Source organism: Serratia sp. BNK-12, from assembly GCF_047456085.1.
Classification (GTDB): domain Bacteria; phylum Pseudomonadota; class Gammaproteobacteria; order Enterobacterales; family Enterobacteriaceae; genus Serratia; species Serratia liquefaciens.
This window is the reverse complement of record NZ_CP179896.1, coordinates 5,099,391-5,214,733: the sequence shown is the minus strand read 5'-3', so window position 1 is coordinate 5,214,733 and position 115,343 is coordinate 5,099,391. Positions and strand designations below refer to the sequence as shown.

99 protein-coding genes, 1 tRNA gene, 3 rRNA genes and 1 pseudogene (2 of these 104 cut by a window edge) are annotated in these 115,343 nt (G+C 55.5%); 56 read left to right on the top strand and 48 right to left on the bottom strand.

Annotated features, from left to right (window positions below):
* Positions 1 to 2,056 carry the 5' portion of a DNA polymerase I gene (polA, locus tag ACMGG1_RS24305; RefSeq protein WP_262245167.1) on the bottom strand. Its footprint begins 746 nt before the window's first position, so the window shows 2,056 of its 2,802 coding nt (coding positions 1-2,056); the start codon lies at positions 2,054 to 2,056; the stop codon falls past the left edge of the window.
* A gap of 496 nt (positions 2,057 to 2,552) precedes the next feature.
* On the opposite strand from polA, the gene ACMGG1_RS24300 reads away from it, so the two are divergent.
* Positions 2,553 to 3,443 (top strand): acyltransferase, encoded by an 891-nt coding sequence (locus tag ACMGG1_RS24300; protein WP_046374855.1) that lies wholly within the window; start codon positions 2,553 to 2,555, stop codon positions 3,441 to 3,443.
* 47 nt (positions 3,444 to 3,490) lie between these two features.
* Here the strand turns inward: ACMGG1_RS24300 and dsbA are convergent, their stop codons facing one another.
* The 3 genes from dsbA to ACMGG1_RS24285 form a co-directional block, all read right to left on the bottom strand.
* The gene (gene dsbA, locus ACMGG1_RS24295; RefSeq protein WP_020837681.1) at positions 3,491 to 4,114 is read right to left on the bottom strand and encodes a thiol:disulfide interchange protein DsbA; all 624 of its coding nucleotides are present in this window, start codon (positions 4,112 to 4,114) and stop codon (positions 3,491 to 3,493) included.
* Between the two features lie 29 nt (positions 4,115 to 4,143).
* Positions 4,144 to 5,130, bottom strand: coding sequence for a serine/threonine protein kinase (locus ACMGG1_RS24290; protein WP_262245171.1), 987 nt, complete (start codon positions 5,128 to 5,130; stop codon positions 4,144 to 4,146).
* A gap of 105 nt (positions 5,131 to 5,235) precedes the next feature.
* Positions 5,236 to 5,505, bottom strand: a complete 270-nt coding sequence (locus tag ACMGG1_RS24285) for a YihD family protein (RefSeq protein ID WP_046375106.1) — start codon at positions 5,503 to 5,505, stop codon at positions 5,236 to 5,238.
* Between the two features lie 151 nt (positions 5,506 to 5,656).
* Here ACMGG1_RS24285 and mobA point away from each other — a divergent pair, with 151 nt between their 5' ends.
* Both mobA and mobB read left to right on the top strand, forming a co-directional pair.
* Positions 5,657 to 6,250 (top strand): molybdenum cofactor guanylyltransferase MobA, encoded by a 594-nt coding sequence (gene mobA, locus ACMGG1_RS24280; RefSeq protein WP_261110670.1) that lies wholly within the window; start codon positions 5,657 to 5,659, stop codon positions 6,248 to 6,250.
* A complete protein-coding gene (gene mobB, locus ACMGG1_RS24275; RefSeq protein ID WP_262245175.1) occupies positions 6,243 to 6,764 on the top strand; it encodes a molybdopterin-guanine dinucleotide biosynthesis protein MobB in 522 nt (173 codons plus the stop codon). The genes mobA and mobB overlap by 8 nt, the downstream gene beginning before the upstream one ends.
* 67 nt (positions 6,765 to 6,831) lie before the next feature.
* On the opposite strand, the gene rrf is transcribed toward mobB, so the two are convergent.
* The 4 genes from rrf to ACMGG1_RS24255 all read right to left on the bottom strand — a co-directional run bounded on the left by rrf (position 6,832) and on the right by ACMGG1_RS24255 (position 11,954).
* Positions 6,832 to 6,947 (bottom strand): 5S ribosomal RNA (gene rrf, locus ACMGG1_RS24270).
* 102 nt (positions 6,948 to 7,049) lie between these two features.
* Positions 7,050 to 9,957, bottom strand: a 23S ribosomal RNA gene (locus ACMGG1_RS24265).
* 233 nt (positions 9,958 to 10,190) lie between these two features.
* Positions 10,191 to 10,266, bottom strand: a tRNA-Glu gene (locus tag ACMGG1_RS24260).
* Between the two features lie 145 nt (positions 10,267 to 10,411).
* A 16S ribosomal RNA gene (locus ACMGG1_RS24255) occupies positions 10,412 to 11,954 on the bottom strand.
* Together the 16S, 23S and 5S rRNA genes with 1 tRNA gene alongside form the textbook arrangement of a ribosomal RNA operon.
* Positions 11,955 to 12,489: 535 nt before the next feature.
* Here ACMGG1_RS24255 and ACMGG1_RS24250 point away from each other — a divergent pair.
* Together ACMGG1_RS24250 and mdtD are read left to right on the top strand one after the other, a co-directional pair.
* The gene (locus ACMGG1_RS24250; RefSeq protein WP_046374852.1) at positions 12,490 to 13,179 is read left to right on the top strand and encodes a FadR/GntR family transcriptional regulator; all 690 of its coding nucleotides are present in this window, start codon (positions 12,490 to 12,492) and stop codon (positions 13,177 to 13,179) included.
* A 66-nt stretch (positions 13,180 to 13,245) separates the two neighbouring features.
* On the top strand, positions 13,246 to 14,661 hold the full coding sequence (mdtD, locus tag ACMGG1_RS24245) for a multidrug transporter subunit MdtD (protein WP_041415120.1): 1,416 nt from the start codon (positions 13,246 to 13,248) through the stop codon (positions 14,659 to 14,661).
* Here the strand turns inward: mdtD and rbsR are convergent.
* From rbsR to kup, 7 genes are all read right to left on the bottom strand, one after another.
* Positions 14,658 to 15,659: a ribose operon transcriptional repressor RbsR gene (gene rbsR / locus ACMGG1_RS24240; protein WP_020837691.1), complete on the bottom strand. Its 1,002-nt coding sequence runs from the start codon at positions 15,657 to 15,659 to the stop codon at positions 14,658 to 14,660. The two genes, mdtD and rbsR, sit on opposite strands and share 4 nt — an antisense overlap.
* Positions 15,660 to 15,664: 5 nt before the next feature.
* Complete coding sequence (rbsK, locus tag ACMGG1_RS24235; protein ID WP_048759295.1) at positions 15,665 to 16,591, bottom strand: ribokinase; 927 nt, start codon at positions 16,589 to 16,591, stop codon at positions 15,665 to 15,667.
* A gap of 61 nt (positions 16,592 to 16,652) precedes the next feature.
* The gene (rbsB, locus tag ACMGG1_RS24230; RefSeq protein ID WP_128864861.1) at positions 16,653 to 17,540 is read right to left on the bottom strand and encodes a ribose ABC transporter substrate-binding protein RbsB; all 888 of its coding nucleotides are present in this window, start codon (positions 17,538 to 17,540) and stop codon (positions 16,653 to 16,655) included.
* 24 nt (positions 17,541 to 17,564) lie between these two features.
* The gene (gene rbsC / locus ACMGG1_RS24225; protein WP_020837695.1) at positions 17,565 to 18,530 is read right to left on the bottom strand and encodes a ribose ABC transporter permease; all 966 of its coding nucleotides are present in this window, start codon (positions 18,528 to 18,530) and stop codon (positions 17,565 to 17,567) included.
* A gap of 6 nt (positions 18,531 to 18,536) precedes the next feature.
* Positions 18,537 to 20,042 (bottom strand): ribose ABC transporter ATP-binding protein RbsA, encoded by a 1,506-nt coding sequence (gene rbsA, locus ACMGG1_RS24220; protein WP_046374849.1) that lies wholly within the window; start codon positions 20,040 to 20,042, stop codon positions 18,537 to 18,539.
* Positions 20,043 to 20,049: 7 nt separating this feature from the next.
* Complete coding sequence (gene rbsD / locus ACMGG1_RS24215; RefSeq protein WP_020837697.1) at positions 20,050 to 20,469, bottom strand: D-ribose pyranase; 420 nt, start codon at positions 20,467 to 20,469, stop codon at positions 20,050 to 20,052.
* Between the two features lie 300 nt (positions 20,470 to 20,769).
* Positions 20,770 to 22,638, bottom strand: coding sequence for a low affinity potassium transporter Kup (gene kup, locus ACMGG1_RS24210; RefSeq protein WP_020837698.1), 1,869 nt, complete (start codon positions 22,636 to 22,638; stop codon positions 20,770 to 20,772).
* 283 nt (positions 22,639 to 22,921) lie between these two features.
* Here kup and ravA point away from each other — a divergent pair, with 283 nt between their 5' ends.
* A complete protein-coding gene (gene ravA / locus ACMGG1_RS24205; protein ID WP_020837699.1) occupies positions 22,922 to 24,430 on the top strand; it encodes an ATPase RavA in 1,509 nt (502 codons plus the stop codon).
* 2 nt (positions 24,431 to 24,432) lie between these two features.
* Positions 24,433 to 25,896, top strand: a complete 1,464-nt coding sequence (gene viaA / locus ACMGG1_RS24200) for an ATPase RavA stimulator ViaA (protein WP_046374847.1) — start codon at positions 24,433 to 24,435, stop codon at positions 25,894 to 25,896.
* Between the two features lie 3 nt (positions 25,897 to 25,899).
* Here the strand turns inward: viaA and asnA are convergent, their stop codons facing one another.
* Positions 25,900 to 26,892 (bottom strand): aspartate--ammonia ligase, encoded by a 993-nt coding sequence (gene asnA / locus ACMGG1_RS24195; RefSeq protein ID WP_020837701.1) that lies wholly within the window; start codon positions 26,890 to 26,892, stop codon positions 25,900 to 25,902.
* 155 nt (positions 26,893 to 27,047) lie between these two features.
* Here asnA and asnC point away from each other — a divergent pair, with 155 nt between their 5' ends.
* The 23 genes from asnC (at position 27,048) to ACMGG1_RS24080 (ending at position 49,822) form a co-directional block, all read left to right on the top strand.
* Positions 27,048 to 27,509 carry a transcriptional regulator AsnC gene (gene asnC / locus ACMGG1_RS24190; protein ID WP_004950461.1) on the top strand — a complete coding sequence of 154 codons (462 nt, stop codon included), beginning with the start codon at positions 27,048 to 27,050 and terminating at the stop codon, positions 27,507 to 27,509.
* A 97-nt stretch (positions 27,510 to 27,606) separates the two neighbouring features.
* Positions 27,607 to 28,047, top strand: coding sequence for an FMN-binding protein MioC (mioC, locus tag ACMGG1_RS24185; protein ID WP_012147574.1), 441 nt, complete (start codon positions 27,607 to 27,609; stop codon positions 28,045 to 28,047).
* Between the two features lie 381 nt (positions 28,048 to 28,428).
* Positions 28,429 to 30,318: a tRNA uridine-5-carboxymethylaminomethyl(34) synthesis enzyme MnmG gene (gene mnmG, locus ACMGG1_RS24180; RefSeq protein WP_020837702.1), complete on the top strand. Its 1,890-nt coding sequence runs from the start codon at positions 28,429 to 28,431 to the stop codon at positions 30,316 to 30,318.
* A 137-nt stretch (positions 30,319 to 30,455) separates the two neighbouring features.
* Positions 30,456 to 31,076: a 16S rRNA (guanine(527)-N(7))-methyltransferase RsmG gene (gene rsmG / locus ACMGG1_RS24175; protein ID WP_046374844.1), complete on the top strand. Its 621-nt coding sequence runs from the start codon at positions 30,456 to 30,458 to the stop codon at positions 31,074 to 31,076.
* Positions 31,077 to 31,714: 638 nt separating this feature from the next.
* Positions 31,715 to 32,098, top strand: coding sequence for a F0F1 ATP synthase subunit I (gene atpI / locus ACMGG1_RS24170; RefSeq protein WP_020837704.1), 384 nt, complete (start codon positions 31,715 to 31,717; stop codon positions 32,096 to 32,098).
* A 21-nt stretch (positions 32,099 to 32,119) separates the two neighbouring features.
* Positions 32,120 to 32,896: a F0F1 ATP synthase subunit A gene (gene atpB, locus ACMGG1_RS24165; RefSeq protein WP_020837705.1), complete on the top strand. Its 777-nt coding sequence runs from the start codon at positions 32,120 to 32,122 to the stop codon at positions 32,894 to 32,896.
* Between the two features lie 49 nt (positions 32,897 to 32,945).
* Positions 32,946 to 33,185: a F0F1 ATP synthase subunit C gene (gene atpE / locus ACMGG1_RS24160; protein ID WP_004093904.1), complete on the top strand. Its 240-nt coding sequence runs from the start codon at positions 32,946 to 32,948 to the stop codon at positions 33,183 to 33,185.
* Positions 33,186 to 33,242: 57 nt separating this feature from the next.
* Entirely contained in the window at positions 33,243 to 33,713 is a 471-nt protein-coding gene (atpF, locus tag ACMGG1_RS24155) for a F0F1 ATP synthase subunit B (protein WP_004950476.1), read from the top strand.
* Positions 33,714 to 33,727: 14 nt separating this feature from the next.
* On the top strand, positions 33,728 to 34,261 hold the full coding sequence (gene atpH, locus ACMGG1_RS24150; RefSeq protein WP_020837709.1) for a F0F1 ATP synthase subunit delta: 534 nt from the start codon (positions 33,728 to 33,730) through the stop codon (positions 34,259 to 34,261).
* A 12-nt stretch (positions 34,262 to 34,273) separates the two neighbouring features.
* The gene (atpA, locus tag ACMGG1_RS24145; protein ID WP_020837710.1) at positions 34,274 to 35,815 is read left to right on the top strand and encodes a F0F1 ATP synthase subunit alpha; all 1,542 of its coding nucleotides are present in this window, start codon (positions 34,274 to 34,276) and stop codon (positions 35,813 to 35,815) included.
* A gap of 58 nt (positions 35,816 to 35,873) precedes the next feature.
* A complete protein-coding gene (gene atpG, locus ACMGG1_RS24140) occupies positions 35,874 to 36,737 on the top strand; it encodes a F0F1 ATP synthase subunit gamma (protein WP_020837711.1) in 864 nt (287 codons plus the stop codon).
* Positions 36,738 to 36,769: 32 nt separating this feature from the next.
* A complete protein-coding gene (atpD, locus tag ACMGG1_RS24135) occupies positions 36,770 to 38,152 on the top strand; it encodes a F0F1 ATP synthase subunit beta (protein WP_020837712.1) in 1,383 nt (460 codons plus the stop codon).
* A 20-nt stretch (positions 38,153 to 38,172) separates the two neighbouring features.
* A complete protein-coding gene (locus ACMGG1_RS24130) occupies positions 38,173 to 38,592 on the top strand; it encodes a F0F1 ATP synthase subunit epsilon (RefSeq protein ID WP_020837715.1) in 420 nt (139 codons plus the stop codon).
* Between the two features lie 296 nt (positions 38,593 to 38,888).
* Positions 38,889 to 40,259: a bifunctional UDP-N-acetylglucosamine diphosphorylase/glucosamine-1-phosphate N-acetyltransferase GlmU gene (glmU, locus tag ACMGG1_RS24125; RefSeq protein ID WP_414161074.1), complete on the top strand. Its 1,371-nt coding sequence runs from the start codon at positions 38,889 to 38,891 to the stop codon at positions 40,257 to 40,259.
* 291 nt (positions 40,260 to 40,550) lie between these two features.
* Positions 40,551 to 42,380 carry a glutamine--fructose-6-phosphate transaminase (isomerizing) gene (gene glmS / locus ACMGG1_RS24120; protein WP_414161073.1) on the top strand — a complete coding sequence of 610 codons (1,830 nt, stop codon included), beginning with the start codon at positions 40,551 to 40,553 and terminating at the stop codon, positions 42,378 to 42,380.
* 336 nt (positions 42,381 to 42,716) lie between these two features.
* A complete protein-coding gene (gene pstS / locus ACMGG1_RS24115; protein ID WP_020837719.1) occupies positions 42,717 to 43,757 on the top strand; it encodes a phosphate ABC transporter substrate-binding protein PstS in 1,041 nt (346 codons plus the stop codon).
* A 92-nt stretch (positions 43,758 to 43,849) separates the two neighbouring features.
* Positions 43,850 to 44,806 carry a phosphate ABC transporter permease PstC gene (gene pstC / locus ACMGG1_RS24110; RefSeq protein ID WP_044554283.1) on the top strand — a complete coding sequence of 319 codons (957 nt, stop codon included), beginning with the start codon at positions 43,850 to 43,852 and terminating at the stop codon, positions 44,804 to 44,806.
* 1 nt (position 44,807) lies between these two features.
* On the top strand, positions 44,808 to 45,698 hold the full coding sequence (gene pstA / locus ACMGG1_RS24105) for a phosphate ABC transporter permease PstA (protein WP_041415128.1): 891 nt from the start codon (positions 44,808 to 44,810) through the stop codon (positions 45,696 to 45,698).
* 54 nt (positions 45,699 to 45,752) lie between these two features.
* Positions 45,753 to 46,523: a phosphate ABC transporter ATP-binding protein PstB gene (pstB, locus tag ACMGG1_RS24100; protein ID WP_369982368.1), complete on the top strand. Its 771-nt coding sequence runs from the start codon at positions 45,753 to 45,755 to the stop codon at positions 46,521 to 46,523.
* A gap of 11 nt (positions 46,524 to 46,534) precedes the next feature.
* A complete protein-coding gene (gene phoU / locus ACMGG1_RS24095) occupies positions 46,535 to 47,269 on the top strand; it encodes a phosphate signaling complex protein PhoU (RefSeq protein WP_020837725.1) in 735 nt (244 codons plus the stop codon).
* 166 nt (positions 47,270 to 47,435) lie between these two features.
* Positions 47,436 to 48,275, top strand: a complete 840-nt coding sequence (locus ACMGG1_RS24090) for an ABC transporter substrate-binding protein (protein ID WP_044554285.1) — start codon at positions 47,436 to 47,438, stop codon at positions 48,273 to 48,275.
* Between the two features lie 79 nt (positions 48,276 to 48,354).
* Positions 48,355 to 49,080, top strand: a complete 726-nt coding sequence (locus tag ACMGG1_RS24085; RefSeq protein WP_413510568.1) for an amino acid ABC transporter permease — start codon at positions 48,355 to 48,357, stop codon at positions 49,078 to 49,080.
* A 1-nt stretch (position 49,081) separates the two neighbouring features.
* Complete coding sequence (locus ACMGG1_RS24080; RefSeq protein ID WP_048759323.1) at positions 49,082 to 49,822, top strand: amino acid ABC transporter permease; 741 nt, start codon at positions 49,082 to 49,084, stop codon at positions 49,820 to 49,822.
* Here the strand turns inward: ACMGG1_RS24080 and yieH are convergent.
* Positions 49,815 to 50,480, bottom strand: a complete 666-nt coding sequence (yieH, locus tag ACMGG1_RS24075) for a 6-phosphogluconate phosphatase (RefSeq protein WP_174574942.1) — start codon at positions 50,478 to 50,480, stop codon at positions 49,815 to 49,817. The two genes, ACMGG1_RS24080 and yieH, sit on opposite strands and share 8 nt — an antisense overlap.
* Before the next feature lie 349 nt (positions 50,481 to 50,829).
* Between yieH and ACMGG1_RS24070 the strand changes: the two genes are divergently transcribed.
* Complete coding sequence (locus ACMGG1_RS24070) at positions 50,830 to 52,167, top strand: NCS2 family permease (protein ID WP_020837732.1); 1,338 nt, start codon at positions 50,830 to 50,832, stop codon at positions 52,165 to 52,167.
* A 37-nt stretch (positions 52,168 to 52,204) separates the two neighbouring features.
* On the opposite strand, the gene ACMGG1_RS24065 is transcribed toward ACMGG1_RS24070, so the two are convergent.
* From ACMGG1_RS24065 to rpmH, 10 genes are all read right to left on the bottom strand, one after another.
* Positions 52,205 to 53,254 (bottom strand): hypothetical protein, encoded by a 1,050-nt coding sequence (locus tag ACMGG1_RS24065; RefSeq protein ID WP_041415130.1) that lies wholly within the window; start codon positions 53,252 to 53,254, stop codon positions 52,205 to 52,207.
* A 96-nt stretch (positions 53,255 to 53,350) separates the two neighbouring features.
* A complete protein-coding gene (locus tag ACMGG1_RS24060; protein ID WP_020837735.1) occupies positions 53,351 to 53,917 on the bottom strand; it encodes an NADPH-dependent FMN reductase in 567 nt (188 codons plus the stop codon).
* A 179-nt stretch (positions 53,918 to 54,096) separates the two neighbouring features.
* Positions 54,097 to 54,822 (bottom strand): 4'-phosphopantetheinyl transferase family protein, encoded by a 726-nt coding sequence (locus tag ACMGG1_RS24055; RefSeq protein WP_122080492.1) that lies wholly within the window; start codon positions 54,820 to 54,822, stop codon positions 54,097 to 54,099.
* Between the two features lie 96 nt (positions 54,823 to 54,918).
* Positions 54,919 to 56,232, bottom strand: coding sequence for a lysine N(6)-hydroxylase/L-ornithine N(5)-oxygenase family protein (locus tag ACMGG1_RS24050; protein WP_414161072.1), 1,314 nt, complete (start codon positions 56,230 to 56,232; stop codon positions 54,919 to 54,921).
* 142 nt (positions 56,233 to 56,374) lie between these two features.
* A complete protein-coding gene (locus ACMGG1_RS24045; RefSeq protein ID WP_048759335.1) occupies positions 56,375 to 57,175 on the bottom strand; it encodes an MBL fold metallo-hydrolase in 801 nt (266 codons plus the stop codon).
* A gap of 154 nt (positions 57,176 to 57,329) precedes the next feature.
* Complete coding sequence (gene mnmE, locus ACMGG1_RS24040; RefSeq protein ID WP_115060915.1) at positions 57,330 to 58,694, bottom strand: tRNA uridine-5-carboxymethylaminomethyl(34) synthesis GTPase MnmE; 1,365 nt, start codon at positions 58,692 to 58,694, stop codon at positions 57,330 to 57,332.
* A 101-nt stretch (positions 58,695 to 58,795) separates the two neighbouring features.
* A complete protein-coding gene (gene yidC, locus ACMGG1_RS24035) occupies positions 58,796 to 60,433 on the bottom strand; it encodes a membrane protein insertase YidC (protein ID WP_020837770.1) in 1,638 nt (545 codons plus the stop codon).
* A gap of 2 nt (positions 60,434 to 60,435) precedes the next feature.
* Positions 60,436 to 60,693, bottom strand: a complete 258-nt coding sequence (gene yidD / locus ACMGG1_RS24030; protein ID WP_012004505.1) for a membrane protein insertion efficiency factor YidD — start codon at positions 60,691 to 60,693, stop codon at positions 60,436 to 60,438.
* A complete protein-coding gene (gene rnpA / locus ACMGG1_RS24025; protein ID WP_004950547.1) occupies positions 60,657 to 61,016 on the bottom strand; it encodes a ribonuclease P protein component in 360 nt (119 codons plus the stop codon). Before rnpA ends, yidD begins: the two co-directional genes overlap by 37 nt.
* Before the next feature lie 18 nt (positions 61,017 to 61,034).
* On the bottom strand, positions 61,035 to 61,175 hold the full coding sequence (gene rpmH / locus ACMGG1_RS24020; RefSeq protein WP_003849659.1) for a 50S ribosomal protein L34: 141 nt from the start codon (positions 61,173 to 61,175) through the stop codon (positions 61,035 to 61,037).
* A 681-nt stretch (positions 61,176 to 61,856) separates the two neighbouring features.
* Here rpmH and dnaA point away from each other — a divergent pair.
* From dnaA to yidA, 5 genes are all read left to right on the top strand, one after another.
* Positions 61,857 to 63,254 (top strand): chromosomal replication initiator protein DnaA, encoded by a 1,398-nt coding sequence (gene dnaA, locus ACMGG1_RS24015; protein WP_041414068.1) that lies wholly within the window; start codon positions 61,857 to 61,859, stop codon positions 63,252 to 63,254.
* A gap of 4 nt (positions 63,255 to 63,258) precedes the next feature.
* Positions 63,259 to 64,359 (top strand): DNA polymerase III subunit beta, encoded by a 1,101-nt coding sequence (gene dnaN, locus ACMGG1_RS24010; RefSeq protein ID WP_020824632.1) that lies wholly within the window; start codon positions 63,259 to 63,261, stop codon positions 64,357 to 64,359.
* Positions 64,360 to 64,514: 155 nt separating this feature from the next.
* On the top strand, positions 64,515 to 65,600 hold the full coding sequence (gene recF / locus ACMGG1_RS24005) for a DNA replication/repair protein RecF (RefSeq protein ID WP_012004508.1): 1,086 nt from the start codon (positions 64,515 to 64,517) through the stop codon (positions 65,598 to 65,600).
* Positions 65,601 to 65,618: 18 nt separating this feature from the next.
* Complete coding sequence (gene gyrB / locus ACMGG1_RS24000; protein ID WP_020824633.1) at positions 65,619 to 68,033, top strand: DNA topoisomerase (ATP-hydrolyzing) subunit B; 2,415 nt, start codon at positions 65,619 to 65,621, stop codon at positions 68,031 to 68,033.
* 123 nt (positions 68,034 to 68,156) lie between these two features.
* Positions 68,157 to 68,972: a sugar-phosphatase gene (yidA, locus tag ACMGG1_RS23995; RefSeq protein ID WP_115057903.1), complete on the top strand. Its 816-nt coding sequence runs from the start codon at positions 68,157 to 68,159 to the stop codon at positions 68,970 to 68,972.
* 43 nt (positions 68,973 to 69,015) lie between these two features.
* Here the strand turns inward: yidA and ACMGG1_RS23990 are convergent, their stop codons facing one another.
* Positions 69,016 to 69,957 (bottom strand): ornithine cyclodeaminase family protein, encoded by a 942-nt coding sequence (locus ACMGG1_RS23990; protein WP_260629453.1) that lies wholly within the window; start codon positions 69,955 to 69,957, stop codon positions 69,016 to 69,018.
* Positions 69,944 to 70,912, bottom strand: coding sequence for a threonine/serine dehydratase (locus ACMGG1_RS23985; protein ID WP_046374831.1), 969 nt, complete (start codon positions 70,910 to 70,912; stop codon positions 69,944 to 69,946). Before ACMGG1_RS23985 ends, ACMGG1_RS23990 begins: the two co-directional genes overlap by 14 nt.
* Before the next feature lie 171 nt (positions 70,913 to 71,083).
* Between ACMGG1_RS23985 and ACMGG1_RS23980 the strand changes: the two genes are divergently transcribed.
* Entirely contained in the window at positions 71,084 to 72,364 is a 1,281-nt protein-coding gene (locus ACMGG1_RS23980) for a DUF3748 domain-containing protein (RefSeq protein ID WP_261157621.1), read from the top strand.
* Positions 72,365 to 72,400: 36 nt separating this feature from the next.
* Here ACMGG1_RS23980 and ACMGG1_RS23975 read toward each other — a convergent pair whose 3' ends face one another.
* Complete coding sequence (locus tag ACMGG1_RS23975) at positions 72,401 to 72,745, bottom strand: YceK/YidQ family lipoprotein (protein ID WP_041414075.1); 345 nt, start codon at positions 72,743 to 72,745, stop codon at positions 72,401 to 72,403.
* A 303-nt stretch (positions 72,746 to 73,048) separates the two neighbouring features.
* Between ACMGG1_RS23975 and ibpA the strand changes: the two genes are divergently transcribed.
* The 3 genes from ibpA (at position 73,049) to ACMGG1_RS23960 (ending at position 75,902) form a co-directional block, all read left to right on the top strand.
* Positions 73,049 to 73,462, top strand: a complete 414-nt coding sequence (gene ibpA, locus ACMGG1_RS23970) for a small heat shock chaperone IbpA (RefSeq protein WP_020824646.1) — start codon at positions 73,049 to 73,051, stop codon at positions 73,460 to 73,462.
* Between the two features lie 128 nt (positions 73,463 to 73,590).
* A complete protein-coding gene (gene ibpB / locus ACMGG1_RS23965) occupies positions 73,591 to 74,019 on the top strand; it encodes a small heat shock chaperone IbpB (protein WP_020824647.1) in 429 nt (142 codons plus the stop codon).
* Positions 74,020 to 74,243: 224 nt separating this feature from the next.
* Positions 74,244 to 75,902 (top strand): putative transporter, encoded by a 1,659-nt coding sequence (locus ACMGG1_RS23960; RefSeq protein ID WP_414161071.1) that lies wholly within the window; start codon positions 74,244 to 74,246, stop codon positions 75,900 to 75,902.
* A gap of 36 nt (positions 75,903 to 75,938) precedes the next feature.
* Here ACMGG1_RS23960 and ACMGG1_RS23955 read toward each other — a convergent pair whose 3' ends face one another.
* Complete coding sequence (locus ACMGG1_RS23955; RefSeq protein WP_041415136.1) at positions 75,939 to 77,192, bottom strand: valine--pyruvate transaminase; 1,254 nt, start codon at positions 77,190 to 77,192, stop codon at positions 75,939 to 75,941.
* Positions 77,193 to 77,326: 134 nt separating this feature from the next.
* Positions 77,327 to 79,396, bottom strand: coding sequence for an alpha-amylase (locus ACMGG1_RS23950; RefSeq protein WP_414161070.1), 2,070 nt, complete (start codon positions 79,394 to 79,396; stop codon positions 77,327 to 77,329).
* 186 nt (positions 79,397 to 79,582) lie between these two features.
* Between ACMGG1_RS23950 and ACMGG1_RS23945 the strand changes: the two genes are divergently transcribed.
* Positions 79,583 to 79,831 (top strand): CopG family ribbon-helix-helix protein, encoded by a 249-nt coding sequence (locus ACMGG1_RS23945; protein WP_414161069.1) that lies wholly within the window; start codon positions 79,583 to 79,585, stop codon positions 79,829 to 79,831.
* Positions 79,821 to 80,108, top strand: coding sequence for a type II toxin-antitoxin system RelE/ParE family toxin (locus tag ACMGG1_RS23940; protein ID WP_020824652.1), 288 nt, complete (start codon positions 79,821 to 79,823; stop codon positions 80,106 to 80,108). The genes ACMGG1_RS23945 and ACMGG1_RS23940 overlap by 11 nt, the downstream gene beginning before the upstream one ends.
* A gap of 47 nt (positions 80,109 to 80,155) precedes the next feature.
* Here the strand turns inward: ACMGG1_RS23940 and ghrB are convergent, their stop codons facing one another.
* The 8 genes from ghrB to ACMGG1_RS23900 all read right to left on the bottom strand — a co-directional run bounded on the left by ghrB (position 80,156) and on the right by ACMGG1_RS23900 (position 87,666).
* Positions 80,156 to 81,130 carry a glyoxylate/hydroxypyruvate reductase GhrB gene (gene ghrB, locus ACMGG1_RS23935; protein WP_414161068.1) on the bottom strand — a complete coding sequence of 325 codons (975 nt, stop codon included), beginning with the start codon at positions 81,128 to 81,130 and terminating at the stop codon, positions 80,156 to 80,158.
* Between the two features lie 166 nt (positions 81,131 to 81,296).
* Positions 81,297 to 82,565, bottom strand: coding sequence for an MFS transporter (locus ACMGG1_RS23930; protein ID WP_020824654.1), 1,269 nt, complete (start codon positions 82,563 to 82,565; stop codon positions 81,297 to 81,299).
* 109 nt (positions 82,566 to 82,674) lie between these two features.
* Positions 82,675 to 83,634, bottom strand: coding sequence for a sugar kinase (locus ACMGG1_RS23925; RefSeq protein ID WP_046374822.1), 960 nt, complete (start codon positions 83,632 to 83,634; stop codon positions 82,675 to 82,677).
* 5 nt (positions 83,635 to 83,639) lie between these two features.
* The gene (locus ACMGG1_RS23920) at positions 83,640 to 84,392 is read right to left on the bottom strand and encodes a sugar phosphate isomerase/epimerase family protein (RefSeq protein WP_115057910.1); all 753 of its coding nucleotides are present in this window, start codon (positions 84,390 to 84,392) and stop codon (positions 83,640 to 83,642) included.
* 183 nt (positions 84,393 to 84,575) lie between these two features.
* Positions 84,576 to 85,610 carry a LacI family DNA-binding transcriptional regulator gene (locus tag ACMGG1_RS23915; protein WP_390902188.1) on the bottom strand — a complete coding sequence of 345 codons (1,035 nt, stop codon included), beginning with the start codon at positions 85,608 to 85,610 and terminating at the stop codon, positions 84,576 to 84,578.
* Between the two features lie 128 nt (positions 85,611 to 85,738).
* Positions 85,739 to 86,401 carry an OmpA family lipoprotein gene (locus tag ACMGG1_RS23910; RefSeq protein ID WP_020824658.1) on the bottom strand — a complete coding sequence of 221 codons (663 nt, stop codon included), beginning with the start codon at positions 86,399 to 86,401 and terminating at the stop codon, positions 85,739 to 85,741.
* A 267-nt stretch (positions 86,402 to 86,668) separates the two neighbouring features.
* Positions 86,669 to 87,103, bottom strand: coding sequence for an N-acetyltransferase (locus ACMGG1_RS23905; RefSeq protein WP_170868541.1), 435 nt, complete (start codon positions 87,101 to 87,103; stop codon positions 86,669 to 86,671).
* Positions 87,100 to 87,666 (bottom strand): DNA-3-methyladenine glycosylase I, encoded by a 567-nt coding sequence (locus tag ACMGG1_RS23900; RefSeq protein WP_046374820.1) that lies wholly within the window; start codon positions 87,664 to 87,666, stop codon positions 87,100 to 87,102. Before ACMGG1_RS23900 ends, ACMGG1_RS23905 begins: the two co-directional genes overlap by 4 nt.
* Before the next feature lie 197 nt (positions 87,667 to 87,863).
* On the opposite strand from ACMGG1_RS23900, the gene ACMGG1_RS23895 reads away from it, so the two are divergent.
* Positions 87,864 to 89,852, top strand: coding sequence for an autotransporter outer membrane beta-barrel domain-containing protein (locus ACMGG1_RS23895; protein WP_414161067.1), 1,989 nt, complete (start codon positions 87,864 to 87,866; stop codon positions 89,850 to 89,852).
* Positions 89,853 to 89,870: 18 nt separating this feature from the next.
* On the opposite strand, the gene ACMGG1_RS23890 is transcribed toward ACMGG1_RS23895, so the two are convergent.
* Entirely contained in the window at positions 89,871 to 91,211 is a 1,341-nt protein-coding gene (locus tag ACMGG1_RS23890; RefSeq protein WP_116928090.1) for an MFS transporter, read from the bottom strand.
* Positions 91,212 to 91,472: 261 nt separating this feature from the next.
* Between ACMGG1_RS23890 and glyQ the strand changes: the two genes are divergently transcribed.
* Complete coding sequence (gene glyQ / locus ACMGG1_RS23885; RefSeq protein WP_020824663.1) at positions 91,473 to 92,387, top strand: glycine--tRNA ligase subunit alpha; 915 nt, start codon at positions 91,473 to 91,475, stop codon at positions 92,385 to 92,387.
* Positions 92,388 to 92,396: 9 nt separating this feature from the next.
* Positions 92,397 to 94,466, top strand: coding sequence for a glycine--tRNA ligase subunit beta (gene glyS, locus ACMGG1_RS23880; RefSeq protein WP_020824664.1), 2,070 nt, complete (start codon positions 92,397 to 92,399; stop codon positions 94,464 to 94,466).
* A gap of 38 nt (positions 94,467 to 94,504) precedes the next feature.
* On the opposite strand, the gene ACMGG1_RS23875 is transcribed toward glyS, so the two are convergent.
* On the bottom strand, positions 94,505 to 95,470 hold the full coding sequence (locus ACMGG1_RS23875; protein ID WP_238387489.1) for a Fic family protein: 966 nt from the start codon (positions 95,468 to 95,470) through the stop codon (positions 94,505 to 94,507).
* A 277-nt stretch (positions 95,471 to 95,747) separates the two neighbouring features.
* Between ACMGG1_RS23875 and ACMGG1_RS23870 the strand changes: the two genes are divergently transcribed.
* The 4 genes from ACMGG1_RS23870 to ACMGG1_RS23855 all read left to right on the top strand — a co-directional run bounded on the left by ACMGG1_RS23870 (position 95,748) and on the right by ACMGG1_RS23855 (position 100,858).
* Positions 95,748 to 96,467: a DUF3053 domain-containing protein gene (locus ACMGG1_RS23870; RefSeq protein ID WP_122080507.1), complete on the top strand. Its 720-nt coding sequence runs from the start codon at positions 95,748 to 95,750 to the stop codon at positions 96,465 to 96,467.
* 533 nt (positions 96,468 to 97,000) lie between these two features.
* On the top strand, positions 97,001 to 98,920 hold the full coding sequence (locus ACMGG1_RS23865) for a PTS mannitol transporter subunit IICBA (protein ID WP_046374816.1): 1,920 nt from the start codon (positions 97,001 to 97,003) through the stop codon (positions 98,918 to 98,920).
* Positions 98,921 to 98,978: 58 nt separating this feature from the next.
* A complete protein-coding gene (locus ACMGG1_RS23860) occupies positions 98,979 to 100,133 on the top strand; it encodes a mannitol-1-phosphate 5-dehydrogenase (protein ID WP_122080508.1) in 1,155 nt (384 codons plus the stop codon).
* 173 nt (positions 100,134 to 100,306) lie between these two features.
* Positions 100,307 to 100,858 (top strand): MltR family transcriptional regulator, encoded by a 552-nt coding sequence (locus tag ACMGG1_RS23855; RefSeq protein ID WP_020824669.1) that lies wholly within the window; start codon positions 100,307 to 100,309, stop codon positions 100,856 to 100,858.
* Here ACMGG1_RS23855 and ACMGG1_RS23850 read toward each other — a convergent pair.
* Positions 100,855 to 101,463: a LysE family translocator gene (locus tag ACMGG1_RS23850; protein WP_122080509.1), complete on the bottom strand. Its 609-nt coding sequence runs from the start codon at positions 101,461 to 101,463 to the stop codon at positions 100,855 to 100,857. The genes ACMGG1_RS23855 and ACMGG1_RS23850 overlap by 4 nt on opposite strands.
* A gap of 140 nt (positions 101,464 to 101,603) precedes the next feature.
* On the opposite strand from ACMGG1_RS23850, the gene ACMGG1_RS23845 reads away from it, so the two are divergent.
* Positions 101,604 to 103,070 carry a PLP-dependent aminotransferase family protein gene (locus tag ACMGG1_RS23845; RefSeq protein ID WP_020824671.1) on the top strand — a complete coding sequence of 489 codons (1,467 nt, stop codon included), beginning with the start codon at positions 101,604 to 101,606 and terminating at the stop codon, positions 103,068 to 103,070.
* A 71-nt stretch (positions 103,071 to 103,141) separates the two neighbouring features.
* Positions 103,142 to 103,504: a YibL family ribosome-associated protein gene (locus ACMGG1_RS23840; protein ID WP_020824672.1), complete on the top strand. Its 363-nt coding sequence runs from the start codon at positions 103,142 to 103,144 to the stop codon at positions 103,502 to 103,504.
* Between the two features lie 32 nt (positions 103,505 to 103,536).
* Here ACMGG1_RS23840 and ACMGG1_RS23835 read toward each other — a convergent pair whose 3' ends face one another.
* The 5 genes and pseudogenes from ACMGG1_RS23835 to fdhD all read right to left on the bottom strand — a co-directional run bounded on the left by ACMGG1_RS23835 (position 103,537) and on the right by fdhD (position 108,821).
* Positions 103,537 to 104,316 (bottom strand): methyltransferase domain-containing protein, encoded by a 780-nt coding sequence (locus ACMGG1_RS23835; RefSeq protein ID WP_122080511.1) that lies wholly within the window; start codon positions 104,314 to 104,316, stop codon positions 103,537 to 103,539.
* 113 nt (positions 104,317 to 104,429) lie between these two features.
* Positions 104,430 to 105,101 carry a 6-hydroxyaminopurine reductase gene (gene yiiM / locus ACMGG1_RS23830; protein WP_128864796.1) on the bottom strand — a complete coding sequence of 224 codons (672 nt, stop codon included), beginning with the start codon at positions 105,099 to 105,101 and terminating at the stop codon, positions 104,430 to 104,432.
* Between the two features lie 91 nt (positions 105,102 to 105,192).
* Positions 105,193 to 107,120, bottom strand: a pseudogene (locus ACMGG1_RS23825) (methyl-accepting chemotaxis protein).
* 124 nt (positions 107,121 to 107,244) lie between these two features.
* Positions 107,245 to 107,865 (bottom strand): superoxide dismutase [Mn], encoded by a 621-nt coding sequence (gene sodA / locus ACMGG1_RS23820; RefSeq protein WP_041414081.1) that lies wholly within the window; start codon positions 107,863 to 107,865, stop codon positions 107,245 to 107,247.
* A gap of 110 nt (positions 107,866 to 107,975) precedes the next feature.
* Positions 107,976 to 108,821, bottom strand: a complete 846-nt coding sequence (gene fdhD, locus ACMGG1_RS23815) for a formate dehydrogenase accessory sulfurtransferase FdhD (RefSeq protein WP_046374813.1) — start codon at positions 108,819 to 108,821, stop codon at positions 107,976 to 107,978.
* 145 nt (positions 108,822 to 108,966) lie between these two features.
* Between fdhD and fdnG the strand changes: the two genes are divergently transcribed.
* The 5 genes from fdnG to ACMGG1_RS23790 all read left to right on the top strand — a co-directional run.
* A complete protein-coding gene (gene fdnG / locus ACMGG1_RS23810) occupies positions 108,967 to 112,014 on the top strand; it encodes a formate dehydrogenase-N subunit alpha (RefSeq protein WP_104410929.1) in 3,048 nt (1,015 codons plus the stop codon).
* A gap of 12 nt (positions 112,015 to 112,026) precedes the next feature.
* Complete coding sequence (fdxH, locus tag ACMGG1_RS23805; protein WP_020824680.1) at positions 112,027 to 112,926, top strand: formate dehydrogenase subunit beta; 900 nt, start codon at positions 112,027 to 112,029, stop codon at positions 112,924 to 112,926.
* Positions 112,923 to 113,558 carry a formate dehydrogenase cytochrome b556 subunit gene (gene fdoI / locus ACMGG1_RS23800; RefSeq protein ID WP_013810963.1) on the top strand — a complete coding sequence of 212 codons (636 nt, stop codon included), beginning with the start codon at positions 112,923 to 112,925 and terminating at the stop codon, positions 113,556 to 113,558. The genes fdxH and fdoI overlap by 4 nt, the downstream gene beginning before the upstream one ends.
* A complete protein-coding gene (fdhE, locus tag ACMGG1_RS23795; protein WP_020824681.1) occupies positions 113,558 to 114,487 on the top strand; it encodes a formate dehydrogenase accessory protein FdhE in 930 nt (309 codons plus the stop codon). Before fdoI ends, fdhE begins: the two co-directional genes overlap by 1 nt.
* A 228-nt stretch (positions 114,488 to 114,715) precedes the next feature.
* Positions 114,716 to 115,343 carry the 5' portion of a DcrB-related protein gene (locus ACMGG1_RS23790; protein ID WP_020824682.1) on the top strand. 20 nt of this gene lie beyond the right edge of the window, so 628 of the gene's 648 nt are visible here — the first part of the coding sequence; the start codon lies at positions 114,716 to 114,718; its stop codon lies beyond the right edge, outside the window.

The following is a 115,343-nucleotide window of genomic DNA, read 5'->3' as shown; positions in this document are numbered from 1 at the left end:
GCACCGGGATATTCTGCAGGTTAGGATCGCTCGAGGAGAGACGTCCAGTAGCCGTCACCGCCTGATGATAAGAGGTATGCACCCGGCCACTGACCGGATTGATCATCAGCGGCAGCTTGTCGGTGTAGGTCGTCTTCAGCTTCGCCAAGCCACGGTATTCCAGGATCACCTTAGGCAACGGGTAATCCAACGCCAGTTCGGCCAACACTTCTTCGTTAGTAGATGGGGCACCACCCGGTGTTTTCTTCAGTACCGGCAGCTTCTGCTTTTCGTAGAGGATCGCCTGCAGCTGTTTGGTTGACGCCAGATTGAAAGGCTCTTCCGCCAGTTCATGGGCCTGAATTTCCAGCTCGGCCAAGCGTTTGGTCAATTCGATGGAGTGCGTGGCCAGAATGCTTTGATCAATCAGCACCCCGGTGCGTTCGATGTGCGACAACACCGGCAACAGCGGCATTTCAATCTCATTGAATACTTTCAGCAGCTCGGCGCTTTCCTTCAATTGCGGCCACATCGCCAAATGCAATTGCAAGGTAACATCAGCATCTTCGGCAGCGTAAGGAGCCGCCTGCTCCAGTGCAATCTGGTTGAAGGTGAGCTGTTTTTTCCCCTTGCCGGCGATCTCTTCGAAGGTCACGGTTTTATGGCCGAGATAACGATCGGACAAGCTATCCATATCGTGACGACCGCCCACGCTGTCCAGAACATAAGATTCCAGCATGGTGTCGAAGGCAATGCCGCGCAGGGTAATGTCGTAACGCGCCAGCAGGCCCATATCGAACTTCAGATTTTGCCCGACCTTGAGCGCTTTCTCGTCTTCCAGCAGCGGCTTCAAGGTGGCCAGCACATAATCGCGATCCAGCTGTGCCGGGGCATCGAGATAGTCATGCGCTACCGGCAAATAGGCGGCTTCGCCCGGTGCAATGGCAAACGACAGGCCAATCAAATTGGCGGTCAGGGTGTCCAAACCGTCGGTTTCGGTATCAAACGCAAATACCTCGGCTTTTTTCAGCTTTTCCAGCCACTGCGCGAAAGTATCTTCATCCAGGATGGTGACATAACCTTCTTGCGATAACGTCGCTTCGGCAGGTGCTTTGTCTGTTACGGCAGCGACTGCCGTCGCCTTTGGCGCACTGGCAGCTTTCACGCCGGCACCCTTTTTACCTTCCAGCCAAATACCGGCTTCGACATCCGCCAGCCAGCGTTTAAATTCGTATTGTTTAAACAACTGCTGCAGCACATCGACATCCAGCGCTGATACTTCGAGATCGGCGCAGGTAAGATCCAGTTCGACGTCGGTTTTGATGGTCGCCAGCTTGTAGGAGAGGTAAGCCACCTCTTTGTTCTGTTCCAGCTTGGCCGCCATGGTCTTGGCGCCGCGGAAGCTGAGCGTGGCGATGCTATCGAGGTTGGCATAGAGCGCATCCAGCCCCCCAAGCCCCTGTAACAGCGCCTGCGCGGTTTTCTCGCCCACACCAGGTACGCCAGGGATGTTATCCGACGAATCACCCATCAGCGCCAGGAAGTCGATAATCAGCTCCGGCGGAATGCCGTACTTGTCGCACACTTCCTGCGGACCAAGGATGGTGTTGTTCATGGTGTTGATCAGGGTGACGTTCGGTGTGACCAACTGCGCCATGTCTTTATCGCCGGTGCTGATCAGCACCGCATGGCCGGCTTTTTCTGCCTCCAGTGCCAAAGTGCCAATCACATCGTCGGCTTCTACGCCGGGCGTGACCAGCAGCGGCAACCCCATCGCCTTGACCATTTTGTGCAACGGTTCGATTTGCGCGCGCAGGTCGTCCGGCATCGGCGGCCGGTGCGATTTGTATTCTGCGAACAGCTCATCGCGGAAGGTTTTTCCTTTGGCATCAAACACCACCGCAACATGGCTTGGCTGGTACTGCAGCAATAGACTGCGCAGCATGTTCAGCACGCCATACATTGCCCCGGTAGGTTCACCCGCAGAGTTGGTCAGCGGAGGGAAGGCGTGGTAAGCGCGGTAGAGGTACGAGGAACCGTCAACCAGGATTAATGGGTTTTCTGCAATCTGGGCCATAGCGTTTCTTTATCGTGATCGGACATGACGGTAAGCATGCCATAGCTGGCCGCCTGAGACGAACCTTAGCGTGCATTAAGGGCGAAAATCATGTGATTCTGCAAAGCGATCCGCAAGATCCTGCCTGTGGATAACTTTGTGCATAGAAAAGACAACAAATTATAACGATGAGTTTATCGTTATAATGGGAAATAAAAATCCTATTGAAATCACTGCGTTAAACAGTGCTATTTTAACTGAAGGTTATTATCGACTTTTACACAATTTGTGGATATAACTTGCGCCGAATTTTAATCGCACTATTAATCAAAATTGGCGCCTCAATTACCATAGCACAAGATGAGCAAGTTGCACGAAAACGCAGCAAATGCCCATTTTTTCCGCTTTAAAACAGCTACTGCTGGCAGGCATTTTCCCCCTATAATGTCGCTAAAATATTTTTTGTTCATGCATACTGGCATGTAACGCTGTTCTCACCAACCGTCAGCCTATAACCATGCCAAGATTGCTATCCCCTGTTATTTTTATTGTTTCCAGCCTGCTCGCCATTTTGGTCACCGTACTGTGTTCGATCCCCATTACGATCGCCGGCGTCATTAAGTTACTGGTGCCCTTTCCTGCCGTATGGCGGCGTATCTCCGCCTTCGCCGACTTTATGATGTGGTGCTGGTGCCTGGGGTTATCGCTGCTATTACGTATTAACGGCCAACTGCGCTGGGATATAGAAGGGTTGGAAGGCCTGAATCGAAAAAACTGGTATCTGCTGATCAGTAATCACGAAAGCTGGTCGGATATTGTGGTGCTGTGCGTATTGTTCCGTAACCATATTCCAATGAATAAGTACTTTCTTAAACAGCAATTGGCCTGGGTCCCTTTTGTCGGTCTGGCCTGCTGGGCGCTGGATATGCCCTTCATGAAACGCTATTCGCGCGCCTATTTGCTCAAACACCCGGAAAAGCGCGGTAATGATATCGAGACCACACGCCGTTCCTGCGAGAAGTTTCGTAAACGCCCGACCACCATCGTTAATTTTGTAGAGGGCTCGCGCTTTACCGAAGCCAAGAAAATTAAAACTCGTTCGCCCTACCGTAATTTATTAGCCCCTAAAGCTGCCGGTATTGCTTTTACACTCAGTGCATTAGGTAAGCAGTTCGATAAGGTGTTAAACGTCACCCTGCTCTATCCAGATAATACTGAGCGGCCTTTTATGGATATGCTGTGCGGCCGGTTAAAACGCATTGTGGTAAGGGTTGAATTGCTGCCAATCGAGGAAAGCATGCATGGCGATTACTTTAACGATAAGCAGTTCAAGCGACGTTTCCAGCTTTGGCTGAACACGCTGTGGCAGGATAAAGACAGATTGCTGGATAGATTGAAACGGCAATGAAGTTAAAAAAAAGCCGGCTAAGCCGGCTTTTTTACTTTAAATTTCGGTTACTTCTGCTCGCTGAGGAATTTAACCACGTCGGCGAATTGCTTCACGTAAGCATCCATCGAACTGGTGTCCAGGCCGTCATTTTTAACCATGTATTTGCCGTTAACAAATACCGCCGGTACGCCACGCAGTTGCAGATCTTCTGCAGCTTTCTCCTGTTGAACCACCAGGGATTTAACTACGAAGCTGTTCAGAGCCCCGTCATAATCAGCCGCGCTCACGCCTGCTTTCACAAACACGTTGCGGATATCATCAGGCGTTTGTACGGTCTGGGTTTTCTGCACCGCTTCGAACATCAGCGGGCTGACTTTATCTTCCACACCCAGCGCCATTGCAACAGCCCATGCCTGAGTCAGTTGCTTACCCAATGGCCCCAGGAACTCAACGTGGTACTTGGTCATTTTAGTGCCCGCAGGCAGCGCTTTTTTCACATTTTCGGAAACGTGATAAACCTGCTCGAACTGATAGCAGTGTGGGCAATAGAAGGAGAAGAACTCCAGTACCTGAGGTTCACCCGTCACTGGCTTGTCCAGGGTGACATACTGGGTACCATCGCTAAACTGCGCAGCCGAGGCACTGAATGCCATTACCATGCCAACGAGCGCCAACCAAATTTTCTTCATAAGACTAAACTCTCCATTGTGTTAAAGCTTCAATACATTGGCATCAGCTGCAGAGGGGGCTCCTGCAACAGCTTAACCTGTTCGGTGAATGCCGCCGTCTGAGACAACCAAAAATCAGACTCCGCCATCCACGGAAAACTTTTAGGGAACGCAGGATCTTGCCAGCGGCGAGCAACCCATGCCAGGTAGTAAACCATACGCATAGCACGCAGCGGCTCGATCAACGCCAACTCACTTTGATCAAACTCAGCAAACTCTGAGTACGCTTCCAACAAAATATCTAACTGCATCAAACGATCGCGACGCTCACCGTGCAACAACATCCACAGATCCTGTATCGCCGGCCCGTTACGCGCGTCATCAAGATCAACAAACAGTGGGCCATCACGCCACAGAATATTGCCCGGATGGCAGTCACCGTGCAAACGCCGCGGCTGCCAATCCTGATGCCAATGCTGTTTGATCGCCTCAATCAGCTTGTCAGTCGCTGCAAGAAAGCTGTCACGCTGCGCTTTGGGCAACAGCGCGCAGCCCGCCAAAACCTGACGCGGTAAAGTGAGGTACTCCTCGATGCCCATCGTCGGACGTTCAACAAACAGGCTTTCGCTGCCCACCTGATGAATGCGCCCCAGGAAACGGCCAACCCACTCCAGTTGATCGAGATTGTCGATCTCATACTGCCGCCCGCCAACGCTGGGAAAAACCGTAAAAAAGAAACCGTTGTGCGTATGCAGCGTATTGCCCTGAAGAACTAATGGGGCAACTGCAGGGATCTCCGCCAGAACAAGATCATGGGAGAACTGGTGTTCTTCACCAATTTGTTTCGCACTCCAACGTTCGGGCCGATAAAACTTCACCACATAACGCTTACGATCCTCGTCCATAAACTGATAGACGCGGTTTTCGTAACTGTTAAGCGCCGTTAGCCCGGAGTCTACACGCAGGCCAACCCCTTCCAGCGCGTCCATAATCAGGTCGGGCGACAGGGTCTGAAAATTAAAAGCTGAGTTGTTCATAACAACATTCGGTTTCGTTTGGGCGACATCACAATGCCGGGATTGAGAAATAGTAGCATTAATGACGGGTTGCACGAGCAACGGCTTCACCCCGGCGCACGAATGCTAATCCTTGATCACGCCACGGGCGCGTAGCAGTGCCGTTTTGAAATCTTCCTCATAATCCTTTTTCAGACCGGGGATCTGTTCGTTGCCGGCGCTGCCGCGCATTTTCAAATGGTAGATCAGGATATCATCGCTCAGTTCAGTCAGATTGCCCTGAAAGCCAGCTTCCTGCGCCAACTTCTGTAAAAACTGGATCAGATTAAGATCCGGATCTTCCTGCCAGGCCGGGTGCAGAAGCTCAATCAGCTCGTTTACGCGGTGCGTTTTCATCGCAATATTGTCCAATAGAATCAATAAACACACAAAGTAACAGGCTTGCCAACACAGTGAAAGAAGCAGCTTGTCAATAAAGGTAAATCCTGATGCCATACCTGCTTTAGCGCTACAATCATGGCGTTAGTCACAATGCGGAATTTGAAATATGCATGAAGAGATTACCGGCATTATTCTGGCCGGAGGGCGTGCCACTCGCATGGGCGGGGAAGATAAAGGTCTGGTTCCCATTGCCGGCATCCCCCTGTATCAGTATGTGCTTGCCCGGCTACGGCCACAGGTCGGGCCGATAGCCATCAACGCCAATCGCAATCAAGCACGGTATAGGGAAAGTGGCCTGCCGATAATTGGCGATCTGATCCCTGACTTTTCAGGCCCGCTCGCCGGTATGCTGGCCGGCCTGAAATACGCAACGACCGAGTGGGTGGCCTTTGTCCCCTGTGATGTTCCTGACTTTCCTGCAACGCTTATCGAGAAACTCTGGCAACAAAAAGGAAGTGCGATAGCCGCCTATGCCAGTGATGGGGAACGGGCTCACCCAACGCTAGCGCTATTGCACACCAGTCTGGCGACTCCGTTGGAAGATTATCTGGCCCGCGGGGAACGCAAGCTGATGCTGTTCCTGGACTCTGCGCGTGCACAGCAGGTGGAGTTCAAAGGGCAACAATCGGCCTTCCACAATCTTAATACCCTTGAGGACTGCCAACGTTGGGGAAAAGAAAAAGGAATTATCCATGAATAGCCCTTCCCAACCCCCTCTACTGGCCATTGCTGCCTATAGCGGCACGGGCAAAACCACCCTGCTTAAACAATTGATTCCTTTATTAAAGCAGCGGAAAATCCGCGTAGGGCTGATCAAACATACTCACCATGATATGGATGTCGATACCCCCGGCAAAGACAGTTATGAACTGCGCAAAGCCGGTGCCGACCAAACGTTGGTCGCCAGCAATAACCGCTGGGCATTAATGACAGAAACGCCGGAACAACCCCCACTGGATCTGCAATACTTGGCGAGTCGTTTTGATACTGGCAAGGTGGATATCATTTTAGTCGAAGGGTTCAAGCATGAGCCCATCAGTAAAATCATTCTCTATCGTGAAGAGGTGGGTAAACCACTGGAGGATATGCTGGACGAGTTTGTGATCGCCATTGCCAGCGATCGATCAATCACTGGCAATGCCCCACTGTTGGATCTTAATGACCCAGAGTGCATCGCTGACTTTATCGGGGACTGGTTAAAAAGCGCAGCCTAGCTGCGCCTTTTTCTTTCGCACACAGCAAAAAGGCCATCCTTGCGGATGGCCTCTTGGCTTAATTGATGCCTGGCAGTGTCCTACTCTCGCATGGGGAGACCCCACACTACCATCGGCGCTACGGCGTTTCACTTCTGAGTTCGGCATGGGGTCAGGTGGGACCACCGCGCTATTGCCGCCAGGCAAATTCTGTTTCATTCCAACCGCTACTCCCGTAGCCATTGAAACCAATCTCGGAACTCGCTGAAAATCTCTACAATCTCTCTAAAACACCTTTGGTGTTGTAAGGTTAAGCCTCACGGATCATTAGTACTGGTTAGCTCAATGCATCGCTGCACTTACACACCCAGCCTATCAACGTCTTAGTCTTAAACGTTCCTTCAGGGACCTTAAAGGCCCAGGGAAGACTCATCTCGAGGCAAGTTTCGCGCTTAGATGCTTTCAGCGCTTATCTTTTCCGCACTTAGCTACCGGGCAGTGCCATTGGCATGACAACCCGAACACCAGTGGTGCGTTCACTCCGGTCCTCTCGTACTAGGAGCAACCCCTCTCAATCTTCCAACGCCCACGGCAGATAGGGACCGAACTGTCTCACGACGTTCTAAACCCAGCTCGCGTACCACTTTAAATGGCGAACAGCCATACCCTTGGGACCTACTTCAGCCCCAGGATGTGATGAGCCGACATCGAGGTGCCAAACACCGCCGTCGATATGAACTCTTGGGCGGTATCAGCCTGTTATCCCCGGAGTACCTTTTATCCGTTGAGCGATGGCCCTTCCATTCAGAACCACCGGATCACTAAGACCTACTTTCGTACCTGCTCGAGCCGTCACTCTCGCAGTCAAGCTAGCTTATGCCTTTGCACTAACCTCACGATGTCCGACCGTGATTAGCTAACCTTCGTGCTCCTCCGTTACTCTTTGGGAGGAGACCGCCCCAGTCAAACTACCCACCAGACACTGTCCTCACCCCAGATTATGGGGCCGAGTTAGAACATCAAACATTAAAGGGTGGTATTTCAAGGTTGGCTCCACGCAGACTGGCGTCCACGCTTCAAAGCCTCCCACCTATCCTACACATCAAGGCTCAATGTTCAGTGTCAAGCTATAGTAAAGGTTCACGGGGTCTTTCCGTCTTGCCGCGGGTACACTGCATCTTCACAGCGAGTTCAATTTCACTGAGTCTCGGGTGGAGACAGCCTGGCCATCATTACGCCATTCGTGCAGGTCGGAACTTACCCGACAAGGAATTTCGCTACCTTAGGACCGTTATAGTTACGGCCGCCGTTTACTGGGGCTTCGATCAAGAGCTTCGCCTTGCGGCTGACCCCATCAATTAACCTTCCAGCACCGGGCAGGCGTCACACCGTATACGTCCACTTTCGTGTTTGCACAGTGCTGTGTTTTTATTAAACAGTTGCAGCCAGCTGGTATCTGCGACTGGCTTCAGCTCCGAGAGCAAGTCTCTTCACCTACGCGCCAGCGTGCCTTCTCCCGAAGTTACGGCACCATTTTGCCTAGTTCCTTCACCCGAGTTCTCTCAAGCGCCTTGGTATTCTCTACCTGACCACCTGTGTCGGTTTGGGGTACGATTCTGTGTTACCTGATGCTTAGAGGCTTTTCCTGGAAGCTTGGCATCAACTACTTCTGCACCGTAGTGCATCGTCATCACGCCTCAGGGTTGACAAGTAACCGGATTTACCAGGTCACTCCCCCTACACGCTTAAACCGGGACAACCGTCGCCCGGCTAGCCTAGCCTTCTCCGTCCCCCCTTCGCAGTAACACCGAGTACAGGAATATTAACCTGTTTCCCATCGACTACGCCTTTCGGCCTCGCCTTAGGGGTCGACTCACCCTGCCCCGATTAACGTTGGACAGGAACCCTTGGTCTTCCGGCGAGCGGGCTTTTCACCCGCTTTATCGTTACTTATGTCAGCATTCGCACTTCTGATACCTCCAGCAACCCTCACAGGTCACCTTCAACGGCTTACAGAACGCTCCCCTACCCAACAACGCCTAAGCGTCGCTGCCGCAGCTTCGGTGCATGGTTTAGCCCCGTTACATCTTCCGCGCAGGCCGACTCGACCAGTGAGCTATTACGCTTTCTTTAAATGATGGCTGCTTCTAAGCCAACATCCTGGCTGTCTATGCCTTCCCACATCGTTTCCCACTTAACCATGACTTTGGGACCTTAGCTGGCGGTCTGGGTTGTTTCCCTCTTCACGACGGACGTTAGCACCCGCCGTGTGTCTCCCGTGATAACATTCTTCGGTATTCGGAGTTTGCATCGGTTTGGTAAGCCGGGATGGCCCCCTAGCCGAAACAGTGCTCTACCCCCGAAGATGAGTTCACGAGGCGCTACCTAAATAGCTTTCGGGGAGAACCAGCTATCTCCCGGTTTGATTGGCCTTTCACCCCCAGCCACAAGTCATCCGCTAATTTTTCAACATTAGTCGGTTCGGTCCTCCAGTTAGTGTTACCCAACCTTCAACCTGCCCATGGCTAGATCACCGGGTTTCGGGTCTATACCTTGCAACTATTCGCCCAGTTAAGACTCGGTTTCCCTACGGCTCCCCTATACGGTTAACCTTGCTACAAAATATAAGTCGCTGACCCATTATACAAAAGGTACGCAGTCACACCACGAAGGTGCTCCCACTGCTTGTACGTACACGGTTTCAGGTTCTATTTCACTCCCCTCGCCGGGGTTCTTTTCGCCTTTCCCTCACGGTACTGGTTCACTATCGGTCAGTCAGGAGTATTTAGCCTTGGAGGATGGTCCCCCCATATTCAGACAGGATGTCACGTGTCCCGCCCTACTCATCGAACTCACAATTAATGCATTTTAGTGTACGGGACTATCACCCTTTACTGTGCGACTTTCCAGACGCTTCCACTAACACAAGAACTGATTCAGGTTCTGGGCTCATCCCCGTTCGCTCGCCGCTACTGGGGGAATCTCGGTTGATTTCTTTTCCTCGGGGTACTTAGATGTTTCAGTTCCCCCGGTTCGCCTCATACGACTATGTATTCATCGTATGATAGTGCAACGAATTGCACTGGGTTTCCCCATTCGGGTATCGCCGGTTATTACGGTTCATATCACCTTACCGACGCTTATCGCAGATTAGCACGCCCTTCATCGCCTCTGACTGCCTAGGCATCCACCGTGTACGCTTAGTCACTTAACCTCACAACCCGAAGGTGTTTCCACTTTCGTGCTGCTACATTTGAGAGACTCTATGACAGGTTAATCCTTACCCCAATACTTCTACGGAGGGATAAGTTTCAGCTGTCATGTTTCAATTTTCAGCTTGTTCCAGATTGTTAAAGAGCAATATCTTAAACACGACTCGCAAGAGTCATCTTTAAGATGTTTTCGGTTCCAAGAACCGGTGATAATGTCTTTCACTCATTATCGGATTGGCGTCCCCAAGGGGATTCGAACCCCTGTTACAGCCGTGAAAGGGCAGTGTCCTAGGCCTCTAGACGATGGGGACACGAAAATCCGATTAAACTGACTGTCTTAATCGGTTCGTATCAGCATGAGTCAGTGACTCATTACATCAACAGGTAGCGCTTTTGCTCATTACGTTTCTATCAGACAATCTGTGTGAGCACTTCACGCGAATCAATATCATTAGGTAAGGAGGTGATCCAACCGCAGGTTCCCCTACGGTTACCTTGTTACGACTTCACCCCAGTCATGAATCACAAAGTGGTAAGCGCCCTCCCGAAGGTTAAGCTACCTACTTCTTTTGCAACCCACTCCCATGGTGTGACGGGCGGTGTGTACAAGGCCCGGGAACGTATTCACCGTAGCATTCTGATCTACGATTACTAGCGATTCCGACTTCACGGAGTCGAGTTGCAGACTCCGATCCGGACTACGACGTACTTTATGAGGTCCGCTTGCTCTCGCGAGTTCGCTTCTCTTTGTATACGCCATTGTAGCACGTGTGTAGCCCTACTCGTAAGGGCCATGATGACTTGACGTCATCCCCACCTTCCTCCGGTTTATCACCGGCAGTCTCCTTTGAGTTCCCACCATTACGTGCTGGCAACAAAGGATAAGGGTTGCGCTCGTTGCGGGACTTAACCCAACATTTCACAACACGAGCTGACGACAGCCATGCAGCACCTGTCTCAGAGTTCCCGAAGGCACTAAGCTATCTCTAGCGAATTCTCTGGATGTCAAGAGTAGGTAAGGTTCTTCGCGTTGCATCGAATTAAACCACATGCTCCACCGCTTGTGCGGGCCCCCGTCAATTCATTTGAGTTTTAACCTTGCGGCCGTACTCCCCAGGCGGTCGACTTAACGCGTTAGCTCCGGAAGCCACGCCTCAAGGGCACAACCTCCAAGTCGACATCGTTTACAGCGTGGACTACCAGGGTATCTAATCCTGTTTGCTCCCCACGCTTTCGCACCTGAGCGTCAGTCTTTGTCCAGGGGGCCGCCTTCGCCACCGGTATTCCTCCAGATCTCTACGCATTTCACCGCTACACCTGGAATTCTACCCCCCTCTACAAGACTCTAGCTTGCCAGTTTCAAATGCAGTTCCCACGTTAAGCGCGGGGATTTCACATCTGACTTAACAAACCGCCTGCGTGCGCTTTACGCCCAGTAATTCCGATTAACGCTTGCACCCTCCGTATTACCGCGGCTGCTGGCACGGAGTTAGCCGGTGCTTCTTCTGCGAGTAACGTCAATGAACAGTGCTATTAACACTGAACCCTTCCTCCTCGCTGAAAGTGCTTTACAACCCGAAGGCCTTCTTCACACACGCGGCATGGCTGCATCAGGCTTGCGCCCATTGTGCAATATTCCCCACTGCTGCCTCCCGTAGGAGTCTGGACCGTGTCTCAGTTCCAGTGTGGCTGGTCATCCTCTCAGACCAGCTAGGGATCGTCGCCTAGGTGAGCCATTACCCCACCTACTAGCTAATCCCATCTGGGCACATCTGATGGCATGAGGCCCGAAGGTCCCCCACTTTGGTCCGTAGACGTTATGCGGTATTAGCTACCGTTTCCAGTAGTTATCCCCCTCCATCAGGCAGTTTCCCAGACATTACTCACCCGTCCGCCGCTCGTCACCCAGAGAGCAAGCTCTCTTGTGCTACCGCTCGACTTGCATGTGTTAGGCCTGCCGCCAGCGTTCAATCTGAGCCATGATCAAACTCTTCAATTAAAAGCTTGATTTGCTTCAACTCGTGAAGCGATGCTCGAAAATTAACTTTCGTAATATTCATCAGTTAAACACGTCAACTAAATGAATTATTGCTTGGTCACTCTTCAAGACTTGATATTTTTTTGAACCCGAAGGTTCTGGATATCGTCTTGTGGAGTGCCCACACAGATTGTCTGATAAATTGTTAAAGAGCAGTGAGTTAGGTTGCTAACTCGAGGTGGCGTATATTACGCTTTTCACCTGAAGAGTCAAGCTTTTTTCTTATTAAGAAACGGTGTTTTCACCGGCTTGAATCTTTCTGGCTGGGCGACTGGTTCTCGTTAGAGGAGTCGTTGTTCCCGGTCAGTGGAGGCGCATTATAGGGAGTTCTCAGAAGGCCGCAACCCCTAAATGCAAAAAACTTTTCAAGCGCGGTATTTTTCGACAAAACGCTGCACAAGCCAGCGTTTTCGTCACTTTTTCCGGAAATCAGCGACAAAAGCTGGCGATCCGTAGAGTAAAATAAGAGTAACAATGTCAGTAAGGACTCGCAGCCATGCAATTTAATGCTCAACAACAGGCCGCCCAACGCAATCTTTCTTATCTACTTGCAGAAAAACTCGGCCAACAAATTCTGGCAGGCGATTATCAGGCCGGCAGTATCCTGCCCGGGGAGATGGAACTCGGGGAACAATTTGGCGTGAGCCGCACCGCGGTACGTGAAGCGGTGAAGATGCTGGCCGCCAAAGGCATGCTGCTCCCCCGTCCGCGCATCGGCACTCGGGTCATGCCGCAAAGCCAGTGGAACTTTCTCGATCAGGATTTACTGACCTGGTGGATGACCAAAGAGAACTTCGATCAGGTGATGCAGCATTTCCTTATCCTGCGAACCTCGCTGGAACCTCAGGCATGCTCATTGGCGGCTGCCAACGCCAGCACGCAGCAAACGGCACGGTTGGCTGAACTGATGGCGGAAATGCGGGCACTGCATGTTCAGTTTGACCGCGAGCACTGGATCCAGGTTGATACCCAGTTCCACCAGCTTATCTATGAGGCCAGCGGTAATCCGTTTCTCACATCATTCGCCAACCTGTTCAGTTCGGTGTATCAAAGTTACTTCCGCGCCATCACCGGTAACGAAGTGATTAAGCTCCAGAACCATCAGGCCATTGTCGATGCGATACTCGCCGGCGACGGCGCAGGGGCATTAGCCGCCTGCCAGGTCTTGCTCAGAGAGAAAGACTAACTCATGCCCTACTTATATATAGAAGAATAATGAAGGGACGAATACGACAGTTAACCGGGAATCATAATGACTAAATCCGCGCGCAGTATGGCAGGGCTCCCCTGGATCGCCGCAATGGCATTCTTTATGCAGGCGCTGGACGCCACCATCCTCAACACGGCGTTGCCTGCGATAGCGCAAAGCCTGGAGCGCTCACCACTGGCGATGCAGTCTGCCGTAATCAGCTATACGTTGACGGTTGCCATGCTGATCCCGGTCAGTGGCTGGCTGGCAGACCGTTTCGGTACCCGGCGGGTGTTTATCTTTGCGGTTTCGCTATTTACTCTCGGTTCGCTGCTGTGTGCGCTTTCCCCAACGCTAAGCGTGTTGGTGACCTCACGCGTCATTCAGGGCGTTGGTGGTGCGATGATGATGCCGGTAGCGCGTTTGGCCCTGTTGCGCGCCTACCCGCGCAGCGAGCTGTTGCCGGTTCTGAACTTCGTGACTATGCCCGGGCTGGTTGGCCCGATCATGGGGCCGATGCTGGGGGGATGGCTGGTCACCTACGCCACCTGGCACTGGATTTTCCTTATCAACATCCCGATTGGCCTGCTCGGCATCTTCTATGCACGCAAATATATGCCGGACTTCACCACGCCCAAGCGTCGGTTCGATTTCCTCGGCTTTATGCTGTTTGGCCTGAGTCTGGTGCTGGTTTCTACCGGGCTTGAGCTGTTTGGCGAACAGGTACTGGCCAGCTATATCTCACTGGGTATTCTGCTCAGCGGCGTGGTGATGCTGTTCGGCTATATCGCTCATGCCCGCAGGCACCCTCAGCCACTGATTGGTTTGGATTTATTCCAGACTCGCACCTTCTCCGTGGGGATCGCCGGCAATGTCGCTTCACGCCTGGGTACCGGCTGCGTGCCGTTCCTGATGCCGCTGATGCTGCAGGTCGGTTTCGGTTACTCGGCGATTATTGCGGGCTGCATGATGGCACCGACGGCCATCGGCTCACTGATGGCGAAATCCACCGTGACTCAAGTGCTGCGCTGGTTCGGCTATCGCAAAACGCTGGTTGGCATCACGTTGATTATCGGCGTGCTGATCGCCCAGTTTGCATTACAAAGCCCGGGAATGCCGCTGTGGTTGATGATCCTGCCGCTGTTCGTGCTGGGGATGGCGATGTCTACACAGTTCACCGCCATGAATACCATCAGCCTGGCGGATTTAAACGATGCCAATGCCAGCTCCGGCAACAGCGTGCTGGCGGTTACTCAGCAGCTTTCCATCAGCTTCGGCGTGGCGATCAGCGCAGCAGTGCTGCGTTTCTATGAATCTATGTCGCTCGGCACCATGGTCGATCACTTCCACTACACCTTTATCACCATGGGGATTGTCACCCTGGCCTCAGCATTTGTCTTTATGCTGTTAAAAAGGAAGGACGGCCGAAATCTGATCAGTGGCCGTGACAGCAAGAAAGAAGCCGAAGCTACCCGCTAGCGGCGGCCAACCGAAGCGCGTTCCACCAGCTCAGGGGTCAGTACCAGAACCTGAGCTTCACGTTCCGGATTCTGCAGGCGGTTGATCAACGCATCGATCGCCAATTCGCCCAGCGAATCTTTAGGTTGATGGATAGTGCTTAGCGGCGGCGCAAGGTATTTGGCCAGTTCGATATCATCGTAACCCATCACCGCCATGTCCTGCGGTACCGATAACCCAGCCTGATACAACGCCTGGTAAGCCCCCACCGCGACCGCGTCGTTGCCGGCGAACACCGCGTGGGGTGGTTCAGCCAAGGCCAACAGCTGTTTCATGGCGATGACACCGCCTTCAAATTCAAAATCGCAGTGCACTTCATACCCCGGCAGGATCGCCAGCCCAGCACGCTGCATGGCACTGCGATAGCCTTCCAGTCGGTGACGTGCCGTGGTTTTATCCTGCGGGCCGGCGATGCAGGCAATTTTGCGATACCCGCGAGCGATCAGATGATCGGTCGCCATCTCGCCACCCAACAAAGAGTTGTCCTGGATGATGTCGTTAGCCCCTTCGAACGGCGCCCAGTCCATCATCACTATTGGTAGAGACGGGTAGCGACTCAGCGCATCCTGCGATGGCCGATGGTTTTCGGTACACATCAACAGCAAACCGTCGACGCGCTTTTGCAGCAGCGTCTCCATATTACGGTTCATACGCGCGGCATCTTCTTCGGTATTACACAGGATCAAACTGTAGCCACGTTCATAACAACTGCGCTCGACGCCACGCACCACCTCAGCATAAAAGGGGTTGTTGCTGGAGGTGACCAGCATGCCGATGGTTCGCGTCTGATTCAGTTTGAGACTGCGCGCCAGGGCGGAAGGCGCATAGTTCAGTTGTTCTATGGCCGCCATGATTTTGGCTCGCACGCTGTCGCTGACAAAGCGATTGTTATTAATGACGTGCGAAACCGTCGAGGTTGAAACACCCGCCAGGCGGGCGACATCTTTCATGGTGGCCAAGGGGGTTACTCCTGCTGCTGCAAGAAGGCGTCAATCTCTTCGCGCCAGGGCACGGAAGGTTGGGCGCCGGGACGGGTCACCGCAATTGCCGCTGCTGCATGAGCAAAGCGCACCGCATCCGCCATGGTTTTGCCTTCCAGCAACGCCGTGACCAGCGCCCCGTTGAAGGTATCGCCAGCGGCGATAGTATCGACCGCTTTAACCTTGAAACCGGGTACCAATTTGCCGTTGCCGTTCTCACTCAGCCACACGCCACGGCTACCAAGGGTGATGATCACCGTTGCGATACCTTTATCGTGCAACGCCTGAGCGGCGCGCGCGGCATCATTATCGTCATTGACCGCAATACCGGTCAGGCGCTGAGCTTCGGTTTCGTTTGGCGTAATCATATCGATAGTCGCCAGTAGATCGTCCGGCAGCTCACGAGCAGGTGCCGGGTTAAGGATAACCTGCGTCTGATGCTGTTTCGCCAGGCTGGCGGCTGCGATAACGGTTTCCAACGGAGACTCGAGCTGCATCAGCAACGCGTCGGCGTCGATAACCTTTTGCTGATAACGTGCAAGATAATCGGGGGTCACTGCGGCATTGGCACCCGCATCGATGCCGATCACGTTCTCGCCTTCCGCATTAACGAAAATCAGCGCGACGCCCGTGGTGCTGTCGGCAATAGCTTCTATCGGTTGGGTATCAATGCGATCGCTTGCCAGTTGCTGACGTACGCGTTCACCGATGTCATCGGCACCCACGCAGGCGATAAAAGCGATATCTGCACCGCTGCGCCCAGCCGCCACCGCCTGGTTTGCGCCCTTGCCGCCAAACGCCACTTTATACTGTTTCCCGATCACCGTTTCGCCCGGGCGAGGAAACTGCTCAATATTAAGGATATGGTCGGCATTGATACTGCCCAGAACCACCAGCTTACCTGTTGCCATCGCATTGATTCCTGAATTACGCGCCATCATAAACGCCCCGTTTTGATGGCGCTGGTATGACTTATTGGGTGACCAGTTTCAAATCCACCGGAATGGTAGCCGACACTTTCTCGCCTTTCAGCACTTTATCGGCAGTTTCTACGCCGATCACGCCGATCTGATCCGGACGCTGCGCGACGGTAGCCGCCAGTTTGCCGCCTTCAACCGCTTTCACGCCGTCGGCAGTGCCGTCGAAGCCTACCACGACCACGTCGGTTTTACCGGCGGTTTGCAGCGCACGCAGGGCGCCCAGCGCCATTTCATCGTTCTGGGCAAACACCGCCTGCACATCTGGGTGAGCGGTCAGCAGGTTCTGCATCACGTTCAGGCCTTTGGTACGGTCGAAATCTGCCGGTTGGCTGGCCAACAGTTTGAATTTGTTCTGATCCAGTGATTGTTTAAAGCCTTCGCCACGCTCACGGGCAGCGGAGGTACCGGCGATCCCTTCCAGTTGGATCACTTTAGCGTCTGCGCCCACTTTTTTGGCAATGAAATCACCGGCCATTTTGCCGCCAACGCGGTTATCCGAAGCGATATGGCTGACCACGTCACCCTTGCTCGCCACGCGGTCCAGGGTGATGACCGGGATCTTGGCCTGATTGGCCATCTTGATGGCGTTGCCGACCGCATCGGAATCGGTTGGGTTAATCAGCAGCAGCTTAGGCGCCTGCACCATCAGATCCTGCACGTTAGCCAGCTCTTTCGCCGGGTTATTCTGCGAATCCAGTACCACCAGGTTGTAACCCAGCTTGTTGGCTTCCTGCTGCGCCCCCTCTTTCATTGAGACAAAGAACGGGTTGTTCAGCGTGGAAACCACCAGCGCAATGGTGTCTTTCGCCAGCGCGTTAGCGCTCAGGGTGGCGCTCAGTGCGAAGGCTGAAGCCAAAATTGCCAGTTTTTTCATTTTCATCATCGTGATTCCTGTAGGGGGAGATTATTTGTTGCTTTTGTTCTCTACCAGAACCGCCAGCAGTATCACCACTGCCTTCACGATCATTTGGTAGTAAGAAGAAACACCCAGTAAATTCAATCCGTTGTTCAGGAAGCCAAGGATCAGCGCCCCGATCAGGGTACCAACAATGCGGCCCTTGCCGCCGGCCAGGCTGGTACCGCCCAGCACCACTGCGGCAATGGCGTCCAACTCATAGCCGGTGCCGGCGGTCGGCTGCGCGGAAGACAGGCGCGCCACTTCGATCACGCCCGCCAACGCCGCCAACAAACCACAAAGCGAATAAACGATAATCTTCACTTTATCGACGCTGATACCGGACAGGCGGGTCGCCGCCTCGTTGCCGCCCAGAGCATAAATATAGCGACCCAGGCGGGTATGGTGCAGCATGTACCACGCAGCGATAAAGACGATCGCCATGATCCAGATCGGGGTTGGTACGCCCAGCGGCCGGCCGATACCGAACCAGCCGAAAGTATCGGCCACGTCGGTAAAGCCGGTATTCACCGGGCTGCCGTTGGTGTACACCATGGTGACGCCGCGCAACAGCAGCATCATCACCAGGGTCGCAATAAATGCCTGCACCTTGCCTTTGGCAACAATCACCCCGGTACAGGCGCCGACCGCAGCCCCCAATGCCAGTGCCGCCGCTACGGCCACCACCGCGTTAACTTCAAAGCCCACGATCGATGCCGCTACCGCACCAGTTAACGCCAGTAGCGATCCCACCGACAAATCGATGCCGGAAGTGAGGATCACCAGCGTCATCCCCACCGCCATAATGGCGTTAACAGAGGTTTGCTGCAGAATATTGAACAGGTTATTTAGGGTGAAGAAATTCGGGCTCATTGAAGAGACCACGGCGATCAGCACCAGCAGAGCAATCAGTGATTTTTGCTCTAACAGCCACTCTTTACTGAACCAGCGCTTTGCCACACTCTGGGAACTCATATCTGATTACTCCTGCTTTACGCCGTATTGCTTGCCAACGGCCGCAGCCATCAACGCTTCCTGGGTGGCCTGTTCAATCGGGAACTCGCCGCTAAGGTGTCCTTCGTGCATCACCAGAATGCGGTCGCTCATGCCCATGACCTCCGGCATTTCCGACGACACCAGAATGATGCTCAGACCTTCCTGCTTGAACTGGTTAATTAACTGATAGATTTCTTTTTTGGCACCGACGTCGACACCGCGTGTCGGTTCATCGAGGATCAACACCTTTGGCCGCGTCATCAGGCCGCGGGCGATTGCCACTTTTTGCTGATTGCCGCCGGAGAGCAGGCCAATGGGCTGTTCCATCGACGGCGTCTTGATATTGAACAAGCGGATGAAATCCCCCACCGCCTGCTGTTCTTCGGCCTGTTTCAGGCTGCCGCCGGCACGGCTGAAATAGCGCAGCGCGGTCAACGACATGTTTTCCTTCACCGACATCCCCAACACCAGACCATCGCGCTTGCGGTCTTCGGAGATATACACAATGCCGTTCGCCAAACCGTCCTGTGGAGAATGAGTGACCACCTGGCGGCCATCGAGGCTGACCGTGCCGGCCTTGCGTGGTGCTGCCCCGTAGAGAATTTTCATCAGTTCGGTTCGCCCGGCGCCCATCAACCCGGCGACGCCAAGAATTTCGCCACGGTACAGCGTAAAGCTGACGTCATGCACACCCGGACCGGAAACCTGACTGACCTCCAGCCGTTTTTCACCGCGCGGCTGGTTGAGGCGCGGGTATTGTTCTTCCAGCTTACGGCCGACCATCATTTCTATCAGCGAATCTTCCTGTAGCTCACTGACCGGACGCTCGGCGATAAACTGCCCGTCACGAAACACCGTGACGTCATCGCAAATTTCAAAAATCTCTTTCAGCCGGTGGGAGATGTAAACAATCCCTCGTCCTTCGGCCTTCAGTTCATTGATCACTTTAAATAAAGAGGCCGTCTCGGTATCGGTCAACGCATCCGTCGGCTCATCCATAATGATGACTTTCGATTCGAAGCTCAGCACCTTGGCGATTTCCACCATTTGCTGATCGCCGATCGACAGTTCCCCCACCAGCCGGTGGCTGCTGTAACTCAGGTTCAGTCGTGCGAGCAGTTTGTCTGCTTCGGCATACATGCGCTTCCAGTCGATGCGGCCGATACGGTTAACGAACTCACGCCCGAGGAAGATGTTCTCCGCAATGGTCAATTGCGGGATCAGGTTCAGTTCCTGATGGATGATGCCGATGCCCGCTTCCTGCGAATCCTTTGGGCCGTTGAACGCCACCTCTTTTCCGAGAAAGTACTGACTGCCGGCGTCTTTGTTATAAATGCCGGTCAGCACCTTCATCATGGTGGATTTCCCGGCGCCGTTTTCACCCACCAGCGCCATCACCTTGCCCGGGTACACGCTGAGCGCAGCGCCGGAAAGCGCCTTCACGCCGGGAAAGGCTTTATCGATCCCTTTCAGTTGCAGTAAAGGTTGCATAGGTGCCTCAGAAAGTTACGCCGGCGCAAAGGATCACGTTCGCGTAGGGCGAACATTCCCCGCTGCGGATCACCGCACGGCAGTGTTCCGTTTGTGCTTTAAAAGCCTGGTGGCTGATATAGCTCAGGCTGATGCTCTTTCCCTGGCGTTGGCCAAGTTCGGTCAGCTGAGCCAATAACGCGCTATGAAGCTGTGGATTTTGCTTAACGATCTCTTCCGCCAGAATGGCGCTTTCGACCTGCATCTCCTGCGTCACGACCTCGAGTACCTGTAGAAAAGTCGGCACCCCCTGAGTCAGCGCCAAATCGATGCGCTGCGTGGCCGCCGGAATAGGCAGCCCTGCATCGCCGATAGCTATCTGATCGGTATGACCGAGACGGGAAACCACGGCAGAGACATCAGCATTCAGCAACACGCCTTTTTTCATCTTGTTCTTCTCATTCCGCCAGCGAAACGTTTCGCTTGTGTCTGGAGTTTAAAAAAACGTCAGTAGAAGGCAACCGGGATAATGCAGAAGTGTGATCGTCATCGAAACGTTTCGCTCGTGTTACCGAGAACAGATACCCTAAATAATTGACGTTGCATCGCGGCGGCAAGCCTGCGAATTCCCGGGAGCATAATCCACTATGTGATCGGGATGAGCTGGTGCAGCCAACAAAGAGGCAGCTTCAAGTATGACGGGGTTAAACAGAAAGGGCCCAGCGGTGGCTGAGCCCTTGAGGGGGAGTTAAATCTCGACCTGGGTTCCCAGCTCGATCACCCTATTGGGCGGGATCTCAAACTGGTCCGGCGCGCGTAGCGCATTGCGGCTCAATGCAATAAACAGCTTGCCGCGCAGGAACAGGTACCACGGCCGTTTGGTCAGGATCAACGACTCGTGCGACATAAAGAACGAGGTTTCCGTCATCCGGCACGGCAGCCCTTCCAGCCCGCAGCGGTGGAACACTTCTTCAACGTTCGGCGTTTCACGCCAGCCATAGCTGGCTACCACCCGCCAGAAGGTCGGTGACAGCTGTTCGATGGTCACTCGCCGCACGTTGTGAACGTAAGGTGCATCCTCGGTACGCAACGTCAACAGCACCACGCGTTCGTGCAGCACCTTGTTGTGCTTTAGGTTATGCAGCAGCGCAAAAGGGATCACATTGATGGCGCGTGACATAAAGACCGCGGTGCCAGGCACCCGCACCGGTGGCGATTTTTCCAGCGAGGCGATCATCGCCTCCAGGGAATTGCCGTGCTCGTGCATGCGGCGCAGCAGGCGGAAACGTTCGCTCTTCCAGGTGGTCATGATGATGAACATCACCAGCGCCAACATCAGCGGCAGCCAACCACCCGAGAACAGTTTCAGGGCGTTGGCGGAGAACATCGGGATGTCGATAATCAGCAGGACAACCAGAATGCCGACGGCGAAGAAGCGATTCCAGTGCCAGTTTTTAATCGCCACCGACGTCACCAGAATACTGGTCAGCACCATGGTGCCGGTCACGGCGATGCCGTAGGCCGCCGCCAGATTACTGGAGTGTTCGAAACCGACAATCACCAGCACCACCGCGATATACAGCGTCCAGTTGATCACCGGAATGTAGATTTGGCCGGATTCCATCTCAGACGTATGGATGATGCGCATTGGCGACAGGTAACCCAGGCGCACCGCCTGACGGGTCAGGGAGAACACGCCGGAGATCACCGCCTGCGAGGCGATAACCGTGGCCAGCGTCGCCAGAATTAATAGCGGGATCAGCGCCCAGTCCGGCGCCAACAGGAAGAATGGGTTCTTGATCGCCTCCGGATTTTTCAGCAACAGAGCGCCCTGGCCAAAATAGTTCAGCACCAGTGAAGGCAGCACCACGGTGAACCAGGCCAGGCGAATAGGGAATTTGCCGAAGTGGCCCATATCGGCGTACAACGCCTCAACGCCGGTAATCGACAGCACCACCGCACCCAGCGCAAAGAACGAAACCTTCTTATATTCAATAAAGAAGTTCAGCGCCCATTTCGGGTTCAACGCCTGCAACACTTCCGGGTTAGCCATAATGCTGCGCGCCCCCAGTACCGCCAGGACGATAAACCACAGCAGCATCACCGGTGCAAAGAGCTTACCGACGCTGCCGGTACCGTGTTTCTGGATGGCGAACAGCAGCGTCAGCACCAGAATCGACAGAGGAACGATATAGCCATCGAGCGACGGAGCGGCGATTTCCAACCCTTCTATCGCGGACATCACCGATATCGCCGGGGTGATCACCACCTCGCCATAGAAGAAGCTGCCGCCAATCAGGCCCAGGATCACCAACACTGCGGTAGTGCGCGCTGAAGTATTACGCCCGGCCAACGACATCAGCGTCAGGATCCCGCCTTCGCCGGCGTTATCTGCCCGCATGACATAAGTGAGGTATTTAAGGGAAACAATGATGATCAGCATCCAGAAAATCAGCGACAGGAAGCCGAAAACTACGTCTGGACGAACATCGAAGCCGTAATGGCCGGAGAAACACTCTCTGAGAGTATAGAGAGGACTGGTGCCGATATCACCGTAAACCACCCCAATTGCCGCCAGGGTTACCGCCGATAAGGACTGTTTATGCTCTGTGCTCATAATTCGTTTCTTTATTAGAACATCCGTTAGCGATGCATCCGCATCAGCCAGAGATACGGGCTCTAAGATCCGTTACGCCCACTAAAAGGCGCACAGTATGCACGATTTATACTGCTTGCCTACTCTTATATCAGACCCAAAAAATAAACAAAATGTGAACCGGCCGCTCTTTTGATAATAGAAAGATTTTACTAATCAACAAGCTATACCATTAAAAATAATGGTGGTTTATCATCGGATTATCCACCAAGATTGGCTAACTCTCGGACAACACGACAATAATATGGCGCCATCATCACTTCTTGCAGAACGGATTTCCCGCCTCAGCAGCGCGCTGGAGAGCGGTCTTTATGAACGTCAGGAAGCCATTCGCCTGTGTCTGCTGGCGGCGCTCAGCGGTGAAAGCGTGTTCCTGCTCGGTCCACCGGGCATTGCCAAAAGCCTGATTGCACGCCGGTTAAAATTCGCCTTTCGCCATGCGCGCTCCTTTGAATACCTGATGACGCGCTTCTCGACGCCGGAAGAGGTGTTCGGCCCGTTATCCATCCAGGCGTTAAAAGACGAAGGCCGCTATCAGCGCCTGACCGCCGGCTACCTGCCCGAAGCGGAAATCGTATTTCTGGATGAGATCTGGAAAGCCGGCCCGGCAATCCTCAATACCCTGCTGACCGCGATCAACGAACGTCGCTTCCGTAACGGCAACGCGGAGGAACCGATCCCCCTGCGGTTGCTGGTCACCGCCTCCAATGAATTACCGGAAGCCGACAGCAGCCTGGAAGCGCTGTACGACCGCATGCTGATACGCCTGTGGCTGGACAAAGTGCAGGACAAGCAGAACTTTCGCTCGTTGCTGGTCAGCCGCCAGAACGAGAATGAAAACCCGGTGCCGGAAGCCCTGAGCATCACCGACGAGGAGTATCACCAGTGGCAATCGCAGATCGACAAAATCAAGCTGCCTGAAAGCTGCTTCGAACTGATATTCCAACTGCGTCAGCGGCTGGATGCGCTGGACCATGCTCCTTACGTTTCCGATCGCCGATGGAAAAAGGCATTGCGCCTGTTGCAGGCCTGCGCCTTTTTCAGTGGTCGCGACGCCGTGGCCCCGATCGACCTGCTGCTGCTGAAAGACTGCCTGTGGCACGATCTCACCTCGCTAAAACTGCTGCAGCAGCAAGTAGAGCAGTTGCTGAACGAGTCGGCCTACCAACAGCAAACGCTGCTGATCCAGCTGCAACAGATCCACACCCGCTGGCTGCAGCACCAACAACAGCAGAGCGACAGTCAGGCGATCACACTGGTAAAAAAAGGCGGCATGTTCAGCCGAAAGCCGCAGTTTGCCCTGGCCACGCCGCTCGGCACCGGTCCCCTGACACTGTTGCTGCAAAAACCGCTGCAGCTGCATGATATTCAGGTCAACCATCTGAGTATTGAAAACAGCGTGCTGGAAAACTGGCTGCAAAAAGGCGGCGACGTACGCGCCAAACTGAACGGCATCGGCTTTGCCCAGCAGATCGATCTGGAAGTGGACGAAAAACTGCATCTGACGGTACTGGACGTCAGTCGTCAGCCTTCGCTGCTGGCCCTGCCCGGTATAAAGACCGGGGGAACGCCTCAGGCAATGCTCGACGAAATGGACCAGTTGGCTCAGCGTCTGGCGGAACAGCGCCGGTTGTTCAGTCAGCATCAGCCCTGCCTGTTTACCCCGGCCGCCAGGCTGGCAAAAATTGAGGCCAGCCTGTTGCAGGTGGCGGAACAAATCAAACAGCAGCACCAGCAGATGCGCGGTCAGTAAGCATGCTCAGCCTGGAAACGCTCGATCTGCTGCTGGCGATCACCGAAGGTGAACTGATCGAGGAAATGATCATCGGTATGCTGGCGGCCCCGCAGCTGTCGATTTTCTTCAAGAAGTTTCCGGCGATCCGCCGGGCGCTGGATCGCGACCTGCCGCGCTGGAAGCTGCAACTGAAACAGCGTCTGCATGAAGCCATGGTGCCACCTGCGCTGGCGCAAGAATTTTACCGCTATCAACAGTGCCAGTTAGAGAACAATACCCAGTTCTTTCATAACCTCAATGACACTCTGGACCTGCTGCGCCAGCTGGTTTCTCCTTTCTATGAGCAGGCTCGCTCGCTGGTGGATGCCGCCGATCTGCCCAATCATCCGCTGGACGACAGTTTCCAGACCCTGTTTTTACAACGCTGGCGTATCAGCCTGACGCTGCAGGCCACCATGATGCACCACCAGTTGCTGGAACAGGAACGCGAACAGCTGATGGCAGAGCTGCAGGAGCGTCTGGCACTGAGTGGGGCGCTGGAACCGCTGCTGTCGGAAAACGACACCGCCGCCGGGCGACTGTGGGACATGAGCAAAGGCCATCTTCAGCGCGGCGATTATCAACGGCTGGTGGAATACGGCAACTTCCTGCAGCAACAGCCGGAGCTGAAAAAGCTGGCGCAGCAGCTTGGGCGCAGCTATCAGGCCAAAGCGGTACAGCAACAGGATGCTTTGCCAGAGCCGTTTCGCGTCATGGTGCAGGTACCCGCCACGCTGCCGGAAGAGGTCAGCGGTATTCATCAGAGCGACGATATTCTGCGCCTGCTGCCGCCTGAGTTGGTCACGCTGGGTATCGAAGAATTGGAATTTGAGTTTTACCGGCGCCTGCTGGAAAAGCAGTTATTGAGCTACCGCCTGCAGGGCGATGTCTGGCAGGAACAGATAACGATCCGGCAGGTCACCCACCAGCAGCAGGATCAGCAGCCACGCGGCCCGTTTATCGTCTGTGTCGATACCTCAGGCTCCATGGGTGGGTTCAATGAGCAGTGCGCCAAGGCGTTTTGTCTGGCGCTGCTGCGCATTGCGCTGGCGGATAATCGCCGCTGCTACATCATGCTGTTTGCCAACCAGATAGTGCATTACGAGCTTACGGCCGCCAGCGGAATTGAACAGGCAGTGCGTTTTCTCGGTCAGCAGTTTCGCGGCGGCACCGATCTGGCAGCCTGCCTGAACGCCACGGTGAGTAAAATGGCGGAGAGCGGCTGGTTCGACGCGGATGCGGTGATCATTTCTGACTTTATTGCCCAGCGGTTGCCGGAGGAGGTCATAAAGAAGGTCAAACAGCAGCAGCAGAACCACCAGCAGCGCTTTCACGCGGTGGCAATGTCCAGCTATGGCAAACCCGGCATCATGCGCATCTTCGATCATATCTGGCGCTTTGATACCGGGTTAAAAAGCCGCTTGATGCGCCGCTGGCGGCGCTGATTGTTACAGAAGCCCTTCGACCGCGTCACGCACTTGAGGTGACCACACGCCGCACTGCACCTGACCAATGTGCGACAGTTGCAGCAACAGCATCACCAGGCGTGACTGGCCGATACCGCCACCGATAGTCTGCGGCATATCGCCACGCAGCAATGACTGATGCCACTCCAGCGCCAGACGATCTTCATCGCCGGTTTGCGCCAACTGGCGCTTCAGCGCACTGGCGTCAACGCGAATCCCCATAGAAGAAAGCTCGAAGGCATCCTGCAATACCGGGTTCCAGACCAGAATATCGCCGTTCAAACCTGCCAGGCCTTCTGCCGCCGGTGTCGTCCAGTCATCATAATCCGGCGCACGGACATCGTGTGATTTGCCGTGCGACAGCTTACCGCCGATCCCGATCAGAAATACCGCGCCCAGCTCTTTGGTAATCGCCCGCTCACGGCCTTTGGCATCCAGTTCCGGGTAGCGTTGCAACAGGGTTTCACTGTGAACAAAATGAATCTGCTCCGGCAGGAACGGCGTTAAGCCATATTCGCGGCTCACTTCGACTTCAGTGGCCTTAATCGCCGCATAAATACTGCTCACGGTGCTTTTCAGATAATCCAGGCTGCGCTCACCATCCCCCATCACCCGCTCCCAGTCCCATTGATCGACGTAGACCGAATGGATCGCGCTCAGACGATCTTCATCAGGACGCAATGCTTTCATATGGGTATACAGGCCTTCACCGGCGCCAAAATCGTAGCTGCCCAGCGTTTTACGTTTCCATTTCGCCAGTGAGTGCACCACTTCGAAAGTGGCTTCCGGCAGAGTTTTGACCTTTACCTGCACCGCTTTCTCACTGCCTGACAGGTTATCCTGGGTACCGTCACCCAGGCGGCTGAGGATCGGCGCCTGCACTTCGATCAGGCCAAGCTGCTGTTCCAGCTGGCGTGAGAAGAAGGATTTAACCAGGCTGATTTGTTGTTGTTTTTGAATAAACTGTTTTTTCATTGCCGTATCTCTTATAAACCTGTCTCTTTTGCCAACGATTAAGCAACAGAACGGCACCGTAATTCAATATCCGCTAATCAATATTGCCTTTTCACTTTTAATCGTTCATTTTGATGCGGTAATAATTCAACAATCAGCAATTAGTGGGGGATTAAATGGCTGAAAATTATCAGATCGATAATCTCGATCGCGGCATTCTTAACGCTTTGATGGAAAATGCCCGCACGCCTTACGCCGAACTGGCCAAGAACTTTGCCGTCAGTCCCGGTACCATTCATGTGCGAGTAGAAAAGATGAAGCAGGCCGGTATCATCACCGGCGCACGGGTTGACGTGAACCCTAAACGCCTGGGTTACGATGTCTGCTGTTTTATCGGCATTATATTAAAGAGTGCTAAAGACTATCCTTCGGCACTGAAAAAGCTCGAAAGCCTGGAGGAAGTGGTTGAGGCTTACTACACCACCGGCCACTACAGCGTGTTTATCAAAGTGATGTGCCGCTCAATAGATGCGTTACAACAGGTACTTATCAACAAGATCCAGACCATTGACGAGATCCAGTCCACCGAAACGCTGATCTCGCTGCAGAACCCCATCATGCGTACCATCACGCCCTAGCCAATTAATTACTATACCCATATTATCCACAGGTAGATCCCAGCCGATTCACAGCGTACAATGCTGCCACTTTGAGAAGGCTGGGATCATTCATTTCATGGCAGACATTACTCTGATCAGTGGCAGTACGCTTGGCAGCGCCGAGTACGTAGCCGAGCACTTGGCTGAAAAACTGGAAGCTGCGGGCTTTACGACCGAAACCCTGCACGGCCCTGAATTGGATGAACTGACCCTGTCCGGGCGCTGGCTGGTGGTGTCTTCTACCCACGGTGCCGGCGATTTACCGGATAACCTGCAACCGCTGCTGGAACAAATAGAAGAACAGCTTCCTGACTTATCCCAGGTACAGTTCGGCGCAGTCGGTTTGGGCAGCTCGGAATACGACACTTTCTGTGGTGCGATCCAACGGATCGACGATCTTCTGATCGCTCGCGGGGCGAAAAGGATCGGCGATCGGCTCGAGATCGACGTGACTGAACACGAAATTCCTGAGGATCCGGCAGAGGAATGGGTGAAAAATTGGATTAATTTACTCTAATTTGTTCAAAGATCACCCGAACGATTGTGGATAACTATGCTTAAAAGCAGGGTAAAAGCGGTAGTTATCCCAATAACAACCTTAGGTCGCTTTTTGTCCTGTGCATAACATGCCATTTAGATCCCAGCTTATAAGCTATAGGATCACCGATCATTCACAGCTAACGATCCTCCTTAATCCGCTGATCTCAATCACGAATAGTCACTTATCCACAGAAGATCGCGATCCTAATAAGAGATCTAATAAAGAGATCTTTAAATAAAAAAGATCTTCTTTTAATTACCGACGATCCTGACCACTTGGTCGATCGACTAAACTTGAGTAGAATCGCCCTCCCCAGGGCAAACAACGATCGTTCGCAATACGGCGAGGTGCAGTTCCATGTTTTATCCAGAGCAATTTGACGTCATCATCATCGGTGGTGGCCATGCCGGTACCGAAGCCGCAATGGCTGCGGCACGCATGGGGCGTCAGACTTTATTATTGACACACAATATCGATACGCTGGGGCAGATGTCTTGCAACCCGGCGATTGGCGGTATTGGTAAAGGGCATCTGGTTAAGGAAATTGATGCACTTGGCGGCCTGATGGCCACGGCGATTGACCATGCCGGCATCCAGTTTAGGATACTAAACGCCAGCAAAGGCCCGGCGGTGCGAGCCACTCGTGCCCAGGCTGACCGCGTACTGTATCGCCAGGCTGTACGCACCGCCCTGGAGAACCAGCCGAACCTGACTCTCTTCCAGCAGCCGGTCGAAGATCTGATTGTGGAAAACGATCGCGTTGTCGGTGCGGTAACCCAAATGGGGCTGAAGTTCCGTGCCAAAGCGGTGGTACTGACCGTTGGCACCTTCCTGGATGGCAAGATCCATATCGGTCTGGAAAACTACAGCGGAGGCCGCGCTGGGGATCCTCCGTCGATCTCGTTGTCACAGCGTCTGCGTGAATTGCCTTTGCGCGTTAATCGCTTGAAAACAGGTACGCCGCCGCGTATCGATGCACGCACTATCGATTTCAGCGTTCTGACGCCGCAACACGGTGATACACCGATCCCGGTGTTCTCGTTTATGGGCAATGCCGGGCAACACCCGGAGCAAATGGCGTGCTACATCACCCATACCAACGAAAAAACCCATGACGTGATCCGCAATAACCTCGATCGCAGCCCGATGTATGCCGGGATCATCGAAGGGATCGGCCCACGCTATTGCCCATCGATCGAAGACAAAGTCATGCGCTTTGCCGATCGTAACGCTCACCAGATCTTCCTTGAACCGGAAGGCCTGACCAGCAACGAAATTTATCCTAACGGCATTTCCACCAGCCTGCCGTTTGACGTACAGATGCAGATCGTGCGTTCGATGGAAGGGATGCAGAATGCCCGTATCGTTCGTCCGGGTTATGCCATCGAGTATGATTTCTTCGATCCGCGCGATTTAAAACCGACGCTGGAAAGCAAATTTATCCAAGGCTTGTTCTTCGCCGGTCAGATTAACGGCACCACCGGCTACGAAGAAGCCGCTGCACAGGGCCTGCTGGCCGGTCTGAATGCCGGACGTTATGCCAACGAAGATGAAGGCTGGTCACCACGTCGCGATCAGGCTTACCTCGGCGTGCTGGTGGACGATCTCAGTACCCTGGGTACCAAAGAACCGTATCGCATGTTCACTTCACGCGCCGAATATCGCCTGATGCTGCGCGAAGACAATGCCGATCTGCGCCTGACCGAAAAAGGCCGCGAACTGGGTCTGGTGGACGATGCCCGCTGGGCGCGCTTTAGCGAAAAGCTGGAACACATCGAACAAGAACGTCAGCGCCTGCGCGACATCTGGATGCACCCGCATGCGGAGAATGTCGATCAGGTCAACGTACTGCTGAAAGCGCCGCTGTCGCGTGAAGCGAATGGCGAAGAGTTGCTGCGTCGCCCTGAAATGGATTACCAACAGCTGACCTCCGTAGCCGCATTTGCGCCGCCGTTGGCCGATACCCAGGCCGCAGAGCAGGTTGAGATCCAGGTAAAATACGAAGGCTACATCGCTCGTCAGCAGGAAGAGATCGAAAAACAACAGCGTAACGAAAACACCGTGCTGCCGTTGGATCTCGATTATCAGCAAGTTTCCGGCTTGTCGAATGAAGTGATTGCCAAATTGAATGACCACAAGCCGAACTCGATCGGCCAGGCTTCACGCATCTCCGGCATCACACCGGCGGCGATCTCAATTTTGCTGATCTGGCTGAAAAAGCAGGGTTTGCTGCGCCGCAGCGCATAAATCTTGTTTTTGTGCGACCGTTTGTCTACTTGATAGGCAAACGGTCGCTGACATCGTCCCGTGCCTGAATTATCATGCTTGGCTTCTTGGCAAGCCCCAATTTGGCTAGTCGTTCCACGCCAGTCAGAGGACCCGTTGTGCAGAAAAAATTAGACTCGCTGCTCACTGCAGCAGGCATTGCGCTTCCCGATCAGCAAAAACAGCAATTGCTGGGCTATGTCGGCATGCTGGACAAGTGGAACAAGGCTTATAACCTCACCTCGGTGCGCGATCCTCAGCAAATGCTGGTACGCCATATTCTCGACAGCATCGTGGTAAACCCGCATTTGCAGGGCTCCCGTTTTATCGACGTAGGCACCGGCCCCGGCCTGCCGGGCATTCCGTTGGCGATCGTTCGTCCTGATTCCCATTTCACCTTGCTGGACAGCCTGGGCAAGCGCGTACGCTTCCTGCGTCAGGTGCAGCACGAACTGGGCCTGACCAACATTGAGCCGGTACAGAGCCGCGTTGAGGAGTTCCCGGCCGAACCACCGTTTGACGGTGTGATCAGCCGTGCTTTTGCTTCGCTGCAGGACATGCTGTCCTGGTGCCACCATTTGCCGGCGAAAGGGCAGGGGCGTTTCTACGCGCTGAAAGGGGTTCGTCCTGATGAAGAGCTGACGCAGCTGCCGGAAGGTATCGAACTCGAGTCGGTGGTGCGCTTGCAGGTGCCGGAACTCGAAGGCGAACGTCATTTGGTGATACTTAAAGCAAACTGAGTTTGTTTTTGATCAAATAAGCGTGAATTAAAAGATAGTGCCCAGAGTAAATGTAAGCAGGCTAATCAAATGGCGGTTTTTTTAGTTAATTTACTTTTTATTAACACAAAAATAGCCGCCAATTAGCGACAATAGAGTAATTGCAATTCGAAATAGTCACGTTAGCAACGATAAGTTAACGATTCTGCTTTGGCGCTAATGTTAATTGGCTGTTGTAATATTACGCGACAAGCTGTCAATAAAAGGTTTTTACCGAGTAGATGGATTGTTTTTGAACGGTTAACTTGTAATATTTTGATTTATAATGTTTTTTGATCACTCAATTTGCTAAAGACGGTTTACACGTCGGTGAGTTATAAATCAGAAAGAGGCATTATTGTGAGCGGTTCGACGTTTCGTACTGTAACGCTGGAATAATCAGACAATTTAATGCGCCCTATATTCCGACCGTTTTCTTGTGAAAATAGCCTGAAATGGGGGAATTTAAATAATTGTTCACCTTTTCGCTACTTATCGATTGAATTCGTTGGTATGCCCCGTATAATTTGCTCGTTTTTTGCTGCTTGACTCAGATCAGTAAAAACAGTTTTATACGTCACTCAGCATACCCCCTCTGGGGTACGGAGAGAACAAACGTCATGTCTGTGTCCCTTTACAGCGGAAAAGTTGCTCGTAAATTGCTGTTTCTGCAGTTAATGACTTTTGTTTTGATCAGCGCTGCCTTCGGTCTGAAAAGCCTGGAATGGAGCGGTTCGGCACTGGCGGGCGGTCTCGCAGCCTGGTTGCCGAGTACCATGTTTATGCTGTTTGCCTTGCGTCATCAGACGCAGACGCAGGCACCCGGTCGGGTCGCCTGGTCATTCGCCATCGGCGAGGGGTTAAAGGTCTTGATCACCATAGTTTTGTTGATCGTGGCGCTTGGGGTGTTCAAAGCGGAGTTTATACCGCTTGGCCTGACCTATTTAGCGGTGTTAGCGGTGCAAATTATCGCACCCGCCGTGATTAACAGTTACCGAAATTAACTAAATAAGGGTAGAGGCATCATGTCTGCAGAGGGATACAACAGTCCACAGGAGTATATCGGTCACCACCTGACGCAACTTCAGGTCGGGACTGGTTTTTGGTCGATTAACCTCGACTCGATGTTTTTCTCCGTTGTCCTCGGGGTTCTGTTCCTGGTGATTTTCCGCCGGGTTGCCAAAAACGCCACCAGCGGCGTACCGGGTAAGCTGCAAACCGCAGTGGAACTGGTCGTCGGGTTTGTCGACAGCAGCGTACGCGATATGTACCACGGCAAGAGCAAGGTAATTGCTCCGCTGGCGCTGACGGTGTTTGTCTGGGTATTCCTGATGAACATGATGGACCTGATCCCGGTCGACTTCCTGCCATTCATCGGTGCCCAGCTCGGTCTGCCGGCACTGCGTGTGGTGCCTACGGCTGACGTGAACGTCACCCTGTCGATGGCGTTGGGCGTATTTATCCTGATTCTGTTCTATAGCATTAAAATGAAAGGCGTTGGTGGGTTCGTTAAAGAGTTAACCATGCAGCCGTTCAACCACCCTGTATTCATTCCTATCAACCTGATCCTTGAAGGTGTCAGCCTGCTGTCCAAGCCTGTTTCACTGGGCCTGCGACTGTTCGGCAACATGTATGCGGGTGAGTTGATCTTCATCCTGATTGCCGGCCTGTTGCCGTGGTGGTCACAGTGGGTCCTGAGCTTGCCTTGGGCTATTTTCCACATCCTGATCATTACGCTTCAAGCCTTTATTTTCATGGTTCTGACGATTGTCTATCTCTCGATGGCATCTGAAGAGCACTGATTTTCTTAAAACACTTGCACTTTTAAACTGAAACAAACTGGAGACTGTCATGGAAAACCTGAGTATGGATCTGCTGTACATGGCTGCCGCTGTGATGATGGGTTTAGCGGCAATCGGTGCTGCGATCGGTATCGGCATCCTGGGTGGTAAATTCTTGGAAGGCGCTGCTCGTCAGCCTGACCTGATTCCTCTGCTGCGTACACAGTTCTTTATCGTTATGGGTCTGGTTGACGCCATCCCGATGATCGCTGTTGGTCTGGGTCTGTACGTGATGTTCGCTGTCGCGTAAGTAGAGAATTTCTCTACACTGAAACCACACTATTAACTTTTAAAGAGGCATTGTGCTGTGAATCTTAACGCAACAATCCTCGGCCAGGCCATCGCGTTCGTTCTGTTTGTCTGGTTCTGCATGAAGTATGTATGGCCGCCGATTATGGCAGCCATCGAGAAGCGTCAGGGAGAAATTGCTGACGGTCTCGCTTCTGCAGAACGTGCCAAAAAAGATTTGGACTTAGCGCAAGCCAATGCGACCGACCAGCTGAAAACTGCTAAAGCAGAAGCTCAGGTGATCATCGAGCAAGCAAACAAACGCAAAGCTCAGATCATGGATGAAGCGAAAGCCGAAGCCGAGCAGGAACGTAACAAAATCGTGGCGCAGGCTCAGGCTGAGATCGAAGCCGAACGTAAGCGCGCTCGTGAAGAGTTGCGTAAGCAAGTCGCGATGCTGGCAATTGCCGGCGCCGAGAAGATCATCGAACGTTCCGTGGATGAAGCTGCTAACAGCGACATCGTTGATAAACTGGTCGCTGAACTGTAAGGAGGGAGGGGCTGATGTCTGAATTTGTAACTGTAGCTCGCCCCTACGCCAAAGCAGCTTTTGACTTTGCCGTTGAGCATCAAAGCGTAGAGCGCTGGCAAGATATGCTGGCGTTTGCTGCTGATGTCACTCGCAATGAACAGATTTCTGAACTGCTGTCTGGCGCTATGGCGCCAGAGACGCTGTCCAAGACGTTCATCGCGGTATGTGGCGATCAACTCGACGAACATGGCCAGAACTTTATCCGTGTAATGGCCGAAAATGGACGTTTACTGGTTCTTCCTGCCGTGCTGCAGCAGTTCAACGAACTGCGCGCCTTGCTGGAATCCACCGTCGAAGTCGACGTGCTCTCTGCGAGCGCACTGAGCGACAAACAGCAGGCTAATATTGCCGCTGCGATGGAAAAACGTCTGTCACGCAAAGTTAAGCTGAATTGCAAAATTGACAAGTCTGTACTGGCCGGCGTAATTATCCGTGCTGGCGATATGGTGATTGATGGCAGCGTTCGCGGTCGTCTTGAACGCCTGACAGACGTCTTGCAGTCTTAAGGGGACTGGAGCATGCAACTGAATTCCACCGAAATCAGCGAACTGATCAAGCAGCGCATTGCTCAGTTCAATGTGGTGAGCGAAGCTCACAATGAAGGTACTATTGTTTCCGTCAGCGACGGGATCATCCGCGTACACGGTCTGGCCGAAGTTATGCAGGGCGAAATGATCGCACTGCCAGGCAACCGTTACGCAATCGCATTGAACCTGGAGCGTGACTCCGTAGGTGCCGTGGTTATGGGTCCGTACTCGGATCTGGCCGAAGGCATGAAGGTAAAATGTACCGGCCGTATTCTGGAAGTTCCGGTTGGCCGTGGCCTGCTGGGCCGTGTAGTTAACACCCTGGGTGCACCTATCGACGGTAAAGGCCCGGTTGATAACGACGGTTTCTCCCCGGTTGAAGCTATCGCCCCTGGTGTTATCGAGCGTCAGTCCGTAGATCAGCCGGTTCAAACTGGCTACAAATCTGTCGACGCCATGATCCCAATCGGCCGTGGCCAGCGTGAGCTGGTGATCGGCGACCGTCAGACCGGTAAAACCGCTCTGGCTATCGATGCGATCATCAACCAACGCGACTCCGGCATCAAATGTGTTTACGTGGCTATCGGCCAGAAAGCGTCTACCATCGCTAACGTGGTGCGCAAGCTGGAAGAGCACGGCGCACTGGCAAACACCATCGTTGTGGTTGCTACCGCGTCTGAATCCGCTGCACTGCAATACCTGGCGCCATATGCCGGTTGTGCGATGGGCGAATACTTCCGTGACCGCGGTGAAGATGCACTGATCGTTTATGATGACCTGTCCAAACAGGCCGTTGCTTACCGTCAGATTTCCCTGCTGCTTCGTCGTCCACCAGGTCGTGAAGCTTACCCAGGCGACGTATTCTACCTCCACTCCCGTTTGCTGGAGCGTGCTGCGCGTGTTAACGCCGACTACGTTGAAGCCTTCACCAAAGGTGAAGTCAAAGGCCAAACCGGTTCACTGACCGCTCTGCCGATCATTGAAACCCAGGCAGGTGACGTTTCCGCGTTCGTTCCGACCAACGTAATCTCGATTACCGATGGTCAGATCTTCCTGGAATCCAACCTGTTTAACTCCGGTATTCGTCCGGCGGTTAACCCGGGTATCTCCGTATCCCGTGTGGGCGGTGCAGCGCAAACCAAGATCATGAAAAAACTGTCCGGTGGTATTCGTACCGCGCTGGCACAGTACCGTGAACTGGCTGCGTTCTCTCAGTTCGCTTCCGATCTGGATGATGCGACCCGCAAACAGCTGAGCCACGGTCAGAAAGTGACCGAGCTGCTGAAACAGAAACAGTATGCGCCGATGTCCGTCGCACAACAGTCTCTGGTGCTGTTTGCCGCAGAACGTGGCTACCTGAACGACGTTGAAGTCGCGAAAGTCGTGAGCTTCGAAGCCGCGCTGGTTGCTTACGCAGACCGCGAGCATGCTGAGTTGCTGAACCACATCAACCAAACTGGCAATTTCAACGATGAGATCGAGGGCAAACTGAAAGCCGTCCTCGAGACCTTCAAGAAAACCCAGTCCTGGTAACGCTCAGCGGCCTGCAGTTGAAAGACAGCAGGCCGTCTGGCAATGAGGAGAAGCAGAGATGGCCGGCGCAAAAGAGATACGTAGTAAGATCGCGAGCGTGCAAAACACGCAAAAGATCACTAAAGCGATGGAAATGGTCGCCGCCTCCAAAATGCGTAAATCGCAGGAACGCATGGCGGCCAGCCGTCCTTATGCAGAGACCATGCGCAAAGTGATTGGTCACCTTGCGTTGGGTAATCTGGAATATAAGCACCCGTACCTGGATGAGCGTGACGTTAAGCGCGTCGGGTATCTGGTGGTGTCTACTGACCGTGGTCTCTGTGGCGGCTTGAACATCAACCTGTTCAAGCGTCTGTTGGCAGAGATGAAAGGCTGGTCCGAAAAAGGCGTTGAAGTTGATTTGGCGCTGATTGGCTCTAAAGCGGCCTCTTTCTTTGGTTCCGTGGGCGGCAACGTGGTTGCCCAGGTTACCGGCATGGGGGATAAACCTTCCCTGTCGGAACTGATCGGTCCGGTGAAAGTGATGCTGCAAGCCTACGACGAAGGTCGTTTGGACAAGCTGTACATTGTCAGCAACAAATTTATCAATACGATGTCCCAGGAACCACAGATTATTCAGCTGCTGCCGTTGCCGCCTTCCGATGACGGTGAGCTGAAGAAAAAATCTTGGGATTACCTGTATGAACCCGATCCAAAAGTGCTGCTTGATACCTTGCTGCGCCGCTATGTGGAATCGCAAGTTTATCAGGGCGTCGTGGAAAACCTGGCCAGCGAGCAGGCCGCACGAATGGTAGCGATGAAAGCCGCAACCGATAACGGCGGTAGCCTGATCAAAGAGCTGCAGTTGGTATACAACAAGGCTCGTCAGGCCAGCATCACTCAGGAACTCACCGAGATCGTTTCGGGAGCCTCCGCGGTTTAAGCTAGGTTTACGAATTACGTAGAGGATTCAAGATGGCTACTGGAAAGATTATCCAGGTAATCGGCGCCGTAGTGGACGTCGAGTTCCCTCAGGATGCCGTACCAAAAGTGTACAATGCTCTTGAGGTAGAAAACGGTACCGAGAAGCTGGTGCTGGAAGTTCAGCAGCAGTTGGGCGGTGGCGTAGTTCGCTGTATCGCGATGGGGACCTCAGATGGTCTGCGCCGCGGTCTGAAAGTGAACGATCTGGAACACCCAATTGAAGTACCGGTAGGTAAAGCTACCCTGGGCCGTATCATGAACGTATTGGGTGAACCAATCGACATGAAAGGCGACATCGGCGAAGAAGAACGTTGGGCGATTCACCGTCCGGCGCCAAGCTACGAAGATTTGTCCAACTCCCAGGATCTGCTGGAAACCGGTATCAAGGTTATGGACCTGATTTGTCCGTTCGCTAAGGGCGGTAAAGTTGGTCTGTTCGGTGGTGCTGGTGTGGGTAAAACCGTAAACATGATGGAGCTGATCCGTAACATCGCGATCGAGCACTCCGGTTATTCCGTGTTTGCAGGCGTGGGTGAGCGTACTCGTGAGGGTAACGACTTCTACCACGAAATGAACGACTCCAACGTACTGGACAAAGTATCCCTGGTTTACGGCCAGATGAACGAGCCACCGGGTAACCGTCTGCGCGTTGCTCTGACCGGTCTGACCATGGCGGAGAAATTCCGTGACGAAGGCCGCGACGTTCTGCTGTTCGTTGATAACATTTACCGTTATACCCTGGCCGGTACCGAAGTGTCCGCACTTCTGGGCCGTATGCCATCTGCGGTAGGTTATCAGCCAACGCTGGCGGAAGAGATGGGCGTTCTGCAAGAACGTATCACCTCTACCAAGACCGGTTCTATCACTTCCGTACAGGCCGTTTACGTTCCTGCGGATGACTTGACTGACCCGTCACCAGCCACCACCTTTGCTCACTTGGATGCAACCGTGGTACTGAGCCGTAATATCGCTTCTCTGGGTATCTACCCGGCCGTTGACCCGCTGGATTCCACCAGCCGTCAGCTGGATCCGCTGGTAGTTGGCCAGGAGCACTACGATGTAGCGCGTGGCGTGCAGTCTATTCTGCAACGCTACCAGGAACTGAAAGATATCATCGCAATCCTGGGTATGGACGAGCTGTCAGAAGATGACAAACTGGTCGTATCCCGTGCGCGTAAAATCCAACGCTTCCTGTCTCAGCCGTTCTTCGTGGCAGAAGTCTTCACCGGTTCTCCGGGCAAGTTCGTATCGCTGAAAGACACCATTCGTGGTTTCAAAGGCATTATGGACGGCGACTATGACCACCTGCCTGAACAAGCGTTCTACATGGTTGGCGCCATTGAAGAAGCAGTGGAAAAAGCCAAGAAACTGTAACGCCTTGAGAGGAGGGTGATATGGCTATGACTTACCATCTGGATGTAGTCAGCGCGGAAAAACATATGTTTTCCGGCCTGGTGCAAAAGATCCAGGTGACAGGTAGCGAAGGCGAACTGGGGATTTTCCCTGGCCATGCGCCGCTGCTGACTGCCATCAAGCCTGGCATGGTGCGTATTGTTAAACAGCACGGTGAAGAAGAGTTCATCTACCTGTCCGGCGGTATCCTTGAGGTACAGCCGAGCGTGGTCACCGTGTTGGCAGACACTGCCATCCGTGGAACGGACCTCGACGAAGCGAGAGCGCTGGAAGCTAAGCGTAAAGCTGAAGAGCACATCCGTAGCTCTCATGGCGATGTCGACTATGCTCAGGCATCTGCGGAACTGGCGAAAGCGATCGCAAAACTGCGCGTTATCGAGCTCACCAGAAGAGCGATGTAACATTTTGGCGCGTGCATAACGCAACCAAAATTAAGAAAGCGGCCTATTTGGTCGCTTTTTTTTTGCTTTAAAATAAGCGTTTCAACCCGGTGGGCATTGTGATGTATAACCCTCGAGAGAGGCTAAAAATGTCTCCGATCGCCGACAGTTCCACCCAGGCTGAGGTTGCCTGAGTGTTAGCTGTGGCGCGCCTAGTGCCCCATGGCCTGCGCCGGGTTCGTGCAGAGAAATATGTAGTAATATCGTCACTAAAGAGTTCTACTTTCGTCTATCAAAATGGAGTTATCAGGTTGCTTATGTCGAACAGCGCAATGAGTGTGGTGATCCTCGCCGCGGGCAAGGGAACACGCATGTATTCCGATCTTCCCAAGGTGTTACATCCATTGGCCGGTAAGCCGATGGTGCAGCACGTCATTGATGCCGCGATGAAACTGGGCGCGCAAAACGTCCATTTGGTCTACGGCCACGGCGGTGAGTTGCTGAAAAAGATCCTGACCGACAGTGCGCTGAACTGGGTGCTGCAGGCCGAGCAGTTGGGGACCGGCCACGCCATGCAGCAGGCTGCACCGCATTTTGCCGATGATGAAGACGTGCTGATGCTGTACGGTGACGTTCCGCTGATCTCTGTCGATACCCTGCAGCGCCTGCTGGCGGCGAAGCCACAGGGCGGTATTGGTCTGCTGACCGTAAAACTGGCTGATCCAAGCGGTTACGGTCGTATCGTGCGCGAGCAGGATACTGTGGTGGGAATTGTTGAGCACAAGGATGCCAGCGAAGCCCAGCGTCAGATCAATGAAATCAATACCGGTATCCTGGTGGCCAACGGGCGCGATCTGAAGCGCTGGCTGGGGATGCTGAACAACGACAACGCGCAGGGTGAGTTCTATATCACCGATATCATCGCGTTGGCACATGCCGACGGCAAGAAAATTGAGGCGGTCCATCCATCTCGCCTGAGTGAAGTGGAAGGCGTGAATAACCGCCTGCAGCTGTCGCGACTTGAGCGCATTTATCAGGCAGAACAATCTGAAAAGTTGCTGCTGGCCGGCGTAATGCTGTTGGATCCGGCGCGTTTTGATCTGCGCGGGGAACTTGTGCACGGTCGCGACATCTCTATTGATGCCAACGTGATTATTGAAGGTTCGGTCAAGCTGGGCGACCGCGTGAAAATCGGTGCCGGCTGCGTGCTGAAAAACTGCGTAATTGGCGACGACTGCGAGATCAGCCCGTATAGCGTATTGGAAGATGCGGTGCTGGCAGCGGAATGCACCGTGGGGCCATTCGCCCGTCTTCGTCCGGGTGCAGAGCTGGCGGTGGGCGCCCATGTCGGCAACTTCGTCGAAATGAAAAAAGCACGCTTGGGCAAAGGTTCCAAGGCGGGCCATCTGAGCTACCTGGGCGATGCCGAGATTGGTGACGATGTGAATATCGGCGCCGGTACTATCACCTGTAACTATGATGGCGCCAACAAGCATAAAACCATTATTGGCGACGGCGTGTTTGTTGGTTCCGATACCCAACTGGTGGCACCGGTCTCCGTCGGCAAAGGCTCTACCATCGCCGCTGGCACTACGGTTACCCGTGATATCGGCGAGGACGAACTGGTGCTGAGCCGCGTTAAGCAGGTGCACATCCAGGGTTGGCAGCGTCCGGTGAAAAAGAGATAGCCCTTCATCTTTCGAGCTGCAGCGTTGTTGGCTTCATGCCAGAACCCCAGTCACTTACTTGAGTAAGCTCCTGGGGATCCTGACATTTGCCGCCTAGCTGCAACTCGAAATCTATTGGGCGGCAGCATGTAGTAGAAAGAATATGTTTTGTATTGCGCTCCAATGTAGAGCCCAATACAAAACATAATAATCCCCATTCTCTACAGGCTCGGGGACGCACGGTAAAAACCGGCAAAATCAGGTCAAGACATCGAAAGCGCCCCGAAAGGCGTTTAATTAGGAATACAACTGATGTGTGGAATTGTAGGCGCAGTAGCGCAACGTGATATTGCAGAGATCCTGTTGGAAGGTTTACGCCGCCTTGAGTACCGTGGCTATGACTCAGCCGGTTTGGCAGTGGTGGATGCGGAAGGCAACGTGAACCGTTTACGCCGCGTGGGCAAGGTCAATAAACTGGCCGAAGCCGCGGAACAACATCCCTTGCACGGCGGCACCGGTATTGCTCACACCCGCTGGGCAACGCACGGTGAACCTACCGAAGCGAATGCGCACCCGCATGTTTCTGATTACATTACCGTGGTGCATAACGGCATCATCGAAAACCACGAACCGCTGCGTGAATTGCTGATCGAACGGGGCTATCACTTCAGCTCCGAGACCGATACCGAGGTGATTGCTCACCTGGTGCATTGGGAACAGCGCCAGGGCGGCAGCTTGCTGGAAGTGGTGCAGCGCGTGATCCCACAGCTGCGTGGCGCCTACGGCACCGTGGTAATGGATAGCCGCGACCCGAGCGTGCTGGTGGCAGCGCGTTCCGGCAGCCCGCTGGTGATCGGCCGCGGCGTGGGTGAAAACTTCCTGGCATCCGACCAATTGGCGCTGCTGCCGGTGACCCGTCGCTTTATCTTCCTGGAAGAAGGCGACGTGGTGGAAATGACCCGCCGCACCGTCAACATTTTCGACAAACAGGGTAACGCCGTTGAACGCCCTGAGTTTGAATCTCAAGTGCAATACGACGCCGGTGATAAAGGCGCTTACCGCCATTACATGCAAAAAGAGATTTACGAACAGCCGCTGGCGCTGAAAAACACCCTGGAAGGGCGTTTCAGCCATGGCCAAATCAACCTGAGCGAGCTGGGACCGCGCGCCGATGAGCTGCTGGCGAAGGTGCAGCATGTGCAGATCATTGCCTGCGGTACGTCATACCACTCTGGCATGGTTGCTCGCTATTGGTTCGAATCTCTGGCCGGTGTGCCTTGCGACGTCGAGATCGCGTCTGAATTCCGTTACCGCAAATCTGCCGTGCGTCCGGGCAGCCTGATCATCACGCTGTCACAGTCCGGCGAAACCGCCGATACCCTGGCGGCGCTTCGCCTGTCGAAGGAATTGGGCTACCTCGGTTCGTTGGCGGTGTGTAACGTGGCCGGTTCTTCGCTGGTGCGTGAATCCGATTTGGCGCTGATGACCAAGGCCGGGACCGAAATTGGCGTGGCCTCTACCAAGGCCTTCACCACCCAGTTGGCGGTGTTGTTGATGCTGGTGGCGCGTTTGGGCCGTCTGAAAGGCATGGCGGAAAGCGTTGAGCATGAAATCGTACACGGCCTGCAGGCGTTGCCGGCGCGTATCGAACAGATGCTGTCGCTGGACAAAAGCATTGAAGCGCTGGCGGAGGGCTTCTCCGACAAGCACCACGCGCTGTTCCTCGGCCGTGGCGATCAGTACCCGATCGCCATGGAAGGTGCGTTGAAGCTGAAGGAGATCTCCTACATTCACGCGGAAGCCTATGCGGCCGGTGAATTGAAACACGGCCCACTGGCGTTGATCGATGCCGATATGCCGGTGATCGTGGTGGCGCCGAACAACGAACTGTTGGAAAAACTGAAATCCAACATCGAAGAAGTTCGCGCGCGCGGTGGCCAGCTGTATGTGTTCGCCGATCAGGATGCCGGTTTCGTCAGCAGCGAAGGCATGACCATCATTCCATTGCCGCACGTAGAAGAAATCGTGGCCCCTATCTTCTACACCGTGCCGTTGCAGCTGCTGTCTTACCATGTGGCGTTGATCAAAGGTACCGATGTTGACCAGCCGCGTAACCTGGCTAAGTCTGTCACCGTAGAGTAATCCGCTGCTGTTAATCTCTAAAAGCCGGCCACTGTGCCGGCTTTTTTCATAACGGGATCAAATATGACAAGAGTGCTACAGCGGAGATAAAAGTTGTCATATTCAAACGGATAGCGGCGATGGAAAGGGTTTTTTTATTGATTAATTACTGAGTGGTTTTATGTTTAATGGTTTGATTTTTATAGTGTAATCACATCCGTGCTCTCACTGTAATATAACTGTCATATTTCGTACATTTTACTGTCACCAAACTGTCCTATTTTCCCTCCTGCAGCAATACTTACTCTGATGAAAACGACTCAAAGTCGATTTTTGAATATCCCATTAGGAGGGATTATGAAACTGATGCGTACCACCGTCGCCAGTATTGTGGCAGCGACTTTCTCCCTGACCGCCGTGTCCGCGTTCGCTGCTGCTAGCCTGACCGGTGCAGGTGCGACATTCCCCGCTCCGGTTTATGCCAAGTGGGCAGATTCTTATCAGAAAGAAACCGGCAACAAAGTTAACTATCAGGGCATCGGCTCTTCTGGTGGCGTGAAGCAAATCGTCGCCAATACCGTTGACTTTGGTGCCTCCGATGCACCTTTGAGTGATGACAAGCTGGCGGCCGATGGCTTGTTCCAGTTCCCTACCGTGATCGGTGGCGTGGTGCTGGCCGTTAACATCCCGGGCATCAAATCCGGTGAGCTGACCCTGGATGGGAAAACCCTGGGTGATATCTACCTGGGCAACGTGAAAAAATGGAACGACCCGGCGATCACCAAGCTGAACCCAGGCGTCAAGCTGCCGGATCAGAACATTGCGGTTGTTCGTCGCGCGGACGGTTCAGGCACCTCTTTCGTGTTCACCAGCTATCTGTCTAAAGCCAACGCGCAGTGGAAAGAGAAAATCGGTGCAGGTTCTACCGTTAACTGGCCAACCGGTCTGGGCGGCAAGGGCAATGACGGCATCGCCGCATTCGTACAGCGTCTGCCTGGCTCCATCGGTTACGTTGAATACGCGTATGCCAAACAAAACAACCTGGCTTACACCAAGCTGATTTCTGCCGACGGCAAAGCGGTTAGCCCAACAGAAGAGAGCTTCAGCGCCGCCGCTAAAGGCGTTGACTGGAGCAAAACCTTCGCCCAGGACCTGACTAACCAGAAAGGTGACAACGCCTGGCCAATTACCTCCACCACCTTCATCCTGGTGCACAAAGAGCAGAAAAACCCGGCTCAGGGCACTGAAGTTCTGAAGTTCTTTGACTGGGCGTATAAAACCGGCGCCAAGCAGGCTAACGACCTGGATTACGCCACGCTGCCGAACGAAGTTATCGAGCAGGTGCGTGCAGCATGGAAAACCAACGTAAAAGACAGTTCCGGTAAAGCGCTGTACTAACAACGCAGGGGCGCGTGATTCGGCGCGCCCCACTCAGTTTTTCAGGGCTCAATTCAGGTTGGGCCTGCCAGGGTTAACACAGAGAGTGATCTATGGCTGAGTACAAGCCGACCATTAAAGCACCGAGTAAAAATGGTGACGTCATCTTCAGCGCGCTGGTTAAACTGGCGGCGCTGATTACCCTATTGTTGCTGGGCGGCATTATTGTTTCGCTGATCTTCGCCTCCTGGCCGAGCATACAGAAATTCGGTTTCTCCTTTCTGTGGACCAAAGAATGGGACGCGCCTGCTGAGCAGTTTGGCGCCCTGGTACCGATCTACGGCACCGTCGTCACCTCGCTGATCGCATTGATTATCGCCGTACCCGTCAGCTTCGGCATTGCGCTGTTCCTGACCGAGCTGGCACCAAACTGGCTGAGGCGCCCGCTGGGTATCGCCATTGAGCTGCTGGCGGCGATCCCGAGTATCGTTTATGGCATGTGGGGCCTGTTCGTGTTCGCCCCGCTGTTTGCCGAATATTTCCAGACCCCGGTTGGCGAGGTGCTGTCCGGCATTCCGATTGTCGGTGAGCTTTTCTCTGGCCCGGCGTTCGGTATCGGTATTCTGGCTGCCGGGGTGATCCTGGCGATTATGATTATTCCTTATATCGCCGCCGTAATGCGCGATGTATTCGAACAAACCCCGGTGATGATGAAAGAGTCGGCCTATGGCATCGGCTGCACCACCTGGGAAGTGATTTGGCGCATCGTATTGCCGTTTACCAAGAATGGCGTGATTGGCGGTGTAATGCTCGGCTTGGGCCGTGCGCTGGGGGAAACCATGGCGGTGACCTTCATCATCGGTAACACCTACCAGCTCGACAGCGCTTCACTGTATATGCCGGGCAACAGCATCACCTCTGCACTGGCCAACGAATTCGCCGAAGCGGAGTCGGGCGTGCACACCGCCGCGTTGATGGAGTTGGGTCTGATTCTGTTTGTTATCACCTTTATCGTGCTGGCGCTGTCGAAGCTGATGGTGATGCGCCTGGCAAAGAGTGAGGGACGCTAACGTGACGACTATGGATATGCAAAATAGCGTAGCGCTGCTGGAAAGCCGCCGCAAAATGCAGGCCTGGCGCCGCCAGAAGAACCGACTGGCGCTGTTCCTGTCGATGGCGACCATGGTGTTTGGCCTGTTCTGGCTGGTGTGGATCCTGTTCTCCACCGTGACCAAGGGCATCGACGGCATGTCGCTGGCGCTGTTCACCGAAATGACTCCTCCGCCGAATACCGCGGGCGGAGGCCTGGCAAACGCCATCGCCGGTAGCGGCCTGTTGATCCTGTGGGCTACCGTGTTCGGTACGCCGCTGGGCATCATGGCGGGGATTTACCTGGCGGAATATGGCCGTAAATCCTGGCTGGCGGAAGTCATCCGTTTTATTAACGACATTCTGTTATCGGCACCGTCGATTGTTGTGGGCCTGTTCGTGTACACCATCGTGGTGGCGAAGATGGAACACTTCTCCGGTTGGGCCGGGATCATCGCGTTGGCGCTGTTGCAGGTACCGATCGTGATCCGTACCACCGAGAATATGCTGAAGCTGGTGCCGGATACGCTGCGCGAAGCCGCTTATGCGCTGGGCACGCCGAAATGGCGCATGATTTCCGCCATCACGCTGAAAGCCTCGGTCTCCGGCATCATCACCGGCGTGCTGCTGGCGATTGCGCGTATCGCAGGGGAAACCGCACCGTTGCTGTTTACCTCGCTGTCGAATCAGTTCTGGAGCACCGACCTGATGCAGCCGATCGCCAACCTGCCGGTGACCATTTTCAAATTCGCCATGAGCCCGTTCGCCGAATGGCAAGAGCTGGCCTGGGCCGGGGTGCTGTTGATAACCCTGTGCGTACTGCTACTGAATATCCTGGCGCGTGTGGTTTTCGCCAAGAAAAAGCATTCATAAAATTTTGAGCGCTGCCGTGGCGGCGCTGATGAAAAGAGAGAAGTCTTGATGAGTATGGTTACTGACGCTTCCAGCAGCAAAATTCAGGTACGCGATCTGAACTTCTACTATGGCAAATTCCATGCGCTGAAAAACATCACGCTGGATATCGCCAAGAACAAGGTCACCGCGTTTATCGGCCCGTCCGGCTGCGGCAAATCTACCCTGCTGCGCACCTTCAACAAAATGTATCAGCTGTACCCCGAGCAGCGTGCCGAAGGTGGCATTCTGCTGGATGGGCAGAACATTCTGACCGACAACTCGGATATCGCACTGCTGCGTGCCAAGGTCGGCATGGTGTTCCAGAAGCCGACGCCGTTCCCGATGTCGATTTACGACAATATCGCCTTCGGCGTGCGCCTTTTTGAAAAGCTGTCACGTGCCGACATGGATGAGCGTGTGCAGTGGGCCTTGACCAAGGCGGCGCTGTGGAACGAAACCAAGGACAAGCTGCACCAGAGCGGTTACAGCCTGTCGGGTGGCCAGCAGCAACGTCTGTGCATCGCCCGCGGCATTGCCATTCGTCCGGACGTGTTATTGCTGGACGAACCTTGCTCGGCGCTGGATCCGATTTCCACCGGTAAGATTGAAGAGCTGATCAGCGAACTGAAGTCTGACTACACCGTGGTGATCGTAACCCACAACATGCAGCAGGCCGCGCGTTGCTCCGACTCCACGGCATTTATGTATCTGGGCGAACTGATCGAGTTCAGTGATACTGATAACCTGTTCACCGCGCCACAGAAAAAACAGACCGAAGACTACATCACCGGCCGTTATGGTTGATAGGATGCATCATGGATAACCTGAATTTAAATAAGCACATTTCCGGCCAGTTCAACGCAGAACTGGAGCATATCCGCACCCAGGTATTGACCATGGGCGGGCTGGTGGAACAGCAACTGACCGACGCTATCACCGCGATGCACAATCAGGACGGTGAATTGGCCAAACGCGTGATCGAAGGCGACGCCAAGGTCAATATGATGGAAGTGGCGATTGACGAAGCCTGCGTGCGGATCATCGCCAAACGCCAGCCGACCGCCAGCGACCTGCGTCTGGTGATGGCGATCATCAAAACCATTTCCGAGCTGGAACGCATCGGCGACGTGGCGGACAAGATTTGCCGCACCGCGCTGGAGAAATTCTCGCACCAGCACCAGCCACTGCTGGTCAGCCTGGAGTCGCTTGGTCGCCATACCGTGCAGATGCTGCACGACGTGCTGGACGCCTTCGCGCGCATGGATTTGGATGAAGCTATCCGCATTTACCGCGAAGACCGGAAGGTCGATCAGGAATATGAGGGCATCGTACGCCAGTTGATGACCTACATGATGGAAGATACGCGTACTATCCCAAGCGTGCTGACCGCGTTATTCTGTGCCCGTTCGATCGAGCGTATCGGTGACCGCTGCCAGAACATTTGCGAATTTATCTTCTATTTCGTCAAAGGTCAGGACTTCCGTCATATCGGTGGCGACGCGCTGGAAAAGCTGCTGTCATCCGACGGAAAAGACGATAAAAAAGAGTAATTTCCCCCGAGAGTTACCCCTGAAGGCGCAGAAAACTGCGCCTTTATGCTGTTTAAAACCCTTAAAGACAAAAAGGTTATAAATATAGCTTTTTATATTATTTCCTGACCTAAGAGGGTCTTGCTAGCTTAGCAGCCAGCAGGACATCAACCCTTAGGAGCTCCCCATGAAACATCGCGCTTTGGCCTTAACCTTATTAGCCAGCCTGACCAGCCTCGCCACCGGTGCCGCGCATGCGGACAAACTCGACGACATCAAGAAAGCCGGCGTAGTGCGTATCGCGGTGTTCGACAGCAATCCGCCGTTCGGTTATATCGACCCGCAAAGCAAAAAGCTGGTGGGTTACGATGTGGATGTCGCCGATGCGATCGGCAAAGCGCTGGGCGTGAAGGTTGAGCTGCGAGCCACCAACCCGGCCAACCGTATTCCTTTGCTGGTCTCGAAAAAGGTCGACCTGATTGCCGCTAACTTCACCATTACCGACGAGCGTGCCAAGGAAGTGAACTTCAGCGTGCCGTATTTCGCCACCGGCCAGAAATTTATCGCCCATAAAGGCGTACTGAAAACCCCGGAAGACATCAAAAAGCTGCGCATTGGCGCGGACAAAGGCACGGTGCAGGAAATTACCCTGCGTGAACATTATCCGACGGCGAAAGTGATCTCTTACGACGATACCCCGCTGGCGTTCGTGGCGCTGCGTAACGGTAACGTGCAGGCGATCACCCAGGATGACGCCAAGCTGGTGGGCCTGCTCGGCAACCTGCCGGCCGCCCAGAAAGCTGACTTCGAGATCTCGCCGTTCAGCATTACCAAAGAGTACCAGGGAGTCGGCATTCCCAAAGGCGAAGATCGCCTGACCGCCAGCGTTAACGACACGCTGATTAAACTGGAAAAGGACGGCGAAGCGGTGAAAATCTACAATCGCTGGTTCGGGCCGGAAACCAAAACGGCTCAACCGCGCGGCGATTTCACCATCGCACCCCTGGATCAGCAGCCTAAGGCCTGATTCTGCGGGGTCGTGAAGTCAGAACGGAGGGGCGCAGCTTGCTGCGCCCTTGGCGCATGGTGCAAAACAAGGATTAGGCATGAATCTGCAACAACTCTCAGACTGGCTGCTGGCGCCGCAGTATCTGAGCTGGTTATGGGATGGCTTCCTGCTGACGCTGTGGCTTTCCGCCTGTGCTAGCCTGGTAGCCACGCTGTTGGGGTTTTTACTGACGGCGATGCGTGACAGCCGCCTGAGGGTGCTGCGCTGGCTGGCGGTCGGTTACAGCTCATTGTTTCGCAATACGCCGCTGCTGGTGCAGCTGTTCTTCTGGTATTTCGCTGCCGGGCAGATTTTGCCGTCTGCCGCCATGCAGTGGCTGAATACGCCACACCACATCGGCCTGCTTGAGTGGCCCTCATTTGAATTTCTGGCCGGTTTCTTCGGCCTGACGCTTTACTCCACTGCTTTTATCGCTGAAGAGATCCGCTCCGGCATCCGTGGTGTCGCCAGCGGACAAAAGTACGCCGCCAACGCGCTGGGGCTGACCGGATGGCAGGCCATGCGCTATGTGGTGCTGCCGCAGGCGCTTAAAATTGCCATGCCGCCGCTACTGGGCCAATACATGAACGTAATAAAAAACTCCTCGCTGACCATGGCGATCGGCGTCGCTGAACTTTCCTATGCTTCGCGTCAGGTAGAAACCGAGACGCTACGCACCTTCCAGGCCTTTGGCGTGGCGACGGTGTTGTATATCGCCATCATTGCGCTATTAGAAGGTTGGGGCATGTGGCGGCAGCAGCGTAAACCGCTGGGAGGACATTAAGATGGATTTCAGCATCATTTACGACAACCTGGGATATCTGCTGTGGGGCACCTGGCCGGATGGGCCGCTGGGGGGCGCGGCGCTGACACTGGCTATCAGCCTGATGGCGGGGGTGGCTTCGGCTATTCTCGGCACGCTGTTGGGGGTGGCATTGGCGATGTCACGCGGTGTGGTGGCCGGGCTGTTGGCGGCGATTTTGGGCTTTTTCCGCGCAATTCCGGTGATCATGCTGATTTTCTGGACCTATTTCCTGCTGCCCATCGTTTTTGGCGTAGATATTCCTGAAATTACCACGGTGGTTTGCGCTCTGGCGTTGATCGCCTCCGCCTATCTGGCGCATGCGGTGAAAGCCGGCATTGCCGCCATCGGGCCGGGGCAGTGGCAGGCCGGGTTATCGTTGGGGCTGACCCGCTGGCAAACGCTGTGGTTGATAGTGCTGCCGCAGGCGCTGCGCATGATGGTGCCGTCGTTTATCAACCAGTGGATTTCGCTGATCAAGGACACCTCCCTGGCCTATATCGTTGGTGTCAGTGAGCTGACCTTTCTGGCGACACAGGTCAACAACCGCAGCATGGTGTATCCGATGGAGGTATTCCTGTTTATCGCGTTGGTGTACTTCGTGTTCTGCCTGGCGTTGGATCTGCTGGCCAATGCGATCAATCGCCGCTACAGCCCGCAGACCCGGGCTGTAAAACGGTCATGGCGCTGGTGGCGCAACAAACCGCCGTTGCCGGCTAGTTAGTCAGCTGCCAGCCGCGTTCACGCCAGAGCGCCGGCAATTGCGCCAGATTATCGAATGCGGTGACCAAGGGGTGATCGATAGGTTTATTGTGCGGATCGGCGCAGAAGTAAAACACCGGGATCCCGGCGGCGATCCCTGCCTGTGCTCCGGCGGCGGAATCGTCCACCAGGATGCAGCGCTCCACCGGCACCTGCATTTTTTCGGCGGCGTGGAACACAATGGCCGGATCCGGCTTCCAGCGTTGGATGTCATAGCCGCTGAACAACCGGTCATCAAAATAGTGCAGCATATCGGTCAGGCCGAGCGAGTGTTGCATTTTGCTGACCGGGCCGTTGGAAACCGTGCACATTGGCACCTTCACCTGCGCCAACAGTTCACGCGCCCCGGCGATTTGTTGCAGCTCGCTATCGAACAAGCGGGCCACTTCCTGGCGGTACAGCGGTTCAAGCTCTTCCTTTGCCAGCGTGGTGCCCTGTTGTGCATTAACCTGTTCGATAATTTCGTACAGCTTCACTCCTTTGAATCTTCTGAACACGTCGTCCAGCGACAGGTGGATGCCGAAGTGGGCAAACATGTGCACATAGGCTTTGCTGCACAGCACTTCGCTGTCCACCAGCGTGCCGTCGCAATCAAACAAAATACAGTCAATCTGGTTCATCAGCGTCAGTGTCCTTCGAGTCAACAGCGATAATGCCACTTTAACCGCATCAGGCAGGATTGCGACTCCTGAATCCTGGTTTTCCGATGAATATCAGCAAATACAACCTGTTGGGGTTTATAGCCGTAAAGACGGCGAAAAAAACCTGTGATCAGCATCAAAACCCTGACTTTTTGTTATATACCCGGCATACTTGAAACCGCATCTGTGTTGGCTGCGAACGCTCACCCCAGTCACTTACTTGAGTAAGCTCTTGGGGATTCGCGTTCTTGCCGCCGTGATGCGACTCCAATTATTTTGGGTATAGGATAGCTGGCGACTGTCCATTCCCCTCTTCGGAATTCTGATAATGAGCAAACCAGTATCTGGCCTTGACGTCGAGCAAGGCTTGCTTGGGCGTGTGTTTAAACTCAAGCAACATGGCACTACGGCGCGTACGGAAACGATTGCCGGTATTACCACCTTTTTGACCATGGTGTATATCGTGTTCGTTAACCCCCAAATCCTGGGCGCGGCGGGCATGGATACGCAGGCGGTGTTCGTGACAACCTGTCTGATTGCCGCTTTCGGCAGCATTTTCATGGGCCTGCTGGCGAACCTGCCGGTAGCGCTGGCACCGGCGATGGGCCTCAATGCGTTCTTCGCATTTGTGGTGGTCGGCGCAATGGGCATCTCATGGCAGATCGGCATGGGTGCCATTTTCTGGGGGGCAGTCGGTTTATTGCTGCTGACCATTTTCCGCGTACGCTACTGGATGATTGCCAATATTCCGATGAGCCTGAGGGTGGGCATTACCAGCGGTATCGGTCTGTTTATCGGCATGATGGGGCTGAAAAATGCCGGTATCGTGGTGGCTAACCCGGACACCCTGGTGACCATTGGCAGCCTGACTTCGCACAACGTGCTGCTGGGCGCGCTGGGCTTCTTTATCATCGCGGTATTGTCTTCACGCAACTTCCATGCGGCAGTGCTGATTTCTATCGTGGTGACTACGCTGATCGGCTGGGCGTTGGGTGATGTGAAATACGGCGGCGTATTCTCGATGCCTCCTAACATCACGTCGGTAGTGGGTCAGGTTGATCTGGCCGGGGCGCTGAATATTGGCCTGGCCGGGGTGATTTTCTCCTTTATGCTGGTCAACCTGTTCGACTCCTCTGGTACCTTGATTGGCGTAACCGACAAGGCCGGGCTGACTGACGACAAGGGTAAGTTCCCGCGCATGAAGCAGGCGCTGTATGTCGACAGCATCAGCTCGGTAGCCGGTTCCTTTGTCGGCACTTCTTCGGTTACTGCCTATATTGAAAGCTCCGCCGGGGTGTCTGTCGGCGGCCGTACCGGGCTGACCGCTGTGGTAACCGGTATCCTGTTCCTGTTGGTGATTTTCCTCTCGCCGTTGGCGGGTATGGTGCCGGCTTATGCCGCAGCCGGCGCGCTGATCTACGTTGGCGTGCTGATGACATCAAGTTTGGCGCGGGTGAAGTGGGATGACCTGACCGAAGCCGTTCCGGCGTTCGTCACGGCAGTGATGATGCCATTCAGCTTCTCGATCACCGAAGGCATTGCGCTCGGCTTTATTTCCTATTGCGTGATGAAGCTGGGGACCGGTCGCTGGCGCGAAATCAGCCCATGCGTGGTGGTGGTGGCGCTGCTGTTTGTGCTGAAAATTGTGTTTGTAGACGGCCATTAATACGGCAAGGGCCGACGCTGGTCGGCCCCGTTATCTTTTAGGCACCCGGCGTTGCGTCGGGCGCCTGCTGCAACATCCACTGTAAAGGCCGTTTAAAACGGGCCTGCCAGCCGCCGTCAGGGTTCTCTCCCTGAGAAAAATGCAGCGTTTCTACCTGGTTATTCTCACTGAACAAATTGGCGAAATGCATCGCCAGCGCCTGATCGCTGAAGTTTTGCCGATCGTAATACGCCACCACCAAGCGCTTATTGGTCGCCAGCGATTGCTGGGCCTGCTTGATCTCACCATTGGGGGCGATCAGCATCGCGCCGGCATATAGCTGGGGATATTTGGCCAGCAGATTGGCCGCGTGCAGCGCTCCTTGCCCACGGGCGGTGAGGTAGACCTGCTGCGGGTTGAGTTTTAGTTCTGCGGCCGGTTGCAAAGCCCGCCGGATCGCGCTTTGGGTGCTTTCGTCACTGTAATTCGACCAGCGGAAGCTGTTCTCCGACAGCATCTGGGTACCGTTGATCTCAACATAGGCCACGCCCATCTCGCTAAACAACAAACGCTCTTCGGGGGTGATACCGGCGCTCTTGCCGTAGGTATGCAGGTACACCACCGTTGGCCAGCCGCCGGCAGGCGGTGTGCCTTCAGGAATGGCGTAGCTGGCTTTGCCTTCGTACCAATGCGCATGTTGCAGGTAGCGGGCTTTGGTGACCGCCAATATTGATTGATAGGTCCTGCTGTGCTGAATGCTATTGAAAGCGTCGTCCTCCAACAGGTTGTAGTAATACCACAACCCGCGATCGGCACTCAGCTGCAGATAGCGCTCCGCAAGTTCGGTTTGGCCCTTTTCCGCCGAAGAGGCCGCCAGTTGATAGGGGGCCCATATGTTCCGCCCGTCTTCGCGCATCAGCGTCAGGTACAGCGACATGGCCGCGATCTTTTTGTCTTCCTGGCCCTGGGCGGTGCGTGGGTATTGGGCATTCAAAGGGCTATGTACCGGCAGCTCGATCGGCTCTTCTCCGGCGGGATAACGCATTTCTGCGGCTGATAATGGTCTGGTGATGAAAGCCAGTAATATGGCTAAAATGAGAAAATACATAATTTTATGACTTTAATTTTAATGGGTTATAAAGTGATCTCTCATAAGAATGACGCCTTAAGTCAATTTTCTGCCGAAGGCGTCTGTAAAATAATCTTACTTCAGTCGACGAATATAATCACTGAATGCGGACAGCTGGCCGGTCAGGAAGTCCAGCGTGCCCTGATCAATCAACTCCCCAGCCTGAGCATCCACTTTATTCTGGATCACGCCGCCCATAAATTCCGGTTTGTTCATCACCATGGCATCGAGAAATACCAGGATCTGGCGCAGATGATACTGGCAGCGCGCGCCGCCAATCGGCCCCATAGAGCTGGTCTGAATGGCTACGGGTTTACCGGCTAACGGTTGGTTCGGCAGGCGGGACAGCCAGTCGATGGCATTTTTTAACCCGCCCGGCACCGAGTAGTTATATTCCGGGGTAACGATGATAACGCCGTCCGCCTGACGGATTTGCTCTGCGATCGCTTCCACTGCAGCAGGGAAACCTTCTTCCTGTTGCACATCGGCATCATACAGCGGGATATCACGGATTGAAGGAAGCGCTTCGATGGTGACGCCTTGTGGTGCAAGGCCCGGCAGGGCATTGGCGACCATGGCGTTGTACGAGCCTTTACGCAGGCTGCCGAGCAGGGTAACGATTTTTAATGCTTGGTCTGACATGGTGATTCTCCCTTTCGAATGAACAGATTCAGCTTAGAACATCAGGAGATAGTAGGGCAAAGCTGCAGGAGAGAATAGATGATTGCTGAATATTTAGCTGACTTTACAGTTTTATGCAGGAATTTATGCGTTAAAGAAAGTTTTATCTCAGGGGTTCGTCGCAGGGTAAGCGGCCGATGTCAGCGGTGAAGTGCCAGGCTGGTCAGTTTGATAAAGCGGGTGGAACTGGCCGGTGCTCGTGGAGAGATCTCGCCGTTTTTCTGCAGGCCTTTATTGGCTTCATACTGCCAGCATACCAGACGTTCCAGGCTGGGTTCGCGTGCGCAAGCCCAGCTCAGATATTCGTCGGCATCGCTCATTACCTGAACCTGGGGGGTGATGCTGGATCGCAGGTGGCCGGAAAAAGGGTGCAGCAGCAGCGACGATTGCCCGCTGTTACCCAGGCCGGAAATTTTCAACACGCTTTGACGGATGCTCCACAGCTGCGTTTCCGCCTCCAGCCGATCGTATTGCGCACTGATCCAGGCACTTTCTGCCGGCGTTTGAAATTGGTCTTGCAGCCTTTTCTGTTGCCCGCCCCGTGCGCGCATGACTTCAATATCCAGCCCCACCCTGCCTTCATCGCTTAACAAAACCCCTACCGTATCGCTGGCGTAGGCCAGGCTGAAATCGGGCAGGTGGTTGTCGACAAAACAGGGACGGCCGGTAGGTGTGGTAGCGATGGGGGGCAATGTCGGCAGACCGTAGAGATAAAACATCATTTCGGCGAGCAGGATGCGCCCCTGCAGAAAGCGTTGGCGGCGTTTAATGGAAAAAGCGGTGGTAGCAGCAACGACCTCGGCGGAGAGCCTCCGGGTATCCAGTGCGGTGGACGTGGGGATCCATCGGGCAAAATGACACGCCATTATTCACTCCATACCTGAGGGGTCGCTGAAAACGCAGGGGAGTTAGATTAAGCATAAGTCGAGGATTTATCATCAAAAAACAGTATGCGTTTTATCCTATTTATCTGTTTGAGTAATATCCTCGTTCGGGGCAGCGCCGCTCCACCATTGGATCAGCGAGGCGTTTGGTGCCAGATCAAAATGGGGTTTACCGAGCAGATGATTCAGAATGCGTGCTGAGCGCCAGGCCATCAGGCTGAGCCCGCCTTCCGCGCTGCCGTGGCTGTGGATACCGGCATTCACCGCATAAATGCGATTCTGCTCAGGCCCCTGCCATTCGAGGTTAAAATCGGGCAGTAACGGCAAGTGTTGTTGGTCGTCGAAAGGAATGCGTGGCAACAGGGGGTTTAAATAGGCAGGGAGTGAAGGGCGATAACCGGTTGCTAAAATGACGACATCGGCATTGAATCCTTCCTGGCGATTTTCAAGACCGTGTCGGGTGCGCAATTGGAACCCTTTGCCTGTCGGCTCGATCGCCAGCAGAGTGCGATGCGGCAAAAGACGCACGTTGCGCGGCTGGTGCATCACATCGAAACGCATATAAAGCTCCCGGTACAAAGTACGTAGCGTATGGTTACTAATACCGTCGGCCGGCAGTTTCTGAGTCTTGAGTTCGCGCTCGCGGATATCCTGCGGCAGCGTATAAAAATAATCGACGTACTCCGGGGTGAAATATTCATTGGTGAAGGCTGACTCGTCCAGCGGCTGAAAATTGGGCCGACGGGAAATCCAGTCGAGCTGTGCCGGTTCGCCCCAGTGCCCCCGCAGCGCGTTCAGAAAAATATCGGCACCGCTTTGGCCGCCGCCAATCACCGCCACCCGCTTACCGGTCAGATCCGGATTACGCAGGCCGATTTCGGCGGCATGCAGGCAGTTTTCGCCCAGCGCCGGATAAAACTCCTCAGGCAGCCAGGGGTCGTGGCCGGTGCCCAGACAGATATTCTTCGCCCACAGGGTTTGGTCGCGGGTGCGTACTTTGAACAGCTGTTTGTCATCGTCAAAATCAATGCTCTCAACCGACTGCGAAAACTGTAACCCTTCTAATCTATTACAGGCCCAGCTCAAATAGTCGGAGAACTCTTCGCGGCTGATAATTTGCTGTTCGGTAATCAGAAAACGATAAATTTTTTTCTGCTCGACCAGGTAATTGATAAAGGAGAATTGGCTGCGAGGCGTTACCGCCGTAACCAGGTCCTGCAACACATAGGTCTGCATATAGGCGGAAGGGAGCAGCATGCCGGGATGCCAACGGAAGCTGGCGTTGCGATCGAGAAAGGCATAATTCAGTGCACCACTTTCATAGGCCAACGCCGCCAGGCTGAGGTTGAAAGGGCCAAGGCCGACGCCGAGTAAATCCAGTGGTTCATTCATTTTTTCTTATCTCTTTGATGGAAATTGCTGAGATAAGTTTAGGTGAATTTTGGCAAGAAGGAGGAGAAAGCAGGCGTTTGTCGGGGGTTCTTCCTGCCAGATTCTGTGGCAGGAAGCGAAAACCAGCTGGCTTGTTAACGTCTTATTCCAGCACGAAAGTGTCTCCGGTCGCGGGTGACACCACCTCCGGTAACCACAGGCGTCCCCAGGTTCCGGTGCAATGGCACCCCATTAATTTCTCTGGTTTTTGCTGATGAAGAAAATGTCTTACCCGCCATAGCGTGCGCGGCGACGCGCAGCGCAGATGAAAACCGCCGATCAAAGCGTGGATCCGATCGATCCCAGTGATTTTCTGGCAGTGACGCACGATGTGAATGATCCCGCGATGCCCGCAACCGGTAATAATCACCAGCCCGCGATCGGATTTATAAATCAGCACGCCTTCGTCGATGACATAGTCCACTCCTGCATTTTCCCCGACAATCACGCCATAGGCGCGCGGTGCGGGTACTGCGATTTCGCCTGACCACATAAAACGATCGCTGATAGACAGTGGTTTGCGGCTGTACTCCATGCGGTGGCGTGAGTAATCGATATCCAAAGAGAGCTTTTTGATTTTGCGGGTGTGGCCCAGTACCTTCAGCGCCGCATAGCGTTCGTCGCCGATCTGCGGATGGCAGATAATGCGGCTGCCGTCAGGCAGCCAGGTGACGCCGCCGCAGTGGTCATAGTGGCCATGAGAGAGCACGGTTGCGGTTATTGTGGAGAGATCTACGCCCATCAGCCGCGCATTGTGCAGGAAACTGCCGTCAGGGCCGGTATCAAATAAAACGCTGGCAGTTTCATCCTGAAGCAGCAGGCTTAAGCCTGCCTTGGCCAGCAGTGACGGATTGGCGCTGGCGGCGCGGCGGTTTTCCAGCAGCACCTTGAAGGTTAATGCCATCTTTGCTCGTTCCTGAGAAGGATCCCTGACCCACCAGTATATCTAGGGAGTTATGACGGCTCTGTGAGCCAAGGCGCAGAGCGGGGCAAAGAAAAACGGCCAGAACAAAGGTTTGTCCTGGCCGTGAATAGGTCGCTTGTTACGTTACCGCCGTTTATTTACCGATGCAGAAGCTGGAGAAAATGCGTCCCAGCAGGTCATCTGAGGTAAATTCGCCGGTGATTTCACTCAGCGCTTGCTGCGCCAGTCGCAATTCTTCGGCCAGCAGCTCCCCCGCGTAAGCGCTCACTAACTGTTCTTTGCCCTCGACCAGATGCTGGGCTGCTTGCTCAAGCGCCTGCAGGTGGCGGCGACGTGCCAGGAAACCGCCTTCCATATTGCTGGTGAAGCCCATACTCTGCTTCAGGTGGTCCCGCAGCAGGTCGATACCTTCACCGGTGCGCGCCGACAGGCGAATAAGTGAGTGACCATTTACTTCTGTCATGCCCAAGGGTTCACCGGTGATGTCGGCTTTGTTACGTACTACGGTGATCGGCAGACGATGCGGCAGACGTGCCATAAACTCCGGCCAAATCTCTGCCGGTTCGGTTGCCGCGGTGGTGGTGCCATCGACCATAAACAGCACGCGGTCGGCCTGTTCGATCTCGTTCCACGCACGTTCGATACCGATACGCTCCACTTCGTCGCTGGCTTCGCGCAGGCCGGCGGTGTCGATGATGTGTAAAGGCATGCCGTCGATGTGAATATGCTCGCGCAGCACGTCGCGAGTGGTGCCGGCGATATCGGTGACGATAGCCGCTTCGCGACCGGCCAGTTCGTTCAACAGGCTGGATTTACCGGCGTTAGGACGCCCGGCGATCACCACTTTCATCCCTTCGCGCAGCAGGCTGCCCTGACGCGCTTCTGCGCGTACGTTGGAAAGAGAGGCCATGACTCCGTTGAGCTGCGCCTCGATTTTACCGTCAGACAGGAAGTCGATTTCCTCATCCGGGAAGTCTATCGCTGCTTCTACATAGATTCGCAGGTGAGTAAGTGCTTCCACAAGCTGGTTGATGCGGGTGGAGAACGCCCCCTGCAGCGAGTTCATTGCAGAGCGTGCCGCCTGCTCGGAACTGGCGTCGATCAGGTCGGCAATCGCTTCGGCCTGCGCCAGATCCAGCTTGTCATTAAGGAAGGCACGCTCGGAAAATTCGCCGGGGCGGGCGATACGCACGCCGGGCAGCGCCAGTACGCGTTTGAGCAGCAAATCGAGGATAACCGGCCCGCCGTGGCCTTGCAGTTCCAGCACGTCTTCGCCGGTAAACGAGTTCGGGCCAGGAAACCACAGCGCGATGCCCTGGTCCAGAGTGGCGCCTTCGGCATCACGGAACGGCAGGTAATCGGCGTAACGCGGCTTCGGCAGTTTGCCGAGCAGGGCCTGGGCTACGTCTTTGGCGCCACGGCCGGAAATACGCAAAATGCCGACGCCGCCGCGTCCCGGCGGGGTGGCTTGGGCTACGATGGTATCGGTGGTGCTCATAGTGATTCTCTCTGACGATTCAATATGCAAAAAGGCGGTCTTAATGACCGCCTCTTATCTTTTGCTGCAAGGGTTCAGCGCGCCGAACCCCTACAATACGCTTAGGTCTTTTTCTTGTCGCGGCTGTGCAGGCCACGTTTTTCCAGGCCGCGGTAAATCAGCTGCTGCTGGAGGATGGTCACCAGGTTACTGACGATGTAGTACAGCACCAGACCTGACGGGAACCACAGGAAGAACACTGTGAAGATCACCGGCATAAAGGTCATGATTTTCTGCTGCATCGGGTCAGTGACGGTGGTTGGCGACATCTTCTGGATGAAGAACATCGTCACGCCCATCAGGATTGGCAAGATGTAGTACGGGTCTTGCGCCGACAGGTCATGGATCCACAGGGCGAACGGCGCATGGCGCAGCTCAACCGAGCCCATCAACATGTAGTACAGCGCCAGGAAGATTGGCATCTGGATAACCAGCGGCAAACACCCACCCAACGGGTTCACTTTCTCAGACTTGTACAGCGCCATCATTTCCTGGCTCATGCGCTGTTTGTCATCACCGATACGCTCACGCATCGCCTGCAGTTTTGGCTGCAGCATGCGCATTTTGGCCATCGAGGTGTACTGCGCTTTGGTCAGCGGGTACATGATGCCACGCACGATGAAGGTGATGATGATAATTGAGAAGCCCCAGTTACCGATAAAGCCGTGGATAAACTTCAGCAATTTGAACAGCGGCTGAGAGATGAACCACAACCAACCGTAATCCACGGTCAGATCCAGGTGCGGCGCCAGTTGGGCCATCTGGTCTTGCAGTTCCGGACCCACCCACAGGGTGGCATTCAGCTGCTGCTGCGCACCAGGCTGCACCACTACCGGAGTAGATTTGAAGCCAATGGTGGACAGGTTATCGCCAGGCTTGGCGGTATAGAAGGTGTTGCTGCCTTGAGTTGCCGGCACCCATGCGGTGGCGAAGTACTGTTGCAGCATGGCAACCCAACCGCCCTGCGTGGTGACACTCAGGTTTTCGTCCTTATCGAACGCATACTTCTGGTATTTGTCTTCGCTGGAAGAGTACGCCGCGCCACGGAAGGTGTGCAGAGCGAAGTTGTTGCTGCCGGTGTCACGGTGCTTAGGCAGCTCGGTCGTCTGCTTCAGTTGGCCGAACAGGGTCAGTTCCAGCGGGGTGGTGCCTTTGTTGTCGACGTTGTAGTCAACAGCAACCGCGTAATGATTACGCTTGAGCACGAAAGTCTTGGTGTAGATAGCGCCGTCTTTACCGGTAAAGGTCAGCGGAATGCGCAGCTCTTCCTGGCCTTCCGGCAGGGTGTAGCTGTCCTGCGCCGCCTGGAACAGAGGACGTTCGCCGTTTGCCGGGTTATCCGGGCCGTTTCTGCCGGTCAGGCCGCTTTGCGCCTGATAAACAAATGACGGTGTGGTTTCCAGCAGTTGGAATGGCGTCGATGAACCCAGAGTGTCCGGGTAAGCCAACAGTTTAGCCTGCTCGATATCACCACCACGGGTGTTGATGGTCAGCGACAGCACGTCAGTATTAACGGTAATCAGTTTACCCTGACCACTGGCTGGAACTGCTGAGCTTGCGGCATCACCGGTAGCAGTGTTCGAAGTCTGTTGCGTGGTCTGGGCGACTGGTTGCGGAGCGTTGTCCGTTTGCCAGGCTTGCCAGATCATGAAAGACACGAACAGCAGAGCGATGAGGAGAAGATTGCGTTGCGAATCCATCGTTAGTGTTCTCTGTTATCGTCGGGTTTCGGCGGCACGGGATCATCGCCACCTGGGTTCAAGGGGTGGCATTTTAATACGCGTTTCAATGCTAACCAACTGCCTTTTATCATGCCAAACCTGCTTAATGCCTCAATTGCGTAATGAGAGCATGTCGGCTGGAAGCGACAACGAGGCCCAAGCAGCGGACTGATGACGAGCTGGTAAGCCCGCACCAGCCCGATCAGGATGCGGGAGCCTGGCGACAGTGGCGACGCCATAATTTTTCCAAAGCTTCCGTCAGCGCGCGGTTATCCAAATCCGCTATCCCTTTTTTGGCCACCACGACAAAATCCATCGCCGGTAACTCGTGCTGACGTAAACGGAAGCTTTCGCGGGTTAGGCGTTTGATCCGATTGCGTTCATGCGCGCGTTTGACGTGTTTTTTGGCGACGGTAAGACCGATGCGGGGATGCCCCAGCTGGTTCAGGCGGCCGAGGATGGTGATTTGCGGCGTGCCAGCCCGTTGTGGCTGCTGGAAGACGAAAGTGAAATGAGTGGGAGTTAACAAACGTAACTCCCTGGGAAAAGCTAGCTTAACCACTCAGCGGGTTAGCTTTTATTACTTAGAAACAGTCAGACGAGAACGGCCTTTCGCACGACGGCGGGCCAGAACTTGACGACCATTTTTGGTGGCCATACGAGCACGGAAACCGTGGCTACGGTTGCGCTTCAATACGGACGGTTGGAAAGTGCGTTTCATGGCGATTTCTACCTAAACTTAAATAATTACTGATCAGTAAACGCGTTTGGCTATTCGGCGTGAAGACGACCGACGCCTCAATCGCAATATATAAAGAAGCGGGATTGTAATAATTGTACAGTCCTGAGTCAATTCACATCGCGCTAGCCTACCTGGTTGTCTGCCAATACGGAGTAAAATCCGGTCTTGGCCCGTGGTCACCGCAGAATCCTGTCTGGTTAATGACACACCATTAAGGAACCAGGTACACACGTAGGGCGAAGATTATACGGACTCGAGGGTAAATCGCAAGGATCCCGATGCGATCCTTGTGGTTAAAGCCAAGGATCCGACGTGGATAACAGGGTATAACCGGTTGACAATGTAAAAAATACCGTTCATCAGGCGGTATTTCGCCTGCAATTTGGCGTGGCTGGCGAAAAGATCGCCGCAGGCCGGGGCCTGTGGATAAAATGGATCTAATCTGTGATGAAGGGGAGGATCTCTTGCGCGGATTGCGCTATGATCCGTCATTCCGATCGCGATCTCTCAAGCGGGGATCGTGAGGGACATAAACCGTGAAAGGCGGTTCGCATCCCCCACAGGCAAACAGCCGATGCCGGGTATGTGTCAAAAATCATGAGTTATAAAAAATTAGCCTGATTCTTTTCTTTTATTGATCTTGTTCGAGTGGAGTCCGCCGTGTCACTTTCGCTTTGGCAGCAGTGTCTTGCCCGATTGCAGGATGAGTTACCTGCCACAGAATTTAGTATGTGGATACGCCCATTGCAGGCGGAACTGAGTGACAACACCCTGGCGCTTTATGCGCCCAATCGTTTTGTGCTGGATTGGGTTCGCGATAAGTACTTAAACAATATCAATGGCCTGTTGAATGATTTCTGCGGTACGGATGCCCCTTTGCTGCGTTTTGAAGTGGGCAGCAAACCGATCTCCCAAATCATCAGCCAGACCGTTACCGCCAGCGTGAGTGCAAGCGCACCCAGCGCACCGGTAGCGCGCGCCGTGGCGCCGTCCCGCCCCAGTTGGGACAACGCGGCTCCTCAGCCTGAACTTTCCTACCGCTCCAACGTTAACCCAAAGCATACCTTTGATAACTTTGTTGAGGGTAAATCCAACCAGTTGGCGCGCGCGGCGGCCCGCCAGGTGGCGGATAACCCGGGCGGCGCCTATAACCCGCTGTTCCTGTATGGCGGCACCGGCCTGGGTAAAACTCACCTGTTGCACGCGGTAGGCAACGGCATCATGGCCCGCAAGGCCAACGCCAAAGTGGTCTATATGCACTCTGAACGCTTCGTTCAGGACATGGTCAAAGCCTTGCAGAACAATGCCATTGAAGAATTTAAGCGTTATTACCGCTCGGTCGATGCGCTGCTGATCGATGACATCCAATTTTTTGCCAATAAAGAGCGTTCGCAGGAAGAGTTCTTCCATACCTTTAACGCCCTGTTGGAAGGCAATCAGCAGATTATCCTGACCTCAGACCGCTACCCGAAAGAGATTAACGGCGTGGAAGATCGCCTGAAGTCGCGCTTCGGTTGGGGGCTGACGGTGGCGATCGAGCCGCCTGAGCTGGAAACCCGCGTGGCGATCCTGATGAAAAAGGCCGACGAGAACGATATCCGTCTGCCGGGCGAAGTGGCGTTCTTTATCGCCAAGCGCCTGCGTTCCAACGTGCGTGAGCTCGAAGGGGCGCTGAACCGCGTGATTGCCAACGCAAACTTTACCGGCCGTGCCATTACCATTGATTTCGTGCGTGAAGCGCTGCGCGATCTGCTGGCTCTGCAGGAAAAGCTGGTCACCATCGATAATATTCAAAAGACGGTGGCGGAATACTATAAAATTAAAGTCGCGGATTTGTTGTCCAAGCGGCGTTCGCGTTCCGTTGCCCGCCCGCGCCAAATGGCGATGGCATTGGCAAAAGAACTCACCAACCACAGCCTGCCAGAAATCGGCGATGCGTTTGGTGGCCGCGACCATACCACGGTGTTGCACGCCTGCCGGAAGATTGAGCAGCTGCGTGAGGAAAGTCACGACATCAAAGAAGATTTCTCCAATTTAATCAGAACATTATCTTCCTAGCGCTATGAAATTTATCGTTGAACGTGAGCATCTGCTAAAACCGCTGCAACAGGTGAGCAGCCCGCTGGGCGGCCGCCCAACCTTGCCAATTCTGGGTAACCTGCTGTTGCAGGTGACGGAAGGCTCCCTGCTGCTGACCGGCACCGATCTGGAGATGGAGATGGTGGCGCGCGTTGCCCTGTCCCAGCCCCATGAAGCGGGCGCGACTACCGTCCCCGCGCGTAAATTCTTTGATATCTGCCGTGGTCTGCCTGAAGGGGCCGAGATCACCGTAACGCTTGAAAGCGAGCGCATGCTGGTGCGTTCCGGCCGCAGCCGCTTCTCACTTTCTACGTTGCCGGCGGCGGATTTCCCTAACCTGGACGACTGGCAGAGCGAAGTTGAATTTTCGCTGCCACAGGCAACGCTGAAGCGCCTGATTGAAGCTACGCAGTTCTCGATGGCTCATCAGGACGTGCGTTACTACTTAAACGGCATGCTGTTCGAAACCGAAGGGGAAGAGCTGCGTACCGTGGCGACCGACGGTCACCGCCTGGCGGTGTGCTCGATGCCGATCGGCCAGGAATTGCCGTCGCATTCGGTGATCGTGCCGCGTAAAGGCGTGATGGAGCTGGTGCGTCTGCTGGACGGTGGCGAGACCTTGTTGCAACTGCAGATCGGCAGCAACAACATTCGCGCTCACGTCGGTGACTTTATCTTCACCTCCAAGCTGGTTGACGGCCGTTTCCCTGATTATCGCCGCGTATTGCCGAAGAACCCGGACAAAACGTTGGAAGCCGGCTGCGACTTGCTCAAGCAGGCGTTTGCCCGCGCGGCCATTTTGTCGAACGAAAAGTTCCGCGGCGTGCGCCTGTACGTTAGCCAGAACCAGCTCAAGATCACCGCCAACAATCCGGAACAGGAAGAAGCGGAAGAGATCCTCGATGTCAGCTACGACGGCACCGAGATGGAAATTGGTTTTAACGTCAGTTACGTGCTGGACGTTTTGAACGCGCTCAAGTGTGAAGATGTGCGTCTGCTGCTGACCGACTCGGTTTCCAGCGTGCAGATCGAAGACGGCGCCAGTAAGTCTGCTGCTTACGTCGTCATGCCAATGCGGCTGTAGAATTTATCGGGCTATCTTACTTGCCCCTTTGCGATTGGGCAGTGCTCGCAATCCTCACGTACTCTGTGTACGCTCCGGTTGCTGTGCGCTGGCCGCACGCAAAGGGTCTGCGACAATAACGCCCTGGGCTGTTCGATGATTAAGATAACTGCAGCATGGCATTAACGCGTTTACTGATTAAAGACTTCCGCAATATAGAAGCGGCGGATTTGGCGCTGGCGCCGGGATTCAACTTCCTGGTTGGCGCCAACGGCAGCGGGAAAACCAGCGTGCTTGAGGCGGTGTATACCCTTGGGCACGGGCGTGCGTTTCGCAGCCTGCAGGCCGGCCGGGTGATCCGCCACGACCAGCCGGAGTTCATTTTGCACGGCCGTATTGACGGTGCAGAACGTGAAATATCCGTAGGATTAAGCAAGAGCCGTCAGGGTGACAGCAAGGTACGCATCGATGGCAGCGACGGCCACAAAGTGGCTGAACTGGCGCAGTTATTGCCGATGCAACTGATCACCCCCGAAGGTTTTACCCTGCTAAACGGTGGGCCGAAATTCCGGCGCGCCTTCCTGGACTGGGGCTGTTTTCATAACGAACCCGGTTTTTTCACCGCCTGGAGCAACCTGAAACGGTTACTGAAGCAGCGCAATGCCGCGCTGCGCCAGGTCAGTCGCTATGCGCAAATCCGCGCCTGGGATCAGGAACTGATCCCGTTGGCAGAGCGCATCAGCGAGTGGCGGGCAGCTTACAGCGACGCGATTGCCGCGGATATTACCGCGACGTGCGCGCAGTTTTTGCCCGAATTTGCCCTGAGTTTCTCTTTCCAGCGCGGCTGGGACAAAGAGAGCGACTACGGAGAGCTGCTGGAGCGCCAGTTTGAGCGCGACAGGGCGTTAACCTATACCGCGGTGGGGCCGCATAAGGCGGACTTCCGCATTCGTGCCGACGGCACGCCGGTAGAGGATTTGTTATCGCGCGGTCAGCTTAAATTGCTGATGTGCGCATTGCGCTTAGCGCAGGGTGAGTTTCTCACCCGGCAGAGCGGGCGGCGTTGCCTGTATCTGATTGATGATTTTGCCTCCGAGCTGGACACCGGCCGTCGCCGGTTGCTGGCCGATCGCCTGAAAGCCACCCAGGCCCAGGTCTTTGTCAGTGCCGTGAGCGCTGAACAAGTGACCGATATGGCCGGTGAAAAGGGCAAGATGTTCCGCGTGGAACAAGGTAAAATAGAGGTTCAACCACAGGACTAAAATGAGCGAGAAACGTTGATGTCGAATTCTTATGACTCCTCAAGTATCAAGGTATTAAAAGGGCTGGATGCGGTGCGTAAGCGCCCGGGCATGTATATCGGCGACACCGATGATGGCACCGGTCTGCACCACATGGTATTCGAGGTTGTGGACAACGCTATCGACGAAGCACTCGCTGGCCACTGTAGTGACATTCAGGTGACCATCCATGCCGACAATTCCGTTTCGGTACAGGATGATGGCCGCGGTATCCCAACCGGTATTCATGAAGAGGAAGGGGTTTCCGCAGCACAGGTGATCATGACCGTGCTGCATGCCGGCGGCAAATTTGATGACAACTCCTACAAGGTCTCCGGCGGTCTGCACGGCGTGGGCGTCTCCGTTGTTAACGCCCTGTCTGAGAAGCTGGAACTGGTGATCCGTCGTGAAGGCAAGGTGCATGAGCAAACCTATGCCATGGGCGAGCCATTGTCGCCGCTGAAAGTGGTCGGTGAAACCGATCAGACCGGCACCACGGTCCGTTTCTGGCCGAGCTATGAAACCTTCACCAACAATACCGAATTTGAGTACGACATTCTGGCCAAGCGCCTGCGCGAACTCTCTTTCCTGAACTCCGGCGTGTCTATCCGCCTGAAAGACAAACGTACCGACAAAGAAGACCACTTCCACTACGAAGGCGGTATCAAGGCGTTTGTTGAATATCTGAACAAGAACAAAACCCCGATCCACCCGAACGTGTTCTACTTCTCGACCGTCAAAGACGACATCGGTGTGGAAGTGGCGCTGCAGTGGAACGACGGTTTCCAGGAAAACATCTACTGCTTCACCAACAACATCCCGCAGCGTGACGGCGGTACCCATCTGGTCGGTTTCCGTACCGCGATGACCCGTACCCTGAACAGCTACATGGATAAAGAAGGCTACAGCAAAAAGGCCAAAATCAGCGCCACCGGCGACGATGCGCGTGAAGGTCTGATTGCCGTGGTTTCGGTGAAGGTGCCTGATCCGAAGTTCTCTTCTCAGACCAAAGACAAGCTGGTGTCTTCCGAGGTGAAAACCGCGGTTGAAACGCTGATGAACGAGAAGCTGGTCGATTATCTGATGGAAAACCCGGGCGATGCGAAAATCGTCGTCGGTAAAATCATCGACGCAGCGCGTGCTCGTGAAGCGGCGCGTAAAGCGCGTGAAATGACCCGCCGTAAGGGCGCGCTGGATCTGGCCGGCCTGCCGGGCAAACTGGCGGACTGCCAGGAACGTGATCCTGCGCTGTCTGAACTGTACCTGGTGGAAGGGGACTCAGCGGGCGGCTCTGCCAAGCAGGGACGTAACCGTAAGAACCAGGCAATCCTGCCGTTGAAAGGTAAAATCCTCAACGTAGAGAAGGCGCGCTTCGACAAGATGCTGTCTTCGCAGGAAGTGGCGACGTTGATCACCGCGCTGGGCTGCGGCATTGGCCGTGACGAGTACAACCCGGACAAACTGCGCTATCACAGCATCATCATCATGACCGATGCCGACGTCGACGGCTCGCACATCCGTACGCTGCTGTTGACCTTCTTCTACCGTCAGATGCCGGAAATCATTGAGCGCGGCCACGTGTTCATTGCTCAGCCGCCTTTGTACAAGGTGAAAAAAGGCAAGCAGGAACAGTACATCAAAGATGACGAGGCGATGGATCAATACCAAATCGCCATCGCGATGGACGGCGCAACCCTGCACACCAACGCCAGCGCCCCGGCACTGGGCGGTGAGCAACTGGAAAAACTGGTTGCCGAACACTACAGCGTGCAGAAGCTGATCGGTCGTATGGAGCGTCGCTACCCGCGCGCGCTGCTGAACAACCTGATCTACCAGCCGACTCTGCAGGAAGAAGACCTGAGCGATCAGTCCAAGGTTAAGACCTGGATTGATTCTCTGGTGAAACTGCTGAACGACAAAGAGCAGCACGGCAGCAGCTATGACTCGGTGATCTTCGAGAACCGCGAGCGCCAGATGTTTGAGCCGGTGCTGCGCATTCGTACCCACGGTGTGGATACCGATTACGCGCTGGACTTCGACTTCATCCACGGTGGCGAGTACCGCAAAATCTGCGTGCTGGGCGAGAAACTGCGCGGCCTGATCGAAGAGGGTGCCTTCATCGAACGTGGTGAGCGCCGTCAGCCGATTGAAAGTTTCGAGCAGGCATTGGAGTGGCTGGTGAAAGAGTCACGTCGCGGCCTGGCGGTACAACGCTATAAAGGTCTGGGCGAGATGAACCCAGAGCAGCTGTGGGAAACCACCATGGATCCGGAAAGCCGCCGTATGCTGCGCGTGACCGTGAAGGACGCCATTGCTGCAGACCAATTGTTCACCACCCTGATGGGTGATGCGGTCGAACCTCGTCGTGCCTTTATCGAAGAAAATGCCCTGAAAGCGGCAAATATCGATATCTAACGCATTGATGACTGTGAAAATCCGCGCCGGGCAACCCGCGCGGATTTTTTTACGCCGTTTTTGACGCTGACACGGCGGGCTGAAACGCGTTAGCATGGAAAAAAACCACTGGGAGAGGATCGAATGGCTATTGAACTGATTGCGATTGATATGGACGGCACGCTGCTCAACCCGCAGCACCAAATTACGCCGGCGGTAAAGCAGGCAATCACCGAGGCGCGCCGCAAAGGGGTGCATGTGGTGCTGGCCACCGGGCGGCCTTACGTCGGCGTGCAAGACTATCTGCGTCAGTTGGACATTCAGGGACCTGGTGATTTTTGTATTACCTATAACGGTGCGCTGGTTTTGAAGGCGGTAGATGGTGCCTGCATCCTGCAGGAAACGCTGGGCTTTGAGGATTATCTCTACTTCGAGCAGATGGCGCGCGAACTCGGCGTTCACTATCAGGCGTTTGATTTCGATACGTTGTATACACCGAACAAAGATATCGGCAAATACACCGTGCACGAATCGGAGATGACCGGCATTCCGCTCAAGTACCGCAGCGTGGAAGAGATGGATCCGGCGATCCGTTTCCCTAAGTTGATGATGGTTGACGAGCCTGAGCTGTTGGATCGTGCCATCGCCCGCATCCCGGCTGAAACGCGGGAGCGTTATACCATCCTGAAAAGCGCGCCGTATTTCCTGGAGATCCTGCATAAGAATGTGGATAAAGGGACCGGCGTTAAAATGCTGGCCGATCATCTCGGTATTGCACAGCAAAACGTGATGACGTTGGGCGATCAAGCCAACGACACCGCAATGATCGAGTATGCCGGCGTTGGCGTGGCCATGGGCAATGCCATTGAGGAACTGAAGGCGGTGGCGCAGTTTGTGACCACCACCAATACCGAAGACGGCGTGGCACGCGCCATCGAGAAATTTGTGCTGAATGCCTAACGTTGTTTTGCATCAGGGGGCGCAGTTGCGCCCCTTAATCCCGTTATAACCGCGCTAAAATTCCCTTCACAATCTGCACATCCTGAATCGCCAAGCCGGTCAGATCGGCCAGGGTGATTTGCTCCGGATCGCTGCGCACCTTCTTTCCTTGCGCCAGAACGGTACCTAATTCGACGAGGGGTATCGAAGCCAACAATCCCTGCCGATAAGCCATGGCGATTTCGCCGTATTCTGTACATTGAGACACAGAGTCTGCCAGCAACACATCCGACCTGGCCACCAGACCGCTCTCCAGTTCCTGCTTGCCATGGGAATCGGCGCCTACCGCGGTGATGTGGGTGCCGGGCCGAATATCCGTCGCCCGCAGAATCGGCTCTCGGCTGGGCGTGGTGGTGATAATCAACCGGCAGTGTGCCGCCAGTTCTGCAGCATCCTGGGTTGTATGCACCCGAAATCCTTCGGCCTCGGCACTGTGGCGGTAGGCTTGCAGCGCCGACTCGGTGCGGCCCCATACCCAGACTTCACGGCAGGCGGTCAGAGGTTTTAGCTGTTGCAACTGCAGCAGGGCCTGCATGCCGCAGCCGACGATACCTATGGCCGGGATCTCCGTCGGTGCGCACAGTTCGGCGACGATGCGCCCGGCCAGAGCGGTGCGTAATGCGGTTAACCAGCCTTCGTCCAGCAACAACGCCTGCGGTTCACCGGTTTGTGCTGAGAAAGCCATCATCAGCCCTTGATTGCTGGCCAACCCCTGCGCTGGATTACGGTAAAAACCGGAGGAAACCTTGAGGACAAACTGCTCGTCTCCTTCCAGCCACGCCGATTTAATACAGCAGTCACCGGCTGCCTGCTCAAACAGAAAATGTTGTACCGGCGGTTGCTGTACCTGCCGTTTTGAATAGGCAATAAACCCTTCTTTTAGCAGTAACGTGGTGGCATCTGCGTCGAAAGCTTCAAGTATCTGCCTTTTGTTAAGGATTTTCATCGGCGATCGCCTTGAGGTATTTCTCCAGCACGATGTTTTTTCCGCACAGGACGACGGCCACTTTTTTCCCCTGAAATTCCGGTGCCAGCTTAATGGCGGCGGCTAAGGCTACCCCGGCCGCCCCTTCGATAATCCAGCGATCGCTGACGGCAATTTGGCGCATAGCCTGCTTGATTTCAGTTTCACTGACCAAGACTTTTCGGTCGATCAGCTGCTGACACAGAGGGAAGGTAATAGCACCGGGCTCCACGCCCCCGGCAGTGCCGTCGGACAGGGTATCTTGCTCTTCCACCGGGAAAATGTGGCCGGCTTCCAATGCGCTGTACATGCTGGTGGCGTTTTCCGGCCAACAGGCAATTAGCTGCGTTTTCGGCGATAGTTGCTGCAAAACGCTGCCAATGCCCGAAATATAGCCGCCACCCCCCACCGCGACAAACACCGCATCCAAATCCGGCTGTTGTTCGACTAGCTCCATGCCGCAGGTCCCCTGACCGGCGATGACCTGCTCGTCATTATAGGGAGAGACATAAACCTTCCCTTGTTCCTGCGCCGCCTTTTCCCCCGCCTGCTCGGCATTTAGCGCATCGCCCGCCACCAGCTCTACCTGGGCGCCCAGAGCGCGAATGGTGTCGAGTTTTATCGCCGCTGCCGTTTCCGGCGCATAAACCTTGACCTCAACGCCCATCAACTTTCCCGCCAGCGCCATCGCCTGGCCATGATTGCCGCTGGAGGCGGCGATCACTCCGCGTTGGCGTTGCTCTTCACTCAGTAGCCGCAGTTTATTACTGGCGCCGCGAAACTTAAAAGAGCCGGTAGGCTGCAGGTGGTCGCATTTCAGGAACAGTTCGCAACCCAAGCGTTGCGACAACAGTACGCTGCGTTCCAGTGGGGTGACGCGAACCTGTGGGCGCAATTGTTGGTGGGCGGAAACAATTGCATCGAATAAGTGGCTCATGACGGCTCCAGTAAAGAAGATGATGTAGACTTTAAAATCCAGTTTGTACTTTTTAGTCTTTTATGTAAACCCCTATCTGTCTATGGGAGAGTATGTCGATGGGTGATGTGAAACGCGTCGGGTGATCCGGTAAGATGGCGGCTCAGTGCCAGCATGCGCAGGAGAGCCGCCATGAGCCATCGGGAAAAACAGCTGACTTTTGACCCACGTGGGCATCAGTTAACCAATATTAATGTCTGGACGCCGGACAGCCAGTGGCTGGCTTACGACGTACGCCCGAACGGTGCCTCCTTCACCGGTCTGAGCATCGAGCGGGTGAATGTCGATACCGGCGTAGTCGAAGTCGTGTATCGCGCCCAACAGGGCGCCCACGTTGGCGTAGTGACCGTCAGCCCGGATGAACCCGCCCGCTATGCTTTCATTCATGGGCCTGAACACCCGGACAGCGTCTGGCATTACGATTTTCACCATCGCCGCGGGGTGATCGTCAGCGAACCCGACCGTGAGCTGGCCATTACCCTTGATGCGATGGACATCACTCCCCCTTATACGCCGGGTGCACTGCGTGGCGGCACTCACGTACACGTGTTCAGCCCGGACGGCAGCCGCCTGAGCTTTACCTATAACGACCACGTCATGCACGAACTGGATCGGGCGCAGGACCTGCGTAACGTTGGCGTGGCCGTACCGTTACAGGGAGTGAACCCGCCGAAGCAGCATCCTCGTGAATATGACGGCAGCCATTACTGCGTGCTGGTGAGCGAGACTACGCCACAACCCCAACCCGGCAGCGATCAGATTAACCGCGCCTATGAAGAGGGCTGGGTCGGGCAAAGGGGCTATGTACGGCCCGATGGGCGTCAGCAGCGCTGGGCGCTGGCATTTATCGGCGACACTCTTTCTCATCACGGTGAAAAGTTGCCGGAAGTATTCATTGTGGATTTGCCGCAGGATGACGCGGATTACGCCAGGGCAGGTTCCCGGCCGCTGCAGGGGACCGCAAACAGCTTGCCTGCTCCGCCGCGGGGCGTGCACCAACGGCGGTTGACCTTTACCGGCGAGCGTCGTTATCCAGGCGTGGTAACCGCCCCCCGTCACTGGCTGCGCAGCTCGCCCGATGGCAGCATGATTGCCTGTTTAATGAAGGATGATGCGGGTGTGGTACAGCTGTGGACGGTTTCGCCAAACGGTGGTGAACCGCGGCAGGTCACTCGTGGTGAACAGGGGATCCAATCGGCGTTCAGTTGGCATCCACAGGGGGGGCGGATTGCGCTGGTGTGTGACAACAGCCTGATGCTGTGCGAGGTGGCCAGCGGCCGCATGCAGCGCCTGACTCAGCGGACGGCGCTACCGCCATCGGGCGATGCTATCGTATTTTCACCGGATGGAAACAAAGTGGCCTTTATGCGCGAGGTCGACGGATTCAGCCAGATTTTTGTGGTTGAAGTCTGATCGAGGGTGCGGGCGAGAAGCCCGCATCAGAATATTTTACTGGGGTGTGGTCGTAGCGGCATGGGCCGGATCGCCGCTGGCGGCCAGGTTCTGCTCTTCGCCGCGCAAAATACGCGCTTTAGGTGAGTCCGCGGTACTGTCGCTGCCGGAGCGCATGTAGTCGTAAGGCAGTAATACGGTATCCATCACCGCCGAGAATGGCAGGTCCAACGCCACCAGCGGCATCATTGCCCAGCTGGTATTGTCGTCCTTCAGCATATCCACGCTGGCACGGGTGCCAGGATAGTAACCCTGATTAGGGCCGGTATGGCTCATTACGCTGGAGCAGCCGTTGGTCGCTAACAGCATGCAACTGGTTGCTATGACTCTTATCGTTTTCATTTTCCATCCTGCAGGGTGCTGTTCCCCAAAATCTGCTGATCTATAACATCCTCTGGATGTTTTAAAAGGAGCAAGGACCCGCTCTGTGGCGGTTGTCTCACTTTATTGTAAGGGATAAAAAAACTTTCGCCGAACTGATTGTCATTTTTTTGATCGTGGGCGGTTGAAATGGTGAAAGCGACCCCCATTTTCTTATCAAGGCCAAATTAAGAATTTGCCGTAAGGGAATTCTGGCTATTTAGTCTGTCCATGATGGAAGGCTTAATTATTCAACCTCGCTGAAGTGCCTTAGGAGGCTGTTTTATGCGTAACTTTGATCTTTCACCGCTTTACCGTTCCGCTATTGGGTTTGACCGTTTGTTTAACGCGTTGGAGGCAGGTCAGAGCCAAAGCAATGGCGGTTATCCACCCTATAACGTTGAGCTGGTCGATGAAAATCATTACCGCATTGCGATCGCGGTGGCCGGATTTGCCGAACAGGAGCTGGAAATCACTACCCAGGACAATCTGCTGATAATCCGAGGCGCTCATAATAACGATCCAGCGGAAAGAACCTACTTATATCAAGGTATTGCCGAGCGAAACTTTGAACGTAAATTCCAGTTGGCCGAGCATATCCAAATTAAAGGCGCCAAACTGGAAAACGGGTTGCTGTATATCGATATGGAACGCCTGGTACCGGAAACATTAAAACCGCGTCGTATAGAAATTAAATAATTCATATTTCATCGGCGAAACGTCTCGCTGGTGAAATGTTAATGCCTGCCGACAGGGGGCATACCTTAATTTACCCTATGAATTTCAAGCTACGGGTAAAATCTCGCTTCATAGAAGGAGTTTACATCATGCGTAATTACGATCTTTCACCTTTGCTTCGTCAGTGGATTGGTTTCGACAAACTGGCCAGTTCAATGGGCGGCCAGGAGCCACAGGGGTTCCCGCCTTACAACATTGAGAAAAGCGACGACAACCACTACCGCATTTCTCTGGCGTTAGCCGGGTTTAAACAAAGTGAACTGGATATTGAAGTAGAAGGCCCACGCCTGACCGTACGTGGCAAGCCGACACCGCCAGAAAAACAGGTGGAATATCTGCATCAGGGGCTGGTGTTCAAAGACTTCAACCTGACCTTCACGCTGGCTGAACACCTGCAGGTCTCTGAGGCCAAGTTTGAAAACGGCCTGCTGCATATCGATCTGGTGCGTCATGTCCCAGAAGCTCTGCAGCCACAGCGTATCGCCATCGGCACCACGCCGGGGTTGGAATCAAAATAACGCTTTGAAAAATTGATAGTTTTACCTATGCATTTCAGGCCGCAGAGGTTCGTACAGCGGCCTGAAAGAGGAAAGGTATCGACGGGGGAAGTCCAAACGGGCTTCCCCCGTTGCATTATGTGGCTTAACCCACAGTCGCGTTTTCCTACCTATGCCAAAATCCCTGTTAATTGTGTGACTTTGACCGCAAACCGGTTGTTAAACTTCTGGCAAGGATGTGACCTATGAGCGAAATCGCCCTGACCGTCAGTATGTTGGCGTTGGTGGCCGTTCTCGGGCTGTGGATGGGTAACTGGAAGCTGTATGGGGTTGGGTTGGGGATTGGCGGGGTGCTGTTTGGCGGCATTATCGTCGGGCATTTCGCCCAGAGTTGGCAGCTCAGTCTGAATGGCGACATGCTGCACTTCATTCAGGAGTTTGGCCTGATCCTGTTCGTTTACACCATAGGTATTCAGGTCGGGCCCGGTTTCTTCTCTTCCTTGCGGGTGTCCGGGTTGCGGCTCCACGGCTTCGCCATTTTGCTGGTGCTGGTGGGCGGGGTGGTCGCGGCGGTGGTTCACAAGCTGTTTGACGTCCCGCTGCCGATCATTCTTGGCGTGTTCTCCGGTGCCGTCACCAATACCCCCGCACTCGGCGCCGGGCAGCAAATTCTTACCGATTTGGGCTCAGATCCGGCCATGGTCGATCGCATGGGGATGGGCTATGCCATGGCCTATCCGTTCGGTATCTGCGGCATTCTGCTGGTGATGTGGCTGATACGCCTGTTTTTCCGCATCAATATCGAACGGGAGGCTCAGGCTTTTGAAAGCAGCCTGGGCAACCAGCGCGAGCTGCTGCAAACCATGAATATCGCGGTGCGTAACCCGAACCTGCAAGGGATGGCGATCAAGAATGTGCCGCTGCTGAACGGTGAGGATATTATCTGTTCACGCCTGAAACGCGGTGAGTTGCTGATGGTACCGGCGCCGCTCGAGAGGCTGGAGCTGGGCGACTATCTGCATCTGGTGGGCAAACGCGAAAGTCTGGAAAATGCGCGGTTGGTGATTGGCGAAGAGGTCGACGTCTCGCTGTCAACGCGGGGGACGGAACTGCAGGTGGTGAGGGCGGTGGTGACCAATGAGAAAGTCTTGGGCAGCAAAATCCGCGATCTGAACCTGAAGCAAAAGTACGACGTGGTGATCTCGCGCCTCAACCGCGCGGGGGTTGAACTGGTGGCAGGCAGCAATGTAACGCTGCAATTCGGCGACATCCTCAATCTGGTTGGCCGCCCGGAGTCCATCGAGGCGGTGGCGGCCATTGTCGGCAATGCCCAACAGAAGCTGCAGCAGGTGCAAATGCTGCCGGTGTTTATCGGTATCGGTTTGGGGGTACTGTTGGGATCTGTGCCGCTGTTTATTCCGGGTTTTCCTGCTGCGTTGCGCTTGGGCCTGGCCGGTGGGCCGCTGGTTGCGGCCTTGATACTCGGGCGTATCGGTAGCATTGGCAAGCTGTATTGGTTTATGCCGCCCAGCGCTAACCTGGCGTTGCGTGAACTGGGTATCGTGCTATTTCTGGCGGTGGTGGGGCTGAAGTCGGGCGGCAACTTTGTCGATACCCTGATTAATGGCGAAGGGTTGGCGTGGATTGGTTACGGTGCACTGATCACCGCAATTCCGTTGCTCAGCGTTGGCGTATTGGCGCGGATGCTGGGCAAGATGAATTATTTGACGCTGTCCGGCATGCTGGCAGGTTCAATGACCGATCCGCCAGCGCTGGCCTTTGCTAACGGCCTGCACCCGACCAGCGGCGCTGCCGCGCTGTCTTACGCCACGGTATATCCGTTGGCGATGTTCCTGCGCATCATGTCGCCGCAGCTGCTGGCGGTGCTGTTCTGGGCAATGTAAGGCTTTGGGGCGCTGTCTGAGCGCCCCTTATTCAAATCAGCCCGCTTCCTGGTGAGCACGCTCGATCTCTTCCGCCAGTATCGCCACGCCACGTTCAATTTTCTCCGGATCCGGCACGTAGTTCATCCGCATGCACTGATGAGTATGCGGCCATTCATGTTCCAGCCCCGGGAAGAAGTAGTGGCCTGGCACCATCAGCACGCCGCGCTTTTTCAGGCGCTGATACAGCAGCTCGGTGGTGATCGGCAGATCCTTGAACCATAACCACAGGAAAATCGCCCCTTCCGGTTTATGGATCAGGCAGCGTTCCGGCGACAGATAGCGGCGGATAATGCCGATAGTCTGCTCGACGCGCTGCTTGTAGAACGGACGGATCACCTCGTTTGACAGTCGCAACAGGTCGCCACGTTCGATCATTTCCGTTGCCATGGCCGGCCCCATGCTGCCTGGCGACAAGCTGATAATGCCGTTCATGTTGGTCAGGGCGCCGATGGTTTTCTCATCGGCGATCACGATGCCGCAGCGCGAGCCGGGCAGGCCAAGCTTCGACAGGCTCATGCACAGGATAATGTTCGGGTTCCACAGCGGCGTAGCGTCGCTGAAGATAATGCCGGGGAAGGGCACGCCGTAAGCGTTATCGATCACCAGCGGGATATTGCGCTGCTGCGCCAGCCGATCGAGTTTCATCAGCTCTTCGTCGGTGATTACGTTACCGGTCGGGTTGGTTGGGCGCGACACGCAGATCATGCCGATATCGTCGCCGATATTCAGATGTTCGAAGTCAACGTGATACTTGAACTGACCTTCCGGCAGCAGCTCAATGTTGGGCTTGGCCGAAACAAACAGCCCCTCGTCCAACCCGGCATCGGCATAGCCGATATATTCCGGCGCCAACGGAAACAGCACGCGGCGACGGCTGCCGTCGGCATAGCGCCCGGCAAACAGGTTAAACAAGTAGAAAAACGCGCTCTGGCTGCCATTTGTCAGTGCAATGTTCTGTGGCGAGATCTGCCAGCCCAGCTCATCGCGCAGCAAATTAGCCAGCGCTTTCAGCAGGGCGTCTTTGCCCTGCGGGCCGTCATAGTTACACAGCGCCTCGGTCAGTTTGCCCTGATCGAGCATGTCCTGGCACAGTTGTTTGAAGTAGCTTTCCATCTCTGGAATTTGCGCCGGATTACCGCCGCCGAGCATGATGGCACCGGGGGTGCGCAGGCCTTCGTTCAGGTCATCCATTAAACGGGTAATGCCCGCGTAACGGGTAAATTTGTCGCCGAAAAGTGAAAAAGTCATAGGTGCAACTGTATTGTTTTTAGCAGGTAATACCCCACCATACCGCCAGACAATTTCCGGTGCAATGCGGTTCATAAAACAACCACCGGGAGTAAACTTCACCCGATGGTTTTTTAGCAGCATATCTCTCTGAATTATTGTGACCGATCGCCGACCCAGGCCACCATCACTTTATCGTCGCCGAGCCGACGGCTGAAAGCATAGTAGTGTGCCGTTTGCTGCGACTGCTGTGTGCCGGCACCGATCGCCGGGTGACGAGCGCGGAATTGACCCAGCCGCTGCCAGTGTGCCAACAGAGGAGCTTTGCTACCCTGCAACTCGGCCCAGTTCATATCGGAACGGGTACCCTGCAACGGATCTGAGCCGGTAGGGCCTAGATCACGGCCACTTTCATCGCCGTAGTAAATCTGCACCGCACCGGGTGCCAACAGCAACAGATCGGCAGCGCGCTGCTGCTGCGTTAGCGACCCTTTAGCATCGCTGGCAAAGAACAGCCGGGTATCGTGCGAGGAGATGTAGCTCAACACGTTGAAATCCTGCAGCTTGTCGGCCATCTGTCGGTAGGTGGCATCGATGTTGGAGAAGCAAGCCAAGGCCTGGGAAGCCTGATCCTGGAAGTCAAAATTGATCATCGCGTCGAAGCCGTTCTGGTAATAGTCGCTTTTCATCACGCCATGGCCCCAGGCTTCGCCGGTCATCCAGAAAGGAGCATCATCCAGCGCCTGTTGTGGATGGGCGGCTTTCCACTCTGCCAGAGCTGCGGTGGCGCGCTGTTTCAATAGCGCCAGCGTTGGTTTTTCTACGTGCTTGGCGGTGTCGACGCGAAAACCGTCAATGCCATAGTCACGTACCCACTGGCTAAGCCAGGTGGTCAGGTAGTCGCGTGTGGTGGCGCCGGGAATCTCCCGCGCGGCGGTATCGGGTTTATGGCGGTAAAACAGGGGCAGACCACTGGCTCCGGGCGCTTCAGTTTTGATGTCCGGAAGGAAAGCCAGCGACATGGTGAGATCGTTATAGCCGGGTGGATCGTAGTCACCGATATCGGTACGGATCCAGTTTTTGCCCCACCATGAACTCCAGCCCGCTTTATCGCTGAAGTTGATGTAATCGTTGAAGCTGTGCCAGTTTTGACCTGGGCCTGGTCGCCAGTCGCCCCAATGTTTACCCAACGTTTTTTCGATTTCTTCCTCCTTCAGATATAGCGAGCCGAATTGGAAGGTCTGCATATCTGCCAGCGTGGCGTAGCCGACGTGATTCACTACCACGTCAAACAGAATGCGGATACCGCGTTGGTGCGCCTGATCGACCAGCGTGCGCAGGTCTTGCTCGCTGCCCATATTGGCATCGAGTCGGGTCCAGTCCAGCGCGTAATAGCCGTGGTAAGCGTAATGCGGGAAGTCTCCTTTGGTGCCGCCGCCGACCCAACCGTGGATTTGCTCCAGCGGCGAACTGATCCACAGCGCATTGACGCCAAGCTGTTGCAAATAATCCAGTTTGTTCGTCAGGCCAGCCAGATCGCCGCCGTGGAAGGTGCCGATCTCCTGCATGCCGTCGCTGCGGCGTCCGTAGCTGTGGTCGTTGGCCGGGTTGCCGTTCTCAAAGCGATCGGTAAGGGCAAAATACACCGTGGCGTTGTGCCAATTGAAGGGCGCCGGTTTTTCGCTATCGGCAGATTCCAACAACAGCAATCCACCGCTACCGACGGCGGGTTGCAGGGTGATTTTGCCCTGGCTGACCTTTGCCGTTTGGCCTGAATAGAAATCGCGTACCAATTCGCCTTCGTCAAAGGTTGCCGCGACGTCAAGGGTGATCGGTTTACCGTCCCAGCGTTGGCAGGTGCGCGTGGCGGCGGCAGTGGCGATTTCCGCTGCGGTTTTCAGACTGAGTTGTAACGTCGGCGTGCCGCTGCGCGTGTCGATGCGCACCTGATATTCCCCGGTGCGGAACAGCCGCCAGTTAACCGGCGGGTTATCGCCGCAGGGTTGCAGTGACAACGTCTGGTTCAGTTTGACCGGCGCAGTTGGCTGCCAGCATTGCTGGTCTTGGTAAATTTTCAGCGGCAGTTCGCCTTTGAGCAGCGTGGCGTGGCTGGTGAACAAGCCGTCGGCGGAAGTACCGTCAAAGGCTGGGAAGCTTTGCAGCGTCCAGTTTGCCATTGCCGCAGGCGACAGCAGCATCAGCAGGGGAAGGGTCAGGCGTTTCATGGCTCTCCTTACGCGTGGCAGGAAGCGTTTTTATCGTAGGGTAACGCCCAGTGTGACGAACGATGAAAAAATAGCCTCATCCCGGCGCGAGATTTTCGGGGAGGAGAAGGCAGGGGGAGGTGAGGCTGTTATCCGGTGATTTTTTAATCTATATTACAATGTATACATTGTAGTGTGAGGTGATCTATGAGCGTGATGTCCGTTCGACTATCGGAAGATCTCAGTGAGCAGCTCGAAGCTTTGGCCAAAGCGACCGGCAGGACTAAATCGTTTTTGGCCGGGCAGGCCATCCGAGATTTTATTAACCGTGAAGCCTGGCAAATTGCTGAAACTCAGCAGGCAATTATTGAGGCGGATCAGGGAGATTTTGTTTCTTACGATGAAATGGAAGCCCGCTTCAAGAAGATGGGGGTGATTGTTAACGATGAAAATTAAATGGCTAAGGAAAGCCGCAAGCAATTTTGATGACGAATATGATTGGTTTTATCAAGAGAGTCCTCAGGTTGCGACAGAGTTTGCCAGGGAGGTTTTTCGCTTAGTGAATTTGCTGGTTTCAAACCCGGCCCTCGGCAGGGCAGGCAGGGTGATGGGCACCCGGGAAATTGTGATGAAAACCTTCCCGTACCTGATCCCGTACAGAATTAAAAACAATGAAATACATATCCTGAGAATATTTCATATGCGCAGGCGTCCGCCCAAAAGGTGTTGGTGATTTTGCATGGATGCCAGTTTCTTGCTTACTGGCACCCATGAAAGTTACTACTTCAGTAGCTGCGGGTTAACGCAGTTTTCTGTGACCTTACCGGTCAGCGCGGCGATCAGGTTGTCCACGGCGCAGGCGGCCATGCCATAACGGGTCTCATGGGTCGCAGAACCGATATGCGGCAGCGCTACTACGTTCGGCAACGTCAACAGCGGTGAAGATACCGGCAGCGGTTCCTTTTCGAACACGTCCAGCCCGGCGGCATGAATAGTGCCGTTTTTCAGCGCCTCAACCAGTGCCGCTTCATCCACCACCGGACCACGGCCAGCGTTGATCAGAATACCGCTCTTTTTCATCTTCGCCAGTTGGTCACGGCTGATCATATGGAAAGTTTCGTCGGTCAGCGGCAGCGTAATGCAGATGAAATCGGATTCGGCCAACAGGGTATCCAGGTCACAGCGGCGGGCATTAAAACGCTGCTCTGCTTCTTCATGAGTGCGGCGGGCGTTATACAGCACCGGCATGCCGAAGCCGAAATGAGCGCGTTGCGCCAGCGCCAGACCAATACGACCCATGCCGAGGATGCCGATAGTTTTGTGGTGCACGTCAACGCCAAACCAGTCTGCCCCGATGCTGCCTTGCCATTCGCCGGCCTTCACTCGTTCAGCTACTTCTACCACGCGACGAGCTGTCGCCAAAACCAGGCTCATGATGGTGTCGGCGACGGTTTCAGTCAGCACGGTTGGGGTGTGCATCAGCAGCACGTTATGGGCATTAAGCGCGTCAACGTCGAAATTATCGTAACCGACGGAAATGGTTGAAGCCGCGCGCAGTTTGGGGGCCTGCTGCAAGAAAGCCTCATCAATTTTGCCGCCGGAACCGATGATCCCTTCTGCCTGTTGCAGCGCCTGGCGTAACTCATCGCGGTTTTCCGGGTTTAGCCCGTTGAAGGCATGCACGGTGAAGTGCTGTTCCAGTCGTTCACGCAGATCGGTGGGAATGCTTTTGTATAACACGATAGAAGGCTTCATCACTTACTCCAGCAATACCCTTCGTTTTTCAGACTGCAGCGTTGTTAACTGCTCGAACTTCCCCCAGTGACTTACTTAAGTCAGCGCCTGGGGGAAGTTCGTTTGTCGCCTGGCTGCAGCCTGAAATCCATTGGGTATATTCAACAGAAAATAAATTATAACGAGACTAAGCCAGTTGTGGGTGAGCCTCGTTGCGAGCGGGCTTGACGATCAGCGTCACCACCACGGCCACCAGCAGCGCAATGGCCATAAACATATACGAAGCTGCCGGGCTGCCGGTTGCGCCGTTGAGGTAACCGACGAACCAGGAACCGAAGAAGGAACCCAGCGCGCCCATGCTGTTGATCAATGCCATGGCACCGCCGGCGACGTTTTTCGGCAGCATCTCGGGAATGATGGCGAAGAACGGCCCGTAAGGGGCGTACATTGCCGCACCGGCAATCACCAGCAGGGCATAAGAGATCCAGAAATGGTTGGCGCCTACGGCATAAGAACCAAAGAACGCCAGCGCGCCAATCAGCAGCAGTGGCCAGACGAACAGCTTACGGTTTTGCATTTTGTCCGAAGCCCAGGACACCAGGATCATGGCGATGGTCGCCGCCAGGTAAGGCACCGCCGACAGCCAGCCGGCCTCCACCATGCCCATTTCCATGCCGCTGCGCAGGATAGAAGGCAACCACAGCACGAAGCCATACACGCCAATGCTCCAGGCGAAGTACTGGACGCAAAGCAGGATCACGTTGCGTGAGCGGAAGGCTTCGCTGTAGTTACGCACCGCCTTGATGCCTTTCTGCTCTTCTTCCAACTGCTGCTGCAGGGCCAGCTTTTCGTCATCGCTTAACCATTTGGCCTGCGCCGGTTTGTCTTTGACCAGCACCCACCAACAGAAGGCCCAGATCACCGCCGGAATGCCTTCAAAGATGAACATTTCACGCCAGCCGTAGGCATGGATCAGGTAGCCGGAAACCACCGACATCCACAGCACGGTGACGGGGTTACCGAGGATCAGGAAGGTATTGGCACGCGAACGTTCGGACTTGGTGAACCAGTTGCTGATGTAAATCAGCATTGCCGGCATCACCGCGGCTTCCACCACGCCGAGGATAAAACGGATGGCCGCCAGCATCGGGATATTGCTGACCATGCCGGTCAGCGAGGCGCAGGCGCCCCACAGGATCAGGCACCAGAAAATCAGTTTTTTAACGCTGCGGCGTTCGGCATAGATCGCCCCCGGGATTTGGAAAAAGAAATAGCCGAGGAAAAACAGCGCGCCCAGCAGCGATGACATGCCTTTGGTGATGCCCAGATCGTCATTGATGCCAGCCGCCGAGGCAAAGCTGAAGTTGGCTCGGTCGAGATAGGCCAGGCTGTAGGTGATAAACACGATGGGCATGATGTACCACCAGCGTTTAGCCGCGATAGTCGCTTTGGTCATGTTCAGATTCCTTCAGTGGTGTCGTGGTGCTCTCCCGGCGGATCTGGTTGTAGGGCCAGAGACATCAGCCGTTCGGAGAAGGCTATTAACTGATATTGTTTTGTTATATTTATTCAGCCAGTGCCGCGCGGGTCGGCAACCCTTCGCTGTCACCGATGGCCTGAATGGCCAGCGAGCCGATTTTATTGCCGCGTTGCACCGCCTGTTTCAGCGTTTTGCCTTCCAGCAGGGCGCTGATGGTCCCGACGGCAAAGCCGTCTCCTGCACCTACGGTATCCACCACATTGCTGACTTTGATTGCGGCTACCGCCGCCTGATCGCCCGCTGCGGTTTTAAACCAGGCGCCGTCCGGGCCGGTTTTAATGATCACCGCCTGTACGCCGCGCTCCAGATAAAAATCGGCAATCCCTTCCGGTGTCGACTGGCCGGTAAGAATTTGCCCTTCTTTCAGCCCCGGTAGCACCCAGTCGGCGGCAAACGCCAGCTTGTTCAGCTGCTCGATCATCACCTGTTGGCTGGACCACAACACCGGGCGCAGATTGGGGTCAAATGAAATGGTTTTGCCCATCGCCCGCATCTCGCGCGCCGCGTGGTTGCACAGCGCCAGCGATTGACCGGACAGCGCTGCCGCCACGCCGCTCAGGTGCAGGTGGCGTGCGGAACCAAAGTAATCGCGGTTGAAGTCGTCGACCGACAGGTGGCTGGCCGCCGAGCCTTTGCGGAAATACTCCACACTGGGATCGGTACCATCGGAGGTTTTAGATTTGATCTGAAAACCGGTCGGATAATTAGCATCCACCGTCACTTGCTGGGCGTTGATGCCTTCTTTTTTCAACTGCTGCAGGGTGAAGCGGCCGAAAGTGTCGTTGCCGACGCGGCTGACCCAGCCGACGTTCAGCCCCAGACGAGCCAGGCCGATTGCGACGTTCAGCTCGGCGCCGGCAATGCGTTTGGTGAAGTTGTCCACTTCCGCCAGATCGCCGGTTTGGGTTGCCACGAACATCGCCATGGCTTCACCCAGAGTGACGACGTCCAGTTGCGCGCGATGCGCGGTAGTCAGCGTTGTCATGATGTTTACTCCGCGCGCAAAAGGTTAACGTAGTAGCGGGTCACGTCTTCCAGACTGTCACCTTGCAGTGGGAATTCAATGCCGCGTGGTGCGTCCAGCGGCAGGCGAGTCAGCAGATCGCGCCATTTGCCATCGCTGTCATCCAGCGCCACGGCACGCCAGCCTTTCAGGCTATGAGTTGCGGCTTTAACGTGAACGTAGCTGACGTGGCGGGCCAGGCGATCGGCGGCGGCGAAGGCGTCTTGCCCCACCCAGTGCCAGTTGGCCATGTCGAACGTCATGCTGACCGGCAGACGGTTATCTTCTGCGGCGTGGAAAAAGGCGTTGAGCAGCGACAAAATCCCGCAGTCAGGCGTTTGATCGTTCTCGACCACCAGGCTGACCGGATGTTGCTCCAGTGCCACTTTCAGTTCGGTAAAGTCGAAGCCCGGCTGGTAATGTCCAAGCGAGAGTTTCAACTGACGCGCGTTCAGCGTTTGGGCTTCCGCCAGCAGTGCCGGCAGGTTCGGGTTGAGCGTATGTTGTGGAGTGAACAGAGCCTCAGGCGCAGAGTAAACGGCAAACAGCTGCTGTTGTTCGATGGCCTGAGCCAGTGCCGGCAGGTTTTCCAGCTCCTGGGCAGAAAACAGTTCGCGGCGGATCTCTACACCGTCGGCGCCGGCATCGGCAATGATCGGCAATAATGCGGTCTGGCCGCCGAGCTGTTGGACGGTATCGGTGCCGTAGGCACCGGTCACCACGATAATTTCTCTTGTCATTTTTTGCTCCTGAGGTGGCGTTATCCCACCGCTGCTGTTAACCACACGTTAAATGGTACCGGTTCCAGGCGAAAGCGACAGAGTGTAAAAATATGATCGCAATCACGAACATGAGCAAAAAATAGTCTGAGGAGGATGTGGCTGGGGCGCCGTATGTCGCGCCCTGAGCAGGAAAGAAGGGGATTATCGGGTGGTGGAGCCGCGCACGATCAGTTCACCGGGGAACATCTGCTCGCTGATGGGGGTATCCACACCCTGAATGCGTTGCACCAGTTGCTCTAGCGCGGCGTGGCCCATCTGATAGGTCGGCTGTTTCAGCGTGGTGATGCCTACGCCGGCCAGTTCGGCCCATTCCAGTTCGTCAAAGCCCAGCAGGCCGATATCGCTGCCCCATTGGATACCCAGTCGACGCATGGCGCGCGCTACCTGCAGGGTCAGGGCACCGTTGGCGGAAATCACCGCTTTGCGCATGCCGCGATGGCGAGTATTGAAGTCGCCGAGCACCCCTTCCAGCAGCTTGACGTCGTTCAGCGGAACTTCGGCCTGTTCGGCCAACAGACCGGCATGTTGCGCCATGGTTTGGTTAAACGCGTGCAGCCGCTCCAGGCGGGTATTGACCGTGCCAATGGGCTCGCTGAGAAACAAAATGGCTTCGAAACCCTGTTGCAGCAGGTGTTCCGTGGCGGTCGTCGCGGCCTCGTGGTTGTTGAGGCCCACCACATCGCAGGCGAAATCATGAATTTTTCGGTCGATCAGTACCATCGGCAGCATGGATTGTTGCAGCGTCGATAACGCCTCTTCGCGCATACCGACGGCGTTGACCACAATGCCCTCTACCCGGTAGCTGCTGAGCAGTTGCAGGTAGTGCTGTTCCTGATTGACTTCGTTGTTGGTGTTACACACCAGCAGGGTAAAGCCGTGCTGACGGCAGGCGGCTTCGATGCCGCGCATCACGTCCACCGAATAGGGGTTGGTTATATCGGCGATGATCAGGCCAATCAGCCGCGTCTGTCCCCCTTTCAGGCTCCGCGCCATCTGGCTTGGACGGTAGTCGAGCTGGAGGATAGCCTGCTCGATGCGCTGTTTGAGATCGTCAGAAAGCAGGTGCTGCTCACCATTCAAGTAGCGCGATACGCTGGTTTTACCGGTCTTGGCGGTTTTCGCCACATCGCTGATGGTGGCCCGCCCCGAGGCGCGTATTGCCTTAACACTGCTCACAACTGATCTCCCCTGAGGTTAATTGCCAAGGAGACTATCACACAGAATGTATAGCCGGGAATGTTGAATGGGATAAGGGAAGAGGATCGACAGGATAAAAATGGCGGGGCATTGTGCCCCGCTCGGGATTATTGCAGCGGGCTGAGGGTGATCTCGACGCGACGGTTTTGCGCCTTGCCTTCTGCCGTGCTGTTGGAGGCGATCGGATTATCCGGACCTGCCCCGGTGGTGCGAATGCGGTTAGCCGCCACGCCCTGGGTGATTAACGCGCTGCCCACGCCGTCGGCACGTTGCTGCGACAGGGTCATGTTCAGTGAACGGGAGCCGGTGCTGTCGGTGTAGCCGACCACGTTAACCGCCGTTTTCGGGTATTCCTTCAGTACCATGGCAACGCCGGTCAGGGTGTTGGCACCCGCCGGTTTCAGGGTGGCGCTGCTGCTGTCAAAGGTGACATTGTTCGGCATGTTCAGCACGATATTGTCGCCCTGACGGGTAACGCTGACGCCGGTGCCTTTCATTTTGTCGCGCAGCTTGGCTTCCTGCACGTCCATGTAATAGCCAGCACCACCGCCCAATGCTGCACCTGCCGCTGCGCCGATCAGTGCGCCTTTGCCGCGGTCTTTTTTCGACGAGGACAGCACGCCAACGCCGGCACCCAGCGCGGCGCCCAGGCCTGCGCCAATACCGGATTTACCGGCTTCGGATTCCCCGGTGTACGGGTTGGTGGTACAGGCTGACAGCGTGAGCGCCACGCTCACCGCGCCGGCAATAATCGCAATGCGTTTTTTCATCTTTTTTCCTTTGTGGCATCAGAATCTGGGTGCGCCAATCCAATTTGGGGGCGCTAAAAAACCGTTGTCGGCATGCCAAGACGTGCCGAGGCGCTACTATGACGCGGATACTTTCCGGCAGTTCCGGAAAAAAACGTGACAAAATATAAGCGGATAACGGGCTTGAGCCTGTTATCCGGCAAAAAGCGAGGGAATACCATGCAGCGGATTCTGAATTGAACGCATCCCGGTGCGGGATGCGCCTTTTTTAGCCGGAAGTGGCAAGATTTAAACTGCGGACGGCCAGTTCATGATTAAGGTATAGGCCTGAGTTTCTTCGTTAAACAGACGCTGCGTCACCTGAAACCCCAGCTTGTGGTAGAACGCGCAGGCGCGCAGGTTTTGCTCATACACCTCCAGGCTTAGCTGGGGATAGCGCTGTTGTACGTGCGCCATCAGCGCCTGTCCTACGCCATGGCCGTGAAAGGCCTGTTCAACGAACAGTGCGCCAATAAAGCGTTGATCCAACACGCTGATAAACCCGACGATTTCCCCTTGATGCCAATAGGCCCAGCTTTGCGCTCGCGGCAGATAGTTTTCCCGCACCAGCGTCGCGCTTTCTTGCCAGTAGCTTTCCTTGACGAACGGGTGCGCAGCAATGGTGCTCGGCAACCACAAGGCCATTAACCGCTCCATATCTGCCGGGTGGCAGGGGCGGATCACTGCGGCTTTGGGTAGCAGAGGCATCCTGTGAGATGATCGTTCACCAACCCGCTGGCCTGCATAAAGGCGTAACAGGTGGTGGAGCCGATAAATTTGAAGCCGCGTTTTTTCAGTGCCTTGGACATCGCGTCCGAGCGTTCGGTTTTCGCCGGCACCTGGTTCAGTTGCTGCCAACTGTTGAGCTGCGGTTCGCCGTCGACAAATGACCAGATGAAAGTGACAAAATCTTCCCCGGCCGCTTCCATGGCCAGATAGGCTTTGGCATTGGCGATGATGGCTTCAATTTTGCCCCGGTGGCGGATAATGCCGCTGTCTTGCAACAGCGCGGCTATCTCTTGTTCATCGATAGCGGCCACGCGCTGCGGATCAAAATTGTGGAAGGCGCGCCGGTAATTCTCACGCTTTTTCAGCACGGTGATCCAGGACAGCCCGGCCTGCTGGCCTTCAAGGCATAGCATTTCAAACAGCTCGCGCGCATCGGTGGTTGGTGCGCCCCATTCCTTGTCGTGATACTCGAGATATAACGGATCCGCCGTCACCCAACCGCAACGTTCATTGGCCATACTGACTGTCCTTGTGCTGTGTTTATTTACAGTAATCATTACCTGAAGTGGTGAACTTGGCAAGCCCCTGATTGTTTTATCATCAGTCGGCTTGACGTGGGGGAAAAGCCAGCAATATTTACTAGATGGCCGGCAGGTAAAAAGGCCAATGATAAAAACGTATTTTCCTTCATTTGCTGGCTCTCAGGAGTCTATTCATGCCTCTTAAAATAACCTGTCTGCCCCGCCCGGCGGTGCTTGCAGTGGCGATATTATGCAGTATGACGACCCCGGTGCTGGCTTATGACCAACTCTACGTCTTCGGTGACAGTCTGAGCGATACCGGCAACAATGGCCGCTTTACCTACGACAGCAATAAACATCTGTTATACGACGAAGTACTGGCGCAACGCATCGGCGCGGCGTTAGTGGCTTCGGACGATGATGGCAATAACTACGCCGCCGGCGGGGGCGTGGCGGTGCCGGCGCTCAACCCGGCGGACAATACGCAGGATCAGGTGCAGAGCTACCTCGGTCAGGTCAATGGACGGGCTGACGGCGATGGCCTGTATATACACTGGATTGGCGGCAACGACCTGGCGGCGGCGGCATTAAACCCGACGACCGCGCCGGGCGTAGCCTACAACAGCGCAGCGGCGGCGGCCGCGCAGGTTCATTCATTGCTGAATGCCGGTGCCGGTACGGTGATCGTGCCGACGGTGCCGAATATTGGTTCCACGCCGCAGTTGATGGAGCTGATCATCCAGCAGGCGTTGACGCCGGTGCAAAACGCAGCGGTTCAGGCGGCCTACGCCACCCTGAATTCGCTGGCCACGCCGGATAACGCTTCACGTACCGAGGCTATCCATCAGGCCCTGACGGCGGCAGCGGCGCAGGGCAGCGCGATCCCCCAGGTGCAGCAGGCGATTGCCGCACAGCTGATAGCCGCTTATGACAGCCTCAGCGCGCAGGCGGCACAACTGACCGATTTCTATAACCAAAGCGAAGACCACCTGCTGGCGCAGGGGGGCGGGAACATCGTCCGGGTTGACGTGAACAAACTGTTTGGCGAGGCGATTGCCAACCCGGCGCAGTTTGGCTTCACCAATACCGCAGGCATGGCCTGTCCGCCGGGCGTCTCCTCTGCGGTGTGCCGTTCTACCATGCCGGGTTTTGATAGCAGCCAGGCCTACCTGTTCGCCGACCATTTCCACCCCAGCCCGCAGGCGCATCTGTTGATTGCCGATTACATTCAGGCGGTGCTCGACGGTCCTGCGCAGGTGGTGGCGCTGAATCAGGCGACGGCGGCCATGGCGCGTGACAGCCGTGCTACCCTCGACAGCCGTTTTCAACAGCTGCGCAGTGGCGAAAACCCGCAAGGATCGCTGGGCGTTTTCGGAGGCTATGCCGGGCAACACTATGATTATTCTTCCAATCTGGCGGCGGGCGACGGCAATGCCACTACTCATAATCTGACGGTAGGGGTGGATTACCAGTTGACCGACGGCTGGCTGATCGGCGCGCTGATTTCCGGCTCCAATGACGATCAACAGCCCTCCAGCCGCTACGACTACAAAGCGCGTGGCCTGTTATTTTCCGCCTTTACCGCCCTTGATCTGTTTGAAAACGGTTGGGTGAATGCCGATTTGCACTATGCGACGATGAATTACGATGATATTCGCCGCAGCATGCAGCTTGGGGCGTTAACCCGTACCGAAACCGGCAGCACCGACGGCAAGCAATGGGGAGCGCGGATCACCGCCGGTTACGACTTCCCCGTCACCTCTTACCTGACCACCGGACCGATGGCACAGTTTGCCTGGGATTACAGCAACGTTTCCGGTTACAGCGAAGACGGCAATGACAGCACCGCCATGCGCTTTAACGATCAGACCTACCATTCGCAGATCGGTGCGTTAGGTTGGCGGTTGGACAGCAAGTTCGGCCTGTTTAATCCCTATGCCGAGGTGAGCTATCAGCATCAGTTTGGTGATGACGTTTACCGTGCCGGCGGTGGCCTGAAGTCCACGCAGACTTCGTTCACTCGCGACAGCGCCAGCCAGGATAAAAACTGGGTGGATGTGACGCTGGGGGCGAATATGCCGTTGACCGATCAGGTGGCGGCGTTCGCCACCGTTTCTCAGACCGGCGGCCTGAGCAGTGGCGAACAGTTTATGTATAACGTCGGGGTCAGCGCCCGTTTTTGAGTGTCGATGCCCGATCGCTTAGGGGGCCGTTTGCTGCATACCTGGGCGGTTGGGCAGCGTGATATCTGCCATAATCTTTTTTTCCGGCTGTAGTAGCGTCATGCACAGCATGCTGCAGAAAGACACCACGGCGGTGGCGAAGAACATGGCGCCATAGCCGTGATGCTGTGCCAGCCAACCACTCAGCATCGGCGCGGTGATCGAGGCAATATTGGCGATCGCCAGCGTCATGCCGCTGTAAGCCCCCACCGAAGCTTTCGGCGTGACGTCTATCACCACCGACCAATACACGTTATTGACCAGTGCATTCAGCGCATTGCCCAGCGTCATCAACAAAATGATTTCGGTCGGCGTGCTCATAAAGGGGATCAAGACGAAGCAGGTGGCGGTCAGCAACAAGGTGACTGCCGCAAACAGGTTGCGCGCCAGCCGCAGGTTGCCAAAGCGTTTCAACAGCGCATCGGCGATGCGGCCGCCGAGCAGCACGGTGAAGCAGGCACCGCTCCACGGGATCATCGCCACGTACCACAGCGAATGCAGATCGTAGTTAAAAGTATCCTGCAGGTATTTGGGGCCCCAGGTCACCAATACAAAGGTGACGTAAAGGAATGAGAAGTAACCCAGCGCGTTAAATACCAGCGTGCGGTTGGTGAAAAACGCCCACCATGGCAGAGGTGCTTGTGCGTTATCGGCTTCCTGATCGGCGCTGATGATGGCCAATTCGGCGGCGTTGACTTCAGGATGCTCCTGCGGCGTGTCGGTGAAGAAACGGGCAAACAGCAAAATGGCGATCAGCGAAAACAGGCCCAGCAGCATGAACATGCTGCGCCAGTCATCGGTCAATAGCAGTAACCCCACGGCCAGCGGCGCGGTCAGCAGCGAACCCACCTGGGTGCTCAGCAACCCGATACCCAGCGAAAAGCCACGCTCTTTGCGCGGCGCCCAGTTGGCGATGGTTTTATTCATCAGCGCGTAGGCCGGACCTTCGGCAAAGCCGAACATGATCCGCAGTGCGGCAAACCCCATAATGGCGGAACCGCCGAACAGCGCCACGCCCAGTTCGCCAGCCCAGGCGGTCGCAATTTCCAGCAGCGACCACAGCGCCCCGGCGATCAGCCAGACTTTTTTGGTGCCGATACGGTCGGCCAGAAAACCGCCGCACAGCGAACCGAACAAATAGCCAAAGCCAAAATAGCCCAGCACGGCGCCCAGCTGCGCCTTGTTGAAGTTGAATTCATGGGAGATATCGTTGGCGGCGAAGGACAGTGCGCCGCGATCGACGTAGTTGATCAGTGCAATGAAGAACACCATGGCGAAAATGCGGTAACGATAGCGGCTGTCGGTTAAGGCGGTTGTCATCAGCGAATCTCCTGAAAGGGGGATATCAGGACGCTAGCAAGGTTGGTGCCAGCCTGAGTGACGCCTTCTGGCCGGGGAATTGGGGGGATTATGACGCTGAGACGGCGCTACAGAGGGGCATTTGCCCCGTTTTAGTGCGCGAAAAGACCGCGCTTCTTTGATGATTCACACTTGTTGCGGGATTCTGGCTGTATATCTTACGGTCAACGGGTATACTGGCCCATCCCATTTAAATCCACTTGTATCGCGTGCGAATTCAACATGCAAAAGTTTGATACCAAGACCTTTCAGGGCCTGATCCTGACACTGCAGGACTATTGGGCGCGCCAAGGCTGCACCATCGTTCAACCACTGGACATGGAAGTCGGCGCGGGAACCTCTCACCCGATGACGTGCCTGCGCGCGCTGGGGCCGGAGCCAATGGCTACCGCCTACGTGCAGCCGTCCCGCCGTCCGACTGACGGCCGCTACGGTGAAAACCCGAACCGTTTGCAACACTACTATCAGTTCCAGGTGGTGATTAAGCCATCGCCGGACAACATTCAGGAACTGTACCTGGGCTCGCTGAAAGAGCTGGGTCTGGATCCGACCATTCACGACATCCGCTTCGTGGAAGATAACTGGGAAAACCCGACGCTCGGCGCCTGGGGCCTGGGCTGGGAAGTTTGGCTCAACGGCATGGAAGTGACGCAGTTCACTTACTTCCAGCAGGTTGGCGGCCTGGAGTGCAAACCGGTCACCGGCGAGATCACCTACGGTCTGGAACGTCTGGCGATGTATATCCAGGGCGTGGACAGCGTATACGATCTGGTGTGGAGCAACGGCCCGCTGGGTGTGACCACCTATGGCGACGTGTTCCACCAGAACGAAGTGGAGCAGTCCACTTATAACTTCGAATACGCCGACGTGGACTTCCTGTTCTCCTGCTTTGAGCAGTACGAGAAAGAAGCCCAATCGCTGCTGGCGCTGGAGAAACCGCTGCCGCTGCCGGCTTACGAACGTATTCTGAAGGCCGGCCACACCTTCAACCTGCTGGATGCGCGCAAGGCGATCTCGGTGACCGAGCGTCAGCGTTATATTCTGCGTATCCGCACGCTGACCAAAGCCGTTGCCGAGGCCTACTACGCTTCCCGCGAAGCGCTGGGCTTCCCAATGTGCAAAAAGAACGAGAACTAAGAGGCAGCCATGACTCAACAGACTTTCCTGGTGGAAATCGGCACGGAAGAGCTGCCGCCGAAGGCTCTTCGTTCACTGGCAGAATCCTTTGCCGCGAATTTTACCGCCGAGCTCGACAGTGCCAATCTCGAACATGGCGAAGTGAGCTGGTTTGCCGCACCGCGCCGTCTGGCGCTGAAAGTGGCCGACTTGCGCGCTGCGCAGGCCGATCGCGAAGTCGAAAAGCGCGGCCCGGCCATTGCCCAGGCGTTTGACGCCGAAGGCAAGCCAAGCAAAGCGGCCGAAGGTTGGGCACGCGGTTGTGGCATCACCGTCGATCAGGCTGAACGCCTGGTGACCGATAAAGGTGAATGGCTGCTGTATCGCGCCCATGTTAAAGGCCAGCCTGCGCAAGCGCTGCTGGCGGGCATGGTCAGCAATTCGTTGGCCAAGCTGCCGATCCCGAAACTGATGCGTTGGGGCAATTCTGACGTGCAGTTCGTGCGTCCGGTACACACCGTGACCCTGTTGCTGGGTGAAGAACTGATCCCGGGCACCGTGTTGGGCATCGATTCTGGCCGCACTATTCGCGGTCACCGCTTTATGGGTGAAGCCGAACTCACCCTCGACAACGCTGACCAATATCCGCAGATCCTGCTGGAACGCGGTAAAGTGGTGGCCGATTATGAAACCCGCAAGGCGCTGATCAAGCGCGATGCGGAGCTGGCTGCGCAGCAGCTTGGCGGCAAGGCCGATCTGAGCGAAAGCCTGTTGGAAGAAGTGGCCTCGCTGGTGGAATGGCCGGTGGTGCTGACGGCTAAATTCGAAGAGAAATTCCTGGCGGTGCCGGCGGAAGCGCTGGTCTACACCATGAAGGGCGATCAGAAGTATTTCCCGGTGTATGACGCCGCGGGCAACCTGATGCCGAACTTTATCTTCGTGGCCAATATCGAATCCAAAGATCCGCAGCAAATCATCTCCGGTAACGAGAAGGTGGTGCGCCCGCGTCTGGCCGATGCCGAGTTCTTCTTCAATACCGACCGTAAAAAACGCCTGGAAGACAATCTGCCGCGTCTGGAAACCGTGCTGTTCCAACAGCAACTGGGAACCTTGCGCGACAAGACCGATCGCATCCAGGCGCTGGCGGGCTGGGTTGCCGGCCAAATTGGTGCCGACGTTAACCACGCCACCCGCGCGGGCCTGCTGTCGAAGTGCGATCTGATGACCAATATGGTCTTCGAATTCACCGACACTCAGGGCGTGATGGGCATGCACTATGCGCGTCATGACGGCGAAGCGGAAGACGTTGCCGTTGCGCTGAACGAGCAGTATCAGCCGCGTTTTGCCGGCGATGCGCTGCCGGAATCGCTGGTGGCCTGTTCGCTGGCGATCGCCGACAAGATGGACACCCTGGCCGGTATCTTCGGCATTGGGCAACATCCGAAAGGTGATAAAGACCCGTTCGCACTGCGCCGTGCCGCGCTGGGCGTGCTGCGCATCATCGTTGAGAAAAACCTGCCGCTGGATCTGCAGACCCTGACCGAAGAGGCCGTGCGCCTGTACGGCAGCAAGCTGACCAACGCCAAGGTCGTCGACGAAGTTGTCGAATTCATGCTGGGCCGTTTCCGCGCCTGGTATCAGGAAGAAGGTCACGCCGTCGACACCATTCAAGCGGTGCTGGCACGTCGTCCGACCAAGCCTGCGGACTTCGACGCACGCGTTAAGGCGGTCACTCACTTCCGTACGCTGGAAGCGGCTACGACGCTGGCGGCGGCCAACAAGCGCGTCTCCAACATCCTGGCCAAATCTACCGATACGCTGAACGATCGCGTTCACGCTTCGGTGTTGAAAGAGGCGGCTGAGATCCAACTGGCGACCCACCTGGTGGTGCTGCGCGATAAGCTGGAGCCTTTCTTTGCTGAAGGCCGCTACCAGGATGCGCTGGTGGAGTTGGCGGAGCTGCGTGAGCCGGTCGATGCGTTCTTCGACAACGTGATGGTGATGGCTGATGACGAGGCGGTGCGTGTAAACCGTCTGACGTTGCTGAGCAAGCTGCGTGAACTGTTCCTGCAGGTCGCGGATATCTCCGTACTGCAATAAGCGGTTCTGTCGTGAAAAGGCGCCTTAGGGCGCCTTTTTTATTGCCGTCGGTGCAGCGAAACACCTTGAGCGGTTAGTCGGTATTTTTGCAGGCGACTGTTGGGTTTTTCGGGCAGGGTCATTTCAATTAGCCGCGCGTTTAGCGCAGGACGTAAATAACGCTCACTGAAAGATTTTCGATCCTGCAGTTGCAGCGCATGCTGAATTTCCTCGCGTGACATCTCGCCTTTAAGTATCGCCAATAGTTCGGCGACTTGGGGGGTGACTTGGGGGGTGACTTGGGGGGTAAGGCTATGTTCTAGCGCTCGCAAGATCATGCCCAGCATAAATTCGACAAAGGGAGCGCAGTCACTCTGTTGGTTACTGGTGTTCAGCGCCTGGTAATAACCGGACTGATTGTCATGTACCAGGCTTTCAACCGGCACGTTGGCAAACAAGGGCTCCCAACGTGACAGGATCAGCGTTTGCCACAGTCTGCCCATTCGTCCGTTACCATCGGCGAAAGGGTGGATAAACTCAAATTCGTAATGAAATACACAGCTTGCGATCAGCGGCGGTAGGTCGGTCTCTTTTAACCAGAGCAGCAGTTGCCGAATTAACGGGCAAACCCTTTCCGCAGGTGGCGCCATATGAATGACGGTTTTACCGTTCATCACCCCGACACCGCCATGGCGGTAATGTCCGGCATCTGGCAATAGGCCAGCCATTAGCAGCCGGTGTGCAGCGAGTAAATCCTCCTCCTGCATGGGACGCCAGTTGTTCAAGTTTCCATAGCAACGAATAGCATTGAGCGCCTCCTGAATATCGCGAGGTGGCGCAATGATACGTTTACCTTCGATGATGGCGGTGATCTGCTCTTCACTTAAAGTATTGCCTTCGATAGCCAAAGAGCCCTGAATGGTACGGATGCGGTTGATGCGGCGTAGCCGTAAGGCATGTTCTTGCTCAGCCTGCATTTTTAAACGCGCAAGCCGATCGCCAACATCGGTTACCAGATGCAGCATGCGTGAGCTGATGGTCAACGGTGGCTGATAGGATGACATGCGCAGCTTGGCCCGGTGATAAATGATACAAAAGTGTATCATGCCCCTGAGTCGGTACAGTAGCCCCTTGCCAGCGCGTATAGCGTCTTGCATGTTGGCCTTTCGCCCAAGAATAACCACCAAAAGGTGAATCGCGTATCGGATCGCATTCAGTTGATCTATTCTTATAGGCGCAAGGAGTGCAGCAAAAGGGACGGAGTCCGATGAAAAAGCAGGTTTATAACAGGAGTTATGTCACATGGCGGTAGGGATCAAGAGCAGAGTTTTCGCGCGTTGGTTGGCCCCGGTATTGGCATTGTTGGTGGTCATGCAATTGACTGCCTGCGGCGATAAAGAGCCGGAACAACGCAAGGCGTTTATTGATTACATCCAGAACACGGTGATGCGCAGCGGCGCGAAAATCCCGACGCTGAGCGAAGATCAGAAACAGAAGTTCGGCAACTATGCCGGTGATTACGCCATCCTGGTCGGTTTTTCTCAGCAACTGTCCAAATCACTGGATGCCAGCCTGACGCCGGCGTTGGATCAGATTAACCAGATCCGCACCGCACAGGACTACATGAGCAAGCGCGATACGCTGCAACAGTCCGTTGGGGCGCTGAACCTGCTGGGGCAGCAAATCCAGTCAGCCAAGTCGCAGGCGGATACTGCCAGGACAGCGCTGAAGCAACCTGACGATCTGAAAGCCGTGTATAACCAGGCGTACGACAAGATTGTTACCGGGCCGGCCAATGCGCTGATGCCGGTGATTCCGACCACGGCCAGCTTCGTTCAGGATCTGGTTCAGGTGGGGGATTTCCTGCGTGCCCAGGGCAATCAGGTGGCCTTTAATAATAACGGCGTGCAGTTCCGTACTTCCCAGCAGGCGACGCAGTACAACACCATGATGTCGAATCTGGTGGCCAAGCAGCAGGATTTACTTAACGCACAGAAAATCGTCTCCAGCGTTAATCAGTAATCTCCAAACGCAGAAGCCGGCAGTCCGGCTTCTGCCATTCCCTTCTGACTTTCCAACGGCTTGCTCACTTCTTGCACCACGCATCTGTACTACACTTCAATTAATCATCTATTTCCGACATGTAGTTTTCTTTCATTCATCGCACCGCTATTTCCCGACGGGATGAATGCTCACAGGGAAGACCTTCTTCAAGCCAGGATTCGGTAGCCACTGAAAAATAGATTGTGATCACCATCACAATTTAAAAACAAACGTGCATCAATTAAATGTGACTCAAATCACATTTAATTGGGTTTTAGGCGAATTTTGTTCTCGTTGTGGCTTTTTTACACTGAGTAACTGTGATCATGATCACTATAAGTGCCCCGATAATGGGGGTGTTAGTGTGATGTTTGTCACAAAAATTCCGTGAAGTTCGCACGGTAAAAACTGCGTGATAGAGTCCATTTCGCATACAGCAACAACACGGCTGGATCGTAACAACAATAATCACGCGCTCTTATTGTCAGCGCGTAACAATAGGGGTGTGTTTTATGTTTTCACCAGACATCAAAGTCAAAGTTCAAAACTTTGGCCGCTTCTTAAGCAACATGGTGATGCCTAACATTGGCGCCTTTATCGCCTGGGGTATCATCACCGCGTTATTCATTCCTACCGGTTGGCTGCCGAACGAAACCTTAGCCAAACTGGTTGGCCCAATGATCACTTACCTGCTGCCGCTGCTGATCGGTTTTACCGGTGGCCGTCTGGTGGGAGGCGATCGCGGTGGGGTGGTGGGCGCTATCACCACCATGGGCGTGATTGTCGGGGCAGATATGCCGATGTTCCTCGGCGCCATGATTGCCGGTCCGCTGGGCGGCTGGGCCATCAAGCATTTTGACCGCTGGGTAGACGGCAAAATCAAAAGCGGCTTTGAGATGTTGGTGAACAACTTCTCCGCCGGCATTATCGGTATGCTGCTGGCTATTCTGGCATTTTTGGCCATTGGCCCGCTGGTTGAAGGGTTGTCACATATCCTGGCGACCGGCGTGAACATCATGGTGACCAACAACCTGCTGCCGCTGGCGTCAATCTTCGTGGAGCCGGCGAAAATCCTGTTCCTGAACAACGCCATCAACCACGGTATCTTCTCGCCGTTGGGCATTCAGCAGGCGACCGAAACCGGTAAATCCATCTTCTTCCTGATTGAAGCCAACCCAGGCCCGGGTATGGGCGTACTGATGGCCTACATGTTCTTTGGCCGCGGCAGTGCCAAGCAGTCTGCCGGCGGTGCCGCGATCATCCACTTCTTCGGTGGTATCCACGAAATTTACTTCCCGTACGTGCTGATGAATCCACGCCTGCTGCTGGCGGTGATCCTGGGCGGTATGACCGGCGTGTTCACACTGACCCTGCTGAACGGCGGTCTGGTGTCTCCGGCTTCTCCGGGTTCGATTCTGGCGGTATTGGCGATGACCCCTAAGGGCGCTTACTTCGCCAACCTGGCGGCGATCGCCGCAGCGTTCGTGGTGTCCTTTGTGGTTGCCGGGTTCCTGCTGAAAACTTCGAAAGCGAAAGAAGAGGATGACCTGGAAGAGGCCACTCGCCGCGTACAGGCGATGAAATCCCAGTCTAAAGGCGGTGCTGCGGCTCATGCAGCGGTGGATGGTGACCTGACCACGGTGCGTAAAATCATCGTTGCCTGCGATGCGGGCATGGGTTCCAGCGCCATGGGGGCCGGGGTACTGCGCAAAAAAGTGGCGGACGCCGGGCTGAAAAATATCTCCGTGACCAACAGTGCCATCAACAACCTGCCGGATGATGTGGATCTGGTGATCACTCACCGTGACCTGACTGAGCGCGCGATGCGTCATGCGCCGCAGGCACAGCACATTTCGCTGACCAATTTCCTCGACAGCAAGCTGTACAACGATCTGACCGAGCGCCTGGTGGCGGCCAATAAAACCACCGATAACCAGCAGAAAGTCATCAGCACGCTGGACGATAGCTTTGAGGCCACCGAGCAAAACCTGTTCAAACTGAGCGAAAGCAACGTGTTCCTTAACCTGCAGGCCAGCGACAAGGAGCAGGCGATTCGCTTCGCCGGCGAGCAGTTGGTCAAAGGGGGCTACGTTGAGCCGGAATACGTCGCGGCGATGCTGGAGCGTGAAAAACTCACCTCAACCTACCTGGGCGAGTCAATCGCCGTGCCGCACGGCACCATCGAAGCCAAGGACCGGGTGTTGCGCACCGGCGTGGTGTTCTGCCAGTACCCGCAAGGCGTGCGCTTTGGCGATGAAGAGGACGAGGTGGCACGACTGGTTATCGGTATCGCCGCACGCAACAACGAACATATCCAGGTGATCACCAGCCTGACCAATGCCCTGGACGACGACGGCGTCATCGAGCGGCTGGCGAATACCACCAGCGTACAGGAAGTGCTGGACCTGCTTAGCGGCAAAAAAGCCGGATAACAGAATCATTTTAAGGGGTGCAGCTTGCTGCACCCTTCGACATTAGAAAGGTAGGAATATGAAAGCATTACATTTCGGTGCGGGAAATATTGGGCGTGGTTTTATCGGCAAGCTGCTGTCGGACGCGCAGGCCGAACTGACTTTTGCCGATGTTAACCAGACGGTGTTGGATCTGTTGAACAGCCGTAAAAGCTACCAGGTTCACGTGGTCGGCGAACAGGAGCGGGTCGAGCCGGTCAACAACGTCAGCGCAGTGAACAGTGGCAGTGAAGAGGCGGTAGCGCTGATCGCCGAAGCGGATATCGTGACGACCGCCGTGGGCCCGCAGATCCTGGGTAAAATTGCCGGTACTATTGCCAAAGGGCTGATCAAGCGTCATCAACAGGGCAACAACCAACCGCTGAACATCATTGCCTGCGAAAACATGGTGCGCGGCACCAGCCAGTTAAAACAACATGTGTTCGATGCGTTGCCGCAGGACGAGCAGGCGTGGGTCGAGCAGCATGTCGGCTTTGTTGACTCGGCGGTTGACCGCATTGTGCCGCCGGCGGAAGCGGGCAGCAGCGATCCGCTGGAAGTGACGGTGGAAACCTTCAGCGAGTGGATTGTCGACCAGACCCAGTTCAAGGGCCAGCCACCGGCGATCGCCGGCATGGAGCTGACCGATAACCTGATGGCGTTTGTCGAACGCAAGTTGTTCACGCTCAATACCGGTCATGCCATCACCGCTTATCTTGGCCAGCAGGCCGGTCTGCAGACCATTCGCGATGCCATTCTGGACCCGGCGATCCGCCGCGTGGTGAAAGGGGCGATGGAAGAGAGCGGAGCGGTATTGATCAAACGTTATGGCTTTGACGCCGCCAAGCATGCCGCTTATATCGACAAAATCCTCAGTCGCTTTGAGAACCCGTATCTGCACGACGACGTTGAGCGTGTGGGGCGCCAACCGCTGCGCAAGCTGAGCGCAGGCGATCGTCTGATCAAACCCCTGTTGGGCACTTTGGAATACGGCCTGCCGCACGCGAACCTGATTCAGGGCATCGCCGCCGCCATGAGCTACCGCAGCGAGCAGGATCCGCAGGCCAAAGAGCTGGTGGAACTGCTGGCTGAACTGGGGCCAAAAGCGGCGCTGGCGCAAATTTCCGGCCTGCCGGCGGAAAGCGAGGTTGTAGAACAGGCCATTGCTGTGTATAACGCCATGCAGCGCCAATAGGCTATTTTACTTGCCATTTTACGGTTGGGCAGTGCTCGAATTCCTCACGTACTACGTGTACGCTCCGGATTCTGCGCGCTGTCCGCCCGCAAACTGGCTGCGACAATAACGCCTATGGTATTAAATTAGTGGCCGATACAGCATACCCCTCCCACGCCATTCGAAAAGCGACGATGGAAGAAGCACAGGCATTTGAAAATAAGGTTCTGGAAAGGCTGAACGCAGGCAAGACGGTGCGCAGTTTCCTGATAGCGGCGGTAGAGCTGCTGGCGGAAGCGCTCAACGTACTGGTGGTGCAGGTGTTTCGCAAGGACGATTATGCGGTGAAGTATGCCGTCGAACCGCTATTGTCCGGTGCCGGTCCGCTGGGGGAGTTGTCGGTGCGCCTGAAGCTGATGTACGGGCTGGGAGTGATCTCCCGCCACGAATACGAAGATGCCGAGTTGCTGATGGCGATGCGCGAAGAGTTGAATCACGACGGGACAGAATACCGCTTTGTCGATGATGAAATCCTCGGGCCGTTCGGCGAGTTGCACTGCGTGACCGCGTTGCCGCCGGTGCCGACTTTCCTGCAGCCCGGCGAAGCGGAAGAGTCGCTGATCGCCATGCAGCGCCAGCGCTATCAACAGGTATTGCGTTCCACTATGGTGCTTTCCGTCACCGATCTGATAGCCGGTATCGGCGCCAAACAACCGTCCCGGCTCTCTCCTCTCGGCCGCAGTTAGGCAAAGGCCGCGCGCCACTCGTCGAACAGCAGCCACAGAGCCGTGGCTGCCATCAATCCCGCCATCACGCCGTTAAACAACCGCAGTTTCCAGGTCACTCGCAGCGCATCACGCAGGCGATCGCCCAATATCGCCCAGACCAAGACGCAGGGAATGTTCAGCGCGGTAAAGGCGGCGATAATCATCAACGTATGACCGAGGCTGGCGCCTTCCCGCGGGGTGAACAGAATGGCGACGTTAATGGCCATTAGCCAGGCTTTGGGATTGACCGCCTGGAACAACGCCCCGTTGATTAAGCGCATTGGCTGCGCCTGCTGTTTGCCGTCCGGCGATGCCGCTTTGAACAGCTTCCAGGATAGCCACAGCAGATAGGTACAACCGATCACCGCCAGCGGAAAACGGATCATACCGGCCCAGCTCAAAATCAACGCCAGCAGGGTGGTGGTCAGGGCCAGCTGCACTGCGCAGCCGACGCTGATGCCAAAAACCATCGGCAGAGTGCGGCGCAGGCCAAAATTGACGCCGGATGACGCCAGCAGCAGGTTGTTGGGGCCTGGGGTGATCGACATGACGGTGACATAACTGATAAAGGCGGAGTCCAGCATAATGGGTTCCTCACAGGGCTGGGGGAGCAAGGGAACCAGCATAAAACCTGCCGATGGATGGTGACAGAACCAAAAACCAGTTATTGTTATGGATACAGTTATACCAATATTAAACTGTACCCATTGCCTGGAGACAAACTGTGACCCTGCTCGATGAAATGCCGGAAACGCGCTACCAACAGCTGGCGGATACGCTGGCGGAAGCCATTCGCCGCGGTACGCTGCTGCCCGGCAGTCGTTTACCCTCGGTACGTCGCTGCGCGCAAACCCACAGCGTCAGCATCAATACCGTGGTCGCGGCTTACCGCACGCTGGAAGATCGCGGATTGATAGAGGCGCGGCCACAGTCGGGGTTTTATGTGTGCAACACTCTGCCGGCGTTGAAGGCCGCTTTGCCGACCAGCAGCCGAATAGAGCCACCGGCGGACGATGTGCTGGCCTTGATCGACACCGTGTTTGCCGCCCAGCAGAACCCGGCATTCACCAACCTTTCGCTGGCCTGCCCGCAGACCTCGGATTTTTACCCCGGCGGGAAATTGGGGCGGATGCTTTCATCGCAGCTGCGTCGCCAGCCGAACCTGATCGGTCAGTACGCGCTGCCGCCCGGTAGCCTGCGGCTGCGTCAGCAGATCACGCGTCGCTCGATGACGCTGGGTATGCTGCTGGAACCGGGCGATATCACGCTGACGCACGGCTGCATGGAGGCATTGCAACTGGCGCTGCGGGTAACCACCAAACCGGGCGACTGTATCGGGCTGGAATCGCCGACCTATTTTTACCTGCTGCCGCTGCTGGCCAGTCTGGGGCTGAAAGCGCTGGAAATCCCCACCGATCCGCAACACGGGCTGTCATTGGACGCGCTGGAACTGTTGCTGAACGAGAAACGACTGAACGCGGTGATCGCCATGCCGACGGTGCAAAATCCGTTGGGTTGCACCATGCCGCTGGCGGCGAAAAAACGCCTGGCTCGGCTGATGAACGATCATCAGGTGCCGCTAATTGAGGACGGGTTGTACGCGGAGATCCAGTTCGGTGGCGCACTCTCCCCGGCGGTAAAATCATTCGACCGCGACGGTTGGGTGCTGTTTTGCTCCAGCTTTACCAAGACGCTGGCGCCGGATTTTCGCATCGGTTGGATCAGCGGCGGACGTTTCAACGATGCGTTGCGCAAGCTGAAGGCGGTGTCGTCAATGTCCGAGTCACAGTTGCTGTCGGAAACTCTGGCGATGTTCCTGGAAACCGGTGGCTACGATCACCATCTGCGTAACCTGCGCAAGCGCTATGCCGCCCAGGTGGATGAGGCGCGAGGGTTGATTGCGCGTCACTTTCCACGCGGCACGCGAGCCACGCAACCGGCGGGGGGATTTGTGTTCTGGGTGGAATTTCCGGACGGGGTCGACAGCGTAGCGCTGTTCCACCAGCTGTTGGAGGAGCAGATCTGCCTGACGCCTGGCACGCTGTATTCTCCCAGCGGCCGCTATCGTAATGCGTTGCGGCTCTCCTGTTGTTATCCGTTTAATGCACGCTACAGCCAGGCGCTGGCACGCGTGGGGGCTAAAGCCTGCGAGATGAGTGGCTTGCCGCCGGGCATTGCGCAAGACGGGTAACGACGCGCGCATTTTGCTACAATGTGGGCATCATTGATTAGCGTGCCGACAGGCACAACAGGCCAGAAACCATGAAAGAGATAGAAAAGGCAGAGATTAAGCGCCTTAGCGACCTGCTGGACGCACTGAACCACAAAGACACCCTGGTGATCCAACAGGGCAATCCCGATCTGATTGCCCAGCACACCAAAGAAAAAGAGAAGCTGGCGGCAGAAATCGAGCGCCTGAAAGGCGTACGTGTTGAAAAGCTGAGCGCAGAAGCGCAAAAGCTGAGCCAACTGCCGTTCAGCCGTGAAATCACCAAGAAAGAACAGGCGGATATGGGCTCGTTGAAGAAAAACGTGCGCGGCCTGATCGTGGTGCACCCAATGACCGCTCTGGGCCGTGAAATGGGCCTGAAAGTGGTTACCGGCTACGCCAGAAAAGCTTTCTGATCGCCAGGGGCGCCGTCGATGGCGCCCCGTTTTCATAGCTTGGTGGTGAAATACGCCTTGGTCTGATAGGGCACGGTCAGGTTTTCTTTGCCCTGCAATTCCTCTTCTTCTGCCACCAGTTGGCGGATCTCATCGATCACTTCTTCCTGCTGCTGGGGCGGCAAGGCAGCGATAAAGCTGGTGGAACGCACCCGGTTATAAATCACATCTTCTGCCGCACCCTGGTGGGCGAGCATAAATACCTGCTCCTGTAGCGCATCCAGCCCTTTGAACGGGAAAAGTTTACGCCATTCTCCGGTGTAAAAACGCGGGGCGTCGCCTTCGTGACGGTCGACAATCTGGTTCAGCTTACGCACCCAACTTACGCGCGCATCGCGCATATTCCATACCAGGCCAAGCTTGCCGCCGGGTTTGAGAATGCGCTTTATCTCGGCCAACGCCTGCGGCGTGGCGAACCAGTGGAAGGACTGTGCGCAGACCACGGCGTCCACTGATTCATCCGGCAGCGGGATCGACTCCGCGGTGCCCGCCAATGTTTTCACCTGCGGCAGCGCAATCGACAGCTTTTCCAACATCTGCGCCACCGGTTCAACGGCGATCACCTGAGCGCCGGTTTCCAGCAGGCGGGGCGTGAATTTGCCGGTGCCGGCCCCGAGATCGATCACCGTCATACCGGCATGCAGGCCGAGGGTGTCGCGCAGCCAAACGGCAATTTCCGGTGGGTAATCCGGTCGCCCTTTAACGTAGCGATCGGAATTGGCCTGATAGCCAGCGGCTGCGGCATGGTGGATCGAATGAGATGGGGAGGTCATAACTTTGCTCCTGCCTGAAAGAGGTTGCCGGTTGGGTTGCATCACAGTATAGGTCGGTAAAAAGGCTTAACGCAGTATTCTGCGCCACGTTTTTCCTTCCCGGCTGCTGTTTCTCAGCGGCCCAGCAAGCGGCGATTAAAGTCTTCAATACGGTGTTCACTGATACGCGTCAGCATGGTTTTACTCCAGCTGGCGGACAACCCGGCCACCGCCAGCAGGCGGCGATATTGCTCTTCATCAAACGGCATATGCCAGGCGATGCCAATCGCCTCGGCGACCGAGATATCGCTGCTGCGTGTTACCAGTTCCAACGGGCGCTCGCCGCTGACTTTACCGGCGGAGATCACGCGGTACAGCCAGCCGCAGCGGCCGCTTTGTTGCATCAGCACCGAGATGTCGTCGATATCAAAATGGTAGTTGAGCTTGAAGCAGGGAGAGCGCGGTTGGGTGACCTGGATCAGGGCGTCGCCCCAGCGGAAGATGTCGCCCATAAACACGTTGTGTTCGGTCAGCCCCAGAGTGGAAATATTTTCGCCAAAGGCCGGCGCGCTGAACTGTTCCGCCTGCGTCGGGAACTGTTCGCGCCAGTGTTGGTAATGTTCTCGGGGATAGTGGCACAGCGCGCGGTCCGGCCCGCCGTGATAGCTTTTCTCCGCCTGCTCATCGCCTTCCAGGCCGAGGGACGTCAGCTTGATGGCACCGTCCACCAGGCGCTTGGCGATACCGCTCGGCCGCCCGCCCTCGTAGGGTTGAACGGTACCGATATAAACCTCAGGGTGATGCATATGCGCCTCCATGTCTCGCTTCGAAGGTTCAGCATAGCCTGAGTTGGCCGGAGGGAACAATAACCGCCCGAAAGGTTCGGGCGGGTAAACGTTAGAAGGTGGTCCAGTTATCTTCCGCTTCGGTGCTGGCTGCGGGCTTTTTCATCGCCGGTGCCTTGACCACCGTCCCTTTCACGGCGGCCGGTGCAGAAAGTTCCGCCAAACGGAATACCGAGACGCTTTGCAGTAGCATTTCCGCCTGTTCTTCCAGCGAGTCGGCTGCGGCGGCAGATTCTTCCACCAACGCGGCGTTCTGCTGAGTGGTGTGATCCATTTCCACAATCGCCTGGCCAATTTGGGCAATACCGCGGGTCTGCTCGTCGGAGGCGGCGGCGATCTCCGCCATGATGTCGCGCACATGGGTGACCGACAGGACGATCTGCTCCATGGTATTGCCGGTGTTTTCCACCAAAGTGGTGCCGGTCTGTACCCGGCTGACCGACTCGGTAATCAACCCTTCGATCTCCTTTGCCGCCTGGGCGCTGCGCTGCGCCAGGTTGCGTACTTCGCTGGCCACCACCGAGAAGCCTCGGCCCTGTTCACCGGCACGCGCTGCTTCCACTGCCGCGTTGAGCGCCAAGATATTAGTCTGGAAGGCAATACCGTTGATCAGGGTGGTAATTTCGGCGATTCGCTGCGAACTGCTGGAGATGTCGCGCATGGTACTGACGACGCTTTCCACCAGTTTTCCCCCTGCTGGGCGGTTTGTGAGGCGTCCGTGGCCAGCTGATTGGCGTGATGGGCGTTTTCGGCGTTCTGTTTCACCGTGGCGGTGAGCTGTTCCATGCTGGCGGCGGTTTCTTCCACCGCGGCGGCCTGTTGCTCGGTACGGGAGGACAAATCGGTATTGCCTGCGGCAATCTCCGCAGCGGCGGTGGACACCTGGCTGACGCCCATCTGGATTTTCTCAATCATGTCGCGCAGGTTCTGGCTCATCGCCGCCACGGCATTCAGCAATTGCCCCAGTTCATCGCGACGGGTGCTGGTCTGCGCTTGCCGCAGATCGCCACTGGCAATGCGTTCCGCCAGCGCCAACGTACTTTGCAGCGGTCGGGTGATTTGCAGCGTGATGCGCCAGGCGATCAGCAGCCCGGCAATGATGGCAACCAGCGTGGTGATGCCCATTTGCAGCTGCGCGGCGTTGATATCGTTATGGGTTTGCGTCAGTTCGTCCTGCATAAAGGCGTTGACCAGCGTACCGACTTCCTGCGCGCTGTTGCCCAACTGCTGGCTGATGTTTTGCTCCTGCTGATAAGCCGGCAGGTAGGCCTGGATACGGTTCTTGTAATCATCAAGCGCGGTCAGCAGCGGTTGCAGCAGAGGACGCTGAGCGTCGTTGAGCCGCCGGCTGAGCGCGTTGGCCGCGCTACGGGCATCATCTATCGCCGCGACCAGCGGGGCTTCGGACTCGCTGCTCAGGCTCAACAGCAGGCCGCGCGCGCCGTAGCGCACCAGGGTCAGTTTTTGGTTCAACTGAATGAAGGCCAGCTGCAGGTCGCCATTGGTAAGCTGACGCTCTACCTGATTCAGGCTGTCTTGCACTTCCGACATGTTCCAGCTTTGGCGCACGGCATCCTTTGCCGCTACCGCCTTCTCGAAAGCGTTTTGCTGCTGCTGGTAGTGGCCGATCAGCTCCATCAAACGCTGCAGGTCTTTGCGGCTTTGGGGATCCCAGTCCAGGTCCTGACCCTGGTTAATCATCTTCACCGCATTCTCGATGCTGGTGCGGTTATTTTTCAGGTACTCAGGCTTATAGGTTTGGCCGAACAGCGCACGGTTGTATTTGGCTTGATTGATCTCGTCATTCAGCTTGTTGCTGAAGTCGATGCGATCGGCGCGGGACTCGATGGTATGCAGATACTGTGCGCCGGTTCCGGCGATAATGGCCGTCAGTAACAGCATCAGGCCAAAACCGAGACCGAGCTTTTTACCCACGGTGAGATGAACGAACTTTCCTGCCAGTGTTTGCAATGCCGCCATAATGATTTTCCTTTCCGGGCGAACGTCAATTGAACAAATCATCGGCAAAGGGCGGTTAAACTTTAGCGGATTTTAGGCAAAAAAATGCCCGCATTACGCGGGCATCTTCAGTACCGGGGGCGAATTACTTCTTCGCAGCGAAGCGTGCTGCCGCTTCATCCCAGTTAACCACGTTCCAGAATGCCTTGATGTAATCTGGACGTTTGTTTTGATATTTCAGGTAGTAAGCGTGTTCCCACACGTCCAGGCCCACGATTGGGAAACCTGAAGCGCCGGCAACGGCTTCGCCCATCAGCGGGCTGTCTTGGTTAGCGGTAGATACCACGGCCAGTTTGTCGCCTTTCAGCACCAGCCAGGCCCAACCAGAACCGAAGCGGGTCGCTGCGGCTTTCTCGAACTCTTCCTGGAATTTCTCTACGCTGCCGAAATCACGCTCGATAGCGGCTTTCAGGGAGCCACCCAGCGTGGTGCCGGTTTTCAGGCCTTTCCAGAACAGGCTGTGGTTAGCGTGACCGCCGGCGTTGTTACGCATGAAGGTGCGCTTGTCAGCAGGCACTTTATCCAGATCCTGGATCAGTTCTTCAACGCTGTATTGCGCCAGCTCTGGGTAGGCTTCCAGTACGGTGTTGGCGTTGTTAACGTAGGTCTGGTGATGTTTGGTGTGATGGATTTCCATCGTCTGCTTGTCGAAATGCGGTTCCAGTGCGTCGTAGGCGTACGGCAGGGATGGCAGTGAATAACTCATAATCATCATCTCCAGTGGTGTATGGGCGGCGCAATGTTGTGAGCACCGCGTAAGCAGTCGGATCATTATAGTTATTTAAATGATATTGAAAATGATTATCAATGCCCTACTTACAGTGTGGGTTTAATCTGATCAACCAGGCGCTGCGGGTGGGTAAACACCGTGGCGCGGCCGGGTTTGCTGAAGCCGACCAGCGTCAGATTACTGCGCTCGGCGATTTCCACTGCCAGCGAGGTTGCCGCAGACACCACGAACAAAATCTCCACGCCACACATCGCGGCCTTCTGCACCATTTCATAACTGGCACGGCTGGAGGTTAATACCGCTCCCTGAGACCAGCCCTGTTTGGCGCGTACGCCGAGCAGCTTGTCCAGGGCGACATGACGGCCCACGTCTTCGCATCCGCCAAGTACTTCACCCTGTGGAGATAACCAGGCGGCGGCATGGGTGCAACCGGTCAGTTGCCCAACTTCCTGTACTTCTCGCAGCTGTTTCAATGCGGAGTCGAGATTATCCAGGGAAAAAGTCTGGGTGAATGGCAGTGCAGGCAGCGGACGGAAAATGTCTGCCAGCTGTTCAATACCGCATACGCCGCAGCCGGTGCGGCCTGCCATGGCACGACGGCGCTCCTTCAAACCGGCAAACCGACGGCTGGAGAGCTCTATTTGCACCTCCAGTCCGTTACAGGTTTGGTTAATCTCTATACTGTAGATATCGCGTGGCGATTCGATGATGCCTTCCGACAGGGAAAAGCCCAGGGCGAACGCCTCAAGATCTTTGGGCGTGCACATCATCACCACGTGAGAGATGCCGTTATAGACCAGCGCGACCGGAACCTCTTCCGCCAGCCAATCCGGCTGTGCGGTGGCGAGTTGCCCGCGTTGATAAACCTGAGCCTGGGTCACCCCTGTGAGCGAGGTCTCATTTATGTGTTGGTCTGAGTTTATATTGTTCACTTAACTGGCACCTGTTTGTAACAACCACATACACGCTGTGGTAATATTGCCACCGCAAAAACAACAGTAATTTTAGCGCTTCCCGCTTCGAGGGGGAAAGCGCCATTTGAAACAATGTGACAATCGAGAGTGAAAGGAGACCCCCATGCAGGTCAGCAGAAGGCAGTTCTTTAAGATCTGCGCTGGCGGTATGGCAGGAACGACGGTAGCTGCGCTGGGCTTTGCCCCGGAAGTGGCGTTGGCGGAAACCCGGCAGTACAAACTGCTGCGCGCGCGCGAAACCCGTAATACCTGTACGTATTGTTCCGTCGGCTGTGGGCTGTTGATGTACAGCCTTGGTGATGGCGCCAAAAACGCCAAAGAAAGCATTTTCCACATTGAAGGGGATCCGGATCACCCGGTCAACCGCGGTGCGCTTTGCCCGAAAGGCGCCGGCCTGGTCGACTTCATCCACAGCGAAAGTCGCCTCAAGTACCCGGAATACCGGGCGCCAGGTTCGGACAAATGGCAACGCATCAGCTGGGACGACGCCTTCACCCGCATCGCCAAGCTGATGAAAGAAGACCGTGACGCCAATTTCATCAAAACCAACGAACAGGGCGTTACCGTCAACCGTTGGCTGAGCACCGGCATGTTGTGCGCCTCTGCCGCCAGCAACGAAACCGGTTATTTGTCGCAAAAATTTAGTCGCGCTCTCGGCATGCTTGCCGTAGACAACCAGGCGCGTGTCTGACACGGACCAACGGTAGCAAGTCTTGCTCCAACATTTGGTCGCGGTGCGATGACCAACCACTGGGTTGATATCAAGAACGCGAATCTGATTATCGTCATGGGCGGTAATGCGGCGGAAGCGCATCCGGTGGGGTTCCGCTGGGCGATGGAAGCCAAAATTCACAATAAAGCCAAGCTGATCGTTATCGATCCGCGCTTTACCCGTACTGCATCGGTAGCGGATTTCTATACGCCAATCCGTTCCGGGACCGACATTGCTTTCCTGTCGGGCGTATTGCTGTACCTGATGACCAACAACAAAATTAACCGCGAATACGTTGAGGCCTACACCAACGCCAGCCTGCTGGTGCGGGAAGACTTTGCCTTCGACGACGGCCTGTTCAGCGGCTATGACGCGGAAAACCGCAAATACGACAAAACCACCTGGAACTACCAGTTCGACGAGAACGGCTTCGCCAAGCGCGACGTCACGCTGCAAGATCCACGCTGCGTATGGAACCTGCTCAAGGAGCACGTCAGCCGTTATACGCCAGAGGTGGTGACCAACATCTGCGGCACGCCGAAGGAAGACTTCCTCCAGGTGTGTGAATACATCGCCGAAACCTGCGTGGCGGATAAAACCGCATCGTTCCTGTACGCCCTGGGCTGGACTCAGCACTCGGTCGGCGCACAGAACATTCGTACCATGGCGATGATCCAGCTGCTGCTCGGCAACATGGGCATGGCGGGCGGCGGCGTTAACGCGCTGCGCGGCCACTCCAATATTCAGGGCCTGACCGATCTGGGTCTGCTGTCGCAGAGCCTGCCGGGCTACATGACGTTGCCGTCGGATAAGCAACCGGATCTCGAGACTTACCTGAAAGCCAACACGCCGAAGGCGCTGCTGCCGGGCCAGGTGAACTACTGGGGCAACTACCCGAAATTCTTCGTCAGCCTGATGAAGAGCTTCTACGGTGACAAGGCGCAGAAGGACAACAGCTGGGGCTTTGACTGGTTGCCGAAGTGGGACAAAGGCTACGACGTGCTGCAGTACTTCGAAATGATGTCGCAAGGCAAGGTCAACGGCTACTTCTGCCAGGGCTTCAACCCGGTGGCGTCGTTCCCGAACAAGAACAAGGTCGTGGCTTCCCTGTCCAAACTGAAGTTCCTGGTGACCATAGATCCGCTTAACACCGAGACATCGAACTTCTGGCAGAACCACGGCGAGTTCAACGACGTCGATTCGTCGAAGATTCAGACCGAAGTGTTCCGCCTGCCGTCCACCTGCTTTGCCGAAGAAAACGGCTCGATCGTCAACTCCGGCCGCTGGCTGCAGTGGCACTGGAAGGGCGCCGATGCCCCTGGCGAAGCGCTGAACGACGGCGAAATCCTGGCGGGCATCTTCACCCGTCTGCGTGAGATGTACGCGCGTGACGGCGGTGCGGTGCCGGAACAGGTGTTGAACATGACCTGGGACTACCTGACGCCGGATAATCCTGCGGCCGAAGAAGTGGCGATGGAGAGCAACGGTAAGGCACTGGCGGACATTCTCGACGCCGACGGCAAAGTGTTGGCGAAAAAGGGTGAGCAGCTCAGCACCTTTGCTCACCTGCGCGACGACGGCACCACCGCCAGCGGTTGCTGGATCTTCGCCGGTAGCTGGACGCCGGCCGGCAACCAGATGGCGCGGCGCGATAACGCCGATCCGTCCGGCCTCGGCAATACGTTGGGTTGGGCCTGGGCATGGCCGCTTAACCGCCGCATCCTGTACAACCGTGCTTCGGCGGATCCGCAGGGCAAGCCTTGGGATCCAAAACGTCAGTTGCTGGAGTGGGACGGTGCCAAGTGGGGCGGGGTGGATATCCCGGACTACAGCGCCGCCGCACCCGGCAGTGACGTCGGGCCGTTCATCATGCAGCCGGAAGGCATGGGGCGCCTGTTCGCCACCGATAAAATGGCCGAAGGGCCGTTCCCGGAACACTACGAGCCGTTCGAAACGCCGCTCGGCACCAACCCGTTGCACCCGAACGTGGTGTCCAACCCGGCGGCGCGCGTGTTCAAGGACGACCTGGCAGCGATGGGCAAATCCGACAAATTCCCTTACGTCGGCACCACCTATCGTCTGACCGAGCACTTCCACTACTGGACCAAGCACGCGTTGCTCAATGCGATCGCGCAGCCGGAGCAGTTCGTGGAAATCGGCGAAAAACTGGCGGAGAAGAAGGGCATCCAGCATGGCGATACCGTCAAGGTCAGCTCCAACCGTGGCTATATCAAGGCCAAGGCGGTGGTGACCAAGCGTATCCGTACCCTGCAGGTGCACGGCCAAGAGGTCGACACTATCGGCATCCCGATCCACTGGGGTTACGAAGGGGTGGCCAAGAAAGGCTTTATCGCCAACACGCTGACGCCGTTTGTCGGCGACGCCAACACGCAAACGCCAGAGTTCAAGGCGTTCCTGGTTAACGTGGAAAAGGTGTAACGGAGACGAATTATGGCAATGCAATCTCAGGACATCATTCGTAAATCCGCCACCAATGGTTTCACGCCGGCGCCGCGCGCCCGTGACCACCAGGAAGAAGTGGCCAAGCTGATCGATGTCACCACCTGTATCGGCTGCAAAGCCTGTCAGGTGGCCTGTTCCGAATGGAACGACATTCGCGACGAAGTCGGGCACAACGTCGGGGTGTACGATAACCCCGCCGATCTGACCGCCAAGTCGTGGACGGTGATGCGCTTCTCCGAAGTGGAGGAAAACGGCAAGCTGGAGTGGCTGATCCGCAAGGACGGCTGCATGCACTGCGCCGACCCGGGCTGCCTGAAGGCCTGCCCATCGGAAGGTGCGATCATCCAGTACGCCAACGGTATCGTCGACTTCCAGTCTGAGCACTGTATCGGCTGCGGTTACTGCATCGCTGGGTGTCCGTTCGACGTGCCGCGCATGAACAAGGACGACAACCGGGTGTACAAATGTACCCTGTGCGTCGACCGCGTTGATGTTGGCCAGGAACCGGCCTGCGTGAAAACCTGCCCGACCGGCGCTATTCACTTCGGTACCAAGGAAGCGATGAAGCAGGTCGCCGCCGATCGCGTCAGCGAGCTGAACACCCGTGGCTATCAGAACGCCGGTCTGTACGATCCGGCGGGCGTGGGCGGCACGCACGTTATGTACGTGTTGCACCATGCGGATAAACCGCAGCTGTATCACGGTCTGCCGGATAACCCGAGCATCAGCCCGGCGGTCACGTTCTGGAAAGGCGTGTGGAAACCCCTGGCGGCCATCGGCTTTGCCGCCACCTTTGCAGCGAGCGTGTTCCACTACGTCGGCGTCGGACCAAACCGCGTCGAAGAGGAAGATAACGACGAGCTGCATGACGAGGAGACGCGCAAATGAAAAAGGAAAAGCGTATTCAGCGCTACAGCGCGCCGGAGCGGATTAACCACTGGATTGTGGCGTTCTGCTTTGTGTTCGCCGCCATCAGCGGGCTGGGGTTCTTTTTCCCCTCCTTCAACTGGTTGATGAACATTTTCGGTACGCCGCAGCTGGCGCGCATTCTGCACCCCTTTGTCGGCGTGATTATGTTTGCGGCTTTCCTGCTGATGTTCCTGCGTTATTGGAAGCATAATCTGATCAATCGCGAGGACATTGTCTGGGCCAAAAACATCCATAAAATCGCCATGAACGAGGAAGTGGGTGACACCGGGCGTTATAATTTCGGTCAGAAGTGCGTATTCTGGGCGGCAATCATTAGCCTGGTGTTGCTGTTGGCCAGCGGTGTGGTGATCTGGCGGCCTTACTTTGCGCCGTCGTTCCCGATACCGCTGATCCGCATTGCGCTGCTGGTGCATTCGCTGGCTGCGGTCGGTCTGATTATCGTGATTATGGTGCACATTTACGCCGCGCTGTGGGTAAAAGGCACCATTACCGCGATGGTGGAAGGCTGGGTGCCGGCGGCCTGGGCTAAAAAACATCACCCGCGCTGGTACCGAGAGGTCCGCGAGAAACAACAGGAAGACAAACCCTGATGAGCATCCGCATCGTTCCTAAAGAGCAGTTAGGGGCACAGCGCGAGAAGTCCACAACGGCGGAGACCATCCCGCCGTTACTTTTCGCTAATCTGAAAAGCCTGTACAGCCGCCGCGCTGAACGCCTGCGTAAGCTGGCGACCGACAACCCGCTGGGCGACTACCTGAATTTTGCTGCCCAACTGGCCGAAGCGCAGCACCATGCGTTGCACGACAACCCGCTGACGCTTGATCTTACCGAAGTCCTGCAGCAGGGTGCCGACAGTGGCAAACCGCCGCTGGATCTGAGCGTTTTTCCGCGTAGCCAACACTGGCACCGGTTGCTGACATCGCTGATTGCCGAGCTGCGCCCGCAGGCGCCGGAGCACATACTGGCGGTGCTGGATAACCTGGAAAAAGCCTCGGCGCACGAGCTGGAATTGTTGGCTGATGCGTTGCTTAACCAGGATTTCGCCAAGATCGGCAGCGAAAAAGCGCCGTTCATCTGGGCCGCGCTGTCGCTCTATTGGGCGCAGATGGCCAGCCTTATCCCCGGCAAGGCGCGCGCCGAATACGGCGAACACCGTCAATTCTGCCCGGTGTGCGGCAGCATCCCGGTTTCCAGCGTGGTGCATATCGGCACCGTCAGCGGCCTGCGCTATTTGCACTGCAACCTGTGCGAAAGCGAGTGGCACGTGGTGCGGATCAAATGCAGCAACTGTGAGCAGACCCGCGATCTCAACTATTGGTCGCTGGACACCGAGCTGGCATCGGTTAAAGCGGAGAGCTGCGGTGACTGCGGTACCTACCTGAAGATTTTGTATCAGGAGAAAGACCCGCAGGTTGAGGCCGTCGCTGATGATTTGGCCACGCTGGTGCTCGACGCCAAAATGGAGGACGAAGGCTTTGCCCGCAGCAGCATCAATCCATTCCTGTTCCCGGGGGAATGATGATCGGCTACCGGGCTGCGACATTTTAACCTTGGGCAGTGCTCGGCCTCCTCACGTACTGCGTGTACGCTCCGGGGCCTGCGCGCTGTCCGCACTCAAACTGTCCTTGCCCGCTACGCCTTTAAGGCCGTAAATACCATTAATTTCGGACGGGGATTCTGGCATTCGCCCGGGCGAGTTGCTACGTTTACGCAATGACGCGCGAAGCGAAAGGAAAAGGGACAGACGATGTTGAAGACCATTGCGAAATTCACTGCGGTTGCTGTTTTAGCGGCAGGGCTGGCAGCCTGTGACAACAAGGACGATACCAAGCCGGAGATACCGAAGCCGGATCCCAAACCGACCGTCACGCAGCCTGCACCGCCACCGCCGGCGGTCGAAACTCCGCCAGCGACGCCCCCGGGGCTGAAAGTCTCGATGCAAAAGGGCAAGATCACCTTTGAATTGCCGCCGGGCTTTAGCGATCAGACTGAGAACAGCGGCATCGTCAACGACAGCCAGTCCACTATTCAGCGCTTCCTCGACGGGAAATCACGCCAGAGCACCGTCTCTTCCGAAGTGATCCCGCCTGACGGCATGAAGCTCAACGGCAGCGATAAAATGCTCAAGGATCTGACGCAGAGCATGCTCACCGAACTGGCCGATCGCTATCAAAATATTCGGACCACCAAAGAGGAGAATTTCACCGTCGGCAAGCAGAAGTTCCATCGGCTGGATACCGAGCAGAGCGTCAGCGGGCAGAAGGTAGTGTCTACCATCATGTTGACGGTGTTCAACAAGCGGGTGGTGACGTTGCAAATGCTGTCGCCGGCCAAAACGCCGGAGGCGCACCAGGCGCTGGTCCAGAAGATTATCG

What these genes read in the sequence shown, in the direction of transcription:
- ACMGG1_RS23985 (WP_046374831.1), bottom strand. Translation starts at nt 70,912, where the DNA reads ATGAGCCACTTATTCGATGCAATTGTTTCCGCCCACCAACAATTGCGC.
- ACMGG1_RS23900 (WP_046374820.1), bottom strand. Translation starts at nt 87,666, where the DNA reads ATGGCCAATGAACGTTGCGGTTGGGTGACGGCGGATCCGTTATATCTC.
- ACMGG1_RS23945 (WP_414161069.1), top strand. Translation starts at nt 79,583, where the DNA reads ATGAGCGTGATGTCCGTTCGACTATCGGAAGATCTCAGTGAGCAGCTC.
- atpE (WP_004093904.1), top strand. Translation starts at nt 32,946, where the DNA reads ATGGAAAACCTGAGTATGGATCTGCTGTACATGGCTGCCGCTGTGATG.
- asnC (WP_004950461.1), top strand. Translation starts at nt 27,048, where the DNA reads ATGGCTGAAAATTATCAGATCGATAATCTCGATCGCGGCATTCTTAAC.
- ghrB (WP_414161068.1), bottom strand. Translation starts at nt 81,130, where the DNA reads ATGAAGCCTTCTATCGTGTTATACAAAAGCATTCCCACCGATCTGCGT.
- fdhE (WP_020824681.1), top strand. Translation starts at nt 113,558, where the DNA reads ATGAGCATCCGCATCGTTCCTAAAGAGCAGTTAGGGGCACAGCGCGAG.
- ACMGG1_RS23865 (WP_046374816.1), top strand. Translation starts at nt 97,001, where the DNA reads ATGTTTTCACCAGACATCAAAGTCAAAGTTCAAAACTTTGGCCGCTTC.
- rbsC (WP_020837695.1), bottom strand. Translation starts at nt 18,530, where the DNA reads ATGAGTTCCCAGAGTGTGGCAAAGCGCTGGTTCAGTAAAGAGTGGCTG.
- fdxH (WP_020824680.1), top strand. Translation starts at nt 112,027, where the DNA reads ATGGCAATGCAATCTCAGGACATCATTCGTAAATCCGCCACCAATGGT.
- rpmH (WP_003849659.1), bottom strand. Translation starts at nt 61,175, where the DNA reads ATGAAACGCACTTTCCAACCGTCCGTATTGAAGCGCAACCGTAGCCAC.
- atpA (WP_020837710.1), top strand. Translation starts at nt 34,274, where the DNA reads ATGCAACTGAATTCCACCGAAATCAGCGAACTGATCAAGCAGCGCATT.
- mobA (WP_261110670.1), top strand. Translation starts at nt 5,657, where the DNA reads ATGCATGAAGAGATTACCGGCATTATTCTGGCCGGAGGGCGTGCCACT.
- atpG (WP_020837711.1), top strand. Translation starts at nt 35,874, where the DNA reads ATGGCCGGCGCAAAAGAGATACGTAGTAAGATCGCGAGCGTGCAAAAC.
- ACMGG1_RS24130 (WP_020837715.1), top strand. Translation starts at nt 38,173, where the DNA reads ATGGCTATGACTTACCATCTGGATGTAGTCAGCGCGGAAAAACATATG.
- ACMGG1_RS24285 (WP_046375106.1), bottom strand. Translation starts at nt 5,505, where the DNA reads ATGAAAACGCACCGCGTAAACGAGCTGATTGAGCTTCTGCACCCGGCC.
- ACMGG1_RS24045 (WP_048759335.1), bottom strand. Translation starts at nt 57,175, where the DNA reads ATGGCATTAACCTTCAAGGTGCTGCTGGAAAACCGCCGCGCCGCCAGC.
- glyS (WP_020824664.1), top strand. Translation starts at nt 92,397, where the DNA reads ATGACTCAACAGACTTTCCTGGTGGAAATCGGCACGGAAGAGCTGCCG.
- ACMGG1_RS23960 (WP_414161071.1), top strand. Translation starts at nt 74,244, where the DNA reads ATGAGCGAAATCGCCCTGACCGTCAGTATGTTGGCGTTGGTGGCCGTT.
- phoU (WP_020837725.1), top strand. Translation starts at nt 46,535, where the DNA reads ATGGATAACCTGAATTTAAATAAGCACATTTCCGGCCAGTTCAACGCA.
- yidD (WP_012004505.1), bottom strand. Translation starts at nt 60,693, where the DNA reads ATGGCGTCGCCACTGTCGCCAGGCTCCCGCATCCTGATCGGGCTGGTG.
- recF (WP_012004508.1), top strand. Translation starts at nt 64,515, where the DNA reads ATGGCATTAACGCGTTTACTGATTAAAGACTTCCGCAATATAGAAGCG.
- ACMGG1_RS24065 (WP_041415130.1), bottom strand. Translation starts at nt 53,254, where the DNA reads ATGTATTTTCTCATTTTAGCCATATTACTGGCTTTCATCACCAGACCA.
- rbsD (WP_020837697.1), bottom strand. Translation starts at nt 20,469, where the DNA reads ATGAAAAAAGGCGTGTTGCTGAATGCTGATGTCTCTGCCGTGGTTTCC.
- mobB (WP_262245175.1), top strand. Translation starts at nt 6,243, where the DNA reads ATGAATAGCCCTTCCCAACCCCCTCTACTGGCCATTGCTGCCTATAGC.
- dnaN (WP_020824632.1), top strand. Translation starts at nt 63,259, where the DNA reads ATGAAATTTATCGTTGAACGTGAGCATCTGCTAAAACCGCTGCAACAG.
- ACMGG1_RS23930 (WP_020824654.1), bottom strand. Translation starts at nt 82,565, where the DNA reads ATGACCAAAGCGACTATCGCGGCTAAACGCTGGTGGTACATCATGCCC.
- atpB (WP_020837705.1), top strand. Translation starts at nt 32,120, where the DNA reads ATGTCTGCAGAGGGATACAACAGTCCACAGGAGTATATCGGTCACCAC.
- mnmG (WP_020837702.1), top strand. Translation starts at nt 28,429, where the DNA reads ATGTTTTATCCAGAGCAATTTGACGTCATCATCATCGGTGGTGGCCAT.
- ACMGG1_RS23940 (WP_020824652.1), top strand. Translation starts at nt 79,821, where the DNA reads ATGAAAATTAAATGGCTAAGGAAAGCCGCAAGCAATTTTGATGACGAA.
- ACMGG1_RS23855 (WP_020824669.1), top strand. Translation starts at nt 100,307, where the DNA reads ATGGAAGAAGCACAGGCATTTGAAAATAAGGTTCTGGAAAGGCTGAAC.
- ACMGG1_RS23955 (WP_041415136.1), bottom strand. Translation starts at nt 77,192, where the DNA reads ATGACTTTTTCACTTTTCGGCGACAAATTTACCCGTTACGCGGGCATT.
- ACMGG1_RS23990 (WP_260629453.1), bottom strand. Translation starts at nt 69,957, where the DNA reads ATGAAAATCCTTAACAAAAGGCAGATACTTGAAGCTTTCGACGCAGAT.
- pstB (WP_369982368.1), top strand. Translation starts at nt 45,753, where the DNA reads ATGGTTACTGACGCTTCCAGCAGCAAAATTCAGGTACGCGATCTGAAC.
- ACMGG1_RS24050 (WP_414161072.1), bottom strand. Translation starts at nt 56,232, where the DNA reads ATGAATGAACCACTGGATTTACTCGGCGTCGGCCTTGGCCCTTTCAAC.
- mioC (WP_012147574.1), top strand. Translation starts at nt 27,607, where the DNA reads ATGGCAGACATTACTCTGATCAGTGGCAGTACGCTTGGCAGCGCCGAG.
- ACMGG1_RS24085 (WP_413510568.1), top strand. Translation starts at nt 48,355, where the DNA reads ATGAATCTGCAACAACTCTCAGACTGGCTGCTGGCGCCGCAGTATCTG.
- ACMGG1_RS24055 (WP_122080492.1), bottom strand. Translation starts at nt 54,822, where the DNA reads ATGGCGTGTCATTTTGCCCGATGGATCCCCACGTCCACCGCACTGGAT.
- ibpB (WP_020824647.1), top strand. Translation starts at nt 73,591, where the DNA reads ATGCGTAATTACGATCTTTCACCTTTGCTTCGTCAGTGGATTGGTTTC.
- atpD (WP_020837712.1), top strand. Translation starts at nt 36,770, where the DNA reads ATGGCTACTGGAAAGATTATCCAGGTAATCGGCGCCGTAGTGGACGTC.
- fdoI (WP_013810963.1), top strand. Translation starts at nt 112,923, where the DNA reads ATGAAAAAGGAAAAGCGTATTCAGCGCTACAGCGCGCCGGAGCGGATT.
- mnmE (WP_115060915.1), bottom strand. Translation starts at nt 58,694, where the DNA reads ATGAGCACCACCGATACCATCGTAGCCCAAGCCACCCCGCCGGGACGC.
- ACMGG1_RS23980 (WP_261157621.1), top strand. Translation starts at nt 71,084, where the DNA reads ATGAGCCATCGGGAAAAACAGCTGACTTTTGACCCACGTGGGCATCAG.
- ACMGG1_RS23975 (WP_041414075.1), bottom strand. Translation starts at nt 72,745, where the DNA reads ATGAAAACGATAAGAGTCATAGCAACCAGTTGCATGCTGTTAGCGACC.
- ACMGG1_RS23875 (WP_238387489.1), bottom strand. Translation starts at nt 95,470, where the DNA reads ATGCTGCATCTGGTAACCGATGTTGGCGATCGGCTTGCGCGTTTAAAA.
- ACMGG1_RS23910 (WP_020824658.1), bottom strand. Translation starts at nt 86,401, where the DNA reads ATGAAAAAACGCATTGCGATTATTGCCGGCGCGGTGAGCGTGGCGCTC.
- ACMGG1_RS23920 (WP_115057910.1), bottom strand. Translation starts at nt 84,392, where the DNA reads ATGACAAGAGAAATTATCGTGGTGACCGGTGCCTACGGCACCGATACC.
- ACMGG1_RS24290 (WP_262245171.1), bottom strand. Translation starts at nt 5,130, where the DNA reads ATGAACAACTCAGCTTTTAATTTTCAGACCCTGTCGCCCGACCTGATT.
- ACMGG1_RS23890 (WP_116928090.1), bottom strand. Translation starts at nt 91,211, where the DNA reads ATGACAACCGCCTTAACCGACAGCCGCTATCGTTACCGCATTTTCGCC.
- yieH (WP_174574942.1), bottom strand. Translation starts at nt 50,480, where the DNA reads ATGAACCAGATTGACTGTATTTTGTTTGATTGCGACGGCACGCTGGTG.
- kup (WP_020837698.1), bottom strand. Translation starts at nt 22,638, where the DNA reads ATGAGCACAGAGCATAAACAGTCCTTATCGGCGGTAACCCTGGCGGCA.
- pstS (WP_020837719.1), top strand. Translation starts at nt 42,717, where the DNA reads ATGAAACTGATGCGTACCACCGTCGCCAGTATTGTGGCAGCGACTTTC.
- viaA (WP_046374847.1), top strand. Translation starts at nt 24,433, where the DNA reads ATGCTCAGCCTGGAAACGCTCGATCTGCTGCTGGCGATCACCGAAGGT.
- ravA (WP_020837699.1), top strand. Translation starts at nt 22,922, where the DNA reads ATGGCGCCATCATCACTTCTTGCAGAACGGATTTCCCGCCTCAGCAGC.
- ibpA (WP_020824646.1), top strand. Translation starts at nt 73,049, where the DNA reads ATGCGTAACTTTGATCTTTCACCGCTTTACCGTTCCGCTATTGGGTTT.
- ACMGG1_RS23950 (WP_414161070.1), bottom strand. Translation starts at nt 79,396, where the DNA reads ATGAAACGCCTGACCCTTCCCCTGCTGATGCTGCTGTCGCCTGCGGCA.
- mdtD (WP_041415120.1), top strand. Translation starts at nt 13,246, where the DNA reads ATGACTAAATCCGCGCGCAGTATGGCAGGGCTCCCCTGGATCGCCGCA.
- gyrB (WP_020824633.1), top strand. Translation starts at nt 65,619, where the DNA reads ATGTCGAATTCTTATGACTCCTCAAGTATCAAGGTATTAAAAGGGCTG.
- ACMGG1_RS23860 (WP_122080508.1), top strand. Translation starts at nt 98,979, where the DNA reads ATGAAAGCATTACATTTCGGTGCGGGAAATATTGGGCGTGGTTTTATC.
- ACMGG1_RS24060 (WP_020837735.1), bottom strand. Translation starts at nt 53,917, where the DNA reads ATGTCAGACCAAGCATTAAAAATCGTTACCCTGCTCGGCAGCCTGCGT.
- ACMGG1_RS23835 (WP_122080511.1), bottom strand. Translation starts at nt 104,316, where the DNA reads ATGACCTCCCCATCTCATTCGATCCACCATGCCGCAGCCGCTGGCTAT.
- atpH (WP_020837709.1), top strand. Translation starts at nt 33,728, where the DNA reads ATGTCTGAATTTGTAACTGTAGCTCGCCCCTACGCCAAAGCAGCTTTT.
- atpI (WP_020837704.1), top strand. Translation starts at nt 31,715, where the DNA reads ATGTCTGTGTCCCTTTACAGCGGAAAAGTTGCTCGTAAATTGCTGTTT.
- yidA (WP_115057903.1), top strand. Translation starts at nt 68,157, where the DNA reads ATGGCTATTGAACTGATTGCGATTGATATGGACGGCACGCTGCTCAAC.
- glmU (WP_414161074.1), top strand. Translation starts at nt 38,889, where the DNA reads ATGTCGAACAGCGCAATGAGTGTGGTGATCCTCGCCGCGGGCAAGGGA.
- ACMGG1_RS24300 (WP_046374855.1), top strand. Translation starts at nt 2,553, where the DNA reads ATGCCAAGATTGCTATCCCCTGTTATTTTTATTGTTTCCAGCCTGCTC.
- glmS (WP_414161073.1), top strand. Translation starts at nt 40,551, where the DNA reads ATGTGTGGAATTGTAGGCGCAGTAGCGCAACGTGATATTGCAGAGATC.
- glyQ (WP_020824663.1), top strand. Translation starts at nt 91,473, where the DNA reads ATGCAAAAGTTTGATACCAAGACCTTTCAGGGCCTGATCCTGACACTG.
- rbsA (WP_046374849.1), bottom strand. Translation starts at nt 20,042, where the DNA reads ATGCAACCTTTACTGCAACTGAAAGGGATCGATAAAGCCTTTCCCGGC.
- yidC (WP_020837770.1), bottom strand. Translation starts at nt 60,433, where the DNA reads ATGGATTCGCAACGCAATCTTCTCCTCATCGCTCTGCTGTTCGTGTCT.
- ACMGG1_RS23925 (WP_046374822.1), bottom strand. Translation starts at nt 83,634, where the DNA reads ATGACAACGCTGACTACCGCGCATCGCGCGCAACTGGACGTCGTCACT.
- asnA (WP_020837701.1), bottom strand. Translation starts at nt 26,892, where the DNA reads ATGAAAAAACAGTTTATTCAAAAACAACAACAAATCAGCCTGGTTAAA.
- pstC (WP_044554283.1), top strand. Translation starts at nt 43,850, where the DNA reads ATGGCTGAGTACAAGCCGACCATTAAAGCACCGAGTAAAAATGGTGAC.
- ACMGG1_RS24080 (WP_048759323.1), top strand. Translation starts at nt 49,082, where the DNA reads ATGGATTTCAGCATCATTTACGACAACCTGGGATATCTGCTGTGGGGC.
- ACMGG1_RS23870 (WP_122080507.1), top strand. Translation starts at nt 95,748, where the DNA reads ATGGCGGTAGGGATCAAGAGCAGAGTTTTCGCGCGTTGGTTGGCCCCG.
- rbsK (WP_048759295.1), bottom strand. Translation starts at nt 16,591, where the DNA reads ATGGCAACAGGTAAGCTGGTGGTTCTGGGCAGTATCAATGCCGACCAT.
- rbsB (WP_128864861.1), bottom strand. Translation starts at nt 17,540, where the DNA reads ATGAAAATGAAAAAACTGGCAATTTTGGCTTCAGCCTTCGCACTGAGC.
- ACMGG1_RS23850 (WP_122080509.1), bottom strand. Translation starts at nt 101,463, where the DNA reads ATGCTGGACTCCGCCTTTATCAGTTATGTCACCGTCATGTCGATCACC.
- dsbA (WP_020837681.1), bottom strand. Translation starts at nt 4,114, where the DNA reads ATGAAGAAAATTTGGTTGGCGCTCGTTGGCATGGTAATGGCATTCAGT.
- ACMGG1_RS24090 (WP_044554285.1), top strand. Translation starts at nt 47,436, where the DNA reads ATGAAACATCGCGCTTTGGCCTTAACCTTATTAGCCAGCCTGACCAGC.
- ACMGG1_RS23840 (WP_020824672.1), top strand. Translation starts at nt 103,142, where the DNA reads ATGAAAGAGATAGAAAAGGCAGAGATTAAGCGCCTTAGCGACCTGCTG.
- ACMGG1_RS24070 (WP_020837732.1), top strand. Translation starts at nt 50,830, where the DNA reads ATGAGCAAACCAGTATCTGGCCTTGACGTCGAGCAAGGCTTGCTTGGG.
- yiiM (WP_128864796.1), bottom strand. Translation starts at nt 105,101, where the DNA reads ATGCATCACCCTGAGGTTTATATCGGTACCGTTCAACCCTACGAGGGC.
- ACMGG1_RS24250 (WP_046374852.1), top strand. Translation starts at nt 12,490, where the DNA reads ATGCAATTTAATGCTCAACAACAGGCCGCCCAACGCAATCTTTCTTAT.
- sodA (WP_041414081.1), bottom strand. Translation starts at nt 107,865, where the DNA reads ATGAGTTATTCACTGCCATCCCTGCCGTACGCCTACGACGCACTGGAA.
- ACMGG1_RS23895 (WP_414161067.1), top strand. Translation starts at nt 87,864, where the DNA reads ATGCCTCTTAAAATAACCTGTCTGCCCCGCCCGGCGGTGCTTGCAGTG.